The sequence below is a fragment of the Ferrimicrobium sp. genome, from assembly GCA_022690815.1.
Taxonomy (GTDB): domain Bacteria; phylum Actinomycetota; class Acidimicrobiia; order Acidimicrobiales; family Acidimicrobiaceae; genus Ferrimicrobium.
The window spans coordinates 1-100,579 of the sequence record JALCZJ010000006.1; the positions used below are offsets into that span (position 1 = coordinate 1).

The 100,579-nt window shown below is 58.4% G+C and carries 87 protein-coding genes; 71 read left to right on the plus strand and 16 right to left on the minus strand.

Annotated features, from left to right (window positions below; all coding sequences use genetic code 11):
- Window positions 1-402, minus strand: a 402-nt coding sequence (locus MP439_02860) for a DUF2236 domain-containing protein (protein MCI2974999.1), incomplete at its 3' end; no start/stop codon positions are given.
- Window positions 403-493: 91 nt separating this feature from the next.
- On the opposite strand from MP439_02860, the gene MP439_02865 reads away from it, so the two are divergent.
- The 11 genes from MP439_02865 to MP439_02915 all read left to right on the plus strand — a co-directional run bounded on the left by MP439_02865 (window position 494) and on the right by MP439_02915 (window position 13,635).
- Window positions 494-877, plus strand: a complete 384-nt coding sequence (locus tag MP439_02865; protein MCI2975000.1) for a hypothetical protein — start codon at window positions 494-496, stop codon at window positions 875-877.
- A gap of 57 nt (window positions 878-934) precedes the next feature.
- Window positions 935-3,400 carry a penicillin acylase family protein gene (locus MP439_02870; protein MCI2975001.1) on the plus strand — a complete coding sequence of 822 codons (2,466 nt, stop codon included), beginning with the start codon at window positions 935-937 and terminating at the stop codon, window positions 3,398-3,400.
- Window positions 3,376-3,765: a hypothetical protein gene (locus tag MP439_02875; protein ID MCI2975002.1), complete on the plus strand. Its 390-nt coding sequence runs from the start codon at window positions 3,376-3,378 to the stop codon at window positions 3,763-3,765. Before MP439_02870 ends, MP439_02875 begins: the two co-directional genes overlap by 25 nt.
- A gap of 456 nt (window positions 3,766-4,221) precedes the next feature.
- Window positions 4,222-4,440 carry a hypothetical protein gene (locus MP439_02880; protein ID MCI2975003.1) on the plus strand — a complete coding sequence of 73 codons (219 nt, stop codon included), beginning with the start codon at window positions 4,222-4,224 and terminating at the stop codon, window positions 4,438-4,440.
- A gap of 102 nt (window positions 4,441-4,542) precedes the next feature.
- Window positions 4,543-4,923, plus strand: a complete 381-nt coding sequence (locus MP439_02885) for a hypothetical protein (GenBank protein MCI2975004.1) — start codon at window positions 4,543-4,545, stop codon at window positions 4,921-4,923.
- Window positions 4,924-5,498: 575 nt separating this feature from the next.
- A complete protein-coding gene (locus MP439_02890; protein MCI2975005.1) occupies window positions 5,499-7,121 on the plus strand; it encodes an APC family permease in 1,623 nt (540 codons plus the stop codon).
- Between the two features lie 912 nt (window positions 7,122-8,033).
- A complete protein-coding gene (locus MP439_02895; GenBank protein ID MCI2975006.1) occupies window positions 8,034-9,635 on the plus strand; it encodes a peptide chain release factor 3 in 1,602 nt (533 codons plus the stop codon).
- Between the two features lie 173 nt (window positions 9,636-9,808).
- Complete coding sequence (locus MP439_02900) at window positions 9,809-10,606, plus strand: SDR family oxidoreductase (GenBank protein ID MCI2975007.1); 798 nt, start codon at window positions 9,809-9,811, stop codon at window positions 10,604-10,606.
- A 227-nt stretch (window positions 10,607-10,833) separates the two neighbouring features.
- The gene (locus MP439_02905) at window positions 10,834-11,310 is read left to right on the plus strand and encodes a hypothetical protein (GenBank protein MCI2975008.1); all 477 of its coding nucleotides are present in this window, start codon (window positions 10,834-10,836) and stop codon (window positions 11,308-11,310) included.
- Between the two features lie 3 nt (window positions 11,311-11,313).
- Window positions 11,314-12,837 (plus strand): MFS transporter, encoded by a 1,524-nt coding sequence (locus MP439_02910; protein MCI2975009.1) that lies wholly within the window; start codon window positions 11,314-11,316, stop codon window positions 12,835-12,837.
- A 339-nt stretch (window positions 12,838-13,176) separates the two neighbouring features.
- Complete coding sequence (locus tag MP439_02915; GenBank protein ID MCI2975010.1) at window positions 13,177-13,635, plus strand: PaaI family thioesterase; 459 nt, start codon at window positions 13,177-13,179, stop codon at window positions 13,633-13,635.
- 1,142 nt (window positions 13,636-14,777) lie between these two features.
- Here MP439_02915 and MP439_02920 read toward each other — a convergent pair.
- Window positions 14,778-15,101: a hypothetical protein gene (locus MP439_02920; GenBank protein MCI2975011.1), complete on the minus strand. Its 324-nt coding sequence runs from the start codon at window positions 15,099-15,101 to the stop codon at window positions 14,778-14,780.
- A 1,158-nt stretch (window positions 15,102-16,259) separates the two neighbouring features.
- Window positions 16,260-17,195 carry a DMT family transporter gene (locus MP439_02925; GenBank protein MCI2975012.1) on the minus strand — a complete coding sequence of 312 codons (936 nt, stop codon included), beginning with the start codon at window positions 17,193-17,195 and terminating at the stop codon, window positions 16,260-16,262.
- A 204-nt stretch (window positions 17,196-17,399) separates the two neighbouring features.
- Between MP439_02925 and MP439_02930 the strand changes: the two genes are divergently transcribed.
- Window positions 17,400-18,782: an NAD-dependent malic enzyme gene (locus MP439_02930; protein MCI2975013.1), complete on the plus strand. Its 1,383-nt coding sequence runs from the start codon at window positions 17,400-17,402 to the stop codon at window positions 18,780-18,782.
- Between the two features lie 217 nt (window positions 18,783-18,999).
- On the opposite strand, the gene MP439_02935 is transcribed toward MP439_02930, so the two are convergent.
- Window positions 19,000-19,752 carry a hypothetical protein gene (locus MP439_02935; GenBank protein MCI2975014.1) on the minus strand — a complete coding sequence of 251 codons (753 nt, stop codon included), beginning with the start codon at window positions 19,750-19,752 and terminating at the stop codon, window positions 19,000-19,002.
- 146 nt (window positions 19,753-19,898) lie between these two features.
- Between MP439_02935 and MP439_02940 the strand changes: the two genes are divergently transcribed.
- The 30 genes from MP439_02940 (at window position 19,899) to MP439_03085 (ending at window position 56,444) form a co-directional block, all read left to right on the plus strand.
- Window positions 19,899-20,759: a tyrosine-type recombinase/integrase gene (locus tag MP439_02940; protein MCI2975015.1), complete on the plus strand. Its 861-nt coding sequence runs from the start codon at window positions 19,899-19,901 to the stop codon at window positions 20,757-20,759.
- 8 nt (window positions 20,760-20,767) lie between these two features.
- The gene (gene whiG / locus MP439_02945; GenBank protein ID MCI2975016.1) at window positions 20,768-21,529 is read left to right on the plus strand and encodes an RNA polymerase sigma factor WhiG; all 762 of its coding nucleotides are present in this window, start codon (window positions 20,768-20,770) and stop codon (window positions 21,527-21,529) included.
- Between the two features lie 369 nt (window positions 21,530-21,898).
- On the plus strand, window positions 21,899-22,660 hold the full coding sequence (gene rpsB / locus MP439_02950) for a 30S ribosomal protein S2 (GenBank protein MCI2975017.1): 762 nt from the start codon (window positions 21,899-21,901) through the stop codon (window positions 22,658-22,660).
- A gap of 57 nt (window positions 22,661-22,717) precedes the next feature.
- Window positions 22,718-23,515 (plus strand): translation elongation factor Ts, encoded by a 798-nt coding sequence (tsf, locus tag MP439_02955; protein ID MCI2975018.1) that lies wholly within the window; start codon window positions 22,718-22,720, stop codon window positions 23,513-23,515.
- Window positions 23,516-23,519: 4 nt separating this feature from the next.
- Complete coding sequence (pyrH, locus tag MP439_02960) at window positions 23,520-24,251, plus strand: UMP kinase (protein ID MCI2975019.1); 732 nt, start codon at window positions 23,520-23,522, stop codon at window positions 24,249-24,251.
- On the plus strand, window positions 24,251-24,823 hold the full coding sequence (gene frr, locus MP439_02965) for a ribosome recycling factor (protein MCI2975020.1): 573 nt from the start codon (window positions 24,251-24,253) through the stop codon (window positions 24,821-24,823). The genes pyrH and frr overlap by 1 nt, the downstream gene beginning before the upstream one ends.
- Before the next feature lie 14 nt (window positions 24,824-24,837).
- Window positions 24,838-26,946 carry a phosphatidate cytidylyltransferase gene (locus MP439_02970; GenBank protein ID MCI2975021.1) on the plus strand — a complete coding sequence of 703 codons (2,109 nt, stop codon included), beginning with the start codon at window positions 24,838-24,840 and terminating at the stop codon, window positions 26,944-26,946.
- Between the two features lie 17 nt (window positions 26,947-26,963).
- A complete protein-coding gene (dxr, locus tag MP439_02975; GenBank protein ID MCI2975022.1) occupies window positions 26,964-28,118 on the plus strand; it encodes a 1-deoxy-D-xylulose-5-phosphate reductoisomerase in 1,155 nt (384 codons plus the stop codon).
- Window positions 28,111-29,433: an RIP metalloprotease gene (locus MP439_02980; protein MCI2975023.1), complete on the plus strand. Its 1,323-nt coding sequence runs from the start codon at window positions 28,111-28,113 to the stop codon at window positions 29,431-29,433. The genes dxr and MP439_02980 overlap by 8 nt, the downstream gene beginning before the upstream one ends.
- Before the next feature lie 24 nt (window positions 29,434-29,457).
- Window positions 29,458-30,576: a flavodoxin-dependent (E)-4-hydroxy-3-methylbut-2-enyl-diphosphate synthase gene (gene ispG / locus MP439_02985; GenBank protein MCI2975024.1), complete on the plus strand. Its 1,119-nt coding sequence runs from the start codon at window positions 29,458-29,460 to the stop codon at window positions 30,574-30,576.
- A gap of 41 nt (window positions 30,577-30,617) precedes the next feature.
- The gene (locus tag MP439_02990) at window positions 30,618-32,336 is read left to right on the plus strand and encodes a proline--tRNA ligase (GenBank protein ID MCI2975025.1); all 1,719 of its coding nucleotides are present in this window, start codon (window positions 30,618-30,620) and stop codon (window positions 32,334-32,336) included.
- 112 nt (window positions 32,337-32,448) lie between these two features.
- On the plus strand, window positions 32,449-32,940 hold the full coding sequence (locus MP439_02995) for a hypothetical protein (GenBank protein MCI2975026.1): 492 nt from the start codon (window positions 32,449-32,451) through the stop codon (window positions 32,938-32,940).
- The gene (nusA, locus tag MP439_03000; GenBank protein ID MCI2975027.1) at window positions 32,930-34,108 is read left to right on the plus strand and encodes a transcription termination factor NusA; all 1,179 of its coding nucleotides are present in this window, start codon (window positions 32,930-32,932) and stop codon (window positions 34,106-34,108) included. Before MP439_02995 ends, nusA begins: the two co-directional genes overlap by 11 nt.
- A 50-nt stretch (window positions 34,109-34,158) precedes the next feature.
- Window positions 34,159-34,428 carry a YlxR family protein gene (locus MP439_03005; protein MCI2975028.1) on the plus strand — a complete coding sequence of 90 codons (270 nt, stop codon included), beginning with the start codon at window positions 34,159-34,161 and terminating at the stop codon, window positions 34,426-34,428.
- A 19-nt stretch (window positions 34,429-34,447) separates the two neighbouring features.
- Window positions 34,448-37,282: a translation initiation factor IF-2 gene (gene infB, locus MP439_03010; GenBank protein MCI2975029.1), complete on the plus strand. Its 2,835-nt coding sequence runs from the start codon at window positions 34,448-34,450 to the stop codon at window positions 37,280-37,282.
- 7 nt (window positions 37,283-37,289) lie between these two features.
- A complete protein-coding gene (locus tag MP439_03015) occupies window positions 37,290-37,646 on the plus strand; it encodes a ribosome-binding factor A (protein ID MCI2975030.1) in 357 nt (118 codons plus the stop codon).
- Window positions 37,639-38,556 carry a tRNA pseudouridine(55) synthase TruB gene (gene truB, locus MP439_03020; protein ID MCI2975031.1) on the plus strand — a complete coding sequence of 306 codons (918 nt, stop codon included), beginning with the start codon at window positions 37,639-37,641 and terminating at the stop codon, window positions 38,554-38,556. Before MP439_03015 ends, truB begins: the two co-directional genes overlap by 8 nt.
- On the plus strand, window positions 38,553-39,524 hold the full coding sequence (ribF, locus tag MP439_03025; protein MCI2975032.1) for a riboflavin biosynthesis protein RibF: 972 nt from the start codon (window positions 38,553-38,555) through the stop codon (window positions 39,522-39,524). Before truB ends, ribF begins: the two co-directional genes overlap by 4 nt.
- 86 nt (window positions 39,525-39,610) lie before the next feature.
- The gene (gene rpsO, locus MP439_03030) at window positions 39,611-39,868 is read left to right on the plus strand and encodes a 30S ribosomal protein S15 (GenBank protein ID MCI2975033.1); all 258 of its coding nucleotides are present in this window, start codon (window positions 39,611-39,613) and stop codon (window positions 39,866-39,868) included.
- A 43-nt stretch (window positions 39,869-39,911) separates the two neighbouring features.
- A complete protein-coding gene (locus tag MP439_03035) occupies window positions 39,912-42,218 on the plus strand; it encodes a polyribonucleotide nucleotidyltransferase (GenBank protein ID MCI2975034.1) in 2,307 nt (768 codons plus the stop codon).
- A 565-nt stretch (window positions 42,219-42,783) separates the two neighbouring features.
- Window positions 42,784-43,587, plus strand: coding sequence for a 4-hydroxy-tetrahydrodipicolinate reductase (gene dapB, locus MP439_03040; protein ID MCI2975035.1), 804 nt, complete (start codon window positions 42,784-42,786; stop codon window positions 43,585-43,587).
- A gap of 84 nt (window positions 43,588-43,671) precedes the next feature.
- On the plus strand, window positions 43,672-44,607 hold the full coding sequence (dapA, locus tag MP439_03045; protein MCI2975036.1) for a 4-hydroxy-tetrahydrodipicolinate synthase: 936 nt from the start codon (window positions 43,672-43,674) through the stop codon (window positions 44,605-44,607).
- The gene (locus MP439_03050; GenBank protein ID MCI2975037.1) at window positions 44,600-46,267 is read left to right on the plus strand and encodes a ribonuclease J; all 1,668 of its coding nucleotides are present in this window, start codon (window positions 44,600-44,602) and stop codon (window positions 46,265-46,267) included. Before dapA ends, MP439_03050 begins: the two co-directional genes overlap by 8 nt.
- Complete coding sequence (locus MP439_03055; protein MCI2975038.1) at window positions 46,268-48,655, plus strand: DNA translocase FtsK; 2,388 nt, start codon at window positions 46,268-46,270, stop codon at window positions 48,653-48,655. It abuts the gene before it with no gap.
- A gap of 250 nt (window positions 48,656-48,905) precedes the next feature.
- Window positions 48,906-50,174: a hypothetical protein gene (locus tag MP439_03060; GenBank protein ID MCI2975039.1), complete on the plus strand. Its 1,269-nt coding sequence runs from the start codon at window positions 48,906-48,908 to the stop codon at window positions 50,172-50,174.
- A 79-nt stretch (window positions 50,175-50,253) separates the two neighbouring features.
- Entirely contained in the window at window positions 50,254-51,120 is an 867-nt protein-coding gene (locus MP439_03065; GenBank protein MCI2975040.1) for a homoserine kinase, read from the plus strand.
- A 56-nt stretch (window positions 51,121-51,176) separates the two neighbouring features.
- Window positions 51,177-51,737, plus strand: a complete 561-nt coding sequence (locus MP439_03070; protein MCI2975041.1) for a CDP-alcohol phosphatidyltransferase family protein — start codon at window positions 51,177-51,179, stop codon at window positions 51,735-51,737.
- Between the two features lie 6 nt (window positions 51,738-51,743).
- Window positions 51,744-52,997 (plus strand): competence/damage-inducible protein A, encoded by a 1,254-nt coding sequence (locus tag MP439_03075; protein MCI2975042.1) that lies wholly within the window; start codon window positions 51,744-51,746, stop codon window positions 52,995-52,997.
- A gap of 464 nt (window positions 52,998-53,461) precedes the next feature.
- Window positions 53,462-54,517 (plus strand): recombinase RecA, encoded by a 1,056-nt coding sequence (gene recA, locus MP439_03080; GenBank protein MCI2975043.1) that lies wholly within the window; start codon window positions 53,462-53,464, stop codon window positions 54,515-54,517.
- 556 nt (window positions 54,518-55,073) lie between these two features.
- Window positions 55,074-56,444: a MiaB/RimO family radical SAM methylthiotransferase gene (locus tag MP439_03085; GenBank protein MCI2975044.1), complete on the plus strand. Its 1,371-nt coding sequence runs from the start codon at window positions 55,074-55,076 to the stop codon at window positions 56,442-56,444.
- A 48-nt stretch (window positions 56,445-56,492) separates the two neighbouring features.
- On the opposite strand, the gene MP439_03090 is transcribed toward MP439_03085, so the two are convergent.
- The gene (locus MP439_03090; protein MCI2975045.1) at window positions 56,493-58,073 is read right to left on the minus strand and encodes a methyl-accepting chemotaxis protein; all 1,581 of its coding nucleotides are present in this window, start codon (window positions 58,071-58,073) and stop codon (window positions 56,493-56,495) included.
- A gap of 273 nt (window positions 58,074-58,346) precedes the next feature.
- Between MP439_03090 and MP439_03095 the strand changes: the two genes are divergently transcribed.
- On the plus strand, window positions 58,347-58,571 hold the full coding sequence (locus MP439_03095) for a 4a-hydroxytetrahydrobiopterin dehydratase (protein ID MCI2975046.1): 225 nt from the start codon (window positions 58,347-58,349) through the stop codon (window positions 58,569-58,571).
- 182 nt (window positions 58,572-58,753) lie between these two features.
- On the opposite strand, the gene MP439_03100 is transcribed toward MP439_03095, so the two are convergent.
- Window positions 58,754-59,971: a hypothetical protein gene (locus MP439_03100; GenBank protein MCI2975047.1), complete on the minus strand. Its 1,218-nt coding sequence runs from the start codon at window positions 59,969-59,971 to the stop codon at window positions 58,754-58,756.
- Window positions 59,968-61,506 carry an aldehyde dehydrogenase family protein gene (locus MP439_03105; protein MCI2975048.1) on the minus strand — a complete coding sequence of 513 codons (1,539 nt, stop codon included), beginning with the start codon at window positions 61,504-61,506 and terminating at the stop codon, window positions 59,968-59,970. The genes MP439_03100 and MP439_03105 overlap by 4 nt, the downstream gene beginning before the upstream one ends.
- A 668-nt stretch (window positions 61,507-62,174) precedes the next feature.
- On the opposite strand from MP439_03105, the gene miaA reads away from it, so the two are divergent.
- From miaA to MP439_03140, 7 genes are all read left to right on the plus strand, one after another.
- Window positions 62,175-64,331, plus strand: coding sequence for a tRNA (adenosine(37)-N6)-dimethylallyltransferase MiaA (gene miaA / locus MP439_03110; protein MCI2975049.1), 2,157 nt, complete (start codon window positions 62,175-62,177; stop codon window positions 64,329-64,331).
- Window positions 64,328-65,677 carry a GTPase HflX gene (hflX, locus tag MP439_03115; GenBank protein ID MCI2975050.1) on the plus strand — a complete coding sequence of 450 codons (1,350 nt, stop codon included), beginning with the start codon at window positions 64,328-64,330 and terminating at the stop codon, window positions 65,675-65,677. The genes miaA and hflX overlap by 4 nt, the downstream gene beginning before the upstream one ends.
- An 84-nt stretch (window positions 65,678-65,761) precedes the next feature.
- The gene (locus tag MP439_03120; protein MCI2975051.1) at window positions 65,762-66,865 is read left to right on the plus strand and encodes an aminotransferase class I/II-fold pyridoxal phosphate-dependent enzyme; all 1,104 of its coding nucleotides are present in this window, start codon (window positions 65,762-65,764) and stop codon (window positions 66,863-66,865) included.
- 34 nt (window positions 66,866-66,899) lie between these two features.
- Window positions 66,900-67,724: a 2,3,4,5-tetrahydropyridine-2,6-dicarboxylate N-succinyltransferase gene (locus MP439_03125; GenBank protein MCI2975052.1), complete on the plus strand. Its 825-nt coding sequence runs from the start codon at window positions 66,900-66,902 to the stop codon at window positions 67,722-67,724.
- Window positions 67,725-68,825 (plus strand): succinyl-diaminopimelate desuccinylase, encoded by a 1,101-nt coding sequence (dapE, locus tag MP439_03130; protein ID MCI2975053.1) that lies wholly within the window; start codon window positions 67,725-67,727, stop codon window positions 68,823-68,825. It abuts the gene before it with no gap.
- 251 nt (window positions 68,826-69,076) lie between these two features.
- Window positions 69,077-69,409: a hypothetical protein gene (locus MP439_03135; GenBank protein ID MCI2975054.1), complete on the plus strand. Its 333-nt coding sequence runs from the start codon at window positions 69,077-69,079 to the stop codon at window positions 69,407-69,409.
- 104 nt (window positions 69,410-69,513) lie between these two features.
- Window positions 69,514-69,819 carry a transposase gene (locus MP439_03140; GenBank protein MCI2975055.1) on the plus strand — a complete coding sequence of 102 codons (306 nt, stop codon included), beginning with the start codon at window positions 69,514-69,516 and terminating at the stop codon, window positions 69,817-69,819.
- 273 nt (window positions 69,820-70,092) lie between these two features.
- Here MP439_03140 and MP439_03145 read toward each other — a convergent pair whose 3' ends face one another.
- Together MP439_03145 and MP439_03150 are read right to left on the minus strand one after the other, a co-directional pair.
- Window positions 70,093-70,758 (minus strand): response regulator transcription factor, encoded by a 666-nt coding sequence (locus MP439_03145; protein ID MCI2975056.1) that lies wholly within the window; start codon window positions 70,756-70,758, stop codon window positions 70,093-70,095.
- Complete coding sequence (locus MP439_03150; protein MCI2975057.1) at window positions 70,755-72,014, minus strand: sensor histidine kinase; 1,260 nt, start codon at window positions 72,012-72,014, stop codon at window positions 70,755-70,757. Before MP439_03150 ends, MP439_03145 begins: the two co-directional genes overlap by 4 nt.
- A 204-nt stretch (window positions 72,015-72,218) precedes the next feature.
- Between MP439_03150 and MP439_03155 the strand changes: the two genes are divergently transcribed.
- Complete coding sequence (locus MP439_03155) at window positions 72,219-72,644, plus strand: DUF6069 family protein (protein ID MCI2975058.1); 426 nt, start codon at window positions 72,219-72,221, stop codon at window positions 72,642-72,644.
- 311 nt (window positions 72,645-72,955) lie between these two features.
- On the opposite strand, the gene lexA is transcribed toward MP439_03155, so the two are convergent.
- A complete protein-coding gene (gene lexA / locus MP439_03160) occupies window positions 72,956-73,570 on the minus strand; it encodes a transcriptional repressor LexA (GenBank protein ID MCI2975059.1) in 615 nt (204 codons plus the stop codon).
- Between the two features lie 134 nt (window positions 73,571-73,704).
- Here lexA and nrdR point away from each other — a divergent pair, with 134 nt between their 5' ends.
- Window positions 73,705-74,193 (plus strand): transcriptional regulator NrdR, encoded by a 489-nt coding sequence (gene nrdR, locus MP439_03165; GenBank protein MCI2975060.1) that lies wholly within the window; start codon window positions 73,705-73,707, stop codon window positions 74,191-74,193.
- The gene (locus tag MP439_03170; protein MCI2975061.1) at window positions 74,190-74,630 is read left to right on the plus strand and encodes an SRPBCC family protein; all 441 of its coding nucleotides are present in this window, start codon (window positions 74,190-74,192) and stop codon (window positions 74,628-74,630) included. The genes nrdR and MP439_03170 overlap by 4 nt, the downstream gene beginning before the upstream one ends.
- Window positions 74,631-74,783: 153 nt before the next feature.
- On the opposite strand, the gene MP439_03175 is transcribed toward MP439_03170, so the two are convergent.
- Complete coding sequence (locus MP439_03175) at window positions 74,784-75,572, minus strand: inositol monophosphatase (GenBank protein ID MCI2975062.1); 789 nt, start codon at window positions 75,570-75,572, stop codon at window positions 74,784-74,786.
- A gap of 58 nt (window positions 75,573-75,630) precedes the next feature.
- Between MP439_03175 and MP439_03180 the strand changes: the two genes are divergently transcribed.
- The 7 genes from MP439_03180 to MP439_03210 all read left to right on the plus strand — a co-directional run bounded on the left by MP439_03180 (window position 75,631) and on the right by MP439_03210 (window position 80,607).
- A complete protein-coding gene (locus MP439_03180) occupies window positions 75,631-76,644 on the plus strand; it encodes an aminotransferase class I/II-fold pyridoxal phosphate-dependent enzyme (protein ID MCI2975063.1) in 1,014 nt (337 codons plus the stop codon).
- 14 nt (window positions 76,645-76,658) lie between these two features.
- Window positions 76,659-77,363, plus strand: a complete 705-nt coding sequence (locus MP439_03185) for a PIG-L family deacetylase (protein ID MCI2975064.1) — start codon at window positions 76,659-76,661, stop codon at window positions 77,361-77,363.
- Window positions 77,363-77,722 (plus strand): hypothetical protein, encoded by a 360-nt coding sequence (locus MP439_03190; GenBank protein ID MCI2975065.1) that lies wholly within the window; start codon window positions 77,363-77,365, stop codon window positions 77,720-77,722. Before MP439_03185 ends, MP439_03190 begins: the two co-directional genes overlap by 1 nt.
- A 138-nt stretch (window positions 77,723-77,860) precedes the next feature.
- The gene (locus MP439_03195; GenBank protein MCI2975066.1) at window positions 77,861-78,217 is read left to right on the plus strand and encodes a DUF3040 domain-containing protein; all 357 of its coding nucleotides are present in this window, start codon (window positions 77,861-77,863) and stop codon (window positions 78,215-78,217) included.
- A gap of 165 nt (window positions 78,218-78,382) precedes the next feature.
- A complete protein-coding gene (locus MP439_03200) occupies window positions 78,383-79,696 on the plus strand; it encodes an acyl-CoA dehydrogenase family protein (GenBank protein MCI2975067.1) in 1,314 nt (437 codons plus the stop codon).
- Between the two features lie 205 nt (window positions 79,697-79,901).
- Window positions 79,902-80,039, plus strand: coding sequence for a hypothetical protein (locus MP439_03205; GenBank protein MCI2975068.1), 138 nt, complete (start codon window positions 79,902-79,904; stop codon window positions 80,037-80,039).
- Between the two features lie 4 nt (window positions 80,040-80,043).
- On the plus strand, window positions 80,044-80,607 hold the full coding sequence (locus tag MP439_03210) for an HNH endonuclease (GenBank protein MCI2975069.1): 564 nt from the start codon (window positions 80,044-80,046) through the stop codon (window positions 80,605-80,607).
- A gap of 74 nt (window positions 80,608-80,681) precedes the next feature.
- Here MP439_03210 and MP439_03215 read toward each other — a convergent pair whose 3' ends face one another.
- From MP439_03215 to thiL, 3 genes are all read right to left on the minus strand, one after another.
- Window positions 80,682-81,233 carry a hypothetical protein gene (locus tag MP439_03215; GenBank protein ID MCI2975070.1) on the minus strand — a complete coding sequence of 184 codons (552 nt, stop codon included), beginning with the start codon at window positions 81,231-81,233 and terminating at the stop codon, window positions 80,682-80,684.
- Between the two features lie 586 nt (window positions 81,234-81,819).
- The gene (locus MP439_03220) at window positions 81,820-82,146 is read right to left on the minus strand and encodes a hypothetical protein (GenBank protein ID MCI2975071.1); all 327 of its coding nucleotides are present in this window, start codon (window positions 82,144-82,146) and stop codon (window positions 81,820-81,822) included.
- Window positions 82,147-82,230: 84 nt separating this feature from the next.
- Window positions 82,231-83,136, minus strand: a complete 906-nt coding sequence (thiL, locus tag MP439_03225) for a thiamine-phosphate kinase (protein ID MCI2975072.1) — start codon at window positions 83,134-83,136, stop codon at window positions 82,231-82,233.
- Window positions 83,137-83,305: 169 nt separating this feature from the next.
- Here thiL and MP439_03230 point away from each other — a divergent pair, with 169 nt between their 5' ends.
- The 8 genes from MP439_03230 to MP439_03265 all read left to right on the plus strand — a co-directional run bounded on the left by MP439_03230 (window position 83,306) and on the right by MP439_03265 (window position 93,640).
- The gene (locus MP439_03230) at window positions 83,306-85,075 is read left to right on the plus strand and encodes a phosphoenolpyruvate carboxykinase (GTP) (protein ID MCI2975073.1); all 1,770 of its coding nucleotides are present in this window, start codon (window positions 83,306-83,308) and stop codon (window positions 85,073-85,075) included.
- A gap of 346 nt (window positions 85,076-85,421) precedes the next feature.
- A complete protein-coding gene (locus MP439_03235; protein ID MCI2975074.1) occupies window positions 85,422-86,594 on the plus strand; it encodes an MFS transporter in 1,173 nt (390 codons plus the stop codon).
- A 1,314-nt stretch (window positions 86,595-87,908) separates the two neighbouring features.
- Window positions 87,909-89,165, plus strand: a complete 1,257-nt coding sequence (locus tag MP439_03240; GenBank protein MCI2975075.1) for an ABC transporter substrate-binding protein — start codon at window positions 87,909-87,911, stop codon at window positions 89,163-89,165.
- Between the two features lie 84 nt (window positions 89,166-89,249).
- Entirely contained in the window at window positions 89,250-90,128 is an 879-nt protein-coding gene (locus MP439_03245; GenBank protein ID MCI2975076.1) for a branched-chain amino acid ABC transporter permease, read from the plus strand.
- 76 nt (window positions 90,129-90,204) lie between these two features.
- Window positions 90,205-91,113 (plus strand): branched-chain amino acid ABC transporter permease, encoded by a 909-nt coding sequence (locus MP439_03250; protein ID MCI2975077.1) that lies wholly within the window; start codon window positions 90,205-90,207, stop codon window positions 91,111-91,113.
- On the plus strand, window positions 91,113-91,856 hold the full coding sequence (locus tag MP439_03255) for an ATP-binding cassette domain-containing protein (protein ID MCI2975078.1): 744 nt from the start codon (window positions 91,113-91,115) through the stop codon (window positions 91,854-91,856). Before MP439_03250 ends, MP439_03255 begins: the two co-directional genes overlap by 1 nt.
- Window positions 91,843-92,538, plus strand: a complete 696-nt coding sequence (locus MP439_03260) for an ABC transporter ATP-binding protein (GenBank protein MCI2975079.1) — start codon at window positions 91,843-91,845, stop codon at window positions 92,536-92,538. The genes MP439_03255 and MP439_03260 overlap by 14 nt, the downstream gene beginning before the upstream one ends.
- A 922-nt stretch (window positions 92,539-93,460) precedes the next feature.
- On the plus strand, window positions 93,461-93,640 hold the full coding sequence (locus MP439_03265) for a hypothetical protein (protein ID MCI2975080.1): 180 nt from the start codon (window positions 93,461-93,463) through the stop codon (window positions 93,638-93,640).
- A gap of 189 nt (window positions 93,641-93,829) precedes the next feature.
- Here the strand turns inward: MP439_03265 and hemH are convergent, their stop codons facing one another.
- Window positions 93,830-94,840, minus strand: a complete 1,011-nt coding sequence (gene hemH / locus MP439_03270; protein ID MCI2975081.1) for a ferrochelatase — start codon at window positions 94,838-94,840, stop codon at window positions 93,830-93,832.
- 7 nt (window positions 94,841-94,847) lie between these two features.
- A complete protein-coding gene (locus MP439_03275) occupies window positions 94,848-94,991 on the minus strand; it encodes a 50S ribosomal protein L28 (protein ID MCI2975082.1) in 144 nt (47 codons plus the stop codon).
- A 119-nt stretch (window positions 94,992-95,110) separates the two neighbouring features.
- On the opposite strand from MP439_03275, the gene MP439_03280 reads away from it, so the two are divergent.
- The 3 genes from MP439_03280 to MP439_03290 all read left to right on the plus strand — a co-directional run bounded on the left by MP439_03280 (window position 95,111) and on the right by MP439_03290 (window position 100,392).
- Window positions 95,111-96,751, plus strand: coding sequence for a DAK2 domain-containing protein (locus MP439_03280; protein MCI2975083.1), 1,641 nt, complete (start codon window positions 95,111-95,113; stop codon window positions 96,749-96,751).
- A 231-nt stretch (window positions 96,752-96,982) separates the two neighbouring features.
- On the plus strand, window positions 96,983-99,145 hold the full coding sequence (gene recG / locus MP439_03285; protein ID MCI2975084.1) for an ATP-dependent DNA helicase RecG: 2,163 nt from the start codon (window positions 96,983-96,985) through the stop codon (window positions 99,143-99,145).
- An 872-nt stretch (window positions 99,146-100,017) separates the two neighbouring features.
- Window positions 100,018-100,392 (plus strand): hypothetical protein, encoded by a 375-nt coding sequence (locus MP439_03290; GenBank protein ID MCI2975085.1) that lies wholly within the window; start codon window positions 100,018-100,020, stop codon window positions 100,390-100,392.
- Window positions 100,393-100,579: the final 187 nt, after the last annotated feature.

Below are 100,579 nucleotides of genomic sequence, written 5' to 3' on the forward strand. Positions count from 1 at the left end.
ATCGAGCAGCGAAGGTGGGTTATCCGGGTGAAAACTCAGATAGGCCAAGCTCACTGATTCGACCATCGCATTGTGGACCCAGGACAGCAGGTAAGGGTCGTTGGCCGAAAACGGTGAGCCAGTTTCTGGCACGGCACCATGGACTGGCTCGTGTAGCGTGCGGACTGCGTTGATGGCCGCCTTGACCTCATCGAGTGGAGCGTAAGTGACGGTGTCGATGAAGTCGATCGTTTCATTGAGTCGTCGATCGGGGTGGTCCCCAAAGCGAGAAAACTGGCGAACTCCAGCGAGTGCGCCCGGCTCTAACGCTTGTACCGCCAGCGCGCGGAGCCCGCCGATCAGACCTGAAAAATCGCTGTGCAACCGCCATACTGCGGAGTCTGGGCCAAAGAGAGAATCCATGCCTCTACGTTATCAAAGCTGGGCTCTTACCGATAGCCTGGGTCACATGGTGCGCTCTGGTTGGGTCAAACCCCCGTATCGGGTCAAAAGAGTGCCGTTATGGTTAGGACTCCTCATTTCACTGGTGGCGACGGGCGGCCTCCTGTCCTCTTGTGGGGCCAGCGCTACATCGGATGCAACCCAAGCCTGTGTTCTCGTCCATCGGTCGATTCGACTCTACGATGCATCCAAGGCAACGACTGGAGCTAAGGCGCGTGCAGATCTTGCCCGTGCCGAATTGCTGCTTTCGGAGGCGGTGTCGCCAGCCAACCTGGCTGCTGCGACGAGCACCAACTGGCAGGCGCTCGCCGGCACGCTTGCAGAGTCCCAACAATTACCTGAGTCACGTCTGGTGCCCTCCCTTCAGGCACAGTGCTCATCAGCCGCGACCAGCCAAGGGGAATATGTCGTGCCCTTCAAGTCCTCAGGGCAGTGACTTTTCAAGCTAGCTCTTCTTTGCTATGCTCGGGCGAGTCTTTGGTCAGGGGGAATTGTGAAGTGGCGTGGTCTTGTGGGATTGATCCTCGCTGTTGTCGGGCTCGTCGTACTCGTATTCGTCCAGGTCGAAGGTGTGGCGACCGTCCCGCCGCTTGGCGCGACCCTTGACCCGGCAACCGGCGCGCTCAACGTCGGTGCCAGGGCTGCCCTTCCGACCTCGTCTTCCATTCATGTCGCTGGTCTGCCGGGAGCAGTGACCATCTCGTACTCTGCTCAGGGCATCCCGGACATTCGCGCCGCAAGCCAGCGCGCATTGTGGTTCGCGATGGGCTACCTCGAGGCGAGGAATCGACTATTTGAGATGGATCTGATCCGGCGTGAGGCGTCTGGCCAGCTTTCAGCGGTCCTTGGGCCTAACTACCTGACCTCCGACGTCTTTGAGCTACGTCTTGGACTGTTGAGAACAGCCAGAGCTAACTACGCTGCCTTACCCTCGACAGACCGCACGATCTTGCAGGTCTTTTCCGACGGTGTCAACGCGGCGCGAGCCTACGATATCAGCCACCACCAGCTACCGGTCGAGTTCCGACTTCTCGATTACACGCCGGCGCCGTGGACACCGGTTGATTCGATGTTGGTGCAGGGCTATCTGACGCAAACGCTCGACTATTCGCAGAATCCAGTGGATTATTCGATCCTTGTGGGGCATTTGGGCTACCAGCGGACAATGGACCTTTTCCCGGTGATAGCGAAGAACCCACAGTCGCCGTATGATCCGGGACCGTATCGCGCAACTCATGACATCCCAGTTGACCCGCCGACCACTGTGAGTCCAACCCTACTCGCCTCACTGCAGTCGATCATCCGGACCAGTGCCAAGCTTCTTCCTGGAGAGATCCATTCGTTTTCAAACTCGAACAATTGGGCAGTCGCCGGATCCCGGTCCTCGACTCACAACGCCATCGTCGCTGGTGATCCGCATCTCAACCAGACACTTCCTGCCGTCTGGTACTGGGTCAATGCCCATGCGCCTGGTATCAGCTTTGCTGGGGTGACGGTACCGGGGTTACCGATCATTTTGATCGGGAGGAATCACTCTATCGCGTGGAGCGAGACCGATGTGCAGAACCAATCGACCTTCTTTTACCAGGAGACCACGAGCAAATCACACCCCGGGGACTATTTGCTGCATGGGGCCTGGGTGCCGTTTGGCCATCATAGCTATATCGTCAAGGTCAAGGGCGAGCCGTCACGTCATCTGGTGGTTGACACGACCGTCAACGGTCCGATCATCTCGATTCACGGTGTCAAGGTGGCGGTTGATTGGCTCGGGGCGCAGGTGTCAAAGGATTTTGCCTCTCTCATGGGTGTTCTACATGCTTCGAATTGGTCGCAGTTCAAGGCAGCACTCGCTGAGTGGAGAGCCCCGTCACAGAACTTTGTGTTCGGTGATCGCCATGGCAACATTGGGATGATTTCGGCTGGTTACTACCCAATTCTCAGTGCTCGTGATCCGTGGCTGGTCATGAACGGCGATGATGGAGATCGGATCGTCGGATCGATCCCCTACAGTGCGATCCCCCAGAGCTATGACCCAAAGTCCGGCTTTGTCTTCAGTGCGAATCAGCGACCTGTCACTGCCAACTACCCGTATTACATCGGGACCTCGTTTAACTTTTTTGCTAACGGCTATCGAGCCGATGAGATCCATGCAGTGCTGTCCAAGAAGGGCAAGATCAGTCCTGGCGATGTTGCCCACCTCCAGAACTCGGTGACCGATTATCTGGCGACCCAGCTCGTGCCCTGGCTCGTGCGACAGTTCCGCGATGTCCACGAACCCCCCTCGGTCGCTTTGGCCGTGCAGACCCTGAGTCGCTGGAATGGTTCTATGGGGGCGTCCTCGACGGCAGCAACCATCTGGTGGACTTTCCTTGGCGACGAGATTCACGACACGTTTGGCCCGTGGTTTTCTAGATATCGGGTTCCCGAGCCGGCGGGGAGCTCGCTGGTGGTCAACCAGCTCAACGCGCCGTTGGTGGAGGATCTCCAATACATGGATCTGTCGCAACCATCGAGTCCATTCTTCACCCCACCTGGGGATAGACACTCGGTGACGGCGTCGACGGTAGCACGAGAGGCACTTGGGCAGGCGGTCACGACACTTGCCCGAAAGTTTGGCGTCAATCAAAGCAACTGGCACTGGGACCGACTGCATTTTCGTGAGTTCCCTTCGCTGAGCGGCGTGGCAGGGCTGTCGTATGGGCCGCGGGGATCTTCGGGGGATGCTTGGACCGTTGATGCAGCGGACGGCGATCTACTCTCCGAGGCTGGGCCCAGCTGGCGCATGATTGTTGCGTTCGGAGATCGGGGGTACGCGATCTACCCGGGAGGCCAGTCTGAGAACCCGCTTTCCCCGTGGTACGAGAACCAGATTGCCGACTGGTTTGATGGTCACTATCTTCCGTTCGGGCTCGGTACACAGCCGAGCATTGCCACTTGGATACTGGAGCCATCGTCATGATCCGATCACCATGGGCCGTTATCCTTATCATCGCTGGTGCGCTCATCGCCTATCTTGCCAACGTCATCGGATTGTGGTGGGCCGGTTATCTGATCGGGGTGGTGTTGGCGATCTGGTTGCGACCGAGCCTTGCTGGTGTCGCGGTGCTCCTTGGCTGGGCCGCTGGTTTCGTACAAGGTGCCGTTGGTGCCCATCTCTCTGGGTCGGTTCGTGTCGTTGCCCTCTTGGCGGGACTGCCGGCTGGTCTTGGGTTCCTGTTGGTAGTGATCGCTCTGGTTCTCGCCTTCCTGGAAGGTTGGCTTCCAGCTCTTCTCGTCCGCCGGCTGCTTACGCTCAGGTCGCGGTCAAGGCCGGTCAGCTCCTAACTGGGTTATGGAATTCTAGTACTCAAGGTTCGCTCGATGGTGGCCAAGCGGTCTCGTTGGTGTGCAACGAAAGGCGTCGCGACTGGCATTGTCGAGAAGTAGCCTTAGGGGTTCATGGCTGGTGGCTCACATCACGTGTTAAAGACTCGCCTTGTCGTTTTGGTGGCTGGCTCGTTCCCGCTGCCCACGCAGCTTCGAAGGGTCACCGTCACAGGGTGTGGGTAGAGCATCGATAACGTCGTTGTGGGAGAGATCGAATGTGTGTTTCCCGACACCGCAGGGTGGATCACCCGTTTCGTGCGGAATGGCCCATCAACCTTTGGGAAATGGTTCGGTTTAGCGCATGCGGTGGACGACCGACAAGGTGGGCAAGTTATGGGTAAGGGTATTCAGTAACGGTTGTGGGAGTTGGTTCTTGGTGCGTCCAGCACCCCCAACGGCATTCCCGTGGTTGAGGTGCGATCCGGCGAGAAAGAGTATGCAGCCGAAATAGCAACAACGATCATGGATTCGCATCTTGCTCTTCGAGCGGCACTCCTCACTGGTATCGCTGGTTCCAGAAATTCTGCGGTCAATGTCGGGGACGTAGTACTGGGAGCGTACGTGCTCGATAGGTTGTCGATTCACTTCAATGATCGGGGTTTTCTCTCCCCATACACCGGCGTGGAGATGTAGATTACCTCCTAATCGAACCTGTCGGGCACACTCGTTGGCGGCCCTGGGCAACGTAGCCCAACTTCGCGAGATGCGAAGAGCTTTGGGTTAGGTCCGTCATCGGTGTCGAAGAGCTACGTCTACCTTGAGGACCTCGCCACCTCTGCTCAGCTGATGCGCGATGCAGTTGATGAAGGATCGAATTTGGGTTCCATCCCACTTGCCGCGGCGACGGGGGAGAAGAGGCTCCACGGGGTGCTTCGCAACCGCGTCTTAGTTGGAGTGATCGGCAGCGCCAATCAGTGGACCGAGCTTTTGGCCGATCAAGAGATCCAGAATGCACTAGACAAGACCGATGCCGGCGGGAACGAGGGCATGGGGTTTGCCTGCACGAACGCACGATTTGGGGTCCCGTGGCTGATCGTTCGAGGCATCTCGGATGGCCCGTGGTATCCATCCGCTTACGGTCCACTGGTCGCGCCGCGACGGTTGCTATCGGGTTGATCAAGAACCTTCTTACTCGAATCTCCCCAAAATCAGCCTCGTTGTCGTTGCTGTCTCCCGAGAGCAACGCCGTCAGGGTAGGCTACATCGTCGCGACGAAGGTGCAGCTGAGTTCTGTTGGAACCCCAGAGGCACTGACCTATGTCAGTCGATCTGGTGCGACAATTAGCAAGCCTTGGCCGTTTGCGAGCGAGTATGCGTCGGGTGCCGGTACGGCACAATCTGGATGACGAGCTTCCCTATTGTGGATCGAACCAAGTGTTCCAGGTCCGTGATTCTGCGATGGTGGGCCGGGCATCGTCAGGTGGACAGCCCCCGGGGTAGGCTGAGCGGCCTGGCAGCTACGTCGTCGCAGCCGTAAGCGGTAGGGCACTTGATCGGACAGGGTTTGCCGGGGTATTGGGTTGGTCCTTGCAGAGTGTGTGACGTGTGCCATTGCGGTTCCTCGTGAGGCCAGGGATTGTGAACGCTTTGTGTAGGTCCAGCGATCAACTAGACAGTATTGCACGGGTATGTTATGGTATTCGGTAACGGCCGACTATGGTTGGCTGTTCGGTAACGTACAAGGGGGATATGTGCAAACTGATCAACAAAAGACAGGACGTCTGCGGCGGGAGATGTCCTACCTGGATCTGAGTTTTGCAGGACTCGGTGCCATCATTGGATCTGGGTGGCTGTTTGCAGTGCTCTATGCGGCACAGACAGCCGGACCTGCAGCAATTATTTCATGGGTTATTGGTGGTGTCGCCTGCCTCTTTATAGCGCTCGTCTATGCGGAGCTCTCAGGGTTCCTCCCTGAGGCTGGTGGTGCCACTCGTTATCCGCAATACTCACATGGGCCACTGGTGGGCTTCATCGTGAGTTGGGCGGCCTTCATCGCGTATGCTTCGGTCCCGGCCATCGAGGCTGAGGCGGTAGTCCAGTACGCGTCGCACTACATTAAGGGCTTTGGCAAGACGGTGAACGGGAGTTTCGATGCTCATCAACCCGTCGCCTTCATTGTGGAAGCGGCGCTCTTGGTGGTGTTCTTTCTGTTGAATGTCTATGGCGTCAAGCTCTACGCGAAGGTCAATAGCTTCGTCACGTTCTTGAAATTCTTAACCCCGACGTTGACGATTCTGGTGGTCCTCTTCGTCGCCAAAGACTGGTCGAACTACTCGGCGCCCGCTACCCACGGCTTTGCGCCCTATGGTACGGCCGGGGTGCTCGTTGCAGTGTCGACCGCCGGCATCGTCTTCTCCTTCCTGGGCTTTCGCCAGGCCGTGGAGATGGCAGCAGAAGCCAAGAATCCCCAACGGGATGCGCCTCGTGCGATCCTGACGGCATTGCTGGCCGGTATGGCGGTATACGTGCTGCTCCAGGTCGTGTTTATCGCGGCGGTTCCAAAGGGTGATCTCACTCATGGTTGGGCAGCGCTAAGCCTGAGTTCGCCATTTGCACAGGTCGCGTCCGCGATCGGCCTCGGGTGGCTTGCTACCATTCTCTATGCTGATGCCGTTCTCTCTCCGTCGGGGACTGGGTTGGTTTACTTCGCCTCGACTCCGCGTGTGATTCTTGGGAGTGCGCGCAACGGTTACCTCGGCCGTTCCTGGAAGAAGATTTCAGACAAGACCGGAATCCCGCTCATTCCTACGATTGCAACGTTGATCGCGTCAGCCATCTTTCTGTTGCCGTTCCCGACCTGGCAGGATCTGGTGGGGGTCATCTCTTCTGCGACGGTTTTTACTTACATTATGGGGCCGGTGTCGTTGGCGGTATTCCGGCGTCATCACGGATCCGCACCTCGGCCGTATCGTCTGGGTGGAGCGAGCATCATCTCTCCGATCGCCTACGTGATGGGAGCGCTCATCATTTATTGGAGCGGCTGGGAGACGGTCTGGAAGCTCACCGTTGGCTATGCGATCGGCATTATTATTTACTTGATTGTGTCGGCTGCCCGCCATGATCTGGCCAAGATCGATCTCAAAGCCTGGAAGCAAGGGATCTGGCTCGTCGCCTTCATCGTGGTTTCGCTTCTTGAGACCTACTTTGGGTCGGCGCGCTTTGGCGGTCAGTACAATAAGCTTCATGGCCTCATCCACTACCCTTGGGATCTGGTGGTTGTGATTGTGCTCGCAATCGGGTTCTACTATTGGGGTGTCGCCTCCGGTAGTGGAAGCAAACAAACTGACGAGGCAATCGAACGGGCACAGCAATAATTGTGTAACGTTGGTGGCATCGTGGCGAGTCCCGATGACGGTAGCTCGCTGGTGCCACTGACTTCACCATCTTGGGAGAGTTCATCGTATTGGGCTTAACGGCTTCAGGAGTATAGCGTTTTGTTGTGGGGCTTGATCGGAATCGGTCAAGCCCCATACTCGTGTACTATGCCACCAAGTGTCACTTGTGGTGGATGATTGCTATGCCGGCCTCTTGATCGTGTGAGGAATGGAGCTCGTCTGATGGGATCTTGGACACCGGAATCCTGGCTGTTGGCAGTACCTCGGGGTCGCCGTAGTTACACCATGGTTACCGTTGATATCTGCGATGTTCGGGATGGTGACGATGGCGGTTGATCGGCAAGCCCGGTCGCGACGATAAGGTGCCAGTGCCATCTCGTTCCAGGTTTTGCCCAATGTGTGGCGCTTTGGGCGACCGTGCACCGGGAAGAGACGGGTAGTACGACCGCTCCTGCCTCGTATATGCATGTCATTGTGCCGAGGGACGGACTACACCCCCTCTCCTGGGTGCACAGCGGCGTGTGTCGTAGCTCGCCTGTGTACTGTGACGCTGCGCTGGTATTGGGTCGAGGCGTGGGCTCGTCCGCCTCTGGATCAAAGCATGGACGGGCCGCACCGTTCGGTTGTGCGGGGCGTCGGTTTTCTTTGTACTTCGGATTGCTGATTTCGGAGGATGGTGCTGTTAGCTTGCTCGTCCGGCCAAGGAGAGATATCAGGTGTATAGCGGGTAGAATCTGAGCTTGCTATCGAGGGCTGATAGTGCCGCGACCTGGCAAGGCAAGAGTGGCCGGCCTGGGACTGGCCGGTACTGGCGATAGGTATCGGGCGCCAGATTGCGGATTGTCCGGTGAACGAACTGATGATAACTATGAATGTGGCGGAGTGATGTCGATGGATGAGGCAGACAGGCAGGAGATTCTGACTGAGGCCGCACGGCGACGGACCTTTGCGATCATTAGCCACCCTGATGCTGGTAAGACCACCCTCACGGAGAAGTTCTTGCTCTATGCGGGCGTCATCGCTGAGGCTGGTACCGTCAAGGCCAGGGTGGGGCGGCGTGACACCCGGTCCGACTGGATGGCGATGGAGCAGGAGCGTGGGATTTCGGTCACCTCCACCGCCCTGCAGTTCGAATATCGGGATAGCTTGATCAACCTGCTCGATACCCCCGGACACCGGGACTTCTCGGAGGACACCTATCGGGTGTTGACCGCAGTTGATGCCGTGGTGATGGTGCTCGATGTCGCTAAGGGTATCGAGGCGCAGACACTCAAGCTGTTTGAGGTCTGTCGATCGCTAGGACTTCCGATGCTGACCTTCCTCAACAAGTTTGACCGCCCTGGGAGATCACCGCTCGAATTGCTTGATGAGATCGAAGATCAGATTGGAGTTCGGCCGACGCCAATGACATGGCCGGTAGGCATACCAGGTGAGTTTCGAGGAGTCATCGATCGCGCAACCGGGACGTTCACGCGCTTTGAGCGAAGCGTGCGTGGGAGAACGGTCGCGACCGAGACCCTCATCGATGCCGAAACCGCTGCGCTCGAAGAAGGTCCAGATTGGGTTGGTGCCCTTGAGGAGTGCGCGCTCCTTGATGCGGTGGGAGCCACACACGATCAGCCGAGTTTTCTGAAGGGCAAGACGAGTCCCCTTTTTGTGGGCTCGGCGATGAACAATTTTGGGGTTCGTGCCTTGCTCGACGCAGTGGTCGATCTCGTGCCCTCCCCAAGTCCTCGCAGGTCAGTCGGCAACGAATTGCGCCCCCTTGACGCCCCGTTGGCAGGCTTTGTCTTCAAGATCCAGGCCAACATGGATCCTTCGCATCGCGATCACGTCGCGTTCGTGCGGATCTGCTCTGGCAAGTTTGAACGGGGTGTGACGCTGACGCACGCTGGGACTGGCCGCACCTTCTCGACCAAGTACGCGAGCGCGCTTTTTGGGGCGGATCGTTCAACGATTGAGACCGCCTTCCCTGGCGATGTCATCGGGTTGGTCAATGCCGGCGAGGTGCGTATCGGTGATGCGCTGTATGCGAGTAGCCCAGTCGTCTTCCCTTCGTTTCCACAGTTCGCTCCCGAGATCTTTCGGCGCGTCCGTGTCAAGGATCCGGGGCGGGCAAAACAGTTTCGCAAAGGTCTCGACCAACTCGAACGCGAAGGGGTGCTGCAAGTGCTCCATGAGTTGGATGGGGACCCCCTTCCCGTTCTGGCAGCCGTTGGCGAAATGCAGTTTGAGGTGTTTCACTATCGGATGGAACACGAGTTTGGCGCCATTGTCGAGTTTCTCTCTACCCCGTATCGAGTGGCTCGAATGGTAAGCCCAGACGGAGTTGCTGAGATGGGGAGAATCCCTGGCGTGCGCGTCTTACGCCGGGGTGACGGCACGCTCCTGGCACTCTTTGAAAGTGCTGTACGCCTCCAGACCGTTGAGCGTGATCATCCAGATGTCGACTTTGGGGCGCTCCTCGGATCTGGTTTCCGCTCCTTCAGCTAGACCGAAAACCGGGTTGTGAGAGATCTTGTTGCTGGGAACCCGGTCGTAATATCAGGGCCGGTTTCGTGGTGTGAGCTTGTTGGCGATCTCCGATTGATTGTTACAGGGTCGTTGCTAAGCGTTAGGGTTCGATGATTTGCGTTGATGATGGCGCAATGGAAGTTGGGAAAATAATGACAATCTTGGGTGACTTAGATGGGAAGGTGGCGCTCGTCACCGGTGCAGGATCGGCAACCGGGATAGGAGCTGCGACGGCCTTGGCCCTTGGTGAGCTTGGTGCACGGGTCATGATCACCTCGACGACTGAACGCATTCACGATCGAGTGGCGACCCTGCGTGATCGGGGTGTCGAGGCGGCTGGATTTGTGTCTGACCTGACGGATGCAGATGCGATCGATCTATTGCGCCAGGCGTGTTTGTCGACCTATGGGCCGGTCGATGTCGTGGTCAACAATGCTGGGATGACCTCGGTTGCTCAGGGATCAGACACCGTGGCAGAGGTCGAGTCACTGACGTTGACCGAGTGGCACCTTGGTCTTGAACGCAATCTCGACACCGCCTTTCTTGTGTCGCAGGCTGTTGTGGGGAGGATGAAAGCACGTGGTTGGGGCCGTATCATCATGGTTGCCTCGACCACTGGCCCGGTCAATTCCATGCCCGGGCATGCGATCTATGCGACGGCGAAGGCCGCGATGCTAGGGCTCACCCGATCAATGGCGCTCGAAGCCGCGCCCTATGGGGTGACCGTGAACGCCGTAGGACCTGGTTGGATCGCCACTGGCTCTGCCAGTGAAGATGAGATCGGCTTCGGTCGGGCCGCACCGCTCGGTCGCTCGGGCTTCCCAGAGGAGGTGGCGTCGGTCATCGCGGCCCTTTGTCTTCCGGGGCTGTCCTATCTCACCGGTCAGCTTGTCGTCGTCGACGGAGGCAATTCCATTGTGGAGGCTCGGATCACCGGAACGAGGGCCTAACTCCAAGACGCTTGGGACGGGACAGGTTTGGCACAGCGAGGTTCCACATCGTTACCGTTTAGGCGCTCGATTGAACGGTAGTTGGGAACTTATGCCACAATGCATTTGCCGAAAGACATTTTATTTGCTAATAGCAAATAAAATATTGGTTAGGAACTAGCCTTTGGTTGAGGCGCACAGATGAGGGGTGATGCCGTGAGCCTCAGGGGTTGATGAGAGGGTGACAAATGGGTCGACGGAAAGTGGCGTTCGTGGGTGTCTCGCTCATGGTGGCGAGTGCGGTCATGGCAGCGTGTGGCTCGACGGCGAGCGGAACGATCGAATCTAACGCGAAACCACTCTCATCAAAGACACAGATCCAACGGGCGTTCGTGACCTTCTTTGATGGCACGGCGCCAGCCAGGACGAAGATCAAACTGCTCCAAAATGGGAGCGAGTTTGCGACGGTGATCGACGCGCAGGCACAATCAAGTATTGCTAAGGGCACTTCAGCAAAGGTGTCGAGGGTGACCATCATCTCGCCCTCGACAGCTCGCGTCGTGTACACCATTTACCTCGGTGGGCAACCAGCCCTCAAAGATCAAAGCGGTGAGGCGGTGAAGCTTGGCGGTGCCTGGAAGGTGGGGGATGCCAGCTTCTGCGGTCTGATCTCACTCGAGGGAACGAAGGTGCCGGCGTGCGCGGCATTTGAGAAGAATTCGTAGGCGATGGAGCGTTCACAGCAGCGGTGGGCCCTCGCTGTTCTAAGCGGGGTTCTGTTTCTCACGTTCCTTGACACCACGATCGTCGCCGTAGCACTCGCCCCGATTCAAAGCCATCTTCACGCGGGTGTCGATGAGCTGCAATGGGTTATCGGTGGCTACGCGGTCGCATTCGCCGCATTGATGCTGGTCTTTGGGGCCATCGGTGATCGCTATGGTCGGCGTAAGATGATGTTGGCGGGGCTCATGCTCTTTGTGGCCGGTTCCATCGTGGCTGCATTGGCGCCCTCGCCGCTTGTTTTGATCATCGCTCGAGTGATCATGGGCATCGGGGCAGCTGCTTCGGAGCCAGGTACCCTGTCGATGCTGCGACACCTCTATCCCGAGGAGACGTCTCGAGCTAAGGCGCTCGGCACGTGGGCGGCGGTGGCCAGCTTTGCCCTCGCGATCGGGCCGGTGCTTGGAGGAATCTTGGTTGGTCTCGATGGTTGGCCAACCATTTTTTGGTTTAACGCCGTTGCTGGTGCAATCGCTGTCGGCTTCGCGTTTCGCGTGCTGCCAGAGAGCTTGGACCGTGACGTTGGGGCTATCGACAAGCTTGGGTCCATCGTCGGTCCCGTCGCACTGGCGGTCTTGGTCGTTGGGATCGTTGAGGGTGAATTGAGGGGATACGGAGCACCGATCATCATCGCCTGCTTCGTCGTGGCCTTCGTCGGTGCCCTCGGCTTTGCCTGGACCGAGCATCGGGCTCGTAACCCGCTCTTTCGACTTGGGTTTTTGCGTAATATTCCCTTTAGCGGGGCACTGGTGTTGGCGTTTAGCGTCTACTTCGCTATCTTCGCCATTTTCTTTTTCGTCGCTCTCTACCTCGAGGTGGTCAAGGGCGATAGCGCGTACCTGATCGCTGGCGTGTTTGCGGCCATGATGGTGACGATGATCCTGGCTTCACTGGCATCAGGGCGTTGGTTGCGAGGCACTAACGTGCGCGTGTTCACGGGGCTTGGCGCGTTCTTGGCGGCCATCGGCATCGCCCTCTCCGACTACGCACTCTCGGGCCCGACCCACCCGCTGTTGTTGGCGATTACCCTGGCTATCGCTGGCATAGGTTTTGGCTTCGTGGTGGTTCCGGTCACGAGCATCGCCCTCTCCACCGTGCCCCCAGAACATTCCGGGATGGCCGCGGCTGCTACGAATACCATGCGGGCGCTTGGGATCACGATGAGTGTGGCAATCTTGGGCAGCTTTCTTAATGGTGAGCTGACCGGAGGGCTTTCAGCGAAGCTCGCCCGGCTAGGCGTACCGCCGGTCTTTCGTCAAGTGGTGATTAACGCAGTAGAGACGGGCGGGGTCGCAGGGCACACGGGTGGTGCCGCTAACACCTATGGGCCGATTGTCGATCGGGTCATCAACGCTGCCTATAGCTCGTTTCATGCGGGTTTGACAGAGTCGCTCGTCGTCGCCACTGCACTCATGGTGCTCGGCGGTGTCATATCGTTGGTAACGCGCTCGAGGCATACCCAAGCGCCGTGATGGGACCGATGCTGTCTCGCTGTCACTGACGGAGTGAACCAAGAGGTGCTAGGTCTGCGGCGTTGGTCCGAACGTATGGCTTGAAAGCGTTGTCGAGTTCTTCGATCCTTGTCTGGGGGGCCATTGGTGGGACAACACCCTTTGGCGCCCGTGGGTGCGTTGTTGACACACGGTAAGCGGGGCTCCTTGTGGGAGTCGAGTGACCGATAGGCTGGGTATTTGACCGTTGCTCGGTCAGTGTCTTGTGACGGCACCATAACGAGTGCTCGACGGGATGAGGCCTGAGTGGTGGTGGATGAGGAACGATCGTAGATGACAAGGTGGTGATCATTGGGTGAAGTGAACTGTTTTGCCTGCGGGGCGAAAAACCCCATCGGACTGCACCTGACGTTCGTGACGGGCGAAGGGGTGACTGTCAACATCGATGACGCATCCGAGACTGGTGATGGCATCGTGCGAGCGAGTTACCAGGTCGAGGAGCGCTTCGTTGGGTGGGATGACGTTTTGCACGGTGGTGTCACGGCGACGATCTTGGATGAAGCGGCGAGCTATGTGCCCTACTCTATGGGGTTTGTCACGGTGACGGCTCGGCTTGAGGTGCGCTATGTGCTTCCTATTCGGGTTGGTGAGTTGCTCTCGATCGAGGGCCATTTTGTTGAACGCCGCCGCAACGTGGTCAAGGCAGATTCCAGTATTCGCGATGAGCAGGGGACGTTGCGCGCCAGCGCACAGGCCAAGCTAATGATTCTTGGCCAGCGCGGGGTTGGTGCCGTCGGTGCGAGTGACTTTCTTGCCTAGCGTTCCTAGTCGGAACTCATAGGACCCGGATATCTTCGCATAGAAGGGAAGATATCGTCGGTACTCGTGGTCAAGATAAAAGGCTTTGGCCTCGTATTGGCGGCCTTTGCCCACTGGGTCATTCCTTCATTGAATTCGGTCACACTGTGATGAACACTGCGCTATAGGTACTTGGTGGTAAGGGCTGGGAACCATCTCTCTACCTGGGACATCGGCAGATGAATACGTCGGCGTGAAGTGGAACTGAAATCTCGGGTGGGCCAGTAACCACCTACGGACTGATTCGGTCGTATGGGCCCCGTTGTTGTCAAGGACAGCATGAACGCCTAGCTCCTGGGTACGTTCTTGTCGATGAACTCTAAGAATTGCAATGAACTCCATCGCCCTATGGGTAACCGCCATCTAGGTGATGACCTTTGGCGGTCACGACGTCGAGAGCGCACACAGGGATTACTGATGTCACCCGCGCTTATCCTCGCATCTTCGACGCAGCAAAACCCTTACACCATCGCAACGTATGGGTTTGGTGCGCTCATGCGCGCGTATTTGGGTCTTCTCGTCAACGCGAGAGGTTAATGGTTGTCTCAGGAGGGTTCAAGTAAATCTCAGCAACGTCTTGGACCTTTTCGCATGAGCTTAGGGAACATAAGATGGGCATGGATCTCTCAACCAAGTAAAGTTCTTGACCGAACGGCCGCCATATTCCCCCTACCGTCCAGAGAGACGCCAGCCACGGCTGCCATGGTATTGGTGGACCAATGGGTTGAGGCATCCGGTGGGTAAGTCGTGGTAGTGAGTTCGACGATCTCGCCGATCTTGTCATCCCTGTGGGTTCGCCGAGTCCCAGATCGTGGTGCATCGGCGAGTGTCACTGCCCTATAGAGGGCGAATTTCTTGATTCACTTGTGTACCGCGAAGGTGGAGATAGCCAGCTCCTCGGCGATAGCTTGAAGTTTGACGCCTTCGTTGGCCATGAGGGCGATCTTTGCTCGCATAACTTGAGCTGCTGGGGTAGCGCGCACCTATGAAGGGATCCACAACTCCCAGAAAGCCGAGACCCATCGCCTAACGGTGAAGGATCACTCACCAGCCATCAAGCTCGCCAACACCAAACTCACTACCCCGATCTTCACCTCAGTCCCTTAGAACCCAACCGTTCGCAACGAGGTTGCCACCATCTCCATCTCGGTCCCTATCTTGGCTGAGAGTCCAACCATTGGAGCACTCACCATCTCCCCCCAGATGTCTATCACGTCAGTTGGCATGAACACACCCCAACCGTCCCGAGAAGTCCCGGTGTCACACTCCTTGCAGGCCATGTGAACTGGGTTGGTCAAGGTGGAGGAGCACGCGGTGAGATCGGCCAACTCGTCCCTGGCGATCAAGTGATGCTCAACTGGGGTGAACACGAGACCACCTGGCAGATCATAACCTGACCTTCCCTTTCTCCCAATGCCGTGGCTCACCCACAGCCTTTCACCAACCAGGGTCTCCTAAGCTTGGCTCTCGTCACCTGTGGTGGCCCCTCCTCCGAGGTCCTCGGCGTAGGAGGTTCTTATGCCGATACCGTCAGTTTTGAAGCAGCACCGGTGACGGGGTAGGGTCGGTGCGGCGTGAGTGCGATGACGTCAGACGCGACGGGCTTCAACAGCGCAAAGTTTGTCGCCGGACAGCAGTGAGTTGCGCCTGACGCCAACGTGCTGACGAGTTTGGTGGTTAGACATGCGTAGCTGGCATCTGTTAGTTGAGTTACAGAGGCTGGTGCGGAACGCAAGGACTATACACGACACCCTTTGCAATAGATTTCTCATGAGGTGCCGTAGCTGGTGGCGCATATGAGGGAATACCGTCGCGAACAGCAACTTGCGGCGACCGACTGAGGTATGTGCATCACAGTGGCTCGCGAATTCCTCCCTGAGGGCAGGTAGTGACGTTGCTCCTGGCAGAGTAGCCCTGGCAACATTTGCTGTTCAGTTATGGTTCAGAATTTGGATCATAGAGGGCGAGACTCGCTAAATGAGGCTTCGAATCACGCACTTGGAGGTATGTGTTCGCGGTATAACCAAAATGGGATCTCCAGTCACGGTGTGAACCCTCGATGTCGCCTGGAGCAAGGTCATCACTCAGATGACGGTTGCCCATAGGGTCATAGCGTTCAATTCAGTTGCTAAAGCTCATCGACGAGAAAGTACCCAAAAAGCTGCAGAGTTCACATTGTCCTTAATAACTACGCAGCCCATAAGACGAAGTCGATGAGAGTAAGGTGATTGGCACATCCGAGATTAATCTTCCACTTCAAGCCAACCTCCCTAGGTCTCAGTTTCAGGTGAAGTGTTGGTTCCATGCCCTTGTCACGAAATACTTACGGCGGCGTATCTACTGCAGCGTGAGCGGACTTAACCAAGGGATTATCGAGTGAGCTAAGGCAGATAACAAGAATCCCGAGCGTCGCATCGTAACTAAGAGCAGCGACGAGATCTTCGCTTTCATACCGAGATATCTGGGCCCTATTGTTTCTGAGCAAACTCATGTGTAGAGAGACGGGCGGTCTAAGTCGGACAAAGTGTACCTTTTTGGGCGTGGTTGCTGAACCTGCTCACCTGGTTGACTGACGGTGAATGCCATCAATCGCTTGGTGTCTCGAGTTGACCAACGGGTCCGTGGCGTCGATCGGACCAGGAAAGTCCCACCACTGAGCCCAACACTAGCACGACGCCAGCGATGAGAGCGATTGATGGTCGAAGGTGAAAGAAGAAGATGGATGCGATAGCCGCGGTCAGTGGCTCTAGGGTTCCCACGACGTTAGCGATGAGTGGGGCGATGGTGGCGAGAGCGCTCAGATAGAGCAGAAAGGGAACCGCGGTGCCACCCACGATAACGAAGATGATGAGCCCCAACTCAGGCATGGTGAGGACGGTGGGTGCGTCGAAGACCAGCCAGGGTGCGAGGAAGAAGGACCCGATCAAGAAGGCGCCGGCCACAACGACTTCTGCGTTGTGCTTGGCGAGTAACTCTTGGGGCAAGAGATTGTAGAACGCGGTAAAGACAGCAGAGGTAATGCCCCATGCGAAGCCAGCGATCGGAATCGCAAGGCCAGACGTCGAGCCATCGGTTACCACCAGGAAAACCCCCGCAAGCGCAGCGGCCACCATCATCACCAACAGCGGTTTCGGGGCGGCAAAGCGTCGTAGCGAGATCCAACCAAGTATCAAGACTGGGCTGGTGAACTGGAGCAGCGTGGCCGAGACGGCGGTGCCGTGGGCAATGGCATAAAAGAAGGTCAGTTGCACCCCGTCAAGGGCGACCACGCCAAACACGATGATGGTGATCAACCGTCTACGGTCACTCGTGAAACGCTTGAGTGCCTCGATGCGACCACGCGGCCCAGCCCAGAGCGCGAGCAAGAGACCGGCTCCCCCAACCCTGATGGCGGCGAGCCAGGTGGGGTGTAGGTGATAGTGATTGAAAAGTTCTTGGGCGGCGATCCCTGAAAACCCCCAAAGCACGGCCGCGACGACGATGCCAACGATGCCCCGGTTTCGGTTGAGGAGTGGTCCCACGATGGTGAGTGTAGAGCTCGTGAGCCAGTCTGGTAGCGGATCACACGACACATGCCATAGACGACGTTGGCACATCGGTTTTGTCACCCTATGCGCATAGGCTTTTGGTCTTGATGCATCGGTTGCCAAGTTGATGCCGACCGGGAATTTGCCCTATCCTTGAGGCAGCGCCAGGGTGAGATGTGATGACGGAAGGGTGTGATGGTGGGTAGTCCAAGTGCTTCATTTTCGGTGACATTGCGGGTTGAGATTGCGAGTTCGCGCCTGATTGGTGCCATTACGACGGTCCTCGCAGATGGTGGAGGGGCAATCACGGCGCTCGACACTGTCGAGTCACGTGGCGAGCGTCTCGTCGTCGATGTGACCTGTAACGCGGCCGATGAAGAGCATGCCACACGGCTTCGTGCAAGCGTTGAGGCTATCGACGGGGCGACCGTCCGAGCCATGAGTGATCGCACCTTGCTGTTGCACCTTGGAGGTGTGCTGGCGACGGAGTCGAAGGTGCCACTCAAGACCAGGGACGATCTCTCGATGGCCTACACGCCTGGTGTAGCGCGGGTCTGCTTAGCAATTGCACGTGACCATAGCGCAGCGAGGAACCTGACCATCAAGCGAAACAGTGTTGCCGTGGTCACCGATGGTTCCGCGGTACTTGGCCTTGGAAATCTCGGACCCGAGGCGGCACTGCCGGTCATGGAGGGCAAGGCGGTGTTGTTCAAGCGATTCGGGGATGTCGATGCCTGGCCGGTTTGCTTGGCCTCCCAGGCTGTCGATGACATCGTCCAGGCTGTCCAGATGATTGCGCCGGTATTCGGGGGCATCAATCTCGAAGATATCTCGGCGCCTCGATGCTTTGAGGTTGAGCGCCGTCTGCGCAAGCTGCTCGATATCCCGGTATTCCACGATGATCAACACGGGACGGCGATCGTCGTTCTTGCAGCCCTGCTCAATGCCTTGCGAGTGGTGAACAAGAGCCTGAGTGAAGCCACGGTGGTGGTACTTGGTGTTGGCGCCGCCGGCGTCGCCATTGCAAAGCTTCTGATCGACGAGGGTGTCGGCAACCTGATCGCCGTCGATCGCGACGGCATTCTCGACTCTTCGATAACCGATCTCGACGAGAGTAGGCTTTGGGTTGCTGAGCATTCGAATCCTACGGGGCTACAGGGCGATCTGCATTTGGCGTTGCAAGGTGCGGATGTGGTCATTGGGGTGTCGGGCCCGAACCTGATCACGGAGAATGACCTACGGATGATGGCCCCGGATCCCATCGTCTTTGCACTCGCCAACCCAGACCCAGAGATTGATCCATCGGTTGCGCGTAGGATCGCGACGGTGGTGGCGACTGGGCGCAGCGATGAGCCAAATCAGATCAACAATGTCCTGGTCTTCCCGGGATTCTTTCGCGGGCTGTTGGATGCTGGCGCGACAAAGATCACCGCCAAGATGGAGCTTGCTGCCGCACGAGCACTCTCAGCCATTGTGACCGAGGATGAGCTGTCGCCGGCCTATATCGTTCCGACGGTCTTTAACCCTGCGGTCGCGCCGACGATCGCTGCAGCAGTCGAGGCGGCCGCAAAGGCCGAGTAGCTGGCTCGCTGAAGGTCAACAGTGGCGATTCCCAGTAGGCAATGTCCCTGCCTCTGTCGCAGAGTCCGCTAGCGCGACGATTGGGCGGTGTCGCCCGCAACGTATCAAACAGGGCAGTATTCAACAGGTCAGTAGCAAAAGCGCAGCATCAAGCAACACAACGTTGACAAAAGAATGGCAACGGTTCAGGGTCGATGAGACAGGGTCATCGGCTGGCTTATGGGCAGCTGTAGCGAGCGACCGCGGCGATGAAGCGCCTGTGCAGATGGATGGTGCCGTTGCGGTAGGTGAACTCCAGCGACTCCATCGCGGCTGGTGGTTGATCGGGAACGGAATAGTCGATACCGGTGAGCCCCACGACGGTAAATGCCGTGCCGTGGACGAACTGGGGGCCTTGGGTGTAACAGTCGACGGTCGAGAGCACCGGCCCGGCCGCCGTATAGCTCGACTTCGACGTAGTGCCGGGTGCGCTTGGCACTGCTCGTGCCTGTTGGTCACCGGGTAACAGGTTGGCGAAGTACAGCGCACTGGTTGGCGAGTCGTGTTGGAAAGGGCTTGGTGGAAGCTTGACCAATGTTTCAAGCAAGCGTGGCTGTACGCTCGTCGAGCCCGCGGGTGGTTCAAAAGCCCAGATTCCATTGGGAAGAGCCGCTTCGTTGACACCACACGCCGCTGTGAGCAGTGCAATCGGTGTTGAGGGAGTCAGGACATAGCCTAGGACCGATCCTTTCTCGACAATCTTGCTGCCTTGGGAGACGTGGCAGTGGGGCGAGAGGCTTGGATACCTCACGTTCGACCAGTCGACCTTGGCAAATTCCTTGGCTGCAATCCGATCGGCGGCCGTGGTTGGGGTCGGTTTGAGCGCAGCGATGGGTCTGGCACTCTCCGGTTGCGCGTTGGCAGAACCACAGCTAGCTAGCATTGCGGCACTCGCGATGAGGAGGGGAGTTAGGGTTCGTAGTCGAAGCACGGTTACCAGGCTAACCCGTCGATCTTGGCGTCTTGGCTGCACATCTTGGATCGGCGCCAAGGCGTAGTTCAGCTTACCGGCGATACGACCATCGGAGTGCATGGTTGCTGACCGGAGCAGCAGTCGGTGCGAGTAGCGTTGTCGTTGTGGGAGATGGTGACACCTGGAGGTTGGACGACTACGGCTTGTCGATCGCGCATCTCTCGGCGTCAACTATCCATCGATACCGAACGAGTTTGGATTGGTTTATCCGTGAGGCGGCGTTGCTCGGCGTCGACAGCCCTGGACAGCTTGACATTCAACGGATTCGGCGTCTGGTCTCGAAAAGACAGGCATCAGGCATCGCCCGTGCAACTATTCGCACCGATCTGGCCGCCCTCTCGTCGTACCTTCGATTCCGAGATGACCTCAATCTCGCCCACCTGCGCCTAGCTCTGACGAGACCCAAGAATACGAATGGGCAGCACCTACCACGCACTCTCGATGTTGCCCACGTAGTGGATACTCTTGAGCGGTTGGCAAACGATCCTTGTCTCAGTCGTCTCGATTATGCCGTCCTCGAGACACTCTACGACGCTGGGTTGCGCGTGGGTGAGTTGGTACAACTCGACATTGATGACGTGAACTTCGCCGACGGTCGCATCCATGTTCGACACGGTAAGGGTGACAAGCCGCGGATCGTCCCCGTGGCTGAGCGCTGTTGTGTCGCCTTACAGCAATACCTTGGCACCCGCTCGGATACCTCGCAAGCCCTGTTCCTGGGAGCTCGTGGCTCGCGCTTGGGGGTGCGAACGGTGTATCGCATCGTAGATCGCTACTTCCCCGGTGCACACCCGCACCTCTTGCGGCATAGCTACGCAACCCACCTACTTGAGAACGGCGCTGACCTGAGGAGCCTTCAGGAGCTTCTTGGGCACGCTAGACTATCCACAACGGAAATTTATACCCATGTGAGTCACGAGCGCTTGGCCCAGGTCTATCGTGAGTTGCACCCGCGTGGGAAGTAGGGGTTGTGATGCAGGGTGATGCCGACTTAGACAAGCTGTGGCATAGCTATAAGGAGACTGGCGATCAGGCATTGCGCGACCGTCTGCTGGTGGCGTATTCTCCTTTGGTGCGTTTTGTGGCATCGAGGGTTGCCATCGGTTTGCCCAACTCCGTTGATCAAGGGGATCTCGCAAGCTACGGTACCTTTGGTCTGATCGACGCCATCGAAAAGTTCGATCTCGAGCGCAACATCAAGTTCGAAACCTACGCCATTACCCGTATCAAGGGTGCGATTATCGATGAGTTACGCGCCATTGACTGGGTTCCCCGTTCGGTGCGAGCCAAGGCCAAGGCCGTCGAGCATGCCTATGCCAAGCTTGAGGGCAAGCTTCACCGGAGTCCAACCGATCATGAGGTCGCAGCTGAACTCGAGATCGATGACGCGGAACTCCAGGCTATTTTCTCCAAGATCTCCTTTCTCGGAATTGCCGCCCTCGATGAGGTCGTGCTTGGCGGGGAGCGCGGAGAGGGCATGACTCTCGGCGATACGATCGCTGATCGCAAGGAGAGCGCGAACAGCTCCTTCGAACAGGAAGAGACCCGTCGCATGTTGGTCGACGCGATCAATCGGCTCGGGGATCGCGAGAAGATGGTGTTGACGCTCTATTATTATGAGGGCTTCACGCTGGCTGAAATTGGCGATATTCTTGGGGTAACCGAGAGCCGGGTATGTCAGATCCACTCCAAGGCGGTGCTCCAGCTACGCGGCAAGCTTGGCGATGTCGGCTGAGGCGCCAGGCTGCGGTGAGGTTGCCAGTTGGTGACCTTGTGGGTCGAGCTTCGGTGGTGAGGAGTGCTCCCAGGTCGAGGTGACGTCGTTTTGAAACCGGTATCGTCGTTGTCTTGCACCGAGCGCCGCTGTGGCGCAGGCTCTTGCCACCGTTGTCGTGGGTGTTATCGCCTCGCATTCAGGGTCTGTTGGGGCTCGTGTTTGTACCAACTGGTCAGTCGATGATCATTTGTTCCTCGGTGGTGGCTGGGTGGTGCGCTCATGCGATTAGGATTGTCAAGGCTCAATTTTGAGTAAGTAACGAGAGCGCCCGACCCACGGTCGGCGTATGTCGCGAGGGTGCTCTTTAGTTCAACCGATGGGAGGAACATGCCTGATAAGCCATTAGTTACCATGTCTCAGCTTCTTGAGGCCGGTGTCCATTTCGGCCATCAAGCCAAGCGCTGGAATCCGAAGATGAAGCCGTTTATCTTCGACAAGCGCAACGGGATCTATCTTTTAGACCTGCGCCAGACGTTGCAGGGGATCGACGAGTCGTTTCGATTTGTCCGTTCCCTCTCGACACGCGGAGGCAACGTGCTCTTCGTCGGGACCAAGAAGCAGGCCCAGGATGCCATCGCCCAGTATGCCAAGATGGCGGGTATGCCCTACGTCAGTCATCGCTGGCTTGGCGGTATGTTGACCAACTTTCCTACGATCGCTTCACGGGTACGCAAACTTCAAGAGTACGAGCAGATGAAGGCTCAGGGTGACTTCGAGGCAATGCCGAAGAAGGAGGCGCTGCTGTTGCAGCGAGAGCTCACCAAGCTTGACCTCAACCTTGGTGGTATCCGCAACATGACGAGACTGCCCGACGCGTTGTTCGTCATTGACACGGTGAAAGAACATCTTGCACTTACCGAGGCGGCCCGTCTCGGAATCCCGGTGATCGCGGTCGTGGATACCAACTGCGATCCTGAACTCGTCGATCACATTATGCCTGGTAACGACGATGCGATCAGGTCGTGTGAGCTTTTCACTCGGTTGATGGCCACAGCCATCATCGAGGGTAAGTCAAAAGCTGGGGGTGCCGAACCGGTTGCGGCCCCCGTTGTGAACCCCTCGCTCGCTGGCGCTGAGCCGGTTGCATAGGACTGGCTTCAACGAACACGTTGGGTGAGCCAAGAAATCAGAAAGGAAGGCCAAAGAGTGGCTGAGATTAAAGCTGCGGACGTACAGGCGCTGCGACGGTTGACAGGTGCCGGGATTCTCGACGCCAAGAAGACCCTCGAGGAGACCGGTGGAGATGCCGAGCGAGCTGCTCAATTGCTTCGGGAACGAGGAGTAGTGTCAGCGGCGAAGCGGTCTGATCGTGAAAACAGCGAGGGTGCAGTCGCACTCTCCATGGTCGATAGCCGAGTTGGGGCACTTGTCGAGCTTAAGTGCGAAACCGACTTCGTCGCCAAGTCAACCGACTTTGTTAACACCGTCAACGAGATTGCTGGTGCGGTTGCCGAGCGGGGCGAAGCGGTGGTCGATGAGTTCGCCGAGATGATCGCCTCGCTTACCGTTGCCCTCAAGGAAAACATCTCGCTTGGCCGAGTGGTCCGCCTGGAGGCAGGCGACGGAGAAGAGGTGTCAGGATACCTGCATGTGCAGGCTGATCGTGGTGTCAATGGGGTCCTGGTCCAACTCAAGGATGGCTCTAAAGAGCTCGCGCACGATCTGGCACTTCACATCGCGTTTGCCAAACCTACCTACTTGGCGATCGAGGACGTTCCGGCGTCGGTTGTGGCTCAGGAGCGCGAGACCCTCGAGACCATGACGCGAAACGAGGGCAAGCCAGAGGCGGCGCTCGAAAAGATCGTCGCTGGGCGCCTTGATGGTTTCTACAAGTCGATCTGCCTCTTGGAACAGCCGTTCGTCAAAGACGAAAAGCATCGAGTTCGTGAGGTTCTCGGGAAGGCAACGCTCGTCGCATTCGCGCAACTTGTCGTTGGCGAGTAGCCCGATGCCTTCGCCGCGGGTGGCAAGCGATCGGTGCCGAGTTCTCCTGAAGATCTCGGGTGAAGCACTCGGTGACGCATCGAAGGGTCCCCTCGATGCATCGGTGCTCAACCAGCTCGCCCAAGAGCTTGTAGGTCTTCGTGAGGAGCTTGGCGTCGAGATCGCATTGGTGGTCGGCGGGGGCAACATCTGGCGTGGCACCCATGGGGTAGACATGGGAATCGACGCACCCACGTCGGACAATATCGGCATGCTCGCCACGGTCATGAATGCGTTGGCCCTTCAAAGTGCGATCGAGGCTCTTGGCCAACCTGTCCGTCTCCAAAGTGCGATCAACATGGCTGAGTTAGCGGAGCCCTACATCAGGCGTCGTGCCATTCGCCATCTTGAGAAGGGCCGGATCGTGATCTTTGCGGCCGGGACTGGTAATCCGTTTTTCACGACCGATACGGCAGCGGCGCTCCGCGCGGCTGAGATCGGTGCCCAGATCATGATGAAGGGTACACATTCGGGGGTCAATGGAATCTATTCCGCAGACCCGCGTCTTGACCCGAGCGCTACGAAGTATGATCATGTTGGGTACATGGATGTGATCGCCAGAGATTTGAACGTCATGGATATGACTGCCGTCACGTTCTGCAAGGACCATGACATCCGGGTGATTGTCTTTGACGTTACCAGTCCCGGCAACATCGCCAAGGCATGGCGGGGTGAGATAGGAACGGTGGTGGATTGATGGCTGAAGAGGTTGATACTGACGCGGTAATTGCCGATACGAAGACGAAGATGGCCAAGGCGCTTGAGCATACCGAGGAAGAGTTCGCATCGGTTCGAACGGGTCGAGCCAACCCTGCGCTCGTCGAGCACCTCGTAGTTGACTATTATGGGGCGCCGACGCCGCTGATGACCATCGCGGGGGTCACGGTCTCCGATGCTCGCACCCTAGTGATCAACCCGTATGACCGTTCGAGTCTGGGCGCTATCGAGACCGCCATACGCAACTCGGATCTTGGTGTCAACCCCACCAACGATGGTGCCACGATCCGCATTACCCTCCAGCCGCCGACGGAGGAGCGACGCAAGGAGCTCATCAAGGTTGTGCGTGCGCGTTCAGAGGAGGGCAAGGTGGCGATACGAGCTATCCGGCGCAGCGCCCGTCATCAGTTTGAGGTTTGGCAGAAGCAAGGATCGTTGACGACCGACGATTTGACTGACCTTGAGAAGGAGCTCGAGCAGTTAACATCGCACTATATCGCTGGGCTTGACAAGGCATTGGAGAGCAAAGAGCGCGATCTTCTTGAGGTCTAAAGGGGGCCGCAACCATGGGTGAAGGCGAGGAGCGCCGCCATTGGGGACCTGAGGCCAACATCGTTGGCGGTTCGCTATTTGACGATGCTGGCAGTGGCGACGAGGACGCAACCTTGGTTGGCGCTGAGGCCAAGGATCCAGACAACCTAGCTTCGCCCCAGAGCGGCTCACAAGCTGGATCCCGTGAAGGCGATGAGGCGATGGGCCTGCTCGGTTCCAACGGGTCTGATCCAAATAGGGCCAACCACAGTCGTGCTGACCACAATACTGTCGATCGCCGTCCTTTGCGGCACTCTCAGATCGATGATGATGAGACGGTTTCCCTCGGGGATCCGGATGTGACACAGGTGCTAGCGACGCCTGGCGGATTTGCATCGATGGACAACGACGTCACGGTCGAGCTTCCAAGCTGGCGCGAGCCGCCAACCGGCGAGATTCCTCGGGTGATCGCGCAGTTGGCGGGTGAGCCCTTGCCACCGTTGCACGCAGAGGCTGCGCAGAACTTTGATGCACTCGAAGACGACACCCCCTATTCGCTCAGCCGCGCCCCCATCGTTGGTGGTGAGCCAGCGGATGATCGAGAATCAACGGTTCGGCGCCCACGGGACGACAATCGCGAATTTCTCGCCCAAGCCGATGAATTCTTTGTCCCCGTCGAGCGCTTTGAACGGCATGACAGCCACGCTGATCTCACAGAAGCGATCCAGATCAACCCTGTGAGCGAGACTCGCCGTAGCCAGGCAGATGAGCGAGGGGCCGAGCGCATTGAACAAGCTCAGATGGCGCCCACAGATCTCGGGGAGGCGCCCGACGGTGAGCCTGAATCGGCTGTTGCTGAGCGTAGTGCCCGGCGGTCACAACGTGAGCACCAAATCCAAGAGCGGTTGAACGAGTTGCGTCGAGAGGCTCGCAGAGGCGACCAACCCGTTGGCTCGTTGCAAGACATTCGAGACTCTCCTGATACTAGAGACGGAGACCAGGCTATCCTTGCTGGGCTCGAGGATTCTGAACGCAGAGGGGACCCTGAAAAATTCGAACAACAGGACCCTCATCAACAAGGCACGGCACCAGAGGCTACGACACCAGAGGCTAATGACGATGAGGCTTCGAAGCGACCAACCCGTCATGACGTCGTATCGTCCAGGCGACGACCATTGCGCCAGCGAGGTGGACGCCAAAGACTAGGGGCCCCTGAACCACGGAGTCGCCGAAGCGCTATCGAGAGCTCCTCGCCGGCGGTTGATGGCAACACCGAGCAGGCTTCGCAAGAGGCTGGCGGTAGCGACGTAACACCACCGGCTCGGCCCGGGCGGCAAGTCAAAGCAGTCCGGGTGGTGACCGGCATCATCTTGGCGGTAATCTTTCTCGGTGCTCTTAAGCTCGGAGTCACCACCACCGTGGTTGTGGTGACAATTGCGGTGGTGACCGCAGCTGGAGAAGGATACAACCTTTTACGCAAGGGTGGCTACCGTCCGGCGTCGCTGGTCGGATTGCTCGCCGTCATTGGTTTGGTGGTAGGTGCCTATGTGGCTGGTGAAGACGCCATTGTCGTTGTTATGGTGGCATCGATTTTGGTTTCGCTCGTTTGGTTCATGGTCCAGCGTAAAGGGGAGCTCTTTGTCTCGGGTGTGACGACGACCATGGTGATGGTGGTCTGGGTGGGGCTGTTCGGCTCGTTCGCAGGCCTGTTGCTACGACCTGCCCTATTCGGATCCGGTGGTCTTGGCCTCCTCGTTGGAACGCTGCTGTGTGCGACGGCTGCCGACGTCTTTGCCTTCGCCGGTGGTTCACTGTTCGGTAAGCATAAACTCGCTCCGGCGATCTCACCAGGCAAGACGGTGGAGGGTGTTGTGATCGGAGGCGTCGCTGCGCTGGTCATTGGGGCTCTCTTCGTGCCACTCATTCACCCCTTTACCCTGACGGCTGGGTTGGCCATCGGTATCGTGGCCGCTCTCATCGCTCCGGTAGGCGATCTTGCCGAGTCAGCGCTGAAGCGCTCAGTCTCGGCCAAGGACTCCTCACGTTTGCTGCCGGGTCACGGGGGTATGCTCGATCGTATCGACGGCATCCTCATCGTGTTGCCAGTCGCCTTTTATCTGTTCTTGAGTCTGCACTTAAGGTGATGCATTAGAGGATTGTCATGAAGTCACTCGCCGTTATGGGTTCGACCGGCTCCATTGGTCGCCAGACACTTGATCTGGTCCGTGAGGACCCTGGCTCCTTTGAGGTGCTGGCTCTTGGGGCACACTCCAACGTCGAGATGATCGCTGAGCAAGCGATTGAGTTTCGACCGCGTGTGGTTGGGCTCTATGACGAGGTGGCCGCCAAGGAGCTACGGGCTCTGCTCGGGCCAGAGTTTGAGGTGATCTCCGGTGAGGAGATGGTTGACTCGGTCTCCATGGCAGACATCGTCATCAACGGTGTGATGGGATTTGCGGGATTGCGCGTTACCCAACGTGCGCTCAGTGCCCACAAACGTCTCGGACTTGCCAACAAGGAGTCCCTGATCGGAGCCGGTGATCTCGTGCTGGACCTGCTCGCAGGGGGAGGGGAGCTTATCCCGGTCGACTCCGAGCACTCCGCCATCTTCCAGGCTCTTGGACAGACGCGAACCACACCCAAGGATCTCAGTCGCTTGGTGATCACCGCTTCTGGCGGCCCCTTCCGTAAGCTTGGTGACGTCGACCTCAACAAGGTAGGGGTAGCGGATGCACTCGCGCACCCCACATGGTCCATGGGACCAAAGATCAGTGTTGATTCATCAACGTTGTTCAACAAGGGTCTTGAGGTCATCGAGGCACATTACCTCTTCGACGTTGGATATGATCAGATCACGGTTGTGGTTCATCCGGAATCTTTTGTCCACTCGATGGTTGAGTTCACTGATGGATCAACCATTGCCCAACTCTCGATGCCCGATATGAGGCTTCCGATCTCGTTAGCGCTCTATCATCCTCGCCGTTGTCCAACTCCCCACGGTGGTGTATCCTGGCCCTGGACAGGGTCATTGAGTTTCGAACAGGTCGACACCGCCCGGTTTCCCGCACTGCGGCTAGCCTATGAGGTGGGTAACACCGGCGGCGGGGCACCATGTTGGATGAACGCCGCCAACGAGGTGGCTGTCGAGGCGTTCTTGGATGAGCGGGTCAGTTGGGCGAAGATTTATGCGATCGTTGCCAAGGCGATGGACCGCTACCAGAGCTGTACGCCATCCACCACTGACGAGGTGGTCGAGCTCGACCATCGAGCTCGAATTGTTACTCAAGAAATCGTGGGAGGATTTGCTAGTGAGTGAGACGACCGTGCTCGATGACGCTGACTCCTCGGACGCGCAGGGGCCCAGTCTTGCTGAGGCGCGCTCATTCTCTGGGCGTCGGCTAATCGAGTTTTTGATCGTGCTGGCGGCGATCATCGCGTTCGCTGCCCACGTCCATGCGCTCGAGACCCTGCTTGTCGTCGTGGCGATTGTGATGATGATCGTTTTGCACGAGTTTGGCCACTACATCACCGCGCGACTCTCCGGCATGAAGGTGTCGGAGTTCTTTATCGGCTTTGGCCCTCGCATCTGGTCGTTCCATGTTGGAGGGATCGAGTACGGCATCAAAGCCTTCGTGGTGGGAGGTTACGTCAAAATCTTGGGGATGACCAACGTCGAGGAGGTCCCACCGGAGGAGGAGCCACAGACCTATCGAGAGGCGACCTTCCCACGTCGTCTTTTGGTCAGCGCCGCCGGCTCGCTCATGCACTTTATCATCGCCATCATCTTGCTTTGGGTGCTCGCCTCGGGCATCGGCGTTGCCGTTGCTGGCAACGGCACCGTAATCGCAGCGGTACCTGTCATTCCTCATGTGGAGTCACCTGCGCTCAAAGCCAACCTGCCAGTCGGTGCCACCGTAGTCGCAGCGAACGGAGTCAAACACCCGAACGTCACCGCCTTTGGCAAGCTCGTCCAGGCGAGCGCTGGCAAACCAGTGCACCTGACCCTGAGCGTTGGACACAAGACTGAGTATCGAACGGTAGTGCCAGTAAGCGCTGCTCGCCTGGCTAGGGCTGACCCTGCGTACAAGGCACTGCATAATGAGGGCGTGATCGGGGTTACGGTTGAATCGACGAGCAAGACCGTCACCGATTCGTTCTTCGGTGGGGCCTATCACTCGGTTATCACCTTCGGTTCGGTGGCTTGGACGTCGGTTACCGGCATTTTGGATCACTTCTCGCCACATGGCATCGCGACCTATGCCCAGGAGGTAGTCCACCCGTCGTCGAATCCGAACTCGGTGCGCGCTCAGTCGCGGTTCGAGTCCCCGATTGGCATCGTCTACCTGGCCAACGATGCAGTTCGCTCTGGCGCTGCTGACGTGATCTTGCTCTTGTTCTTGATCAACGTCTTTGTTGGCGTGTTCAACCTCTTCCCGTTCTTGCCACTCGATGGTGGTCACGTCGTCATCGCGATTTACGAGCGAATTCGTTCGAGGAAGAACCGACGTTACCATGCCGACATCATGAAGATGATGCCGCTGACCTACGCCGTGCTCGCGATCATCTTGGTCATCGGGGTGACTTCGTTGTACCTCGACATCGTTCATCCAATCGCCAACCCGTTCCGCTAGAATGATAAAGGAGAGTGAGTTGCTATGACACGTGAGCAGGTGACGCTGGCAAAGCGTCGGGTTTCGAGGACTACCCAGGTCGGCAAAGTTACGGTGGGAGGAGATAGCCCCATCTCCGTTCAGTCGATGACCACCACCAAGACCGCAGATGTAGAGGGGACCTTGGTCCAGATCTACTCGTTGGCAGCGGCTGGCACTGAGATCGTTCGATGCACCTGCAACTCCCAAGACGCAGCCGATGGTCTTCGACAAATTATTCCACGCTCTCCGGTGCCGATCGTTGCTGACATCCACTTTCACGTCGAGATGGCACTCGCCGCCCTCGAGGCTGGCGTGGCAGCGCTTCGTCTCAACCCTGGCAATCTGCGCAAGCCGGAGGAGATCAAGCTGGTGGCTCGTGAGGCCGGTGCTCGTGGCGTTCCGATCCGCATCGGTGTGAACGCCGGCTCGCTGCACCCTGACTTTGCCAAGCAATACGGTGGTATCACCGCCGAGGCTATGGTGGCCTCAGCGCTTCACGAGCTCGACCTGTTTCATGAGGTGGGTTTTGATGATGTCGCCTTCTCGGTCAAGGCATCGAATGTGGCGCTGATGATCGCCGCCTATCGGCTGCTCGCTGAGAAGGTCGACCACCCGTTGCATCTCGGTGTTACTGAGGCAGGACCCCTGCCTGGTGGTCTGATCAAGGCGACCGCGGGAATCGCAACCCTGCTCGCGGAGGGCATCGGTGACACCATTCGATACTCGCTGACCGCAGACCCCGTTGAGGAGGCCAGGGCGGGCCGTCAGCTGCTTGAGTCCCTCGGGTTGCGAGAGCGTAAAGGACTTGACTTCATCGCCTGCCCAAGTTGCGGGCGCGCTGAGATCGATGTCGTCGCGGTGGCCACCGAAGCACAGCGCGAGCTCGAGAGGCTGGGTTTGCCCCTGCAGGTCGCGGTGATGGGCTGCAACGTGAACGGCCCCGGCGAGGCTCGTGAGGCTGACATCGGCATCGCGGCCGGTAAGGGCAAGGGTCATCTCTTCATCAAGGGTAAGATCGTGGAGGTTGTCCCAGAGGATCGTATGGTGGCGGCCCTCGTCGAGGAGGCCCAGGCCATCATGAGTGAAGGTGTTGAGGCACGGCTCAATAAGAAGCGCCGCTAAGGGTCGTCTCGACGCTAGCCGGCCTGCTAGCCTTAAGGCCCATGCGCACATCTGATCTGATTTTTAAGAGTCGACGCGACGTGCCTCAAGACGCCGAGGCTGGGTCGCATAAGCTCCTTTTGAGGGGTGGCTATATCCGTCGGCTCACGAGCGGAGTCTACAGCTTCCTCCCGCTCGGCTATCAGGTGCTTCGCCGGGTGGAGCGCATCGTCGAAGATGAGCTGGACCGCGCTGGCGCAAGTGAGGTGCTCCTGCCTGCGTTGCAGCCGGTGGATATCTGGAAGGCAACGGGCCGCATCGATAAGATGGCCGACGTACTCTTTAGGGTTGAGGGCAAGTCGGGCTCCTTCGTACTCGGGCCGACCCACGAAGAAGCGGTCATCGAAGCCATGAGCCCCGATATCGAGAGTTACCGCGATCTGCCGCAACGTGTATACCAACTGCAGACCAAGTTCCGTGATGAGCCACGAGCCCGTTTTGGCCTGATGCGAACCCGGGAGTTCATCATGGCCGATGGCTACTCCTTCGATGTCGATCGCGAGATGATGCGGGTCTCGTACCAGCGCTTCTATGAGGCCTATCTCAAGATCTTTGCCCGTGTCGGCCTCAAGGCCGAGCCGGTCGAGGCTGATTCCGGATCGATTGGGGGTGACGTCAACCACGAGTTTATGGTGGCATCCCCAATCGGTGAAGACCACTTTGCCCGCTGTGTGAGCTGCGGCTATCAGGCGAACGTCGAGGCGGCCAGGGCGGGACAGCGAGTGGCGGTTGAGGTCGCAACCGATCAGGAACCCATCACCTATGAGACGCCTGATGCCCCCGGTGTTGAGATCGCCATCAAAGCGTTGCAGGCCCAAGGAGCCGAGGTCGAGGAGGCTGGCATGTTGAAGTCGATGCTGCTCGTCGACGAGGCCAATCAACGTGTGCTGGCCCTCGTGCCAGGGGATCGAACGCTCAACGTTCCTCGCGGTATGCGGCTCGCCGATGATGGCGAGATGGAGGGGTTCGCGAAGGGCTATATCGGCCCCCAAGGGCAATCAGCCCAGGTCACCATCCTCGCGGATCCGTTGATTCGCACACGAGCGTCCTGGGCGAGTGGGGCGAATCGTGTTGGCTGTCATACCGTAGGGCTCCGGTTGGGTATTGACTTCACCGTCGACCGTTTCGAGGACCTGGTCGTGGTCGAGGAAGGTGATCCTTGTCCGCGCTGCGGCCACGGACTCGAACTCGTTCGATCCGTCGAGGTGGGCCATACCTTCCAGCTCGGCTTGACCTACTCCGGCGTGCTAGAGCACGCGCGTTTTCACTCACTTGAAGGCGAGGAGCTCCCGTACTGGATGGGCTGTTACGGCATCGGCGTTACTAGATTGCCCGCGGTAATCGCCGAACAATACGGCACGCCCCAAGGCGATTCGGTCGTGTGGCCGGTCGAGGTGGCCCCTTATGTCGTCAGCGTCATTGGCGTTGGGGCAAGCCAGACAAACGACGTGTCCAACGTCGCCACTCGACTCCATAATGAGCTCGAGGCAGCGGGGATTTCGGTTTTGCTCGAGGATCGGAACGTCTCTGCAGGAGTAGCCTTGCGGGATCTCGAACTGATTGGATCGCCGATCTTTTGCGTCGCTGGAGCGCGTTCTCTCGCCAACGGAGAGGTAGAGGTGCGTGATCGGATGCACGATACGACGACCTTGGTCAAGGTTGACGAGGTCATGGCCGTTGTCGTCGCCCTTCGCGATGCACTTGCATCAGAACGTCGGTGATTGCTGGCTATACTAGTAACGGAATGTTCGTAGTAGATGGACTGCGTGGGCGTGAGCCCACGTTTTTTATTCGAACTGAGGGTAATTCGATCGAAAGGTGAGCCGAGGAGCGATGTTGAACAGTCAAGCGCTTACCGACCTCCTCGACCCAGTGGTTGCTCCAATGGGCCTACGGGTGCTTTCTGCTAACTGGCGAGCGAAGGTCTTGGATCTGAGGCTTGAACATTTCGATGCTTCTGCCCCCTCTCTCGACGAAATCGCTGAGGCATCGAAGGCCGTCTCTGGCGCACTCGATAATGAACCGGCTATCGGCGAGGGTGAGTTCACCCTTGAGGTGTCGAGTCCGGGTCTCGAACGCCCGTTGATTCGTCTTGCCCATTTCGAGTGGGCGCTTGGGCGCGACGTCCGTTTCCGAGGACCGGATGGGGTGGTCAAGGGCCGTTTACTTCGGGTGCTCGACGATGTCGAGCCAGCGATTGAAGTGATGGTAGATGCCAAGACGCACACCTATGCCTTGCGTGACGTAAGCGAGGCACAAACAGTATTCGAGTGGGGTTCGACCAACTCACAGAAAGATGGAAGGAGGCAAGTCGATGGCGCGTGACAACCAGGATTTTATGGATGCTCTCGAGGTTATTGCACGAGAAAAGGGCCTCACAGTTGAGACGCTGCTTGAGTCGCTTGCGAATGCGTTGGTGGCCGCTTACAAGCGGATGCCTGGCGCAGCGGATGAGGCTTATGTCGAGATCGACCCAGATAGCGGTGAGATCAGGGTTTTTGGCCAGGAGCTCGATGAGGATGGCAATGTCGTTCGCGAGTGGGAGGACACCCCGAAGGACTTCGGACGTATCGCGGCGCAGACGGCCAAACAGGTGATGTTTCAAAAGATTCGTGACGCCGAGCGCGATCTCAAGTACGAAGAGTATGCGGGTCGTGAAGGTGACGTTGTGACCGGTGTCATCTCGCAGATGGATACGCGTTTCACCCTGTTGGACCTGGGCAAAATTGAGGCGATCATGCCGCACACTGAGTGTCCGCCAAACGAGCGATATTCGATTGGACAGCGGATCAAGGCCTACATTGTTGAGGTTCGCAAGACGGCGAAGGGGCCACAAATTGTGGTATCTCGGACCCATCCAGGGCTCGTTAAGCGGTTGTTTGAACTCGAGGTACCGGAGATCGCCTCCGGAGTCGTCGAGATCAAGGCGATCGCGCGTGAGCCTGGACACCGCTCGAAGGTGGCGGTGTGGTCCAACGATGATGGTGTCGACCCGGTTGGTGCCTGCGTTGGGTCACGTGGATCCAGGGTGCGCATGGTCACCAATGAACTGATGGGTGAGAAGCTCGACATCGTCCCGTTCTCGGAGGATCTGGTCGAATATTTAGAGCGTGCCATACAACCGGCCTATGCGCTCGAAGTTCGTATCGACGAGTCGGCTGGGGCAGCGTTGATCGTCGTTGGTGACGATCAGCTGAGTCTCGCCATCGGTCGTGAGGGCCAGAATGCTCGGCTTGCCGCGCGCCTCAGCGGGCTACACATCGATGTGCGAGCCGAGAGCGAGGTCGCAGCCTTGGATCGAGAGGCTGCCTATGCGGACGATGCCGATGAACGTATCGACGCTGATGACGAGCCTGAATCATCGAGTGCCGGGTCATTGGGTGATGATGTCACCAATACCGATGCTGCGCTCGCAGCGGATGGTCTGGCACCAGGGGTTGATGTGATTGACGCTGATGCCCGCATCGTTGGTGAGGAGCCGGCGCAGCAGTGAGTTCGGCTCGCCATCGGCGGGTCGTGGTGCGCATGTGTGTTGGCTGTCGCATGCGTCGAGAGACGTCCGCGATGATTCGAGTCGCGCGACGGGGATGCGATGTCGTCGTCGGTGAGCCAACCGGGCGAGGTGCCTGGATCTGTTTGGACTCACCACGCTGCGTCGAAGAGGCGTTACGTGGTGGGCGTTTGTCGAAGGCATTGAGGATGCCCATCTCCCCGGCTAGACTGGCTGGGTTGAAGGACTCCTTGCGCCTCCAAGGGCAGGCGCGATATGGGAAGCAAAAGGACTCAGACGACGTGGGTGTCGGGTCGATATAGTGGAGGTCAGGTTTCGTCGTTGGCTAAGAAGTTACGAGTTTATGAGATTGCGAAGGAGTTAAACCTCTCCAACAAGGAGGCACTCGATCTGTGCCTTGCGCTGGGCATTGACGTCAAGTCTCACTCCTCGAGCATCGAGGAGGCGCACGCCGACCGTGTGCGCAGACGGGCACAGCGTGAGGGGATTGGTATCTACGGAGCTGGTAGCGGTGATGCCGCTGCCGAGACGCATGAGGTCGTTGCCGCTCCTGAACCTGCACCCAAGGCAACTCCCAACCGTCCGACCGCGACTGTCAAGACTGATGCCGGTTCTGACCCCGCTATCGCTGCCACGGTTGAGAGCGCTTCGGTCGAGCCCACAACTTTGTCGCAACGCGATGTGGACGCGGAACCGACTCGCAAACACGAGGTGGCCGCGAAACACGAGACGGCCCCCAAACACGAAGAGGAGACCAAACGAGATTTGGCTGCCGTCATCGCCGAGGAGTCGGCAAAGCGTGAAGAGGCGGAGCGCGCTGCGATCGCTAACGCCGGAAAAGTAGCGCGTGAGAGTGCGGAGCAAGTGGCTCCCGCTCGTGCTAAGTCGGCCCCAGTGTCGCCGTCGGGCCAGCCCATACCTCCTCCCCCTTCGCGTAAGCCACAGCCGTTGACGTCGTTTTCAGGTCGCCCAATTCCCCCGCCACCGCGGCCATCGGCGACGCCGGACCCACGTGGTCGTCGTCCTGCTCGTCCTTTAAGAGAGGGTCAACGACCAGGAGCCCCAAGGCCAGGGCGACCGGATGATCGACCGCCTCGTCCACCAACACCCGGGGATCGTCCACCCAGAAGCGATCAGGTTGGTGCCCGACCTGGTGTCGGTGCTGGACCATCGTCTGGTGGGTTCCGTGGTGGTCCTCCGGCTCGCGGTGGAGCGCGAGGCGCTCCAACCCGTGGCCCCGGTGGGCCAATGCCCGGACCTCGTGGTCGAGGCCGAGGCGGACCAAAGTCGAAGAAGCGGGTGTCGCGTAAAGAGTACGAGGAGCTCGAGCCGACGACGGTATCGAGTTACGTTCCTTCGAATGCCCCAGTACCCGATCATGAGGTCATCATCGAACGAGGATCGACCGCCCAGGAGGTTGGGCCAAAGCTCAATCGGTCTGCTGGCGACCTCATTCGGTTCCTGCTGCTCCAGGGCGAGATGGTGACGGCGACGCAGTCGTTGTCCGATGAGATGATCGAGTTATACGCCGCTGAGCTTGGAGCCGAGATCCGTCTTGTCGATGCCGGCCAGGAACAGGAGGCGATGCTTGCCGCAAGGTACCTTGATGTCGATGACACCGAGGACGAAGATGCGGTCGCTCCACGGCCGCCGGTGGTGACCGTGATGGGACACGTCGACCATGGCAAGACCTTGCTGCTCGACCGTATCCGCAATGCTAACGTTGTCGCTGGGGAGGCCGGGGGTATTACCCAGCACATCGGTGCCTACCAGGTCGAGTTGCCAGGGGGTAGTGTCACCTTCATCGACACCCCGGGCCACGAAGCGTTTACCGCGATGCGTGCTAGGGGTGCCGGAGTCACCGACATCGTGATTCTGGTGGTCGCCGCTGACGATGGCGTGATGCCTCAAACCATTGAGGCCATCGATCATGCTAGGGCGGCCAATGTGCCGATCATCGTGGCGCTCAACAAGATCGATCGCGCAGATGCTGATCCGAACCGTGTTCTCCAACAGCTCTCCGAGTACAACCTCGTCCCCGAGAAGTGGGGTGGCGATACCATCGTGGTGGAGATCTCCGCGCTGCAGAGTCTCGGCATCGACGATCTCCTAGAACAGGTGCTCGTGTTGGCTGAGGTGCTTGAGCTGAAGGCCAACCCAACGGGGCATGCCAAAGGCACGGTCCTTGAGGGCCACCTCGACGTTGGCCGAGGTCCGGTCGCGACCATCCTAGTGCAGTCGGGGACGCTTCGCATCGGCGATTCGATGGTGGCCGGACAGGCATGGGGCAAGGCCAAGGCCTTGGTGGACGATCGTGGGGCTAAGGTCGATGTTGCCGGACCATCGGTGCCGGTGCAGGTTTTGGGCTTCTCGGAGGTACCGAGCGCCGGCGATCTGTTCCGCGTGACCAATGAGATTGCGAGCGCTCGCGAAGTCGCTGAGTCGCGTGAGCAGCGCTTGCGACTTGCGGCGAATGCCAATCGTGCTATCGGTAGCTCTGGGCTCAAGCTCGAAGATCTCTTCGAGCAGATCCAAAAGGGTGATGTGCCGATGCTCAACATCATCTTGAAGGCTGACGTCCAGGGTAGCCTTGAGGCCTTGGCTGATGCGCTTGCGAAGTTGGGGCGCGACGAGGTCGGCCTCGCTATCATCCACAAAGCCGTTGGTGGCGTCACCGAGAACGATGTCGCGTTGGCAGCTGCGTCAGATGCGTTGATCATCGGGTTCAACGTCCGGCCCGACCGTCGGGCACGTGAAGCTGCCGAGGCCGCCCATGTCGAGGTTCGAACCTATGAGATCATCTATAAGGTGATCGAGGATATCGAGGCTGCCGTCATCGGCATGCTCAAGCCCGAGTTCGAAGAGGTCGTGACCGGAGAGGCTGAGGTCCGTGAGGTCTTCAGGATTCCGCGCGTGGGTGCGATCGCTGGGTGTTACGTGCGCTCGGGTGTCCTCACCCGCGGGTCGCACGTGCGCTTCTTGCGCGATGGCGTGATCCTCTGGAAGGGCACCGTCGCATCGCTAAGAAGGTTCAAAGACGATGTACGTGAGGTGAGTGCTGGATTCGAGTGCGGTGTTGGCCTCTCGGACTTTCAGGATCTCCACGCTGGCGACCTGATCGAGACCTTCGAGTTGCGCGAGCTCGCGAGGGAGTAGGGCGACGATGGCTGCGAGGGGTTCGCACGGCTACGAACGGGTTGATCGGGTCTCTCGGCTCCTACACGAGGTGATCGCCTGGGAGCTTGAGCGTATCGGCGATATCGATGACCGAGCGGCGCTCTTGACCATCACCGACGTGCGTGTGCGTCCAGATCTCCGCTCGGCGGTGGTGTTCTTTGCCTCACTTAGTGAAGACGCACGGATCGCCCTTGATGAACATCGTATCGAACTGCAAGGGGCCATCGGTCGCCAGGTTCGCATGAAGCGCACCCCGCAGCTCCAGTTCGTGGTCGACGACGTCCTTGCTGCTTCGGAGGAGATCGAGGCGGTCCTCCGGCGCCACGATCAACAGCTTGACTAGGAAGTCGTTCGAGCCGGGGGGGCTGTATGCACTCGATAAGCCGTCTGGCATTACCTCACAAGCAGCACTTACGGTGGCCAAGCGCACGCTTGGGGTTCGCAAAGCCGGCCATAGCGGAACCTTAGATCCACTGGCCTCAGGGCTTCTCGTCGTCGGGGTTGGCGCCTGGTCAAGGCTCCTTGCTTTTGTACTTGGGGCCGAAAAGACCTATTACGGGGTTATTCGCTGTGGACTGCGCACCGATACCCTCGACATCACCGGTGCCATTCAAAGCTTTCAACCGGTGCCATCGGCCATCGATGTGCACGCGGTCGAAGGTTGTCTCGAACCGTTGCGTGGCACCATCACCCAGCTCCCGCCCGTTTTTAGTGCGTTGAAGGTGCAGGGTAAAAGAGCCTACGAGCTCGCCCGAGCAGGCGAAGCGGTGACACTTGCAACGCGCCAGGTGACCATCGGTGCCCTTGATGTGCTCAGCCTGCGACGATCGGGCCCATTTCTCGATGTCGAGGTGCGCATTGAGTGCTCCTCGGGGACCTACATTCGGTCCTTGGCACGTGATTTTGGAGAGGCGCTCGGTACCGGCGCGACGCTGGCCTCACTCCGTCGCGAGGCAATCGGCCAAGTGACGCTTGCCTATGCTAGCGATCCGACGGTGATCGATCGCGAGGATCGGTTGGCGCTCTCGCTCGTTTTTCCTGACGTCGCTCACTACGAGGTCGATGGCGAGGTCCTTGGCGCGGCGCGCAATGGACATGCGCTCGAATGCCCCGCCGAGCTTGGGTCACACGAACGGGTTTTCGTCTTAGCTACTGGAGATGAACCTGAATTCCGGCGGCTCGTGGGAATCTATCGTGTCGTGGCCGATAAGCTAGTGCCGTCACGAGTTGTGCCGACGGAAGGGACGACATGATCGAGGTAGTGAGTTCAACGTCGCCTGCCTACTCACTCGCTGGTTCCGTGGTCACCATCGGTTCTTTTGATGGTTTTCACCGTGGCCACCTGCAGCTGATTCAACGGGCGGGCGAAGCGGCTCGTGAACGCGGGCTGCCTCTCGTCGTTGTCACCTTTGATCGCCATCCCTTGCAGGTGTTGGCTCCCGAGCGTGCGCCTCGCCTGTTGATGGGGCCGATCGCTCGACGTCAGCTGTTGGAGTCCTTGGGCGTCGACGTGCTGTATCTCCTGCATTTCGATCGCGAGCGCGCTGCCCAAAGTCCAACCGACTTTGTTGAGCAAGTTTTAGTAGTGACCCTTGGGGCTCAAGTGGTCTTCGTTGGTGAGAACTTTACCTATGGAGCCAAGGGTGCTGGCACGGTTGAGACGTTGGGTCATCATGGTCGCCAGCGTGGATTCTTGGTCCACGTACAGCCGTTGATCACGGTAGGGGAGGTCGAGGTGACGATGTCGCTTCAGGCGAGCACCCCCATCTCTGCCACGTTGATTCGCACCTTGGTTCGGGAGGGGCGCATCGAAGAGGCCAACACGCTGCTTGGTCATCCGTTCGGCCTGGAGGGGACCGTGGTGACGGGCGATCAACGGGGACGCACACTCGGTTTTCCAACCGCCAATGTGTCGGTGCAAGAGGACTATGTCAAGCCACCAGACGCGGTGTATGCCGGCATGGCCATGCTCGACGGACGTCGCTACCCCCTGGCCATCTCGTTGGGTACGCGGCCGATGTATTACCCCGAAGGAGGGGTCCGCCTGCTCGAGGTCTTCGTGATCGGCTACGACGGGGATCTCTACCAGCAACGTATGGTGGTCTACTTCCTCGCACGCCTTCGTGAGCAGCAGGTCTTTGATTCGGAAGCGATGTTTCGCCAACAGATGGAGCTCGATGTTGACCAGGCGAGAAGACTCGGCGAGCGTTGGCCGTCTTAGCTTCGACCAGCCGCTATGATGGTCGCCGTACTCGTAAGTGAAACGTCAATCTGGTGGGTCCAGATCTAGAAGAGGAATGACTATTTATGTCGACGAAGCAAGAGGTCATTGCGAGCTATCAGACCCGTGAGGGCGATACCGGTTCCCCAGAGGTTCAGGTCGCCATACTCACCGATCGGATAGCGCAGCTTACCGAGCACCTGAAGGTGCACAAGGGCGACCACCACTCCCGTCGTGGTTTGATGATGATGATTGGTCGGCGCCGGCGGCTTCTTGACTACCTGCGCAACCAAGACGTTGAGCGCTACCGTACGTTAATTGCCCGTCTTGGTTTGCGACGCTAGTCGCGTTTGCTCACAGAACCAGCAATCGTAAATAAGGAGTAATATGTCGGCAATAAGTGTCGAACGTCAGTTCACGGGTATGGATACCCTTATTCGTTTTGAGACAGGACTTCTCGCCCCCCAGGCGCATGGAGCCGTCGTTGCACGTCTCGGTGAAACCATGGTTCTCGCCACGGCAACAACCAGCAAGGCACCCAAGGACGGCATCGATTTTTTCCCGCTGACCGTCGATGTCGAGGAGCGCATGTATGCCGCGGGTAAGATCCCGGGCTCGTTCTTCCGTCGCGAGGGTCGCGCGAGTGACCAGGCTATTTTGACCTGTCGGTTGATCGATCGGCCACTTCGCCCGTGCTTCCCGGATGGCTTTCGTAACGACGTTCATGTGGTCGTGACGATCCTCGGAGCTGATTTGGTCAATCCCCACGATGTGCTCTCGATCAATGCTGCGTCAGCAGCGTTGATGATGTCAGGCATCCCCTTCGGGGGTCCAGTCGGTGCCGTCCGGATCGCCCTCGGGGCCGATGGTCGGTGGATTCCATTCCCGACCTATCAGGAGGGCGATGAGAGCTCGTTTGAGCTCGTAGTCGCTGGCCGGATGACGAGCGATGGCTCGGATGTGGCGGTGATGATGGTGGAAGCTGGCGGTACTGAGGCAACCTGGAAGACCTACGAGGCCAAGGGCGCGGTCCCGACCGAAGAGGTTGTGGCTGCTGGACTCGTTGAGGCCAAGCGTTGGATCGCGGAGTCGATCGCCCTCCAGCAAGAGCTCATTGCTCAGGCGACGCCGCGTGAGCCGATGGTCTGGTCACCGGTGCGTGACTATAGCGATGAGATCGCCGAGGCGGTCAATCTGAGTGCTCGGGCCAAGCTGGTCGTAGCCAACGCGATTGCCGACAAGACCGAGCGCGCGAGCGCCATCGAGGCCGTCAACAGCGAGGTCCAAGAGGAGCTAGCTCCACGGTTTGAGGATCAGGCTGGCGCTATTAAGGCGGCACTTCGCTCGCTGCTTAAGCAGGTGGTTCGTGAGCGCATCGTCAATGACGGGGTTCGAATCGATGGTCGTGATACCGTGACCATTCGACCGCTCTCGGCCGCGGTTGGGCTGATCCCAACCGCCCATGGCTCCGGGCTCTTCCAACGAGGAGAGACCCAGGTGCTCAACATTTGCACGTTAGGCATGCCGCGGATGAACCAGCAGCTCGATACCCTTGGGGTCGATGAGTTCAAGCGCTACATGCACCATTACAACATGCCACCATTTGCCTCGGGTGAGCCTGGCTTTATGCGTGGCCCCAAGCGTCGTGAGATTGGCCACGGACTCCTGGCAGAACGGGCCCTGTTGCCGGTTGTCCCGAGCGAAGAGGAGTTCAGTTACGCACTGCGTCTGGTCTCTGAGGTCTTGAGCTCGAACGGCTCGACCTCGATGGCTTCGGTTTGTGGCTCGACACTCTCGCTGATGGATGCGGGTGTGCCGATCAAGGCCCCCGTCGGTGGTATTGCGATGGGTCTCATCTACGAGGGTGGGAAGTACATCACCTTGACCGACATTCTGGGAGCCGAGGACGCCTTTGGCGACATGGACTTTAAGGTGGCGGGAACGCGTGATTTTGTCACCGCGCTCCAGCTTGATACCAAGATCGACGGTATTCCGGCCGAGGTTTTGGCCGCGGCGCTCAAGCAGGCGCACACGGCCCGTATGCAGATTATCGATGTGATCGAGCAGACGCTTTCGGCTCCCCGAGCCGAGGTTGCTGCCACAGCACCACGCATCGTCACCATGCACATCCCGATGGACAAGATCGGCGAGATCATTGGACCCAAGGGCAAGAACATCAATGCGATGCAGCTTGAAACCGGGTGTGACATCTCGGTCGACGATGATGGAATTGTCGGCAGGGTAGTCATCGGTTCTCGGGACGGAGCCATGGTCAAGGAGGTTCAGCGTCGCATCGAGTTGATCCTGAACCCACCTGAGGCCACGCTCGGCGCCGTCTACGAGGGGAAGGTTGTCGGCATCACCAAGTTTGGTGCTTTTGTCAACATCCTCCCAGGCCGGGACGGACTGGTACACATCTCCAAGCTTGGACGTGGTAGGCGTGTCGATCGCGTTGAGGATGTGTTGGAGCTCAATCAGGAGGTCCGCGTGAGGGTTGACGAGATTGATCCCTCCGGCAAACTCGCACTCTCGCTTGTTGACGACGAGGCTGCGGCTCCGAATACTAGCGCTCCTGAGCCACGGGCTGACCGTAAGCCATCGCCTGCGCCGGCGGCGCCTCCAGTGGGTAACCGCGTCTCCTTTGAGGACACCTTTGAGTCTGAGCTTGCTCGTGAGATCGGTGATCTGGGTTAGGTGATTCTCCGCTGATTAATAGCTTTGGGTGGGACCGTGCCAGCGGATCCACCCTTCGTTATTGTTCGACCCTTTACGTTTATTGGAGTGCATAGTCGCGAGCGTCGTCTGCCCGAGGGTTAGGGGGATTTCGGTGACGTAGCTGATAGCGGCCATCGCAGTGGTTGTCGCGTGTTGGTTCGTTGGCTACGAGTTGGCGAACAGGGGTACGATCCGATGTCGAGGCACTTTCGTAACTCGAGGACAACGGACGCGACGCCATCGCGACCGGTGCCAGGGTTCGCGGCGACATCACGATCGAAGTGAGAAAATCATGTGTTGGACCCATCAAGGCAGTGCTGGGGCAGTTGTCTGTGGGCCGATGTCGACGTCGCTGGTTGCCGTTGCTTACGTGTTGGGACCAGCAAGTCATCGAGATTGGTCATGACTCGGTCTATGCCAATCGCTACGCATGCACGACTGCGCAACACTAGATGTCGGGCTTTGGGCAAGCTTTGCCAGCGATCGCAGATGAACAGGGAGTATTGAACGAGGGCGTTACCCCGGACCCGCTAGCATGTCTGACATGCGAATCGGAGTGCTTGGGGCAGGCGGTAAGGTCGGCTCGGCGGTGTGTCGGGCGGTCCTCGATGATCCGAGGCTCGAGCTCATTGGGGCCGTTGATCCAAAGCTTGCGGGTATCGATCTCGGACAGATACTTGGCAAGAGTGCGGTTGGTTTGATCGCCCGTCGAGATGTTGAAGCGCTCATACGTGAGAGTCCGGAAGTGGTGATCGACTTTACCGAGGCTCGGGCATCGTATCACAATCTCCTCAAGTTGGCCGAAGCCCATATCCCGGCGGTAGTTGGCACCACCGGATTTAGCGAGGATGAGATCGCCAAGCTTCGAGTAGCCTTTGACGGTGTTGGTTGTGTGGTAGCGTCTAACTTTTCGATTGGTGCGATCCTGATGATGCGGTGTGCCACGCTGTGTGCTCCGTATTTCGACAGCGTCGAGATTGTCGAATCACATCATGATCAAAAGGCTGATGCTCCGTCCGGCACCGCTATCGAGACTGCACGCAGAATTCTTGCGGCCAGACGTCAGGTCAGCGCAACGCCGTTCCTTGGGGATCAGACCACCAACGTCAAGCTCGAGGGTGCACGTGGGTCGGTGATCGAAGATGAGGTACGGATCCATTCGTTGCGCCTGCGTGGAGCTGTTGCGCATCATGAAGTGGTCTTTGGCGCCGTTGGCCAGACGTTGACTATCCGTCATGATTCCCACGATCGAGAGTCATTCGTGCCAGGTGTCTTGTTGGCGGTGTCCAGGGTGGCCGAGGTCGGCGGTTTGGTGCTTGGTATCGATGGGTTCCTCACTAGCGACTAGGACACTGAGTACAGAGCCGTTGATGCGGCCAGAGGTTACATTGGCCGCAACTATTGCTCATTGAGAGAGGGGAGGTGTCGACCGATGACATCAAGTACTATGATGCCGAAGTTTGGCGCAGTGGTGACAGCGATGGGAACACCGTTTACGGCTGATGGCCATATCGATGAGAAGGGTGTTGGCGACCTCGCTCGATGGTTGGTGGCTAATGGATCGGATGCCTTAGTCGTCACCGGTTCCACTGGGGAATCGGGTACGCTCCTCGATTCGGAGCGGCGACGTATGTGGGAGCTGGTGCGCCACGCTGTTGCGTGCCCGGTGTTGGCAGGTGCGACCACGAACGACACGGCGCACTCGTTACGGCTGGTCAGGGATGCTATTGAGGTTGGGGCCGATGGGATCCTGGCGGTTACGCCGTATTACAATCGGCCACCGCAGGCTGGGCTAGTTGCTCACTTTTCCGCGATCGCTGAGGCGACAGAACTCCCCATCATGCTCTACGATATCCCGGTGCGCACGGGGCGTCGAATTGAGCTCGAAACGTTCGTCTCTTTGATGGAGAAGCATGACAATATCGTTGCCATCAAAGACGCGTCCGGCGATATCGGGCGTGCGGGAGTGCTTATCGACACGTTGGGGGGCAGGGCGGATGTCTATTGTGGCGATGACTCGTTGTTGCTCGCCTTCCTCAGCCTCGGAGCTGTTGGTATCGTTTCGGTAGCCTCACACTGGGCAGGGCTTGGCTTTCGTGCCTTGATCGAGGCGGTACAGGCGGGCGATCTGCCCAAAGCTCGGCGTATCAACCGTGCGCTCCTGGCCAGCTATGCCTTCGAGAGCTCTGAACAGTTTCCAAACCCGATCCCGACGAAAGCAATGCTCGAGATCCTCGGGGTAGGTGGGCGTCACACGCGGTTGCCGATGATCGATCCACCAGCGGAACTCCTTGATGAGGCTCGTGCGCTCTATGCTAGGTTGCAGGCCGACCTGGCTGTAGAAGGAATTGGTGTCGCACATGCATGACGGGGTTTCAACGCCGAGAGCTGTCTCGGTTCGGTTCCTTGGTGGGTTGGGAGAGATCGGACGGAACTCCCTGGTCATTAGCCAAGGTCGTGACGCGGTCGTCATCGACTGTGGCGTGATGTTTCCTAAGGCTGATATGCCCGGCGTCGATGTCGTGTTGCCCGACTATCGCTACCTAGTCGAAGCCGATTTGGATCTGCATGGTGTTCTCGTGACGCATGGCCACGAGGATCACATTGGTGCGCTTCCGCACCTGCTTCGTGAGGTCCCGATGCCGGTCTATGGATCGGCGGTCACGATGGCGTTTGCTCGGGCCCGTCTCGAACAGTCCGGTGTCTCCGGCATTAGCTATCGGGAGGTAGGAGACTACCAAACGACGACGGTCGGTCCCTTTACGGTGGAGTTTATACCGGTCACCCACTCGATCCCAGGAGCAACCGCGGTGGCGGTCTCGACCGACCAGGGTCTGATTCTGCACACCGGCGACTTCAAGATCGATCGAACGCCGGTTGACTCGCGGGCCTTCGGCTTGGATCGGATGGCGGCGCTTGGGGCGCAGGGAGTTCGACTGCTGCTGTCTGACTCCACGAATGCCGATGAGCCTGGAGCTTCAAACTCTGAGAGCTCAGTGGGGGCTACCCTTGGCGAGGTCTTCCAAGAGAATGAGGGTCGACGCCTTACGGTGGTGTGTTTTGCCTCACATCTGCATCGCATCCAGCAGATCCTCACCACAGCTCGGGCGGCCAATAGGACGGTTTGTCTGATCGGGCGGTCGCTGCAGCGAAACACGAAACTCGCATCCCAACTCGGACTCTTTCCCGAAGGCCTTCTCGATGGTGTCATCGACGCCGAGGCGATCGATGATTATGATCCGGCATCGGTGTGTGTGGTTGCGACGGGCTCGCAAGGGGAGCACTCCTCTGCACTTCATCGTCTGGCCTTTGACAAGGACCCGTGGTTTACGATTGGGGAGCGTGATACCGTCGTGTTCTCGTCGGACACTATTCCGGGTAACGAGTCGGCAGTCTATCGCGTCATCAACCAGCTTGCACGTCTTGGGGCACGAGCGATCTATCCGTCGGTGCGACGGGTTCACTCCTCGGGGCATGCTCGCCAAGATGAGCTTTCGTTGCTTCTCACCTTGGTGCGCCCGGAGTTCTTCGTGCCGGTGCATGGCGAGTATCGCCACTTGGCTGCGCACCATCGGCTGGCGAATGAGTCGGGAGCCTTGCGCGGACAGGCGCTGATCTGCGGTGATGGCGACGAGGTGCTGCTGAGCGGCGGGGGTATCGCTCGTGGGGTGTCGGGCTCCGGCGACTATCTCTATGTTGATGGGCAGGTCGGGGATATTAACGCCAGTGTGTTGCGGGATCGACGCAGCCTCTCGGCTGATGGCATTGTCGTCGCAGCGTTGACCATGTCTGAGGGGCGAAAGCTCGTCGGCGAGCCCGAGATCTTCTCGTTTGGTTGGGTCCATGACGAACGTGAAGAGGGTCTTTTGCTTGCCATTCGAGACGTCGTGTCTGGCACCATTGGCGGATCAAATGCCGACCAGGGAGTGAGCCACCTGAAGGACCAGTTGAGACGGAGGGTTGGACGCTATATTCGCGAGCAAACCAAGCGTCGGCCACTGGTGGTTCCGCTCGTCATCGAGGTGTAGATGGCGACGTCTCGCGCACCTAAGCCGGCACCAGCTAAGAAAGCTCCTGGGCCAGCCAACAAGTCAGTCCCAGCCAAGAAGGCGTCCCAAGCGGGGAAGACAGGAGCCTCGCAACGACGTGCGGTTCGCTCCGGCACCCAAGTGCACTGGTCCAGAGAGGCGACTGGTCTTCTTTGGTGCGTCGGTGGCATTCTTCTCGGCATCGTCGCCTACAGTGGCCTCTTTGGCGGACTTGGGAGGGCCCTGTTCGACCTTGGTCGTGACGTGGTGGGGGTAACCGCCTTCGTGGCCTACGTCGTGGCCGCGTTTGTTGGGGGTGGGGTTGTGGTGAAATACACACGATTACCCCGACATGCGCTGGTGATTGCTGGGGTACTTGTCGCCTCCATCGCCTCCATCGACGGTGCCGTCGAGGTTGGTAGCCGATCACATCTGGTGCTCCCTGGCCCAACGTTCGGCGGGATCGTGGGAAACCTTGTGGGATACGGCGTCACCCGGGTGGCGGGCTCGGTTGGTGGCACCATCGTCTTGGTCGTGATCGCATTGGTCTGCGTACTCGGGCTCGTGGGTCTTCGACCACGCGAGTCCATGAACTGGTTGGTGCAACGTCTTGGGACGCGGTCTCAATCCGATCCAGCGGCGAGAGCGACCCAGCCAGTTGTGACCGTGGATGGCCAAGAGTTGGCGGCGGTTGGTGACGATGCGGTGGTCGGAGCCGTACGCCGCCCCGAACCACGGGGACGACGTGGCAAGCGGCGTGGCGATCAAGCTCCCGTTGAAGGGAGCGTCTCGCCCGAGACGGGGTCGAACGCTGCACATGTCGGTGAAGCCGGACCCGTCCAAGGTTCACCGGCGGAGCCCGATGTCGGGGGCTCATCGCTCGAGGAGGCGGGGCTCCTCCAGGAGTTGGGGACGCCGACGCAACGATCCAGACATGATGATGGTCAATGGAGGCTACCGTCACCTTCGCTCTTAAAGCGGGGGAGTCGAGCCAAGATCGATCGTGCCGACCTTGAGCGACGAGGACGCGTCCTCGAGACCGCGCTTGGGTCACACGGTGTCTCCGTCAAGGTGGCACATATGACGGTCGGTCCCACGGTGACGCGTTATGAGCTCGAACTCGCAGAGGGCGTCAAGGTGGCTCGTGTGCTTGCGCTCCAACGAGACATCGCGTATGCGATGGCAGCGACCGACGTGCGTATTCTTGCCCCAATTCCTGGCAAGAGTGCCATCGGGGTGGAGGTACCGAATCGGGTGCGTGAGGTTGTCACCCTTGGCGATGTGCTCGCAAGTCCTCAGATGGAGCGGGCAACGAAGGTTCTTGATGTGCCGCTTGGTCGTGATATCTCCGGAACCGCTGCTGTCTTTGACATCGCGGCGATGCCCCACGTGTTGGTGGCGGGTTCGACCGGGTCGGGTAAGTCATCGCTGATCAACTCGCTGCTCACCAGCTTGCTGATGAGAAACACGCCCCAAGAGCTACGGCTCATCCTAGTCGATCCCAAGCGCGTTGAACTCTCCCAGTACAACGCCTTGCCGCATCTGCTGACCAGCGTGGTGGTGGATCCTAAAAAGGCGGCGCACGCGCTCAACTGGGCGGTTGAGGAGATGGAGCGTCGCTATGACATCCTTGCCCACTGGGGGGTACGAGATATCGTCGGCTATCGTGATCTGTTGGCCCTATCCAATGGCGCGGACGATCCTGACGAGGGTCCACCGGAGGAGTTGCCCTACATCTTGGTAGTGATCGATGAGCTCAACGATCTCATGATGGCGGCACCGCGGGACGTTGAGGACTCGATCTGTCGGATTGCACAAAAGGCCCGGGCGGTTGGAGTCCATCTGGTGATTGCGACGCAACGACCGTCGGTGGATGTGATCACTGGCGTGATCAAGACCAATGTCCCCTCGCGCATCGCGTTCGCCGTGGCCTCACAAACGGACTCGAGGGTTATTCTCGATCAGTTGGGGGCGGAGAAGCTAATCGGCAAGGGCGACCTCTTGATGGTGACGGCGACCTCGTCACAGCCCAGACGCCTGCAGGCACCGTGGGTGTCAGAGCAAGAGGTGGCCGCTATCGTCGGGCATTGGCGGCGCCAAGGGACGCCGAGCTATCTTGAAGAGCTCGACAAGGTCGAGGATGCTGGTCGGCCAAAGGGTGACTTGGCTACCGAGGTTGACCCGTTGTTCTCGGCCGCGGCACACCTCATCGTCGATACTGGTGCTGGATCAACATCGATGTTACAGCGTAGACTCAAGGTCGGCTTCGCTCGGGCCGGGCGTTTGATGGATCTTCTCGAGGATCGCGGTATTGTGGGCCCAGCTGATGGGTCTAAGCAGCGTCAGGTTCTCGTGACCCCTGAGGAGCTTGAGGAGCTCGACATCTGAGTCGAGCTCGATAGGTCGCCCAGACGTGGCTAACGATGTCAGTGGCCACTGTAACGATGGTGAGAACGTGATGCGTGCAAAGGTGTCCGTGGTGGGATGCTGCATGCTCAACAGTAGTTAAAAAAGTGTCATTATCATGGCCCTCGGGATTCATGGAACTTTCACGAAAATGAAGTCCGTGGCGGTTATGATGTGTGGCTTGACAGGTACGGACAAGTCGCGTACTCGGGTGAGAAATTGGAGGATGTGCATGGCGCGCGGTGATCAGTGGGTATCGACCAAAGGCGGTAGCCGTCGCAGTTACTCAGGAGGCAATTCAACCATGCTTGCTCGGCGCCTTCTGGTTGGCGTGCTGGTCTTGATTCTCATCCTGGCGTTGGGCTCGGTGGTTCAGTTGGTCCGCGGTGTTCCGAACCCGACCTATACGGCGACACTCGCGTCATCATCGACCATACCAGGGACGCCACCGACCATCGCGTGGCCCGCCCACGCTGAGGCGGCCGCTGAGATTATGGGTGTCGGTTCGCTGGGGCAGCATGGCGATCTCCATGAGACCGAGATCGCGTCGGTGACCAAGATGACGACCGCCCTCTTAACGCTCAAGGCACACCCGCTGTCACTGGGAGAGAGTGGACCCAAGCTGACGATGACCGCGAAGGATTACCAGATTTACGTCAATGACAAGAATGCCAATGACTCGGTTGGCGCCATCAAGGAGGGTGAGGTCCTCTCCGAGCAGCAGCTGCTCGAACTGCTGTTGATTCCGTCGGCTGACAATATCGCAACCGTGCTCGCCAATTGGGATGCCGGTTCAGTCTCTCGCTTTGTCACTGAGATGAACAACTACGCCACCAGCCTAGGTCTGCACCATACCCACTACGGGGATCCCAGTGGAGTAACGCCGTCTACACTTTCGATCCCCCGTGATCAGCTCAAGATTGAGGCCCTATTCATGGCGAACCCGGTGCTGGCCAACATCGCCTCAATGGAGCAGGCTACCCTGCCGGTTGCTGGGACGGTTTACAACGTTAACTACGCCCTTGGTCATGACAACATCGTGGGAGCCAAGACTGGTTCCATTCTCACCGGCAGCTTTGCCATGGCGACCCAGATCAAGCTGGGTCAGTCGAATCTGTTGGGGCTTGGCACGATTCTCGATGTAGGTGGCGTTCAGCCATTGATCAACGCGTTGCACGACGGTGAGACGCTGGCCAAGTCGCTCCAGACGATCCCTCGCGAGCTAACCGTGCTGCGCAAGGGGCAAGTAGTTGGATATCTCGATGTTCCTGGCTCCAAGGCTGACCCGGTGATTGCAACCGAGACGGTGACCGAGGTCGGTTGGCCTGGGTTGTCGGAGTCATTCACCCCCACGCTGGCAAAATCCGTTTACGGACTGCGCGCCGGAGCCAAAGTCGGCACCGCGACGCTGACGGTTGGCGAGCAGCTTAAGATAGTCCCATTGAAGGTCGCCAACGCCGTCGCACACCCATCGATCGTGTGGAGGCTGACACACTTCTAGGATGAGGCCGACAGGTCAAGCCCAACTGGGGTCGGCCGACCACAAGAACGAGTCAAACCCAAGACAGGAGATGTGAGCGATGGGATTCAAGAGCGTCCGGGTGCCAGGCTCGTCAGCGAATCTAGGTCCTGGGTTTGACACGCTTGCATTGGCGGTTCCGCTCTTTCTGACGGCACGTGCGTATGCATCCGATAGCTTTCATGTTGAACTACTTGGCGAGGGCGCCAGCGAGGTGGTTACCGGAAACCATCTGATCTATCAGCTGGTCATGGAGGTGCTCGGTCACGATCGCGTGGGTTTGGTGATCGACTCTGAGATTCCACTAGCCCGAGGGCTCGGCTCTTCGGCCGCTGTTACCCTGGGGGTGGCGGCAGCTCTGGGACACCCTGACCCACTTGGCGTTGCGTTGGATTTTGAGAGCCATCCCGAAAACGTCGCTGCCTCCTACTACGGAGGCGGGGTTGCAGCCTTGATTGGGCCCCAGGGCCCCATCATTCGTCGATTAGCCGTCGATCCGCTGCTCAGGCTCATCGTGATCGTTCCGCCGGATCGGTTGACCACTGAGGCAGCCCGACGGCTGTTACCTCGGACGGTCTCGTTCGATGACGCAGTATTTAATCTCTCGCATGCGGTTCTCTTGGCGTCATCGTTGGCCCATGTCGAAGACTTGGCCGCAGTCCTTTTTGAAGATCGGCTGCATCAGGAGGCGCGGTCAGCGGCCTTTCCAGCCTCCAAGCAGCTGATTGCGATGCTGCTCGAGGCCGGCTGCATCGGGGCCTCGTGGTCCGGTGCTGGCACCATCTGTGTTGGCTTTACCGATGTCGATGGTGTTGATCAGGTCTATCATCGCGTGATCGAAGCGATGCAAGCGAGTGGGCTTGGCTTCGCGGTACGGATGCTCGCGGTCGACCTTGAAGGGCTCGTCACCATCGGGGGGAATGACTGAGAATGCAGTCATCCATGCGCCACCTCGCCCTGTTTTTGGGAGTAAACTGGTAGCAGATGTCTACTCCGCAGCGCGTCATTTATGGTCCTAGCGCCATAGCAACTCCCGCCAATGCCATCACGGTGTTGCGGATTTGTTTTGCGCCGGTGCTGGTGGCGCTCTTGATATCCTCCCCGTCCTCGATCGTACCGTTCTGGCTCTGGTCGGGACTGGCGATTTCTGACAGCGCTGATGGCTACATCGCGCGCCGTCAAGGGGTTACGCGCTCAGGTGCTTTTCTTGATCCACTCGCTGACAAGATTCTCGTCTTTGCCGCTTTTGGTGCGCTCTTTGTCATGCATCGCATCAATGGCTTGCCAATTGTCATCATGGGTCTGCGCGAAATCGTAGTCTCGATCTATCGGACCCAGGTGTTGGCGGCGGGCAAGAGTCTCCCGGCCCGGATTCCTGGCAAGCTCAAGATGCTGGTGCAGATTCTTGTGATTGGGTTTGCGTTGATCCCCGCGATTGGCCAGCACGATCACACGCTGATCAACATCGGGGCATGGATTGCGGTCACGCTCGCACTGGTGAGTGCGGTGCAATACTTCTTCGACTCCAAGAGCATCAAGGCGTAGCGTCTCTTGGAGGTCTCGGTCGTTGCAATCGGTACGGAGTTGCTGCTGGGGCAGATCATCGATTCGAACTCTGCACGCATCGGCCAGACACTCGCCGCGAATGGCTTTTCATCACACCTGCAGCTAAAAGTCGGAGATAATCACGAACGGATTGTAGCGGCACTTACGTTGGCGCTGGCCGACGCAGATGCCGTCATCACCAGCGGCGGTCTTGGACCGACCCAGGATGATATCACCCGCGAGGCGATTGCCGAGGTCAGTGGGCGCGAGCTCATCGAGGATCCGGGCGTGCGCGCGGTCATCGAAGGGCTTTTCGCCGCCCGGGGACGCCCGATGTCGGCAAATAACTACCGACAGGCCATGGTGCCCCAAGGTGCGACCATTATTCCTCAGCGTAAGGGGACAGCTCCTGGGCTGATCGTCCCGGTAGGTGATAAGGTCATCATTGCGTTGCCAGGCGTGCCGTATGAGCTCGATGACATGATGGCTAACGAGGTGCTCGCAGAGCTTCGTGCTAGGCGTCGCGATACCACGGTGATTCGCTCTCGAGTCTTGCGCACCTGGGGCTTGGGAGAGTCTACCCTTGCCGAACGGATGGCACCTCGCTTCGATGCACTCGAAGGATCAAATGTAACGATCGCCTTCCTGGCCTCGGGAATCGAGGGTGTCAAGGTGCGTTTTACCGGTGCTGGAAGTGACGAGGCTGAGGTTATCGGCCTCTTGGATGACGAAGAGCAACGGGCTCGCCAGCTTTTAGGAGATTACATCTTCGGGGTTGACGATGAGACGCTGGAGATCGTTGCTGCGCGGCTGCTGACCAAGCACGCATTGACCATCGCCACCGCTGAGTCGCTGACGGCTGGCATGGTCGCGGCGCAACTGGCACGGGTTCCAGGGGCATCGGCCTGGCTCCAGGGTGGAGTAGTCAGTTATGCTCGTCTTGTGAAGGAGCGAGTGCTGGGTGTGAACACCCCGCTCGTCGTCTCCGAGGAGGCGGCGTGTTCGATGGCTGACGGGGTTGCTCGGTTGCTCAAGAGCGATGTTGGCCTCGCCACCACTGGTGTTGCTGGCCCAGATACCCTCGAGGGTCAAGCTGTCGGTACAGTGTGGATCGGTATGAGTTATCGCGGTCACTCGGCCGCTCGTGGGGTTCAGCTTCTCGGCGATCGTGAGCGAATTCGCACCTATGCAACGGCGACCGCGCTCGATCTCCTGCGGCTCACCCTTGAGGGCTCCTCTCGTGGGTTTGACCGTAAGTAACACCATTTCTTTGGACGCGGTTATGGAAAAGTTCCGCTTGACTCCCGATGGTACCGACACCTTCACCTCCCGCGACGCGAGTACAACAGGTACGACAGCCCAGGGCTCTGTCTCGTTGGGCCACGATCGGCCACGTATTCTCGGAGACGCTTGGATGCGCCAGGGGGTGGTGGCTCACTCAGGTGTGGACGTTGGTGTTTCTGTATCCACTCCGATAGATCGCACACCCCATGAAGCACACACCCAATGAGTCATGGGGTGGATCACTGTTGGAGGCTTCCGGCTGGCATCGATTAGATCTGCGGCGTGAGTCGGTTGGTTGGGTCAACCTTAAAAGGGCCGCCGTCGATGGTCGGTTGTATGGTTCCCTCAGGGGAATGAAGTATTGGTGTTCCTATATACGATCAAATGTACTAATTGTCAGAGCGTCGATCTAGTCTATGGTAAGGAGTTTACGAGGAGGAATGGTGGAACGGGATAAAGCACTAGACATAGCGATCACCCAAATTGAGAAGCAATTTGGTAAGGGTTCGATCATGCGCATGGGTGAAGCGCCCCAGATGGCCATCGAGTCAGTGTCGACGGGTGCGATGGCGCTTGATCTTGCACTTGGGGTTGGCGGTCTTCCTCGAGGTCGAGTGGTCGAGGTCTTTGGTCCGGAGAGCTCCGGAAAGTCGACCCTTGCGATGCACGTGGTCGCAGAGGCGCAGCGTATTGGCGGCAATTGCGCCTACATCGATGCCGAGCACGCCTTGGATCCGGTGTATGCCCAGGCGATTGGGGTCGATATCGATTCGCTGTTGATCTCACAACCGGATTATGGAGAGCAGGCGCTTGAGATCTGTGATGTCCTCATTCGCTCTGGTTCGATCGACGTCGTCGTAGTTGACTCGGTGGCAGCACTGACACCACGTGCCGAGATCGAGGGTGATATTGGAGACGCGCATGTGGGCCTGCAGGCACGCCTGATGTCCCAGGCGATGCGTCGTTTGACCGCGAACCTGAATCACACCAATACGCTCGCTATCTTCATCAACCAGCTGCGTGAGAAGATCGGCGTGATGTATGGATCTCCCGAGGTGACGCCTGGTGGGCGAGCACTGAAGTTCTATGCCTCGGTACGACTCGATATTCGAAAGGTCGAGATCATCAAGGACGGCACCGAGATGGTGGGTTCTCGCACCAGGGTTAAGGTCGTGAAGAATAAGTGCGCACCACCGTTTCGGCAGGCTGAGTTCGACATCATGTACGGCCAGGGGATCTCTCGTGAAGGATCGATTCTTGATGTCGGTGTCGAGTTGGGCCTGATCAAGAAGTCGGGCTCCTGGTACACCTACGAGGGTGAGCAGCTCGGTCAGGGTCGAGAGAATGTCAAGACGTTTTTGGCTGCGAATCCACAGTTGATGGCCGAGCTCGATCAGAAGATCCGTGAGAAGGTCAGTGGCACCGTGGTCGATGGCTTGACCCATGGCATGATCCCAGCCGATGACGAAGAGGCATTCTCCGAGACTTCGAGTTAGTACCTCGTGACGCGCCTGACGTCGGTGACACAGCGCTGTTGAGATAGGGCGCCCTTGTGACCGATCGTTTTGGTGATCGAGATTGATGCGGTTATGGCGGGTGAGTTAGGCCATGTGCTTAGTGCCAACCGGCATCGAGCGACCAAGGCGACAGCACGTTACGGGCCAACACGGCTGGTACCAATGAACGGCGTATCTTTGATGCTCGTGTGGGTGGGGCGCTCCCTTTGTTAGAGAACGCCCCAGGTGCTTTTCGGGCATGAGGGTACTCGTCCGTGTTGACCGCGCTGGTTGTAGGTGCGCTCAGGTGGAACCCATCGGCGCCCACCATCCCAATGTCACCATCCAAACGAGCTTCCTTGGGGCGCGTGTCCCAGGACCTGGTCGCGGCGTGCCCGGCCAACGTGATTTGGAGGGTCTTGGGAACTGCGTGATGGTTTGTCTTGCCGGTAGCATTCGTGGTCGCTCACGCGTCGGACATCCACTTCGACCCAGACGGGACCGCTAGACTCGTCGGGGAATGAAGAGTTTTTATGTGAAGACGTTCGGCTGTCAGATGAACGAGAACGATTCGGAGAGAATCGCGACGTTGTTGCGGCGCCAGGGCATGGCGGTGGCGCCAACTGAGGATACCGCAGATGTGGTGGTATTCAATACCTGTACGATTCGCGAAAATGCTGATAATCGGTTCTTTGGTCAGGTCAACATGCTTCGCGAGCGTCGCTCTCGCGAACCAAACATGCGGATCGTGGTCGCCGGGTGTCTGGCTCAAGGTGAAGGGGCTGCAATTTTCGATCGGGCTCCGCACGTGGATGTCGTCCTCGGAACGCATGCGCTAGGATCCATCGCTGAACTGCTTGAGCGCACGCGTGACGAGCGTCATGTCATCGATGTCGGAGAGGCGAGTGACCCATCCGATCCACTCGCAGACCTTATCGCCGAACCCACCGAAGGACACAAAGCCTGGGTCACCATTCAGACGGGGTGCGACAACAACTGTGCGTTTTGCATCGTTCCTCAAGTGCGAGGCCCAGAGGTCAGCCGTCCATTTCAAGCGATTGTGGACGAGGTGCGACAACTCGCTGATCAGGGTGTGAGCGAAGTTACCTTGCTCGGTCAAAATGTCAACTCCTATGGACGCGACCTGACACGGCGGCTACGTCGTGAGGATACAGGCAACCAGAACGAATCCTTCCTCACCGGACAGGTCTATGTCGCAGATACGATTCGACGGATTCGGCCGCTCTTTAGTGATCTTCTTCGAGCGGTTGGAGATGTTGATGGTATTCAACGTGTCCGGTTCACCTCGCCTCATCCTAAGGATATGCGACAAGAGACGTTTGTTGCGATGGCAGAGTCGCCGGCGGTGTGTGAGAGTCTGCACTTCCCATTGCAGTCGGGTAGCGATCGGGTGCTGGCGTCGATGCATCGCGGATACCGGGCTGAGCGTTTCTTTGAAAAGCTCCAGGAAGCGCGGTCGATCATCCCTGATCTCGCGGTGACAACGGATATCATCGTTGGGTTCCCTGGCGAGACTGAGGATGAGTTCGAGGCAACGCTGGAGCTCGTGGCTCGTTGCGAGTTTGACTCAGCCTTTACCTTTATTTATTCTCCGCGCCCCGGTACCGAAGCTGGCGCTTGGACGGATCGGTTTATCGATCCAGCGGTGATCGCCGATCGATTCGAGCGTCTCAAACTCGTCACGGAGCGTTCGGCTAGCGTCAAGCACCGCGCCCGTATCGGTAAGGTCGAAGAGATCCTCATCGATGGGCCTTCGAAGCGGGATGCGAAGGTCGCCTCGGGGCGGACACGGCAGAACAAGCTGGTTCATGTCAAAGGGATCGATCCCGAGGACTCTCGTGGGAGCTACGTGCAGGCCCGCATCGTCGACGCTGGTGCCCACTTCCTCCATGGCGAGCTCGTTTAGATACTCAGTGAATTTCGACTTTGACGAGCTCCGTGGGTTGCGAGGGCGTTACCAGGGCGAGAGTAGTGCGTCGATCTCGTCGCGGATGTCGCTGGTCGCCGTTCGTTGTTGGTTACTTTGTGGTCGTCGCATGGCTGCTGCGCGCCGCTGGGAAATCTCCTGACGCTCCCGATCGGTCGGGTCGAGCGGGGCATACCCAAGCCGCAGGGCGCCCCAGTGGAGGCCCGCAACGTAGATCGGTGCTGACGCATCCTTCATCAGTCGATGTTCTCCGCCCCCCATGTCACGTCGGTAGGTCTGCAAGAGGAATTCATCTCTGCTGCGGGCGGCGTTGATCCCGGTCGGGTCGTTAAAGAAGCGGTGGTTGCGACAGTGTCCGGTATCCCAGACTGGATCCCCAGATGGTGGATGCGAGTATTTGAGGTTGTGGGTGCACAGGTAACCGTTGCGGTCAACAACTGCGGCGAAGACGACGGCATCGGAGAATTCCAGGAAGTCCTCCAACAGGTCTTGAACGGTGTTGTCGACAAAGGAGCTAAACCTTGTGAGGTGTTGTTGAGGGTTGGTATTCGGGATTTCTTGGTAGTCCTCATCGAAGAGTTCTTCGATATTGATGTCTCCGTTATTTAGAGCATCTTCGAACATCTGCTCCACTTGGTGGGCTCGCGAAACCACTTCGGCAACGATCGGGGTATCGGCGGTCGCGACGCCAACGTTGGCGCTTTGTTGCACGAGGAGGTTCGTACGTAACATAAGGTCCTCGAGGCTTTGGGTTGCCGCTGTGAGGTCGTTTTCTGAGTGTTCGACACCTTCGAGCAGAGACACGAGCGAGTTGGAGAACAGATCGACCTTCTCGTTGATTGTGCGTGAAAACGTCGCGATCGCCTCGACCCGACGGTCGAGTACTGCCCCTTCGCGCTGGGAGCGCTCGAGGGAGCCAGCGACGGTGTCAATGGCTCCACGGGCGCGCTCGGCTCCACGTCGAGCGCTCTTGGTGGTTCCACCAAGTTCGTTGACCGATTCGATCAAAGGATCAAGGGTGTTGGAGATGGAGGCCGCGGCATCGATGGCCTGGTCGGCGAGATCTCGAATCGCGTTGGCGATCACGGTGAATCCGGTCGCTCCGGTTCCGGCCCGTGCCGCCTCGATGTGGGCATTGAGTGCGAGCACGTGGGTCTGCTGAGCGATGGAGTCGATGTGATGGGCGATGCGCCCGACATCTTCCATCTCTTGTTGAAGGGTCTCGAGCTGGTTGCTGGTGCTGGCAACCCAGCTGATCATGTAGTTCACCTCAGAAAGTGAAGCCGCCATCTCGTCCCTTGACTGGGCAAGCTCCTGGTTCATCTTCCTGGTTGCATCGGCTGCCGTGTCTGCGTCGTCGGAGAGGGATCGATTGCCATCACGCAGGTCACGAGCCCCAACGGTGAGGTCTTTGAACAGCTCTACCTGGGTTCCCATGTTGGTCGCGATCGCCTCGACCTTGGTGGCGGCCTCGACGACCAACAGCCCAGTTTGCCCAACACCCTCGACCATCCGCTCGATGTTGATCGCCTGCTCGTGGGTAATTTCTCTGCCCCCGGATGACGTAGAAGAGGATGCTTGGCGGTGACGCCAGATACGACGAGCCATCCTGTCCTCCTGATTCGATATCGCTTGTGATGAGGTTTCGTCATCGGATCGGCGTCGCTTGAGGTTTTCCTCGCCCAGAGCCCGATCAAGGGCACCCTGCCTACATTGCGCAATCGGCCCGACATCGGCCCTCGACCCCGTGGGTACCGCAGAACCGGCTTTGAAGCTTCTGGCTGGCTACAGAAGCGCTGGCTATCTTGTTTCGCTGCGATCCGCTAGCCTGGGTGCATGGAGCAGATTTCACGGGGGTGGCAGCGACAAGGACATCGGCTCGTGCGCGACATTGAGTTCGATGACTACAGCAAAGTCGTGCTTGCCGGAGTCGCCGTCTCGTTGTTGGCGATGTGGCGCGATCACCATCCACGCCTTGTCGTCGACTACCATCATCTCGGTATAGAGCTTTGGAGCCACGACGTCGATGACGTAACCGATCGGGATCGTGATCTGGCGCAATGGATCAATGCGATGCTCCCACCTACCGAGGGGCTACGAAAGTAGACGACCTACTTGACTCGGTTCTTGACGACGATAAACCGAGCGGTGCTGATGGGCTCGACTGGCGTTCGGGTCTGTTGACTGTATCGCGATCGTCAGTAGGTCCTTGGAGAGGTGACTTGTCACGGTTGCGACCTGTTTGGGCGCGACTCGTTATGGCCGCTGTGGCCCGAGCTCAGCTTGGCTCAGTGGATGCGAAACTCAAGGTAGGGCGTTTGGGTAAGTAACGCCGGATCTGGCACCCTCCCGAGGCCGATTGCCGATGGGCGCTCGATTGTCCCATCTGGCTCGAGCCCAAAGGGCTCGGTGACGTCGGTGTCAAAGTAATGATCGGAGGCTCCAAGGTCGCCAACTCGGTCGAAGGCCGGATGAGACGCAAGTGCAAGGTTGTGCGCACGCCCGATGCCGGTCTCGAGCATGCCGCCGATTCTTAGGTGAAGCCCCTCACGTTCACAGCACTCGATGATTTTGAGTGACTCAACATAGCCACCGACCCGACTCGGTTTCAGGTTGATGGTCGGCCGCATCCCGAGGCGCAGTGCCGTGATGACGTCCTCGACCCCGCCGATCGACTCGTCGAGTCCGATCGGCGTGCGCAGCCGTCGAGCAAGGTCTGCGTTTCCGACGAGATCGCGCTCAAATAGGGGCTGCTCGAGGAGTGCGAAGCCAAGGGCGTCGATGGTGTCGATCGCATCGAGATCGCTAACATCAAAGCTCCCGTTGGCATCGAGGACGAGGTTCTCCAAGGCAAGGGTGTGATCATGCACTTGGGTTGGTTGGCCGGAACTGCCTGGGCTGGGGCTCTCTGGGCTGAGGCTCTCGTGACGTGGCCGAGGTTGTGTGTCAGCAAGGAGCCCAGGGGTCCTAGCGAGTGCAATGAGTGGCTCAAGGGAGGTCGGGGCTATCTTGATCTTGGCGAAGCGGTAGCCTGCGCGACGCATGGTGCCAAGGTCCTTGGCGAGTTGCGTCGCATCATCGGCGAGCGAGAGCGAGACGCCGGCCGGCACATGGGTGCGCCCTGGAGCTGCTCCGAGGAGCTGCCAGAGGCTGATCCCCATCGAACGAGCCAATAGATCGAAATAGGCCATCTCAACGCTGGCCCGCGCCATCTGGTTGCCCTTGACCGTTCTCAGGGCGGCATTAAGCTCACCCGGTGACGCCATGCTCGGCGTGAGGCGCTCGAGCAGGTGATGCTCGATGATCTCTACGCAGGTGGCGACGGTCTCGGGCCAGTAATTCGGGTCATTCTGGGCGCTGATCTCGGACCAGCCAACCACGCCATCACTATCCTCAAGTCCGAGCAGGTAGGTATCCTTGGTGCGTTGGGTGCTCTCAGCTGAACGGAACGCAGTCTTGAGGCTCAGGGTGACGCGATGGAGCCGCAGTCTTGCGAGTCGGATCATCCGAGGTCGGGATAGCGCTGATACTCGGGGAAGTTGCCATAGAGTCGAGACTCGCTTGGACCCTCGGTCACGGCCTGGACCAGGTACTCGCCTCCGACAAAGGCGCCCTTCCACGAGGCACCTCGGCCTCCGAACGGCTCCTCACGGTCTCCCCGGGATTTGACCTGATTGATCCCGACCTTGAAGGCGTTCACCTCCTCGGAGAGGGTCGCGGCAAGCTCGAGATCATCGCTCGCGATCGACGAGACGAGTGCACCATTGGATACATTCATCTTGGCCAAGAGTTCGGCCGTGGTGTCGACGATCACGAAGGTGTCAACGGGACCAAAGGGTTCGGCATGATAGAGCGGTGAGGCGCGCGGTGGGTCCAAGATGGCTACTGGAGCCACGTAGGCGCTGAGGTCTTGACCCTCGATGAATCGGTGTGGATCGAGGGTTCCGCGATAGATGGGGATGCCACCTCGACTAATGGCGTCCTCAACGTTGGCCAAGAGCTCGGTGGCCTTGGTCGCGTTGATGACCGGGCCAAAATCGACGTCCGGGATCGGGTCATCGGGGTTCTCGACCGCCAGTGGGTGACCAACGACTAGCGACGACACAATTGGCAGGTACATGGCGAGAAAGTCATCGAAGAGCTGGCGCTGAATCACGTAGCGGGGATAAGCGGTGCATCGCTGCTTGGCGTACTCAAATCCCTTTTTGATCATCGGAGCCAGTAGATCCCACTGAGAGAAGTTCCAGATGCCCCAAGCGTTCAACCCCTCCTGCTCGAGCATGTGTCGCTTGTCGGTTCGCACCAGGTCAGAGGCGATCTTGCCACCGGTATCCCTTCCTCCAACAAAGGCAAGGGCGCCGATCTCGGGTGATCGAACTAAGACGGAGGACAGCTTGCCGCCAAGGCCGGACACCAAGGTGACCGGTAACCCCTCCTCGATGGCGAAGGACATGGCGAGGGTGAGCGCCACGACCCCTCCGTCCGTCGGCGCCTTGGCGATAACCGCATTGCCCGAGAGCATCTGCACATAGAGCGCGTGAGCGAGCACCGACAGCGGATAGTTCCACGAGGCGATGTTTGAGACCGGACCCGGGAGGGGACCGCGACCCTCGAGCATGCGGTCGATCTCAGCCAGGTACCATTCGACGCCTGAGGTGGTGCGATCCACCGAAACCAGTGCTTGACGATAGGGCTTGCCGATCTCCCACGTCAAAAGCAGCGCCAGCAGCTCGCGATGCTCGGCAATCTTCGCGATTGCTCGCTCGGTTCTGGCTTTGCGTTCAGCAAGTGGGATCTTGATCCATTGGAAATGGTCTTCGACGCAGCTATCGAGGGCCGCAGCTGCCTGATGAGTCTCGAGGAGCAAGGGTCCGTGAATGCGAGAGCCGTCAACCGGTGTCGTGGCCGGGTGAATTGCGCCCTCTTCGCGCCACTGGCCGCCCCAGTAGTTGGCGACACCAGAGGCCGTAAAGGCTTGAGGGGCAATCGCAGCTGCGCGTGCATAGAGTTCGTTCCAGCTCGTTCCAGGCTTTACTTGCATGGGTTCCTTCCAGGGGAGGCGACCTTGGGAGTTTACGCATCCACGATGCTGGCTGCCACGCGGGCACCGCCATTCACGCGGGCACCGCCATTCACGCATCAGGGATAGCAGCGATGGTTGCTCACAACTCACAGGGACGGGTCTTTCTCTTGTTGGCATTCTAGTCGCTAGGCTGGTCACAATAGGGCTGATTACTGGTTGGCGAGGTGAGTTTGGTGTTAGCAGGTGCATTCGTGGTTGATGGCGGTTTGTCTACCGAGCCGTTGCGTTCGGAGTTGGGCGGCGGCACTGAATTGTGAGGCGGTTTACATGACTGATGCGTGGATGACCAGAGGTCCCCAAGGGGCGTCACCACGAAGGCGACCCTCCTGTAACCAGGTTGAACCAAACGAGATGCGAACAAGTCCAGTATGGATAGGTCCAGTACGGATAGGTCCAGTGGAGTTCAAACCGGCCGAGGGTCAACGATTCGGATTGCAACCCGCTGGACTACAACTGACCGGGTGGAAAGCGGCTGACCTGCAGCCAAGCCAGACGCTGATGCCTGCCACAAGGTGCACGAGGGACACAGGGTCGATGTGCCCGAACCAGCGACACCTGATCCAACGACAGAGTGCAATAGCGATCATGATGGCAGGTGACCCACGCACGCGATAGGCGGGTTAGCTTTGGTTGGGCCGACGGCATCGGGCAAGAGCGAGCTCGCCGAAGTCGTCGCTCGTCGTCATCGTGACCTGGTGCCGATTGCGGTTGACGCCTTGTCAGTCTATGACGGCCTAGAGATCACGACGGCCATGCCCAACCGCCGGGTTATTGGCGAGCTTGGTTACCGTTGTGTAGCTCATGTTCCGATCGATCAAGAGTACTCCTTGGGCCAGTTTCTCGCTGACCTCGAACCCGAGCTTGTCGAGCTCGCTTCTAAGGGCCGCGCGCCGCTCTTCGTTGGCGGGACGGCGCTATGGGTGCGGGCTATCGTCAATGGCTTTCGCCCCCCGCAAGGTGCCCATGGCCTTCGATCTTGGCTCGAAGCGAGGCTGATCGATGAGGGAGATGACCGTTCGGCCCATCAGCTACTCACCCAGCTTGATCCACTGGCTAGCAAGGGGATCGACTCTCGAAATCGTCGAAGGTTAGTGCGGGCCCTCGAGGTCGCGCTCGCGAGCGGCGGGACAGAGACGGTGGCTGGTGATCGACTCGGCACCGACGCTACGCCGCGCTATCACCAGATTGGTATCCAACGATCTGGTGCAGAGCTTGAGCGACGGATCGAGGCTCGGATCGAGGCGCAACTAGCCCAAGGTTGGGTTGAAGAGGTCGAGCAGGTGCTTGCGCGCAACCCGTCGCGGACCGCACGGATGGCCATTGGGGTCGCTGAGATCAGCTCCTATCTCGTGGGGGCCTGCTCGTTCGATGAGGCTATTGCTATCATCAATCGACGCACGAGGCGGCTAGCAAAACGTCAGCTCGCCTGGTTACGTCGAGACGAGCGCATCATCTGGGTGTCGAGTATCGACGAAGGGGTTGCGGTGCTCGATCGGTTGATCGACTCCCTTCATGCCGAAGGCGTTGCCCCACTCCAAACGGTGTCGAAGGCACCGACAACTGCGCAGGCAACGTTGCAACCAGCTAGAGCCACGCACGCAAAGGAAGAAGCCCAAGACCTCACCGGGAGCGCTGGTGCCGCGATGTTGTCATCGGAGGCACCAAACGACGATCGCGCGGCACTGGGGGAGAAAAAGCGGGTGAGTCGTCGCAGAACCAATGAAGGGATAAGAGCTGGCATGGAGCTTGTAAAGCTGTCAGGAGCAGGAAACGACTTTCTCATCGGAGATGTCCCAACGGGGCCAATGCCCGATGCTGAGACCATCACAGCGCTGTTGAATCGTAGCTATGGCGTTGGGGCAGACGGTCTGATTCTTGTCGATCTTGATGATCGTGGTCTACCGATCATGCATCTGTTCAACCAGGACGGTAGCCGAGCCGAGATGAGCGGCAATGGTCTGCGCTGTCTCGGCCATTATCTGGTGCAGTGCCACGCCTTTGGCCCCTCGTTTAATGTCGCTACCGATGCGGGCAAGCGAAGCTACCAGCTTGTTGAACAAAGTGATTGGGCGTGGACCGGTGAGACCACGATGGGCGACGTCGCGATCGTTGCTGACGAAGCCAACAGCTTTCTCGTTAATGTTGGTAACCCGCATCGCGTAATTGTGATGGCGACCCTTGCAGAGCTTGAGGCCATCGATATCGCACGTGAGGGTGCCTATCACCAGGAGATGGCGTCGACAACCGGTGGGATCAACGTCGAATGGATCGTGCGCAGCGAGGATGGTTGTGTGATGCGGGTATATGAGCGAGGGGTTGGGCCAACTATGGCTTGTGGCACTGGGTCAGTAGCTTCAGCCAGCGTCGCACGTCATTTGGGATGGATTCATGATTACGCCGTCGTTGAGAACCCTGGCGGCGACCTTGTCGTGCGATTTGCGGCCCCCAGGAGCGTTGAGCGACCGGTTGACCAACGACAGCTCGGTGTGGAGCGTCTCATCGGGGTGGATGGTTTGCGCGAGCAAGAGGGGGTGGAATCGACTGATGAGCGCGCTGTGTCGAGTGCAAGTGAGCAGAACCGAACGGTGCAAGGTTTGGCCGTGGGTGTAATGGCAGATCGTGAAGAGGTCAGTCCGGTTCGGGCCTATCTGGGTGAACAGGACCATCTGGGTGAACAGTCCGGCCCTAGGGAGACGGCCAATCTCGGTGAAGAGGTATGGCTTAGGGGCCCATCGTTGTACGTGGCAGATATCTCTCCAGCAAGGTGGTTGTTAAACGCATGACACTGATCGAACGCAGTTTTCAAGAACGCATCCTCCTCGTTGGAGTGGCGCCAAGTGGGCGCGAGCGCCAGGTCGTGAACGACCAACTCGATGAACTCGCCAGCCTGGTCGATACTGCCGGAGCACTGGTTGTCCATCGCGAAATCCAGGTGCGCGAACGACCCGACCCTGCGACCTACATCGGTAAAGGCAAAGTTGAAGAGCTCGCGGCGCTGTCGGAGAGCTTCGACGTTGACACCGTCGTCTTTGACGACGAACTCACGCCGGGCCAACAACGCAACTTGGAGAAGGTGCTCGGCAGAACCGCGATTGATCGCACCGCAGTCATTTTGGATGTCTTTGCCCAAAACGCTCGGAGCCAGGAGGGTAAGGCGCAGGTGGAGCTTGCGCTGTTGCGCTATCGACTGCCTCGCCTCGTTGGGCACCGTACGAACCTGTCCCAGCAGGTAGGTCGTATCGGCACACGAGGGCCAGGTGAGACCAAGCTTGAAGAAGATCGTCGCCGCATTCAAGAGCGGATCTCGCAACTGCGTCGCGAACTCGCCTCCCTCGAGCGCCAACGGCGGCTGCAACGAAAGTCTCGTCTGCTTGGCCGCAATGCCCAGGTTGCGCTTGTTGGCTATACGAACGTCGGTAAGTCGTCGCTTCTCAACGCCCTGACCGGCGCTGACGTTTTGGTTGAGAACCGGCTCTTTGCCACCCTTGACCCTCGCACCCGTCGCCTCAAGCTTCCAGGAGGAGAGACCATTCTGATTGCTGACACGGTTGGTTTCATTCGCAAGCTACCGCACCAACTTGTCGAGGCCTTCCGCTCGACGCTTGACGCTGTGGCTGAGGCCGATCTTCTTATCCACGTGGTCGATGCCTCCAGCCTGCATGCGTTGGACCAGATGCGTGAGGTGCGCGCCACGCTCACCGAGATCGGCGCTGGGCAGGTACCTGAGCTTGTGGTGCTGAACAAAATCGACCTTGGCGAAGCGTCCGATGAGCTAGAGGCGGGCGTGCGGGTCTCGGTCGCGACGGGAGAGGGGATCGATGGTCTGCTCCAAGCGATCGGAGATCGCCTGCGAGCATTGAATCGAGTGGAGGTATTCCACGTGCCCTTCGATCGGGGTGATCTCCTGGCAGAGATTCACCGCGAGGCCGAGGTATTGAGTGAAGAGGTTGAAGACGACCACGTAACGGTGCGAGTGCGAGCTGATGCCCCGGCAACAGCGCTCCTGCGCCAGCATCTCGATCAACGTGGCTACAACGTCGACACTCTTGATAATGTCGAAGATCCCATGCTTCTCGATGATCACATCACCCCCGGACAGCGAGGTGTCGATGAAAGTGGAGGCTGGTGATCTTGGCGGGTACACGCTCGTTTGGAGCTATGCCGAACATGTAATTGTGCCACAAAGTTGCCAAGATGCGGTTAAGGTAAGTCCGTGAACGAGTTTCCTACGACGGGCACCAAAGCGGTCGCTCAGCTGCGTGAACTGGCCTACGAGAGTGGATTCGAGGTTGTTGATGCCTCGGTTGGATCTCCGGTGGACCCGCCTCCAGCGATCGTGCCACGTCTTCTCGCGTCGTCGGGTACTGAGCGTCACTACCCACGCTCAGATGGTTCGAATGCCTTCAAGGATGCGGCACTTGCGTGGATGATGCGTTCCATGGGGGTGGAGCTCGATCCATCCCAGGTTGGTGCCACCATCGGCTCCAAAGAGCTCATCACCACGCTGCCACTCATCCTCGCTCGTCGTCGCCGAGAGCGTGATGTTGTGCTCGTTCCCTCGATTGCCTATCCGAGTTACGCCGCCGGCGCCAAGTGGGCTGGTCTCGAGGTTTATCGCATGCCTGTCGGTCACGATGGCGGGCCGAACTTCGATGCAATTCCTGAGGAGGTGGGCACCAGAGCCCTCCTTGTCTGGGTTAACTCGCCAAACAATCCCTCTGGTATCATCTATGATCTCGCGGCTGCATCGCGTTTTGGCGCCCGTCACGGTGTCATCATCGCCTCGGATGAGTGCTATCGGGATTTCGGTTGGGCTCGCCAGCCCAGCTCAATCCTTGAGCTGGGCACCTCGTCACACCTTGGTGTCTTCTCGCTTTCCAAGCGCTCCAACCTAGCGGGTTTGCGCATTGGGCTCTATGCCGGAGATGCTGATTTGGTGCATGAGATCGCCGAGGCTCGCCGAGAGCTTGGTTTCATGCCGCCGGGGCCGGTGCAAACGGTTGCCGCCGGAGTCTTTGAGGATGAAGAACACGTTCTTGAACAGCGCCGTCGCTACTTCGAACGGCTGAAGTTGTTGGCCGGTTGGCTTGCGCACCTGCTTGATGCACCGGTTCCTCTACCCGATGGTGCCATCTACCTTTGGGTTCCGGTACCGGCGGAGTTCAACCACGATGGAACGGCGCTAGCGACCATGTTGGCGACCAAGTTCGGGCTCGTCGTTGCCCCGGGCTCTGACTATGGGGACCAGGGATTCGTTCGAGTGTCAGCGACCATCTCGTCCAAACAGATGGAGACGCTTGCCTCGCGGATGAGCTAGTTCAGGCAAGGTCGACCGATTAGGTTGAACCACTATGGTCAATCCTGTTGAGATCGAAGCACTCTACGAGCGACGCAGTTCGCTCTCACCTGAAGACGTCGATGCCAGGGCGCTGGTTTTCGACGTGCTGGCCGAGCTAGACCGGGGTGCGATCCGAGTCGCCGAGGTCGATCCGGCCTCAGATGCCGTGGTCGTCCATGATTGGATCAAGAAGGCTATTTTGCTCTCGTTTCGTTTGCGAGGACTCACGACTCACACGGTAGGTCCCTTTGAGTTCGTCGATCGCCTGCCGTTAAAGCGTGACTATGCACGCGCAGGCGTTCGGGTGGTACCTGGCGGATCAGCACGCTTTGGCGCCTATCTCGGGCCCGGTGTGACCCTAATGCCGAGTTATGTCAACATCGGAGCCTTCGTCGGTGCCGAGACGATGGTTGACACCTGGGTGACGGTTGGCTCGTGCGCGCAGGTCGGTGAGCGAGTGCACCTCTCTGGTGGTGTCGGTATTGGTGGTGTTCTTGAACCACCCCAAGCCGTGCCGGTCGTGGTGGGGGATGATGCCTTTATCGGCTCGAGGGCTATGGTGGTCGAGGGCGCACGGGTTGGCCACGGCGCGGTCGTAGGGGCTGGCACGATCGTCACCCCGACGATTCCAATCTATGACCTTGCGACCGGAGCTGAGCTAACCCGTGGTTATATCCCAGCCTGGTCGGTCGCCGTCAGCGGTACTCGACTGCGAGAGACGCCCGGTGGCAGCTTTGGCATGAGTTGCATCCTGATCGTCTCACGACTTGAGCCTGGGCGTCGGCACGAAAAGACCGAGCTCAACGAGATCTTGCGAGACCATGGCGCGGGCTTGTAGATGATGGATGGCGACGACGCACACGCCCGAGCTTCCGATGTTGTTGGCTACGCGCGAGCCTTGCTCGCGATTCCCTCGGTTTCGGGTGAGGAACGGGCAATTGCTGACTACGTGCAAGCCTGCCTCGGAGTCAAAGATGGGTGGACGGTCGAGCGCATCGGCGAGACGGTGATTGCCTCCTGTCCTGGAACTCGATCTGGCCAAGGGCGCAGGGTACTCCTAGCTGGTCACCTCGATACCGTTCCTGGCGCCGATGGTTACCAAGAGGACGACGAGTGTCTGTTTGGTCTCGGTGCCTGCGACATGAAGGGTGGCCTCGCGGTCATGTTGGCGCTGGCGGATGAGGAGCTTGTCAATCCGACCACCCTGGTGTTCTACCCTTGTGAAGAGGTCGCCTTTGACCGTAATGGGTTGCATCAGCTCGGTCCGAGAGAGGCATTCCTGGCTGCGCATGAGCAGGCGGTCCTATTGGAGCCGACCGATGGCGTGGTCGAACTCGGTTGCCAAGGAACCCTACGTCTCAAGCTCGAGCTCCACGGTCGTCGAGCCCACACCTCTCGACCCTGGATGGGCCAGAACGCCATCGATCGTCTCGGGGCGGTGCTAACACGACTTGGCGACTTTGACCGGCGATCTCCAACGCTTGGTGGGGTCGAATTTCGTGAGTCACTCTCGCCGGTGCGAGTCGAGGGTTTCGTCGCCAATAACGTCGTTCCGGATCGCGCTGTGCTCTGGATCAACTACCGGTTCGCGCCAGATCTCGGGATCGCCGAGGCGCAAGACCGAATCATCGACTGGATAGGACCGTTGCTCACCAGCGAGGATGTGATCACCCTCGAGGACGGTGCCCAAGGAGCCTCGCCAACTCAAGTAGGGTTCGAATCCCTGATTGGGCAGGCGGGCCAGGTGCGCGCAAAGCTAGGTTGGACCGATGTGAGTTTTCTGTCCGCCCTTGGCGTGCCATCGGTCAACTATGGGCCCGGTGACCCGCTCTTGGCCCATGGTGGCCACGAGCGCCTCTCGAAGGCGGCACTTTCATCCACCTTAGCGACCCTCATGACATGGATCAACGATGCTAGGATCGGGGCGAAGCGGGGCTGACTCGTGGTCTTGGGAACTGCATATCCAGCGTATGACGACGGCGACCCACAGGTGTCGTAGCCACATTCCCATAATGGGGGTATAAGTGGAATCGGACGACCTCATGGTCTGAGCATGTCGGACTTCTTCAGCCATTATGGTACCGAAGACCAATGCAGAGAGGCTCTCTTTGCTAAGCGGTGGCCCAATGGCTTTGTCTGTCCGAGATGTGCAGGCAGCACTTACTACACCCGAGCACCCAAGCAGTTCATGTGCGCGTCGTGCAGACGTATCACGTCGCTGACAGCAGGCACGCTGATGCACTACACGCAGCTGAGCTTGGGTACGTGGTTCATCGCTATGTGCGTGGACGCCGAATCCAAGAGGGGATCAGTGCAGTTGAACTGGCACGCAAGATTGATGTGCGCTACACGACAGCGTGGTATGTGCTTTGTCGACTCCGCTTAGCTATGAGCCAGTGCGAGGAACAGTACCTGCTCATCGGCGAGGTCGATGTAGATGACATGTTCGTAGGCGGGGTGTCACCTCAGACGGCCGGGGCGCTCAACCCACAAGACCCCCTGTCTCATCGCGGTGAGTCTTGATGAGCATTCGTGCCCAAAGTACCTGCGGGTCACGCCCGTGGAGGGGTGGGACCAGCTCGAAGTGACTAAGCGGGTACTCAACATGATCGATGTGAATGCAACACTTGAAGACAGACGGTATGGGTGGCTTTAACGACCTTTCAGAGACGGGCTACACCCATATCCGGACCATCTCCGCGCACCTAGGCGAGGACGAGCACTTCTCCCCGGTCTTGCACACCCAGATCGCCAACCTCGAGGCCCAGATTCAGGGGACCTATCATCGTCGGCCATCCAAGCGCCACATCGCACCATATCTCGATGAATACTGCTTTCTCTTCCACCGACGACACATCCAAGTCGGAATCATGGACAGACTGCTCAACGCCTGTGCACTGAGCGTACCAATCCGCGTCGCAGAGCACGCCTGAGCGATACCGCACCTACAGAAAGCCTAATAAACGCACGCTTTTGACGGCAAATTCTAAGACCCGACCAGTTTTTCAGGCCCACTGTCTGCCTGGTACTGTAGCGAACACCCACAATTGAGACTGAAACAATAGATTCGAGTCAAATGGACGTACTCCTGTCGTCATACGATGGATATGGAGGCTCGATGATTTTGTGCTAGCTGCGTTGACAGGTGGGCATCTCGTGCTCATCGACCTTTCAACGGGCCCAACGGAGCAGTTGGCATCGATTTACTAAGACAGGGAGGGGCGCACGAGCCCCGTCTCGTAGGCGATCACTACGAGTTGCGCGCGATCACGTACGTTGAGTTTGACCATGATGTGGCTGACGTGTGTCTTCGCGGTCAGCGGACTGAGATACAGCTTCTCGGCGATCTCGGTGTTGTTGAGTCCGGAGCCGACTAGCACGAGGACCTCGCGCTCGCGATCACTCAGGGTGTTGAGCGTCTGGTTGTTGATGGGGGTTGGTGTACTCCGACTCGCGATGGTGGCTAAGAGAGATCGGGTCACACTTGGGGAGAGTAGGGCTTCTCCCTGATGGACGACACGAACGGCGTTGATCAACTCCGCCGGTTCGCTGTCTTTAACCAGGAATCCACTGGCTCCGTTACGAATGGCCTCGACGATGTAGTCGTCTTCGGCGAAGGTGGTCAGCATGATGATTCGCGTGCTGGCTAGCTGTGGATCTGAGGCGATGACCTCGGTAGCTTTGAGGCCGTCCATGATTGGCATTCGGATATCCATGAGAACGACGTCGATGGGTTGTGACCGCAAGAGATCGATGGCGCTGGCGCCATCGGCAGCCTCGCCAACCACTTCGATGTCCTCGGCTGACTCCAAGAGCACCCGCAGACCCGCTCGAATCAGCGCTTGGTCGTCGACGAGGAGGAGACGTATCATCGGTGCTGGCCACTGGTGGTGGAGCTTGAACGCGGCGCCGACGTCTGGGTCCCAGGCTCTGGGCGAGTTGCCTCTTGACTCAGTGGCAATACCACGCGGACGCGAAAGCCTCCTCCTTCGAGCGAGCTTGCCGAGAAGAAGCCCGCCAGCGAACGCACACGCTCTTGCATGCCGATGAGTCCTGATCCTGACCCTTGTTGAAACGCCGCGGTTGCATCACCGGCGGTGTTATCGATCTGAATCGTCAATGCTTCAGGGGCGTAGGTCAGTTCTACGGTCGTTGCCGCGTCGCTGGCGTGGCGGGCGACGTTGGTGAGTGCCTCTTGAACGATGCGAAAGCTTGCAAGCGCCACCGCAGCTGGGGGTTCGACAGGATCACCTTGGATGCGGAGTGTGGTCTCCATGCCAAGAGCGTTGACCTTCTCAACCAGACCTTGAATGGCTGATAGGTCGGGAACGATCGCGCTGTGATCGTCCTCGTGTCCCGGTGGCCGCATAATGGCCAGGATAGACCGAAGCTCTTGGAGTGCGGACTTACTGGCTGCGTGGATCTCTCCGATTGCTTGTGACGCGCGTTGGGGATCGCTCGTCAGCAGGAGTTGAGCGGCACTGGCTTGGATGTTGATCATGGCCATCGTGTGGGCGACCACGTCGTGGAGTTCACGAGCGATCCTCATGCGCTCCTCGTTGATGATCCCGCGCACCTCCTCCTCGCGTGCTCGTTCGGCATCGGCTTGGCGGCCCCGAGCCTCCAAATGCCACAGTTGTCGAGCAGAAGCGACATTGCCGAGGGCGAATGCGGTGATCATCTCGGGCCACATCGTCAGCCCTGGGCCCCCGATCCATCCGAAGGGGCCGAGTGCGCCGTTGGCAACCCAGAGTGCGATCGCACCGAGGATGCCGATCGGTATTGCCCGGTGCCAACTAGTGCTCTTAGCCATCCAGAACAGCGCCACGAGGATAGGGACAAGCATGGCTCCGTTGAGTTGGCCAAGGGCGGACCAGCCCATAGCCGCCAGGATCGTGAAGATGAAGACAGCAATCGAGTATTTGCGAACAAACAGGATAGCTAGGGCGCTTGCCAGTGGCAATGCAAATGCCACCAATCCCGGGTGTGTACTGAGATGAAGCCCTCCATAGTGGTTGTGAGGATAGGCCTCTACGTACGCGCCAATGACGGTTAAGAGGGCGACGAAAGCCGTGCCGATGGGTATCGGCCAGAACTTCGATTGTCGTAGGGAAGTCAAGGTATTCATTGCTTATCCAGCGTAGGGGGATTGTGCGTAGCGATATCTACCACCCAGGTTGTCCCTTGACCTACTCCCAATGGAGTAGTCATAGGCTCCGCTCGTATGAGTAAAGGTGACACCTTGTGGGTCATGACCGATGAGACGGGGGCCAAATAGGTTACTCGATAGCGATGCAGTGGGCATGGCGAGCAACCAAAGGAGAAGAAACCAATGACAACGGTATTGAATCGAGTACAACAACAACGCAGTCCCATGAAGATGAGGATGTTTGCCGTTCACAATGGTGTCTTGGCGGCCATCATTGTCTGGGTCGTCGAGGTCCATGTCCTCGGCATCCACCTTGGAATTCGTTTTGGAACCGGAGCGGCAACGACGTTAGGGCTCGGTCAGATTATCGGTGTAAGTTTGGCAGCCTCACTAGCGGGGTGGGCGTTACTCGCGATCATGGAGCGCAAATTTGCCCAGCCACGTGTTGCCTGGACGGTGATCGCGGTTGGGGCACTGGTTCTCTCACTCGGACTTCCGTTCGCGGCCACCACCACCGCAGCTATGGTGGGGCTGATTATCATGCACCTCTCCGTTGGAGCTGGGGTGATCCCGTTCATGTACTGGTCCCGGACCCAAGACGCCGCCTAACGGTTGGCGAGGTCCAGGTTTCACCTGGCCAAACGCATACGCCAAAACCCTTCGGTTGATGGACGGGCTCGTGAGTCCTCATCGATTGAAGGGTTCTGGCATGCCATGGCTTGCGCGATCGACGATTGTGACAAGACAATATCACGGCAATGATTCCTTTGCTATGAGCATCGCGTCAGTGGGACAGAGTAAAGCCACACGCTTGGAACCCACGATATCACGGGAGTTTGCTTTCGATTGGAGCAAGCTCGCCAGGACATCAATGTCGCCTGGTGGCCAGCTTCGTGCCAAACGCCAGGGCAGCGCTTGGGTCACAGGTTCCGCCAGATGGCGATGACCTTGCCCTGGACCCTTCCGCGTTGGGTAATCTCAGTTGGGATTTGGAGGTTGGGGTCGCGGCGGTTGCGAGCTTCAAGCAGAACTCGGCTGCCGACCTTGCGCAAAATCTTGATAGTCCCAAATTGATCATCGATGGTGGCGATGACGACATCACCGTCGTTGGCGTCGGTCTGCTGATGAACGATGGCGTAGTCACCGTCGAAGATGCCCGCGTCGATCATCGAATCACCGCGGACGCGGAGGGCGAAGTGATCGCCACTGCCTAGCATCGATGAAGGAATGGCGAGCGTGTCGTTCGCGTCGGCGTCGGCTAAGACCGAGTAGCCAGCGCCAACTTCGGCAAGGAGCGGAATTTCGACGGCCCGGGGTGGCTCGTCAGTGAGCGAGATGGCGCGCGAGCGGGTCGGATCGCGATGGATGAGTCCATCGGTCTCCAGCCGGCGGAGGTGATGTTGAACGGATGCCGGTGATGCAAGACCAACGCGTTGTCCTATCTCGCGGATTGAGGGTGGGTACCCTCGCGTATCGAGGGTTTCTTTGAGAAAGCTGATGATCGCTGTTCGCACCTCATCGTTGGTTCGCGGCACCATATCCCCTTTCTGTCTGGTATCAGTGTAGCAGACGTTCTCGTACAGATGTTTAGTCGTCGTTGTTCCTGCTCAGCGGGTAGGCTTAGCCAAGGAAACCTCATTAGGACCCCCAGTGAAGGATTGAACGTTCGGTGCGATGCCCCTTTTGTAACGCGGATGACACTCGAGTGATCGAATCTCGGGTTGTCGAGGATGGCGAGGCGATTCGTCGGCGCCGCGAGTGTGCGAGTTGTGCGCGCCGTTTTACAACCTTCGAGCGCTATGCTCGAGTCAAGACGATGGTGGTAAAGCGAACCGGCGCCCTCGAGGAGTTCGATCGCGAGAAGATCGTTCGAGGCATGCGGGCTGCACTCAAAAACCGCCCGGTCTCATCGATGGATGTCGATCGGGTTGTCTCCGAACTCGAGGAGCAACTGCGCCCGCTGAGTGAAGTCACCTCGACGGAGATCGGATTGCAGATCCTCGAGCACCTGCGCACCCTCGACGAGGTTGGATACCTGCGATTTGCGAGCGTCTACAAGAACTTTGACGGCGTCGATGACTTCCGCCGTGAGGTTTCGGAAATTGACGACCGTAGTTTTACGTTGCGTAAGAAAGAAGATGAAGGAGGGCCGGTATGAACCGAGTCAAGAGTACCGAGATTACCATTCATGCGCCCGCCGCCGAGATTTTTGACTACCTGGCTCGTCCAGCGAACCACATCACAGTCGATGGCTCTGACACCGTCCGAAACGTGTTGGTTGGGCCTGATCGGTTGTATCCGGGTGCCAAGTTTCGCATGAAGATGTTTCTTGTTGTTCCCTACACCATCACCAACACTGTCGTCACGTTCGAAGAGGGTCGCGAGATCGCCTGGCGACACTCTGGACGCCACGTGTGGCGCTATCGGCTAGAAGATCTTGGCGATTCCAACACCAAGGTCATCGAGTCATTCGAGTGGGACAAGGCTCCACTGCGTTACATCTACGAACTGACTGGTGTCCCGAACAGAAATCTGACCGCAATGGCCAAGACGCTCGTCAATCTCAAAGAGCGCTTTGAGGCGCCTGCGGCCTAAGAATTCCGCCCGGACCTCGTTGCCAGGCGATGTGGACCGTTCGATTGATGTTGTCACGGTCGAGTTCGTGCTCTGGGCGATAGTCGGCATACCGTCCGTCACATTGATTAAGTATTCTGGAGCGGCACTGCTCGTCGACACTGCTCTGTGCTGTTAGGCCAGGCGCGCTTGTTGTTCGTAGAGGCTTACCACTCGGGTGCGCAGGGCCTCAAAGAGCTCTGGTCCAGCCGCAACTGTGAGTGGGTCATCGCCGATTCCTGGCAAGTCGGTAGCGATCAACGCACCTGCTTCGCTGGCGACGAGCGACGCCGCAGCCCAGTCCCAGACCTTGAGACCGGTCTCGAAGTAGCCATCAATTCTCCCAGCCGCCGTCCAGCAGATGTCGATTGCAGCAGCTCCAAAGCGACGAATGTCGCGAATGTTTGCAATGATGTTCGCGAGCACTAGGGCTTGGATGGTACGGGTAGCGGGGCGGTAACCGAAGCCAGTGCCGCACAGGGCTTGAGAGAGCTCTAACTGATGACTCGCCTCAAGCGGCTGATCATTGCAGGTTGCCCCCTGGCCCTTGACGGCCATAAAGAGCTCATCGTGGCCGACGTCGTAGACGAGTCCTACCATAACAACGCCGTCGACCTCGGCAGCGATCGAGATGGCATATGCCGGGATGGCGTAGCTGTAGTTGACGGTTCCATCGATTGGATCAACGATCCAACGAACGGTGCTTTGTTGGTCACTCGCGCCGTACTCCTCACCGACGAAGGCGTCGTTTGGGCGTTGTGAGGCGATGGTGGTGCGGATGGCGCGTTCGAGTGCCCGATCAGCGGCGGTTACCGGGTCGGTTGCCGAGGATTTTGTGTCGATGACTCGTCGTGATTGTTTGGGCAAGGTAGCGCGAGCAGCGCCGAGGGCATCAAGGGCTACGGGAAGGAGTTCATGATTCACACTCCCAAGTTAGCGCGCCAGACGTGCGGGGTGGACGAGAGAGCCTAAAGTAGGAGAGATGCAAGTGATCGACCTCCGCTCTGATACCGTCACCAAGCCCTCGGCCGCCATGCGGGCCTTCATGATGGAGGCTGAGGTTGGCGATGACGGCTATGGCGAAGATCCCACGGTCGCTGAGCTGGAGCGTCGCGTGGCCGACCTGGTTGGCCTAGAGGCAGGTCTCTTTGTGGCATCTGGCACGATGGGTAATCAGGTGGCGCTGCGAAGCCTTACCCAGCCTGGAGACCCGGTGATCGTCGCGGCCCGGGCTCATCTGCTCCAGTTCGAGGCTGGTGCGTCAGCCAAGAACGCGAGCATTCAACTGCTGTCGGTTGACGACACCCATGGGTACATCGATCCCGATCAGGTCAGTGATTTAGTGCGCCAATATCGGCGGCTGCATAACCCCATTCGGCTGATCGCCATCGAAAACACGCACATGCCAAGTGGGGGCATCCCGGTCGACGCCAACGCGATGGGCGCATTGATGGATGCGGCCGATGGTACCCCAATCTACATCGATGGAGCACGGTTATGGAATGCGGCCACAGCCCTCGAGGTCGAGCCATCGGTCTTGTGCCGCGGTGCTGTCGCGGTGAGCACGTGTCTCTCGAAAGGATTGGCGGCACCGATGGGTTCGGTGTTGACTGGATCAGCGGAGCTGATCGGACGAGCACGTGTCGAGCGTGCCAGACTTGGCGGTCGTCTGCGACAGGCCGGCATCATGGCAGCGGGGGGTATTTTCGCGCTGGCACAGAATCGCGTTCGACTCGCCGACGATCACCGACGCGCTCGGCTGCTTGCTGATTTGATTCGGACTCAACTGCCAGCCTCGGTTGCCGATGTTTCGGAGGTGTTTACCAACATCGTCCTTGTGACCGTCGATGATCCTAGTCATCGCGTCGAGGCGCTAGCCAAGGCCGGCGTGCTCTGTAACGTGTTGCCCGCGGGCCAACTGCGCCTTGTGACCCATGCTGATCTCGATGATGCCGCGATCGAGCTGGCTGCGAGTCGCATCGCGGCGAGTCTATAGCGGTCTGACCTCTCGTGCACCTTTATACCGCGACTCCTGATAGCGCCCTCGCTATCTTTGCTCACCCCGATGACGGTGAGATCTCTTGTGGAGGTACCCTTGCCAAGTGGGCAGCCCAGGGCTGTCATGTGATCCTTGCCGTGGCGACACAAGGGGATAAGGGGGGTGATGGTGGTGATCCCGGGAAGGTCGCTGCGGAGCGCACCCATGAACTGCTTGAGGCGGGCACGCTGCTCGGCGTCAGCGACGTCATTCAACTCGCCTATCTCGATGGCGAACTCGACAACACGGCCGAATTGCGGCGTCGATTGGTCACGCTCATCCGAAGTTTCCGGCCGCAAGTTGTCCTCACCGGAGATCCGACCGCCGTCTTCTTTGGCGATCTCTATTACAACCATCGCGATCATCGCCAACTCGGTTGGGCGGTGCTCGATGCCGCGTTCCCGGCGGCTCGCCAGCGAGGTTATTTTCCTGAGGCTGGGGAGCCGGCCGATGAGCTTGAGGTACTGCTAGCGGCGACGCTGGAGCCGAACGCGGCCGTTGGCATCGATGGATTTGTCGACAAAAAAGTCCTCGCGATGCAGGCGCATCGCGCACAGTTGGCTCGGTACGAGGATGCCCTCGATGCAGCCGTGAGTGAGCGTGCCCGCCAGGCAGCACGTCAAGCTGGCATGGCTGGGCAAGCCGAACTCTTTCGCCTCGTGCAAGGAGGGGCGTGATGCTCGAAATTCGTGGACCTGGCCACCATGAGCGCAGTGAATTGGCCGCGACCGTGGCGAGAGTGTTATCTTCCTTTGACCGGCAGCTCTGGGTAAAGATGGATATTCGGCCTCGTCTGGCCGCTGATATCGTGGGTGTCTTAAGCGAGGGCGTCAGCCAAGTGCTACTTGCCGGAGAAGGTCTCTATGGTGTAGCATCCAGCCACGAGTTGGTGAACGAAGTACCTAGTGATGTGACGGTGATTGAACTGCGAGCTCTTCCTTATCCGCTTGGCCTGTATGGGGCCACGCAGGAGTTGAGTCCCGAGGAGATCGCAGCACTGCAGCGAGAAGGAGTGCTGATCGATGGGGTTTCCTGAAAGTTCGGCAAGAGTACAAAGAACAATGCGGTGGAATTCCGGTGAACTGGTAGATGTTCTTGGAAGGGTGAGAGCGCAGACGGCTACAATGAATAGTGTTACTTCGTATGAAGGTTGGTTGGTAGGAGAGGAGGAGTCATGCCGCTAAACGAAGACGAGCAGCGGATTCTCCAAGAGATTGAAAAGACCTTCTACGAGAACGACCCGGAGTTTGCTGACCGGGTTCGTTCCGAGACCGTCTACAAGCACGCCGGTCGTAACCTCAAATGGGCAACGCTTGGGTTCATCGTGGGTCTCGCCTTTACCATTTTGACCTTCACGATCTCGGTTGTACTTGGCGCCGTTGGCTTTTTGATCATGCTGGGCTCCGCCGTCTATTTCGAGCGCAACCTTCGACGAGTCGGTCGCGCTTCCCTCCAGGACCTCTCCACTGGCCAGTTCAAGCAGGGTGGATTTAAGTCGATGGGCAAGAAGTTCCGGGGGCAGGACCAGTAAGTTGGGCTCGCACCGGCTTGGTCGCGTATCGGTGTTCCATGCGCGAGGATTCGGTGCACAGCTCGCACGCCTTACCGAGATCTTGTACCGAGTTGGGCTAGCCTCCGAATCCATCTTTGCTGGCGTACGGGCTGGGTATGATTGTTTATTTGGGGGCGAAGGTTCATGGAGTTAGCACTCTCGAGCCAAGCCGAGCAGTTTCGGCTACAGTTTCGGGCTTTCCTCGATGATGAACTGCCACGTGACTTTGGTGGCATCGGTACTTTGGCTCCCGAAGCGGTTGATGAGTTCGTCCAGTGGTGGCGTTCGCGCCTGTATGCAGCCGGCTTTCTCGCCCTCTCGTGGCCCAAGGAGTATGGCGGCCAGGGGCTGGGCGTCGAAAGCGAGATCGTGGTCGCCCAGGAGAGCGCTATCCGAGGGGTTCCCACTGGAGGACCCAACGACCATTTCGGCATTCAAATGCTTGGCAATACCCTGTTGGTGCACGGCAGTGAGGCCCAGCGTCGAGAGTTCTTGCCAAAGATCATTGACGGCAGCTATCGGTTTGCCCAGGGCTATTCAGAGCCCAACGCTGGCTCTGATCTTGCGGCGCTCGCATTGGCAGGTCGCGTCGATGGTGATGAGGTTGTCCTTGATGGCCAAAAGATTTGGACCTCCGAAGCGCACCTGGCAAATTGGATGTTTGTCTTGGCTCGCACCGATCCCCAAGCGCCGAAGCATCGCGGGATCTCGTTTGTTCTGGTGCCCTTAGGTGATCCTGTTGCCGGCGAAGCACCGTCGACGAGTCTTGACCAATCTAGTGTTGGCCAGAGGGGTGCTGCTCACACTCCCCCAGGGCATGAATTGACCAACAACGGTGTCGAGGTCCGACCAATTCGAATGATCTCGGGTAAGTCGGAGTTCAACGAAGTGTTCTTTACCGGCTCGCGTGCGAAGCTCTCTGATGTGGTTGGCGGTCTACACCAGGGTTGGCCGGTGGCGATGACGCTGCTGGGCTTCGAGCGGGGAGAGACGGCAGCGACGCTCCCCATTCGCTTTCAGGCGGAGTTGGATCGCCTTCGAGAGATGATCGAGGATCGCGGCAGTTTTTGCGACCCGGATATCGTCGAGCGATTTATGCTCGCTCAAACTCGACTCTTTGCACTGCGGTCAATGGGATATAGCTGGCTCTCGCGTGTGCTCAAAGGGGAACCCCCAGGCGCTGAATCTTCAATTTTCAAGCTGTTTTGGTCGGAGTACCACCAGTTTGTCACCGAGCTAGCCCTCGATGTGCTGGGCGAGGATGCACTCGTGCTAACGGGACGTCCCAGCTCCTCTGCCTTTCGTACCGACGATGTCGGTGCCCCCAACTCGACTCGCTCTTGGGATGAGGTATTCCTCCATGCTCGAGCCGGGACGATCTATGCCGGGACGTCTGAGATTCAGCGGTCGATCATCGGGGAGCGCATTCTTGGGCTTCCACGTGAGCCTCGGTTATGATGATCGAAGCCTTGCGCCAGCTGTGGGCCCTGACGGGTGGATCGCGAGGGCGCCCATACTCCCTGAAGCGCCAGCTCGCTTGGCTGAAGTTTCGGATCGAGACCTATGCGGGCGACGGGGGGAGCATGCGACCCGCGGAGGTTGCCCGCTTTCTCCGGTGGTCGGCGGGGGAGCGTCGTAGCTGGAGGCAGATAGACTGACCGTCATGGGAGGGATTGCCGTCAGCACCATCAATGGGGCATACCGGTATTGGGGTAGCCGTCGTGAGTCGGTTGCACGTCGTCTCCATGTCTATGCCTTTCGGCATCTCTGTCGTATCGATCCCCTGGGGCTGGTGAGGTAAGGCCGTGGCAGGGGTCCTCGTTCTGAATGCGAGCTACGAGGCTCTCTGCGTTGTTTCTACTCATCGGGCGATCGGTCTGGTCGTCGTTGGCAAGGCTGACGTCGTTCTGGAGAGTCCGACCCTCATCCATTCGGCCCGTTTCGTGATGGCTGAGCCATCGGTGATCAAGCTGCGCTATTTCGTGCGCGTGCCCCATTTGCGCAGGGTGGCCCCGACCAAACGCGCGATCTTTGCTCGTGATCAGTATCGGTGTCAGTACTGTGGTGCGCCGGCAGAAAATGTTGACCACGTGATTCCCCGCAGCCGAGGTGGCCCCCACCGTTGGGATAACGTGGTGGCGTCGTGTCGTTCGTGCAATTCGCGCAAGCGAGATCGTCTGCTCTCGGAGACCAACTTTGTGCTGCGGCGGCCACCACAAACTCCACGAGGCCGAACCTCAGCGATCATCTTGTTGGGTTTGATACGCGACGATTGGCTACCGTACCTCGACTATGAACTTCACCTCGAGGAAGGTTCACGGCATGAGCGCTCGTTGGGAGATCGCTCGCTACAAGAGCTAAGCGATTAGCCACCACAGCGGTCACGGTGTTGGCACGAGATGCCGGCATGGTCATGCTCGACCTGAGGTTCCCCGTCTGGTGGCTATGACCCAGTTGGTGTGAGGTCTTGGGTCGCGAGGGACCGCACAGAGGTGAGGTCCTTGTGGGCAAAGATTGGCGTGATGGCGAGGGTATGGGTGACGGTAGTCGCGTGCTGGTTGAGGACCACGAGACCTCGATTGTCGGGCAGCTTGAACCCGTAGGGAACGATGGCCGGCGAGATCAGGACTTCGTCAGGAGACTTGTACGATGCCGTGATCGTGACTGCACTTAAGCCAAATCGTGGCCCAAGATGCTCCAGGGGAATCGTACCTTGGTGGGCATTCGCCAATCCGGGGTAGCCAGACAAGGTGCACGATACTCCCTTGTGTGGGGTGATGGTGAGGATCACAAAGGATGCGTGCGTGCGGGTGGCCGGTACCGTTGCGGTGGTAGTGACGCTTACCTGGGGAGCGCGACACTCCTCTTGTTGGTTGACGAGCCGTTGATGCGTACCGAGTGTCTGCCCCAAGATAAGCCCAATGAAGATGGCGAGGACGGCGATAGCCACAGGAATCTGGAAGGCGCGTCGATAGCTTGGTCGATAAGTTGCCATGAGGTCCTTCGCTAGGAATGAAGATCACCGGTGTTATTTGCCAAAGCTTACCGTCGAAGGCTGCCCAATCGCTCACGGCGACGTTGCATTGGCCTCATCTGGTGGTGACACTCCGACGAGTTGACGCGTTGTGTGTGTCGTTATCACGAGAACCCATCTCGTGTTTGACACGGCGATGGTGTGATCGAGGTTCGTCGAGTCGTTCGTTCGAAGCCGATGTTTGGCACTGGGTCCATGGCGGTCGGCGATTGGGCGAGAGCTGCAAGGGGCGTTGGTGACCCAGGGCCACGCGATCTGGTTGGAGGCTGTCGCTCATCGCAAGGTGAAGTTTGTGTGGTATTCCCGATCAGGAGCCACGGCCGCCGTGGCGCTCATCAAGCCCATCGGAGGCCGACAATCGAGCCGACGCGGTTTTGTTCGATCGACTCGCGCTTGCTCAACTCTGCGCAGATCGACTCGTCAGAGGTACCTTAGCGCACAGGCCTTCGGGAGGGGATTGGGCACACAACCGAGGTCTTCACCGTCGAATGCGAGCGTGATGAGCGCACTGGGCTTACGGGATGAGCGCCACGATTCGAGCCTGGTGTCAGGACTCGCTGGTCGCCGTCGAATCCCCGGTGTCGGACTGAGTATCGGTAGCCGTCGCGTCGGTGGCATCAGCCCCAGTGGGGTTGACGAGTTGTTCTTGGGCCCGGATCGCGCTCACGAGGCGTTCAGTCTCTGATTTTTGCAACTCAGGCGTGATATCCTCATTGGCCGCACGGTAGGTAATGGAGCCGAGTTCGCGGTAGAGGGCATCGAGTTGGCGCTTGTTCTGCAGCTGGTCGATCTTTACCTGGCCTTTTTGGGCTGCTTCAGTGGCGCTCTGACTTAGCGTCTGTGCCTGTTCTTTTACCTTGTCAAACAAACTCATGGTTCTCCTCCTTGAAGCCTGAGTGTAGCCGATTCAAAATGACACGCTGTCGTTGTTGTAAGCGACGACGGCCAGTCTTGTGCTCTAGTGTCGGTAGCCGATGGGTGCAAGCGGACGGTTGCCAAGCATGCGGTGATTAACGTCGTCAATGACTCGCCCGATAACCAACGGTGTGCCCAGGTGTGCCTTGGCGAACTCATTGATGACCCTGGCATGATCAGGTGCGGTGAAGCACAACTCGAAGTCCTCGCCACCAGCGAGTGCCTCCAGCTCGGTGGCGCCCTCGGCGATGGGTAGCTCGTCGATCACGAAGCCTACACGCGAAGCGTCAGCGAGCCGGTGCAGGTCGATGGCGAGACCATCAGAGATATCGATCGCCGCCGTCGCACCCCCTCGAGCCGCTGCACGACCCTCCTGCACGCGGGCGATGGGATCAAGTAACGCCAAGCGGGTGCGATGATCGACGTCAAGGCCTTGGGCGAGGCGGTTGAACGCATGAGATGCGAGCCCAAGCGGTCCGGTCACAAAGATCGACTCTCCAGCATGTGCGCCGCTCCTGCGCAGTGGTGGGGTCGACTGTTTGCCGATGGCCATCACCGAGACAACGATCGTGTCCGCACGGGTGAGATCACCTCCGATCAGTCGGGTGCCATAGTGTTCGGCCTTGTGCTCGAGACCGATGAGTAGCTCCTCTGCGGCGAAGGACTTGGGGGCAGCGACGGTCGAGAGGATCCAGAGGGGTTCGGCCGCCATGGCCGCCAGGTCAGAGACGTTGACGGTTACGGCCTTTGCCCCAATCTGTGCCGGCGACCAATAGCCGAGGTCGAAGTGGACTCCTTCGACGAGTGCATCGGCGCAGACCGTGATCGCTTGATCACCGACGTGGACCATGGCTGCGTCATCTCCGAGAACGAGCCCCGTCGCATCCCAGGTTGCCCGACGGGCAATACCGTCTACGAGTGCGAGCTCATCCCATGCCTGATCGTCCAAGTTGCTCCGTTCATCGTGGTATTCTTTGCGGTGAAAAGTTGCCTTGGCCGCAAGAGTTTTGGCATAATCAATCTACTGTATTGAACACGCTACGGAGTTGGCGGGTTTCATGTGTTGAGTGCCGACGAGGCAGAGTTGACGCATGCAGTGAGGGAGGAGTAACAAGCTCATGAGGTTTACCAATCCGAAGGTGGTGAGTTGGCTTGACGAGTGGACCACGTTGATGCGCCCTGCACAACAGGTGGTACTCGATTCAAGTCCGGCAATGCGCGAGCAGCTCATCGCCACGCTACTAGAGCGGGGTACCATGCGCGCGCTTAACCCCGATCTCCGTCCGAACAGCTACCTTGCCTGTTCAGACCCGAGAGATGTGGCCCGCCTGGAGAGTCGGACCCTGATCTGCTCCGAGCGAGAGGTTGATGCTGGTCCCACCAACAACTGGCGTGAGCCTAGCGAGATGCGTACGATGATGCGTGGACTCTACGATGGGTGCATGCAGGGGCGGACCATGTATGTCATCCCCTTCTCCATGGGGGAGGTTGGATCTGCGTTCGCTATCTACGGGATCGAACTCACCGATTCCGCCTATGTTGCGCTCTCGATGCTGACTATGGCGACCGTCGATGATCAGGTGCGCAAAGAGATCGATGAGCGCGGTGTCTTCGTGCCTGCGGTTCATTCTGTGGGCTACCCTCTCATCGATCGAGAAGACGTAGCGTGGCCCTGCAACCCTGAGGACACCTATATCGCCCACTTCCCTGAGACGCGGGAGATCTGGTCCTATGGTTCGGGCTATGGCGGCAATGCGCTGCTTGGCAAGAAGTGTCTCGCGCTGCGGATAGCCTCGGTGGCCGCAAGGGATGAGGGCTGGCTCGCTGAGCACATGTTGATTCTGAAGTTGACCTCACCAACGAACGAGGTTCACTACGTCGCTGGAGCCTTTCCCAGTGCGTGCGGTAAGACGAATCTTGCCATGCTGGTGCCGACCCGGCCGGGTTGGCGAGCGGAGACGGTAGGAGATGATATCGCCTGGCTCCGAAGGGGAGAGGACGGTCGGCTCTGGGCTGTCAATCCTGAGATGGGCTTCTTTGGCGTGGCGCCGGGAACCTCAGTGAAGACCAACCCCATTGCCATGGAAACAGTGGCCAAGAACACCATATTCACGAACTGTGCGCTCACCGCTGATGGCGATGTCTGGTGGGAGGGGATGACGAAGGAGCCACCAGCGGGGCTCACCGACTGGCAAGGTCGTCCCTACACCGGAGATGGACCGGCAGCCCATCCGAACGCGCGCTTTACGGTCTCCATTCACGATGCACCGAACCTGGCACCGGAGCGAGACGGCGTGCCGATCTCGGCAATCCTGTTCGGAGGTCGCCGATCATCGCTCGTCCCACTCGTCACCGAGGCACGCAGCTGGGAGCACGGGGTCTTCCTCGGCTCCATCATGGCCTCAGAGACGACGGCTGCTGCCGAGGGGGCGACAGGGAGGGTGCGGCGCGACCCGTTCGCAATGTTGCCCTTCTGTGGCTACAACATGGCAGATTATTTTGGCCATTGGCTCTCCATGGCCGAGGAGGACACCGCGGCGCTGCCAAAGATCTACCTCGTGAACTGGTTCCGTCGGGGCGCCGACGGTGGCTTCGTGTGGCCGGGATACGGCGACAACGTTCGCGTGCTGTCCTGGATCATCGACAGGCTCGATGGACGGGTAGGGGCTCATGAGACGCCCTTTGGGCTGATCCCTGAGGCTGAGAGTCTCGAGGTCGAAGATCTTGGGCTGGGTGCGGACTGGTATCAGCACCTCTTTGCAATGGATCATGACGAGCTCGACCGTGAGGTCGAGTTGATCCGTGAGCACTATGCCAGGTTTGGTGATCATCTCCCCAAGGAGCTAGCCGTTCAGTTCGATGAGTTTGAGCGCTCTGTCCGGGGCTGACTGAGCAAGGCCCTTCGTCCCGGACGGGAAGAGCTTCAGGGTGTTGCCTTGACTGGCAGCTTGTGCCGATGAGGTCATCGGTAATTTCCGAACATTTGAGGTACGTACCTCGTAGTGGGTTTGGCGTTTGGGGCAACACTTCACACGGTATCTTATGGTGCCAGATTGTGGGTAGGAGATGTGGGCGCAGGCCCGACGAGGCAGTCAATGGCCGTTGCGTTAGAGACGAAGATCCTCTCGATCACATCCAGTGACTCGTCTGCATCGTGAGTCATCAGGATCAGATCGGCCGACGCAAATGCGTTACCTGGCCTTCGCTCGCCAGCTCATAGACTGCCATCAACCCATGAATCGAGCGTCACGCCTAGCCACACTCACGGTATCGGTCGCTTCAGCGACCGCCACCACGCTGCCAGTTTTCTTGACCGGAGCGCTCGCCGTGGTGATCCGACACCACCTTGGACTGAGCACCACCGAGCTCGGCCTTTGTGTGTCGACCTTTTTTTTCTCGTCGATTCCCCTCTCGCTCGTTGTTGGGCCGCGTGTGGCACTCTTTGGTGTCGAACGTCTGATGCGTCTGGCGGTTGGTGCATCAGTCGTCAGCCTGCTTACGATCGCGATCATTGATCGCAGCTTTCTTAGCATTCTGTTCTCCCTGATTGTTGCCGGGGCGGCCAACGGGGTGATGCAACCGACGGTGAATCAGTTTCTCGTTGGTCGGACTAAGGTTCAAGGCCAGGGTTTGTCCTTTGGCATCAAGCAGGCAGCGGTGCCACTGTCGACACTGCTGGCTGGACTCGCAGTTCCCTTGGTAGCGCTCACCATCGGTTGGCAATACGGTTACCTGGGTGCTGCGCTCTTTGGCACCGTTGTTCTCGTTGCAATCCCCCCGGCGTTGAATGCACCCCATGAAGCCAGGCAACGTGTCCGCACCCATCTTGTTGTCGCACCGTTGGTCGTTCTTGCCATTGGGATGGCCTTCGGTGCTGGCGCAGCCAATGCGATGGGTGCCTTTTTGGTGAGCTCGAACGTACACGCTGGGTTCTCTGCTGCAACGGCAGGCTATCTTGCTGCCTTGGGCAGCGCCAGCTCGTTCGTGACCAGAATCGCCTCGGGCTACTTCGCCGATCATCGCGAGGGGAGTCACCTTCGTGTCGTCGCGGCGATGCTAGTCGTTGGCGCCATTGGCTACCTGCTCCTTTCACTGGGTGGCCATGGTTATATCGTCGGCGCTATCGTGCTCGCTTATGCCGCTGGTTGGGGTTGGAATGGAGTGTTTAACTTTGCGATCACCAAGGTGTACCCCGGGGCGATTGCACACGCCACTGGCATCACCCAAGCCGGCCTCTACTGTGGCTCCCTGCTTGGGCCGCTCCTATTTGGTATCATTGTCGATCACATCAGTTTTGCTGTCGCCTGGCAGATTAATGCCGTCTTTGGCGTTATCGCCGCCTTCGCGATGCTCATCGGCAGCCGGGCTCTGCGCAATGAAGTGCTGAGAAGAGACGCTCAAGCCTGACGGCCTGGGTCTCGCCGCGTCGTCGCGCCACTCGACTCGGAAGTTCATTGTTGGGTGGCCGGTTTCGTCGTGTTGGTGCTCAATCGATGACGAGGGGTACGTACAGGTTGCGTATGCCTCCGACGCGGCCAGGCAGCACAAACTCACTCATCAACGGTTGGGGTCGCGACCGAACGTGCGACGGGTGAGCGTTTGGGCATGATCGTCCAGGGGTTGTGAGATCCTCGTGAGCTTGGGTCACCGTTGCCCAAGAACCCGGGATACAACCTCCCTGTGTGGCGAAGCAAGAGCGCACGCTTCGGGATCGGTGCCGACATAGGCGGGCTCACCCCAACAAGTCGGGGAGGTGACCGGAGTAACTCCGCCCCTCCTGGTTGTTCTGGTGTACCGACAACTACAGAGAAATTCTGTACTCAGTCAAACTGGCTCAAACTTTTCTGTCGTGCTTGTCATAAACTGATGGGCGAGTGCTCCCCATGGCGACTTTGTCGCTTCTGGTTCTTGACGATGACATACCTGCAAAGTCTTAGGGCAAGGCTGACGAGGGTGGCTTGTGAGCCGTCATCGTTCACGGCTTCCCTCGGGGATCGTGATCGCGATGTTGTTGCGATCTACTGGGTGTTGGACGGTGGCGAAGGCTTCAGCTGGCAGAACTATGCTGTTGCTGCATGAAATGCGGGATTATGCCTTCGATGAATGAATTTCGCAGCGCTGTCGTGCGAAGGCCAGCTGAGCTGGTCTCGATGTAAAGCGGGTCTAGTTCGTTGAGTGTCAGGGAATTTGCGTTCATACGTCTCCTTGACTCACACGTTCGGATCACCTCCCTCATTGTCATGAGCCTTCTCACGGTCTGTGTTGGGTTGCCAATTAATAATGGCATTAGAGTTCCTGAAATCATTTCTGAGGCTCTCACTGACGCCCCTAGTTGATTTGTTAGCTTGCTTGAGAAGCCTGGAAAGGAAGGTGGGAATTGTTCGACCCGCTCGGGAGGCCCAGACTTGATCGTGAAACGTAGCTGGTGGTTGCGATGGCCGGTTTGTAGTGCACTTGGGTATAGTTTGTCTGCTAAAGTGATTTTAGTTTATAGGATGCCTACGGAACCATTCTTACTAGGAGGAACAGATGTTCAGGCCTTGTCTCCGTCGGTGATTCAGTATACGAGTGGTGAGTATGCATCACGTTAGGCCAGATTGTTCCCGTGGCTGGGTTATCGCTGAGAAATTTCTGAAGAATTTGTTTAGTCACTGCATCAGACAGGGGCACTGGTGGTAGTGTTACAACTAGTTAGCACACTCTTAAGGGGGGTATTCATCGATGCGGTTTCTACCTGCACTTGGCCTGACGGCTGTTTTAGGCATGACGCTCGCAGCTTGCGGTTCATCATCATCGTCATCGTCGTCACCGTCTTCCAGCTCTTCGGCGCCCAAGGACATCACTATTGGGACGACGTACGCGGGATCTGGCGCCTATGCCACGTCATCGCTTCCTGAGCTTGATGGGTTGAAATTCTGGATCACACAAGAGAACAAAAAGGGCGGCGTCTATGTCGGCGCCTACAAGAAGCGTATCCCAGTCAAGCTTGTTGACTACAACGACCTGAGCTCCGCATCCACTGCGGCTACCCTCTATGAGCAACTTATCACCCAGGATAAGGTCAATATATTTGTATCTGACTTTGGGTCAGTGCTCACTGCGCCTGCGGTGTCCCTCGCTGAGGCTCACAAGGTGGTGTTGTTCGACCAAAGTGGGACTGGTATACCTTTCTTTACTCCTCAAAATCACGACATCGTTCTCTGTGATCTACCCGAATCTAACATTTGGCCTGGACCGCTCGCACAGTTCCTGATTGCTAAGAAGATTAAGAAGGTCGCGATTGTCTACGACACGAACGATTTTGATCAATCCCAGGCGATCACCCTGAAGAGTAAGTTGGCCGCAGCTGGGATCACCCCGGTTGTCTACGAAGGTGTTCCAACCAGTACTTCGAGCTACACTACCATTTTGCAGTCGGTCGCAGCGTCTCATCCAGATGCGTTACTCGAACTGGGTTATCAGCCAAACGATACCGCGTTTCTACAGAACCTTCAGTCTTCGGGCCAGCACTACAAGATGGTGTTTACCGTATTCCCGGGACAGCTGCTGAGCCTATTTCAGAGTCAGGTTGGCACAGCTGGACTCAAGTACACGTACACTTACGGGACGAACCTGTATGTTAACTACCCAACCGTGACGGAAGGCCTCAACACTGCTCAGTTCAAGACCCAGTTCGCGGCCGCCTACCCGGGTCAGCTCAACACGCTGTCGCTGCTTGGTTACAATACAGGGTTGGTGATTGAAGGGTCCCTGAAACACGCGACATCACTGAGTCAGGCGGCGATTCGTGCAGGCGCACAGGCGATCTCTGGGAATCTCACGACGGTGGATGGAAAGTTCGAGATCGATTCAGAGGGCGGACAGGTCGGAGAGCGCTTGCCAGTTGCGCAGCTGTTTCCGTCCAGTTCCGGGGTTGTACTTCACGCGGTCTATCCTTCGTCCCAGGCGACTGCGACGGCTCTCTATCCGGCTCCGTGACAGACGATACTTTACGTCGGTACGGCCGGTTTTCGGGGAGGGTGGACCCGCATGCAGTTTCCCAATGTGCCGATGGTGGTGTAGATGCTCTTTGAGTTTGCCGTAGTCGGTGGGTTGCTGCTAGGGCTATATTACGCTATGTTTGCTATGGGCCTCAACGTTGTCTTTGGGGCCCAGCGCATTGTCAATCTTGCCCATGGCGATATCGTTGTGCTTGGGGGATATGCCGCGTGGGAGTTGTACGAGACCTGGCATATATCGCCATTACTTGCTGTGATCATCGTGCTTCCGTTCTCGATTGGTTTGGGCTTTCTGGTTCAGCATTACCTCACACCGAGGTTGATGCAATCCGCTGATCCAGAGACTTTGTCCCTCATCCTGTTCTTTGGATTGTCACAGGTGATCGAGGCGATGGCGTCGATCATTTTTGGTCCGAATGAGCATTCTCTGCCGACCAATGCCATCCCCTCGAGTTCCCTGCACTTGTTCGGGGAATCGTATCCCGGAATCTGGTGGGTTTCAGCGTTGGTGGCGATACCGGTGCTCGGAATATTTTTATGGTTACTGTTCCGAACGGGTTTTGGCTTACGGATCCGTGCCGTAATGTCCTCGCCTATCGAGGCGGTAACGGCTGGATTAAATTCTGGTCGTGTGTCGGGGCTTTTCTTCGGTATAGGGTTTGGGCTGGCGGCGGTATCCGGCACGGTCGGAATCTTTATTTTTGGGGGAGTGTCCCCGACGGATGGTGTGGCATTGACGATCACAGCCTTTGCAATTATCGTCTTCGGCTCCTTGGGCAATCCTTGGGGTACCTTGGTTGCTGCCCTGATCTTTGGGGTTGTCTCTCAGTTGGTACAGGTCTACGCGTCTAGTTGGACCAACTTGGTTCCCTATGCGTTGGTCATAGTCATCATGCTGTTGCGACCACAAGGTCTACTCGGACGGAGGCAGCGTGTCGCTTAAGTTCTCCGAAAAGGACGATGCTACGAGTTCCAAATGGTTGACGCGAGCGAGATTCGGCGGATATATATCACCCGGCTTGGCTGCTGTAATTCCAGTTCTGGTCTTTCTCATCGCGGTACATGTGTACGCGAATGAGTTGCTACTTGTCGACATGGCGGTTTATATCGCTCTTGCCCAGGGAATTAATATCATCTATGGATTCACTGGCTATCTGCCTTTTGGTTATTTTGGTTTTTTCGGCATCGGAGCCTATGTCGGTGGTTATGGAATTCTGCATTGGGGTTTGCCGGGACCCGCTTCGGTACTCGTTGGCGCGGTGAGTGGAGCTATCGCGGGAGCAATCCTGCTTCCCCTCTTCCGACTGAGGGGAGCATACTTCGCCCTGGTCACGCTCGCCGTTGGTGAAGCGTTCTATGCCATTATCTCGAATCCCTCGCTCACTAGCATTACCAACGGTCCATATGGACTGAATCTTGCCGCGGCGTACTCGTCCGGCTGGTCGTTTGGCATGGCCGTCGGGCTCGCCGGGGTCGCGATTCTCATTGCGGCGCTGATTAGACGGTCTCATTATGGGATGACACTGAAGGCGATCAGGGATGATCCGGAGTCAGCCGCGATGGCTGGCATCAACGTTGGTCGAGACCGATTTTACGCCTGGATCATTGCTGCTGTGATCGCTGGCGCCGGTGGTTCGATCTATGGTTGGGCGATCAGTGTGTTCTATCCTCAGGATGTCTTTGATGTGACCATTTCGGTGCTTGCCATCGTTTTCGCGCTGTTCGGTGGGGTCGGGAGCATTTGGGGTCCCACAATTGGTGCTGCTCTGCTCTATGCGATCTATAACGTGGTGGGTGTTTCGAATCCACAGTATTTCCAGCTGATCTATGGTTTGATCATCATTTTGCTTGTTCTGTTCGCACCACGGGGTTTGGCTGGGTTGGTGGAGATGGTGAAAGGGCGACTTGCACGGGGGAGGGTGAGCTGATGGAGGGGACCCCAGCAAAGGGGGTTGCATCACCCTTACTTGTCGCTGCCGATCTCGTTACCCGTTTTGGGAAGTTCCGGGCTCTCGATGGCGTCTCGTTGTCAATCGGTCACGGGGAGGCCGTCGGACTTGTCGGCCCCAATGGTTCCGGCAAGACAACCTTCGTCAATACCGTGTGTGGGTTGTATGCTCCGAGCAGTGGGAGCATTGTGTTTCATGGGGTTGACGTGACTGGGAAGCGGCCGGATCAGCTGGCCGCAGCTGGGGTCAATCGAACCTTCCAGATCCCTAAGCCATTTTTTTCTCTCACTGTTCGCGAGAATGTCTCCGTTGCGGCTCAGCATGCGCGCGCACCGAAGGATATTGATGAGGTGTTGGCTAAGGTCAACCTGTTAGAGGTTGCCAGTAGCTCTCCGAGCGCGTTGACGGCCGCGCAACAAAAACGTCTTGACTTCGCTCGGGCGCTTGTCATGTCGCCTCGCTTGTTGTTCGTGGATGAGTTGGCTGCGGGACTGTCCCCCGGTGAGCTCCAAGAAGTGGCGACAATGCTGCAGTCGCTGGTAAGTGAAGGTTTGGCCCTGGTTGTCGTGGAGCATCTGATGGGCTTTCTTGAGCAGGTAGTTGATAGGGTTTATGTTTTAACCTTGGGACGCGTTGTTTTTGAGGGACGATTGCGCGACGCACTGGCGGACGAGGGGGTGCAGGAGGTATTTCTGGGGAAGGTAACCAGTGCTGGCGGTTGAGCGCCTGGAATCAGGCTACGGACGAATGCAAATTCTTTGGGGTGTTGATCTTGCAGTCCAGGAACACGAGGTGCATGTGCTCCTTGGCGCAAATGGTGCTGGGAAGTCAACGTTTCTCAAGGTATTGGTTGGATTGCTTCCAACCTGGTCAGGTCTCGTCAGTTTCGATGGTCGTGACATCAATGCGCTAACAGCGCGTGAACGTGTCGATCGTGGGTTGGGGTACACCAGTGAGGCTGGGATCTTTCCTGATCTGTCGGTTGATGACAACCTTCGCATTAGTGCCTTGAGAATTCCCGCGTCTGAGAGGAAGGAGGCCATCGAGGCAGCGTATGCGCGCTTTGATGAGTTAAAGTCGCGGCGCCGTACGTTGGCAGGAGGTCTCTCTGGCGGACAACGAAAGCTCGTTGCCATCGCCCGCGCGCTCGTCGGCCAGCCGACTATTCTGGTGATGGACGAGCCGTCCTCTGGTCTCTCACCACGGTATGTTGCCGAAGTAGTGGAGCGCCTCGGCGAACTACGCGGGACCACTACGCTGCTCATCGCCGAGCAAAATGTATCGTTTCTAGAAATCGCTGACTCTGTATCGGTGCTCGAGGGAGGAAGAGTGAAGTTCTCGGGCTCAACGGGAGAGTTCGGCAACAATGAGACACTGCGCGAGGCGTTCTTTGGCTTAGAGTGAAGCGTACCCTTGCTCCCAATCGGCTTGGTGTTTGGTAAGGCATGTGGTGTGCGACATGCTGGGGCCGGGCCGACTGTCCCCGAGATGTTTCTTTGTTGCGCAAAGTCAAGGTGCTGTGGTCGCAGGAGATGATGTATCAACCCATGCTGATTGCGGCGGCAGCAGCGGATCGTGACATTCCTGGGTTAGTCAAGCAGCCATATCCGCCGCGATTACGTTGCGCCGCTAGGAGCGTGCTAAATAAGTCATGTTTCAAGAAAATCACAGCTCGCTGACCGGGACTTTTAGCATCTCAGTTTGGCAATAATCGGGCTTATTCAGCACGCTCCTAGTGGAACTTGAGCGTCATGGAACCAGTGCTGAAGTTACGTTTGGTGATTGCTTCCTGCTCGTACTGCTCAGTTCGCTACAGTGGCGTACGAGTGTCGGAAATGGTATCGGCGTGGTTCGCGCTCAATCCGCTTGCTGGTTGGGCACGGGAAGGCATCCATGCGTCCTCATCGTTTCGAGCTAGTGCGGAACCCGCATACTGGCGGAGCCAGTCTGTCCGGTCGGCGAAGCCGTAGTGTCGTAGCTTGAGGTGTCGCGGGGGAGTGTTTTGGCCTTGGCCCTACCTCCTACGGTGCAGCTGGATGGCCCCTTGGGTGTGGCGTCGGGAGGCTGGAGGTGTGGCGCGCTTATGCACTACGGATCGGCTTCGGGCACGCATCTCTTTGTTGATGGTTCGACCATGTCCGGAGAAAACTCGGGTTTGCCAAGACTCATTTGTGGTGATCGCTGGTACTGCGCGAGAAGTCAGACAGCCCAGATTGGTACGCGACGGCTCCTTGTCGTCCGAACAATGAGGTGTTGGGGTGTCAATCTCGTTCCTATAGACCAATCGAGCGATAGAGGGAATGATGGGGGATCAGGAGTCGCAAGTATGGACGTCGGTTTGGTTGCGTGTGTGGCACATGGTGCCTGCTGGCTGCGGCCAAGGCACGATCCAGGCAAGACCAACGACACCGGGCCAGAGCGCGCCACCGCTCCCGTTCAACTCGGTTCGGTGGGACGTAGTCCCACCGGCAAGGCCCAAGTAGGCGGTGATGTCATCGACGATTGATCGGTCGTCATCGGTCCAGTCAGCCAGGGTTGGGTATGACATAGTGTCAGATTAGCTATGCTCGTACCCTGGCGCTCGTTATCGAACGTGTCGTTTGCTCGTCACCGTGATGGCCCCGAATCGTGGTCGCCCCGAATCGTGGTAGCCATTGCAGATGTTTTGGTTCAATGTGAGCTGGCTGTATGGATGTTATTGGTGAGGTGACGGCTCGGCGCCCGAAAGGCAACAGCCCGCATGGCAGCGAGCTTGGGACCCTGGTATGTGGGTGTTGGGGTCCTCGCCCTTCGTCCAGGCTGCGACCAGCTCGGTGAGCATCGCGAGAAAGTGAGGGGAGGTTCCAGCGGTCGGGAGTCGTTCGAATGAAAGTCCACGTTCCACGGCCGCATCCCTTGCCAGGATATCGAGGTCGTAGAGGACCTCTTGGTGGTCGGATATGAAGCCAATCGGGATCACGACGATACTGGTCAACCGTTGGTCGGAGTTGGCTGCGTCACGGATGGCGTCGGCCACGTCCGGAACGAGCCACGGTGTTCTGGGGTTGCCAGATCGACTTTGATAGACCAGCTCGATCTCTGGCCCATCGGGGAGGAGCTCCTGGAGGGATGCGCAGATGCTGGCGAGCTGATTTTCATACTCACAGGTCGATGCCATCGCTGAAGGAATAGAGTGTGCTGTCGCAAAAACCCTAGTGGTGCGCGGATCGATAGAGTTGTGAGTTGCGAGATGGTCTTCGAGGATACTTCTTTGTGCCGCCACAAAGAGTGGGTGTTGCGAGAACGGCTTGATGGTCAGGGTTTTGAACTCGACCTGACAGCCCTCAAGGTCTTCGCGGTACTGGCGACAGCCTGAGTAGGAGCTATAGGCCGACGTCGGAATCACCAGGACTTCATCGACGCCATCACGACGCATCTCGTCGATGGTGTCGATGAGATAGGGATGCCAATTGCGATTGCCGAAATAGATGGGCAGTTTAATCCCGATCTCGTTGAGTGCAGCGTCGAGTTGACGGATCAACTCTCGATTGAGGGCGTTCAATGGGCTCGATCCACCAGTCGCAAGGTACTGGGTGGCAACGAGACGAAGACGCTCTTCGGGCACACCCCGGCCACGCGTGACGTTTTCGAGAAACGGCATGATGTCTGCGGCTTGTTCTGGTGATCCAAATGACTGCCAAAGAATGGCTCGTCGAGTGCTGGTCATGCGATAGCTAGGGCTTTACCAACCTGTTGGTGCGGATGCAGGACGTGCACACATTGCGCCGACGAGGCGTTCCGTTCTCAAGAACACGAATTCGCTGAATGTTGGGGTTGAAACGACGCTTGTTGCGTCGGTGAGAATGCGAGAGGCTCATCCCAAAGCCGGGCTTCTTGCCACAGATTTCACACACGCTGGCCACGCTTGGGCTCCCTTCGGAAACGGTTTTGCAAACAACTGACTTTTTTGTCGACCCTCTAGGCTATCATGCCCTGAGTGGATTCAGGGCAGTTTCGGCGCGCAAATGAGGTGCAATCAGGTTTACGAGCAGCACGAGCAAGCCTCGAGCGTCATCGTAGTGCCATCGATCGCCTCAATGTCTTTCCCGTTCCCGATGGGGATACTGGTTCGAACATGCTTGCCACACTGAGCGCCGGCGTGGGCGCCCTCGATCAGATGGGCCAAGCCGAGATTGCAGACTGGTATCGACCGATTGCTAAAGCCACGCTTTTGGGTGCTCGGGGAAACTCAGGCGTTATCCTGTCCCAGATTCTCCAGGCCGTGCTACGAGCATTGAGTAGCGACGAACCGCTTGAATCGGCTTGGCATCAAGCACTCGCCGAGGGATCCGCCGCTGCCAGCGCTGCGGTGTTGAATCCAAAGGCCGGCACGATGCTCAGCGTCATCGCTGCTGGTGCTGAGGTTGGACATGGTCCGATTCAAGACAGTCTTTCGGCAATGCGAGCGGCTCTTGAGTACACACCTGAGCAGCTGGCAGTTCTCAAGCGTGCTGGGGTCGTGGATTCCGGTGGCGCCGGACTTATCGTTGTCTTGGAGTCCCTGGCTGGGGCGCTTGGCATTCACGTGGAGCATGAGGATGAGTACCCCTGGCTAGAGCGAGCTGGCGAGTTGACCGATGCGGTGCTTCCAGATCTGTCGACGGTCGAGCTCGAAAGTGCCGGCACCTCGGAGATGCGCTTTGAGGTTATGTTTTCGTTGGAATCGGCGCCAACTCAGGTCGATGCCATGAAGACCGTCTGGTCTGGGATCGGTGACTCGATTGTGGTGGTCGGTGCCGAGGGTGTCTATCGTTGTCACATCCACACCAACGAGATCGGTCCAGCGATCGAGGCTGGCATCCAGGCGGGGCCGGTGTCGGATATCTCGGTTACCGACTTGTTGCACCAGATTGATGAGTTGGCGTGGGTGCGTGAGGGGTTGATGAACCCCGAGGCGCCCGAGGCTGGTCAATGCACTGGTGTGGTGGCTGTTGCGGCGGGTAGTGGTATCGCCAGACTCTTCAAATCCTTTGGCGTCCAATCGGTGGTGGTAGGAGGTCAGGGACGTAACCCTTCGATCAAAGAGCTACTCGACGCCGTGCAGGCAACAAACTCCGAAGCCGTGTTGCTATTGCCGAACAACTCGAATATTCAGGCCGCAGCCCAGTCAGTCATGCAGTTGGTCGATCGGAGGGTCGAGATTATCCCGACCGTCAATGTGCTAGAAGGGTTCGCAGCACTGATGGCCTTCGATCCAGGATCGACGATCGATACCAACGTGGAGCACATGACCGCGGCTGCTCGACAGGTGGCCTGGGGCGAAGTCACGATTGCGGTGCGCGCAGGCTCCTTCGAACACGGCGGGCAACGCGGCGAATTTTCGGTTGGGTCGTTCATCGGCCTCGGAGCCGACGGAATCCTGGCGGCCGGCAGCGACCTCGAGGTGGTGGTGATCGAGCTGGTCGACCGGCTATCCTCGCCGGACTCGGAGATCGTCACGCTACTCGTTGGAGAGGGTGTCGACCAGCGAGTCGTCACTTCGATCGAGCACCAACTCGAGGAGCACTACCCCCAGTTGACCGTTGAGATCCATCATGGAGATCAACCGCTGTATCCATTCCTGGTCGGGGTCGAATAGTAGCGTCCGGTCATCGATACCACTGACGCCTAGGATTCGCCCCCTGGGCGCTGTGCCTCGGTGTCTGAGCGCTCATCACCGGGCGGGGCTGACAGCAAAGGCAGTAGTTTGCTGGGGCGTACGAGCTGAGAACTCGCTCGACGCGCGACCGATCAGCGACCTCGGCTCCCAAGATCGACCTCGCACAACGAGTAGCCTGTTCGAGTAGACGGATGTGGAGATAGGAGGCGCGTGGGAGCAGTTGTTCGTCTGGATGAGTTGACCCGAGCGAGTGTCAGTCAGCTGAGCGGCATCGGTCCAGCGCGAACCCGCGCGTTGGCGGCCCTTGGGGTCGAGACGGTCTATGACCTCGTCACCTACTTTCCACGCCGCTACATCGACCGCTCTCGTGAGGTGCCGATCGGTGAGGCAATCCCCGGTGAGCAGGTCCTCCTGGTCGGTCGTGTAATGGATGCACGGCGCATCCCGACCCGAGGTGGCCGGGTCATCGTTGAAGCTCAGCTCGTCGACGCGTCGGGCAAGATCACGTTGACGTTCTTCGGCCAGCCCTACCGCGCCAAGCAGCTGTCCTCCATCGTCGGTGAGGTGGCGGTCTTTGGGAGGGTCGAACTCTTTCGTCGACGCCGCCAGATGACGAATCCCTTGGTCGACCCGATTGGTGACAAGACGGGAGCCATCGTCCCGCTGTATTCGTTACGTGAGGCTGCTGGCTTGAACTCGTCGGACATCGCGCGAGCGGTAGCCCAAGTCTTTACCGAGTACTCCGAGTTCGTCGACATCGTTCCGCCGTCGCTGCGGGGGCATTTGGGGGTGTACGACATCTACCAGGCGCTGTGGCAGCTGCACTTTCCGACCAACGAGCAGACTCGACAGGTGGCTCGCAAAAGTGTCGCCTTCGACGAGCTCTTCCTGCTCCAGGTCAAGCTAGCCCAGCTCAGAGCCGAACGCGAGGCTCGCGCTGTGGCGACGGTCCATGATGCGAACCCATTGCTCCCTGGATCTGCGCGGCTCCTAGGGGAGTTTCTTGCGCATCTTCCCTACGAACTCACCGCCGGCCAGCGAAGTGCGATCGCTGAGATCGCAGAGGATATGGGCTCGACAAGGGCCATGCATCGACTCTTGCAAGGAGACGTCGGCTCCGGCAAGACCCTGGTCTCGGTGGTGGCGATGCTAATCTCCGTACAGAGTGGTCACCAGGCGGTGCTGGTCGCACCCACCGAGGTGCTTGCCGAGCAGCACTATCGTTCCATCAGCACGCTGGTCGCCGAGGCTCGCCTACCAGACAACGCGACCGGGCGCCTCTTTAAGGGGGAGCCTCGCCCGGTCACGATCGATCTGTTGACCGGGTCGACGCCAGCGGCTCGGCGACGTCGTTTGCTTGGTGACCTAGCATCTGGTGCGCTCGATATCGTGGTTGGTACGCACGCGCTCTTTAACGACGAGATCTCCTTCGCGTCGCTTGGGTTGGTGGTGGTCGATGAACAACATCGATTTGGTGTCGAGCAGCGCTCTGCGCTGACCGATCGTGTGACCCTCGATCAGGGAAGCTCACCGGACACCCTGGTGATGACGGCGACGCCGATTCCGAGGACGGCGGCGATGACCGTCTATGGGGACCTCGATGTCTCCGTGATCGAAGGACTGCCGCCAGGTCGCCAACGCGTCGAGACCCGCTGGGCGCGTACGCCGATGGAGGCGAATGAAGCCTTTGGACTCCTGCGCGACCAGGTCGCCCAAGGGCGCCAAGGGTACGTGGTTTGCCCGGTGGTGGATGAAAGCACCAAACTCCAGTTACGAGCGGTGACCGAGGAGTTTGAACGGCTCCAACAGGCTGAGTTGAGCGGACTGAGACTGGGTCTGATCCATGGGAAGCTCTCCTCGGCGGCCAAGGATGAGGTGATGGGGGCCTTTCGTGCCCAAGAGATCGATGTGCTGGTGGCGACCACGGTGATCGAAGTGGGGGTGGACGTTCCGAATGCGACCGTGATGATCATCGAGGATGCCGACCGCTTCGGCATCGCCCAACTCCACCAGCTCCGTGGCCGCGTCGGGCGTGGGGAAGAGCAGTCCTACTGTTTTCTTCTTTCGGAGGTCGACTCTACGGTCGCCGAGGCGCGACTTGGCGCACTTGTCAAAAGTGATGATGGCTTTGCCCTTGCCGAGATCGACCTCGAGCTCCGAGGTGAGGGGACGGTGCTCGGTGGCCGCCAGGCCGGACGAACCGACCTCAAGGTTGCCTCGCTTAGCCGTGATCGGGAGCTCGTTCTCGAGGCCCGTAAGCATGCCAGGGCGTTGATCGCCCAGGATCGATCACTCGAGCATCATCCTCGTTTACGGGCGATGCTTCAGGCGCTCTTTGGGGAGGATGAAGCGGATTTCCTTCTGCGCAGCTGAGCGAGCAGTTACCTTTTGGCCCGTTGTGTTGCCAATGGTCGATTGGGCGCAGTCGTTGGCCAAAGCGATGGATCCGCGGCTGGGTCGACGGTGTCATTGGCGAAGTCGAGAAAGAGCTTCTCACCCGCTTGGTGCTCAAAGTGCATGACCACCTGATTGATCTTCTTCCATTCTCGGCAGCGAGCGCAGAACCGTGGGTAGCTGAGCCCATTTGGATCACGCTCCTTGTACTTAGCGCCAGAGAAGCTGAAGCGTCAGGTGCTGATGCGTTGCGAGCTCGGTGGCCACCTTCTCCCAGTCCGGTAGCCCAGGTGGACTCTTTGGCGTCTCAACCGACGGAAATAACAACTGCTCTAAGGCTTGTGCGGCCATGCTCTCTGGCAGCGGCCATGCTCTCTGGTGCTCTGTGGCCTTCTCGAGATACGTCGCCACGCTTGGCCGAGAGACTCACTGCCTCATATGTCGATAGCACTCATGTCAAGTCCAAACCCAAGAAATCCCCGCCATTTGTGAGAATACATGCCGATACTCTCTACTACCCTAGGCAAGAACCTGCTGTTTAAGGCTCAATTTTGGGGTGAAACTGGATTGACCTGAGGGGAACTTCGGCCTTGGGCGACGGGTTTGCTGGCGCAGCACGTTGTGGTATTGGCTCAACATGACCCATCCGGAGCTGGTGGTTTAACGCTGGAATGTCCAGTGCGTTATGTGGCCACGAACATCCCAGTTATGATTCCCTTGCTCCAAAGCCATCAGTGGTGAGTTGCCCATGGATGGCCAACGCAGTTGTCTTTGAAGGGTGGGCTGCCGCTTACAGGTGGATGATACCCAGGTACGGTGTGGTCACCCCTCGGTAGAGTGAAGGGGTGACAATGGATGACTTAGCAGGTGCCATTGCGGTGGCGTTGGATCGGTACGGCTGGCCCGAAGCCGTACGTGGCGTCGAACAGTTTTGTATCGACTTTGAGGATGCAAACGATCACATCAGGCATAAAATGCTCGACATCGAGCCTCGCAGTACTAGAAGTAGGGTGTTCGATGCGATGCTGGCTGGGCTTGCCGGGGACCTTGCTCTCCATCACGGGCTGAAAGTACCACACTCGGCTCTTAATCCCGAGCGATCGGTGGACGACAAGTGGTGGTTTGCGACCGACACACCGAGTCTAAAGTGTAATGCCCCACCACCTAAAGAACTGGGACGACAAAACCTAAGCATCCGACGATGCGAGCTGGTCTTTGCGTTGTGAGATGCTCGGGCCTAGGCGACCCTCTCTGCTACGGTGACCTGGAATCCGAGAGCTTCAATTCGCTTGCTCAGTCGCTTTACCTGAACCGTTGGATCGTCGTGGCTCTCGAAGTAATTGGCACCTGATTCTTCAGATGCACAAAGGATAGCACAAGCATTACCTGCATCTGTGGTGTGCGCTCGTTCAT

What these genes read in the sequence shown, in the direction of transcription:
- MP439_02895 (MCI2975006.1), top strand. Translation starts at nt 8,034, where the DNA reads ATGGATGAGGCAGACAGGCAGGAGATTCTGACTGAGGCCGCACGGCGA.
- MP439_02900 (MCI2975007.1), top strand. Translation starts at nt 9,809, where the DNA reads ATGACAATCTTGGGTGACTTAGATGGGAAGGTGGCGCTCGTCACCGGT.
- MP439_02905 (MCI2975008.1), top strand. Translation starts at nt 10,834, where the DNA reads ATGGGTCGACGGAAAGTGGCGTTCGTGGGTGTCTCGCTCATGGTGGCG.
- MP439_02910 (MCI2975009.1), top strand. Translation starts at nt 11,314, where the DNA reads ATGGAGCGTTCACAGCAGCGGTGGGCCCTCGCTGTTCTAAGCGGGGTT.
- whiG (MCI2975016.1), top strand. Translation starts at nt 20,768, where the DNA reads ATGCAGGGTGATGCCGACTTAGACAAGCTGTGGCATAGCTATAAGGAG.
- rpsB (MCI2975017.1), top strand. Translation starts at nt 21,899, where the DNA reads ATGCCTGATAAGCCATTAGTTACCATGTCTCAGCTTCTTGAGGCCGGT.
- pyrH (MCI2975019.1), top strand. Translation starts at nt 23,520, where the DNA reads ATGCCTTCGCCGCGGGTGGCAAGCGATCGGTGCCGAGTTCTCCTGAAG.
- frr (MCI2975020.1), top strand. Translation starts at nt 24,251, where the DNA reads ATGGCTGAAGAGGTTGATACTGACGCGGTAATTGCCGATACGAAGACG.
- MP439_02970 (MCI2975021.1), top strand. Translation starts at nt 24,838, where the DNA reads ATGGGTGAAGGCGAGGAGCGCCGCCATTGGGGACCTGAGGCCAACATC.
- dxr (MCI2975022.1), top strand. Translation starts at nt 26,964, where the DNA reads ATGAAGTCACTCGCCGTTATGGGTTCGACCGGCTCCATTGGTCGCCAG.
- ispG (MCI2975024.1), top strand. Translation starts at nt 29,458, where the DNA reads ATGACACGTGAGCAGGTGACGCTGGCAAAGCGTCGGGTTTCGAGGACT.
- MP439_02990 (MCI2975025.1), top strand. Translation starts at nt 30,618, where the DNA reads ATGCGCACATCTGATCTGATTTTTAAGAGTCGACGCGACGTGCCTCAA.
- MP439_02995 (MCI2975026.1), top strand. Translation starts at nt 32,449, where the DNA reads ATGTTGAACAGTCAAGCGCTTACCGACCTCCTCGACCCAGTGGTTGCT.
- nusA (MCI2975027.1), top strand. Translation starts at nt 32,930, where the DNA reads ATGGCGCGTGACAACCAGGATTTTATGGATGCTCTCGAGGTTATTGCA.
- MP439_03005 (MCI2975028.1), top strand. Translation starts at nt 34,159, where the DNA reads ATGCGTCGAGAGACGTCCGCGATGATTCGAGTCGCGCGACGGGGATGC.
- MP439_03015 (MCI2975030.1), top strand. Translation starts at nt 37,290, where the DNA reads ATGGCTGCGAGGGGTTCGCACGGCTACGAACGGGTTGATCGGGTCTCT.
- ribF (MCI2975032.1), top strand. Translation starts at nt 38,553, where the DNA reads ATGATCGAGGTAGTGAGTTCAACGTCGCCTGCCTACTCACTCGCTGGT.
- rpsO (MCI2975033.1), top strand. Translation starts at nt 39,611, where the DNA reads ATGTCGACGAAGCAAGAGGTCATTGCGAGCTATCAGACCCGTGAGGGC.
- MP439_03035 (MCI2975034.1), top strand. Translation starts at nt 39,912, where the DNA reads ATGTCGGCAATAAGTGTCGAACGTCAGTTCACGGGTATGGATACCCTT.
- dapB (MCI2975035.1), top strand. Translation starts at nt 42,784, where the DNA reads ATGCGAATCGGAGTGCTTGGGGCAGGCGGTAAGGTCGGCTCGGCGGTG.
- dapA (MCI2975036.1), top strand. Translation starts at nt 43,672, where the DNA reads ATGACATCAAGTACTATGATGCCGAAGTTTGGCGCAGTGGTGACAGCG.
- MP439_03050 (MCI2975037.1), top strand. Translation starts at nt 44,600, where the DNA reads ATGCATGACGGGGTTTCAACGCCGAGAGCTGTCTCGGTTCGGTTCCTT.
- MP439_03055 (MCI2975038.1), top strand. Translation starts at nt 46,268, where the DNA reads ATGGCGACGTCTCGCGCACCTAAGCCGGCACCAGCTAAGAAAGCTCCT.
- MP439_03060 (MCI2975039.1), top strand. Translation starts at nt 48,906, where the DNA reads ATGGCGCGCGGTGATCAGTGGGTATCGACCAAAGGCGGTAGCCGTCGC.
- MP439_03065 (MCI2975040.1), top strand. Translation starts at nt 50,254, where the DNA reads ATGGGATTCAAGAGCGTCCGGGTGCCAGGCTCGTCAGCGAATCTAGGT.
- MP439_03070 (MCI2975041.1), top strand. Translation starts at nt 51,177, where the DNA reads ATGTCTACTCCGCAGCGCGTCATTTATGGTCCTAGCGCCATAGCAACT.
- recA (MCI2975043.1), top strand. Translation starts at nt 53,462, where the DNA reads ATGGTGGAACGGGATAAAGCACTAGACATAGCGATCACCCAAATTGAG.
- MP439_03085 (MCI2975044.1), top strand. Translation starts at nt 55,074, where the DNA reads ATGAACGAGAACGATTCGGAGAGAATCGCGACGTTGTTGCGGCGCCAG.
- MP439_03090 (MCI2975045.1), bottom strand. Translation starts at nt 58,073, where the DNA reads ATGGCTCGTCGTATCTGGCGTCACCGCCAAGCATCCTCTTCTACGTCA.
- MP439_03100 (MCI2975047.1), bottom strand. Translation starts at nt 59,971, where the DNA reads ATGATCCGACTCGCAAGACTGCGGCTCCATCGCGTCACCCTGAGCCTC.
- MP439_03105 (MCI2975048.1), bottom strand. Translation starts at nt 61,506, where the DNA reads ATGCAAGTAAAGCCTGGAACGAGCTGGAACGAACTCTATGCACGCGCA.
- hflX (MCI2975050.1), top strand. Translation starts at nt 64,328, where the DNA reads ATGACACTGATCGAACGCAGTTTTCAAGAACGCATCCTCCTCGTTGGA.
- MP439_03125 (MCI2975052.1), top strand. Translation starts at nt 66,900, where the DNA reads ATGGTCAATCCTGTTGAGATCGAAGCACTCTACGAGCGACGCAGTTCG.
- dapE (MCI2975053.1), top strand. Translation starts at nt 67,725, where the DNA reads ATGATGGATGGCGACGACGCACACGCCCGAGCTTCCGATGTTGTTGGC.
- MP439_03145 (MCI2975056.1), bottom strand. Translation starts at nt 70,758, where the DNA reads ATGATACGTCTCCTCCTCGTCGACGACCAAGCGCTGATTCGAGCGGGT.
- MP439_03150 (MCI2975057.1), bottom strand. Translation starts at nt 72,014, where the DNA reads ATGAATACCTTGACTTCCCTACGACAATCGAAGTTCTGGCCGATACCC.
- MP439_03155 (MCI2975058.1), top strand. Translation starts at nt 72,219, where the DNA reads ATGACAACGGTATTGAATCGAGTACAACAACAACGCAGTCCCATGAAG.
- MP439_03170 (MCI2975061.1), top strand. Translation starts at nt 74,190, where the DNA reads ATGAACCGAGTCAAGAGTACCGAGATTACCATTCATGCGCCCGCCGCC.
- MP439_03180 (MCI2975063.1), top strand. Translation starts at nt 75,631, where the DNA reads ATGCAAGTGATCGACCTCCGCTCTGATACCGTCACCAAGCCCTCGGCC.
- MP439_03190 (MCI2975065.1), top strand. Translation starts at nt 77,363, where the DNA reads ATGCTCGAAATTCGTGGACCTGGCCACCATGAGCGCAGTGAATTGGCC.
- MP439_03195 (MCI2975066.1), top strand. Translation starts at nt 77,861, where the DNA reads ATGCCGCTAAACGAAGACGAGCAGCGGATTCTCCAAGAGATTGAAAAG.
- MP439_03200 (MCI2975067.1), top strand. Translation starts at nt 78,383, where the DNA reads ATGGAGTTAGCACTCTCGAGCCAAGCCGAGCAGTTTCGGCTACAGTTT.
- MP439_03205 (MCI2975068.1), top strand. Translation starts at nt 79,902, where the DNA reads ATGGGAGGGATTGCCGTCAGCACCATCAATGGGGCATACCGGTATTGG.
- MP439_03215 (MCI2975070.1), bottom strand. Translation starts at nt 81,233, where the DNA reads ATGGCAACTTATCGACCAAGCTATCGACGCGCCTTCCAGATTCCTGTG.
- MP439_03220 (MCI2975071.1), bottom strand. Translation starts at nt 82,146, where the DNA reads ATGAGTTTGTTTGACAAGGTAAAAGAACAGGCACAGACGCTAAGTCAG.
- MP439_03230 (MCI2975073.1), top strand. Translation starts at nt 83,306, where the DNA reads ATGAGGTTTACCAATCCGAAGGTGGTGAGTTGGCTTGACGAGTGGACC.
- MP439_03235 (MCI2975074.1), top strand. Translation starts at nt 85,422, where the DNA reads ATGAATCGAGCGTCACGCCTAGCCACACTCACGGTATCGGTCGCTTCA.
- MP439_03240 (MCI2975075.1), top strand. Translation starts at nt 87,909, where the DNA reads ATGCGGTTTCTACCTGCACTTGGCCTGACGGCTGTTTTAGGCATGACG.
- MP439_03245 (MCI2975076.1), top strand. Translation starts at nt 89,250, where the DNA reads ATGCTCTTTGAGTTTGCCGTAGTCGGTGGGTTGCTGCTAGGGCTATAT.
- MP439_03255 (MCI2975078.1), top strand. Translation starts at nt 91,113, where the DNA reads ATGGAGGGGACCCCAGCAAAGGGGGTTGCATCACCCTTACTTGTCGCT.
- MP439_03265 (MCI2975080.1), top strand. Translation starts at nt 93,461, where the DNA reads ATGGACGTCGGTTTGGTTGCGTGTGTGGCACATGGTGCCTGCTGGCTG.
- hemH (MCI2975081.1), bottom strand. Translation starts at nt 94,840, where the DNA reads ATGACCAGCACTCGACGAGCCATTCTTTGGCAGTCATTTGGATCACCA.
- MP439_03275 (MCI2975082.1), bottom strand. Translation starts at nt 94,991, where the DNA reads ATGAGCCTCTCGCATTCTCACCGACGCAACAAGCGTCGTTTCAACCCC.
- MP439_03290 (MCI2975085.1), top strand. Translation starts at nt 100,018, where the DNA reads ATGGATGACTTAGCAGGTGCCATTGCGGTGGCGTTGGATCGGTACGGC.